The following is a 91,074-nucleotide window of genomic DNA, read 5'->3' as shown; positions in this document are numbered from 1 at the left end:
GATTTGTGTATAAGAGACAGGCTCAATGAGCAGCCCTTTTTGATTATGATATTTCCTGTGGAAACAGCTTGAGAATTTAAGCAGCAGACGTTTTTGTTACTTGTTCAGTTTTTGGCTCTGCTTCAAGCGTCATATTGCTTTCTACGCCATGCATCCATGATACAAGCTTACCAGCACAAAGCAGTAGCAATACGCCACTCACCGTTGCTGTGATTGCGATACCACTGAAGATAGACATTGCACCAAGTTCACCAACGTGAGAACCCACTAAGCCTGCAACGTAGTTTGCAACCGCATTGAAGCCAAACCATGCACCCATCATCAACGATGCTAGGCGAAGCGGAGCTAACTTAGTGACCAACGACAGGCCAATAGGTGATAGACAAAGCTCACCAAGGGTATGGAAGAAGAACGCACCGACTAACCACAGCATTGATGTTTTCACTGTTAGGTCACCGCCTTGCTCCATTACCGCCCCCATCATGCAGACGAAGCCTAGTGCTAAGAAGAACAAAGCCATCGCAAACTTAACAGGGGAGTTAGGTTCACGCTTGCCCAGTTTCACCCAGAACGCAGCAATGATTGGTGCAAGTGTAATGATGAAGAATGGGTTCAAAGATTGGAACCAAGCTGCAGGAACTTCAAAGTCACCAATCATACGGTCAGTATATTGCTGAGTGTAGATGTTCATCAGGCCGCCTGCTTGTTCAAAGCCCGCCCAGAAAACAATCACGAACAGACCCATGATAAGAATAACTTTTAGTCTGTCGAATTCTTCTTTAGTCAGTGGTGCTTTTTCTTTGGATTTGTTCAGTGCTTTCGCTCGTGCAGCGGCTGGCACAGAACCGATATTGCCTAACCAAGATTGAGCCATTGTCATTTGCATGATCAAGCTAATAACCATACCAATACCAGCGGCTAAGAAACCTGCTTTCCAACCGAATGAATCGACAGCTGCGCCTGAGATTAGGCCACCCAGTAGTGCACCTAAGTTAATGCCCATGTAGAAAATGGTAAAAGCACCATCGCGGCGGTTATCGCCTTCTTGGTACAGGTCGCCAACCATGGTTGAGATGTTCGGCTTAAACATACCGTTACCGCTGATAAGCAGCGCCAAACCTAGGTATAGAGCGCTCACTTGGTCTAAACCGATGAAACCGTTAGGCAGAGCCAGTGTAAATTGGCCCAGCGCCATTAATACACCACCGATTAGTATCGATTTACGTTGTCCTAGGTAATTATCGGCAATCCAACCACCGATTAACGGTGTGATGTAGACTAAGCCGGTGTAAATACCGTAGAGATCGAGTGCGTCTTTCGTTGACCAACCAAGTCCACCGTTGAGGGTAGTGTCAGTCAAAAATAAAACAAGGATGGCACGCATCGCATAGTAAGAGAAACGTTCCCATAGTTCTGTGCTAAAAAGTAGAAATAGGCCTCTAGGGTGGCCAAAGATGTTGTGATTGCTTGGCATAAGTTTTACTAATTTTAGGTATTAAAAGATTTTATAGTCATTCATGTATACACAGTGGGATAAAAGTCTGCAATAGGCATCTTTTATGGTTACGATAACCTAATTTATGTAAGTAATTGATATTAAGGGCATTTGCTTTTGGTGTTGCCCATTTTGGGCGTGCTGCAAACTAATTTTCCAGATTTGAGCTGTTTGCTTAATAATCTTTTTAAAAGTCCTATTAAATGAAATCGATCGGATGTATTGATCTGGTGCATTGTTTTAATTTTAAACGGTATGATATTCTTATAATTGGCACGTACATAGGCTTACAACATTGAGCCTTTTGATCTCTATATGATCCCTGTACAATGCTTAACCACTTTCGACATCGATAACTTTTTGTTGATAAATTGGCCTGCTACGCATTATTTCTTGCTAGTAACGATTGATTTTATTAATGGTGATTCAACCGTTTTAGGCATGTGGTAAAATACTTAAAAATAGAAAATGGCTAGTTAAATGAAACGTTGGTATTTGCTCTACTGTAAGCGTGGTGATCAAAAACGCGCTCAACAGCACCTAGAAAATCAGGGGGTAGAGTGCTTTTACCCTCAAATAGAAGTTGAAAAAGTGGTCAGAGGGAAAGAAAAGCAGGTCAAAGAGCCGCTGTTTCCATCTTACGTTTTTGTCCGCTTCGATTATGAACAAGGCCCTAGCTTTACGACAGTTCGTTCAACGCGCGGTGTAGTCGATTTTATTAAGTTCGGTGCACTACCACATGAAGTTCAAGGTGACTTGATATTTGAGCTAAAAGAGTTTGAGAAGTGCTTCAGCAACGAAGTTGAAGATTGTTGTGTTGAGTTTGAATCTGGTCAGGTAGTTAAAATTCAGAGTGGTCAGTTTGCCGGGGTCGAAGCTATCTTTGATCAGAAAGACGGTGAATCTCGCTCGATTATGCTGGTCAAAATGATCAGCCAAGTGGTTCCAGTCAGTATTGAGAACGAAGCACTACGAGCTCGTGCATAACTGTAGAAATAAAAAATAGGCTTAAAACAAAAGGCGCATAATGCGCCTTTTTTAGTCTTTAGGATTTGTTGAGAACGTTCTAAGCGTTATAAGCATCGTTGTGAACGGCTTGCACTGCACGGCCTGATGGGTCGACACAGTTTTTGAATGACTCATCCCACTCAATCGCTTTTGCTGATGAACAAGCAACTGAAGGCCCACCTGGTACACATTCTGCTGCCGACTCTAGAGGGAATAGCTCCTCAAAGATTTCGCGGTATGCATAACCTTCTTTGGTTGTAGGTGTGTTGTAAGGGAAACGGAACTTAGCAGCTTCCATTTGTTGATCCGTTACTTTTGCCTCAGCTGTTGCTTTCAATGTGTCAATCCAGTCATAGCCAACACCATCAGAGAATTGCTCTTTTTGACGCCACGCGATTGAATCTGGTAGGTAGTGTTCAAAACATTCACGTAGGATATGTTTCTCCATCTTACCGTTACCACACATTTTGTCTTCAGGGTTCAGACGCATTGCAACATCGATGAATTCTTTATCCAAGAATGGTACACGGCCTTCAACACCCCATGCCGCAAGCGATTTGTTTGCACGAGCACAGTCGAACATGCTTAGAGCAAGCAACTTGCGTACTGTCTCTTCGTGGAATTCTTTCGCGTTTGGCGCTTTATGGAAGTACAAGTAACCACCAAAGATCTCATCAGCACCTTCACCAGACAGTACCATTTTGATGCCCATTGCTTTGATTTTACGAGCAAGCAAGTACATTGGCGTTGATGCACGAATCGTCGTTACATCGTAAGTCTCGATGTGGTAGATAACATCACGGATTGCGTCTAAGCCTTCCTGGATGGTGTAAGTCATCTCATGGTGTACAGTACCGATTTTGTCCGCAACTTCACGAGCAGCGATAAGATCTGGCGCGCCTTCAAGGCCAACAGCAAATGAGTGCAGTTGTGGCCACCAAGCTTCAGATTGTTCATCATCTTCGATACGCATTGCTGCAAAACGTTTAGCGACGGCTGAAGTGATTGATGAGTCAAGGCCACCAGATAGAAGTACACCGTAAGGTACATCAGTCATTAGCTGACGCTTAACGGCTGCTTCTAGCGCCTCAGTCAGTTCTTCTTTGCTTGTGCTATTGCCTTGTACTGCAGCGTACTCGTTCCAATCGCGTATGTAGTAGCGTTGAGGTTCTGCATCTTTCGAAGAGTAGAAGCTACCTGGAGGGAATTCACTGATCGTCTTACATACTTCAACCAATGCTTTCATCTCTGAAGCAACGTAGTAGTTGCCGTGCTCATCGTAACCTTGGTAAAGCGGAATAATACCGATATGGTCGCGGCCCACTAGGTATTCGTCTTTCTCTTCGTCGTATAAAACGAATGCGAAAATACCGTTAAGTTCTTCTAAAAGGTCTGCACCCATCTCTTGGTATAGCGCTAGGATAACTTCACAGTCAGAATCAGTCTGGAACTGGTACTTATCTTCATAGCGTGCGCGAAGTTCTTTGTGGTTATAAATTTCACCGTTCACTGCAAGAATGTGCTTTTTGTCTTGGCTGTATAGCGGTTGAGCACCACTGTTCAAGCCAACAATAGCAAGACGTTCATGAGCAAGGATTGCTTTTTCACCTGCATAGATACCAGACCAGTCTGGACCACGGTGACGAAGCTTTTTAGACATTTCTAAAGCAATAGGGCGAAGTGCTGCGGCATCACTTTTAATGTCGAGAATGCCAAATACTGAACACATAGAACTTCCTTTTAAATAATTTCCAAATCAACTGCATTCAATTTGCCATTCTGGCTAAAAAAAGCAACCGGATGTGAGCAAAAAAATAATATAAAGCGTGTTCTATTAGAAATTATCTAATTATTATGTGTTTTTTGTGTTTGGCGTTTAATTGCGGTTGGTTTTTTAAACAAAAACCTCTCAAAAGTGTAAAAAAATAGGCAATTTTGAGAGGTTTAATAGAACGTGTTTAATACTAGATTTTATTGATGTTTGGGTTTAACTGTTCGCAAACGTGACGTGCAAAACCACTACCAGCCTCGCTGTAAATATTAAATGCTGCATCAACACCATTCTCTTTTAGTGTTTCGAGCTGATCAGGATATTCCGCAATAGCCGCAATTTGGCCTTTAAAGTTACGTGACTTTAGTTGTTCTAGAGCAGTTTGATTACCTTGGTGATGCGGCATCGCTAAAATCACCAGTTTCACGTTTGCTGTATCTAGAATTCGTTCCCAGAAATCTGGGTCAGTTGCATCGCCAGAAATCACGTTTCTTCCATGGCTTCTGTGGTTGTGGGCTGCTTCTTCACGAACTTCAACGCCTAAGCTGACTTTACCGTAGCGTGAACGCAATTCGTCGTAGGCACCAGTACCGATACGTCCCATACCGAGGATAAGTACTTGTGCTCGACCCGGATCAATTCGTTTATCACGTTGATGAAGCTTCTCGGCAGCGTGTTCTTTTAACCAGCGCCCAGACTGTTGATAAAGCTTGTGACCCGCTTTGTTGAGAGGTGCTGCGATTAAGAAAGAGAGTGATACTGCAATCGCCAGAGCCACCAAAATGTCACCAGACATCCAACCCATCTTAAAGGCAAGGCCGCCGACGATAAGACCAAATTCACTGTAGTTAAACAGTGATAGAGAGGCGAGTAGAGACGTTCGAACACGAAACTTGAATCGGTTGAGTACCAAGAAGTAGAGAATGCCTTTTACTGGCAGTAACAATAAGAACAAGACTGCAAGCATAAAGCCTTGAATAGTCGGTTCTTCGGACAAGCCAATATTCAAGAAGAAGCAGACGAGGAACAGTTCTTTGAGGTTAAACAGCGACTTCGACAGCTCTGAAGCCTTTGGGTGACCGGCTAGCAACATCCCTAGGATAAGGGCGCCTAAGTCTGGTTTTACACCTACAAATTGGAACAAGCCAGCACCGACAACTAATGCGAAGAAGATACCGAAAAGCACCAACATTTCACCGTGTCCAACCCAGTCGAGGATTTTGTAAAACAAGGGACGTAAGAAAGGTAGAGCGAAGAGTGCGATGGCGTACCATTCTGGAATTTTACCCGTCGATGCGGTCAAAAAGACCACTGCAAAGATATCCTGCATGACCAGTATACCAATCGCTAGCGTGCCGTAGGTCGCGTTCATTTCCCCTTTCTCTTGCAGAGACTTCACCGCGAATACGGTACTAGAGAATGAAAGGGCAAACCCGAGTAGAACGATCTGTTCTATCGACATGGCAGCGAGGGATGAAATACCTAAGAATTTAAAACCAAATAGGGCGACGGCAAAAAACAGAGTAGATAAAAGGTTGTGGATTGTTGCGCCAGCCCAGATCTCCTTAGAGAGCAGAGTTTTGATGTCGAGCTTTAGGCCAATGGTAAATAGGAGCAGGGTGACACCAAGGTCAGCCAAGGTAATGATGGTGTCATTAGTTTCAAAGCCTAGGGCAAAGAGCCCGAAACCTGCGACCAAAAAACCAACTAATGGAGGAAGTTGACACTTTAAAGCAATAAATCCTGCGATAAACGCAGTGGATATTAATATAAGTTCCATAACTTGTTGTTGTAGTTCCCTAGCTTAAAAAAACGGGCCGTGTTTATACAAACACGGCCCGCGGAAAATCAGAATTGTTTTTCTCTAGTCTTCGAGAAGCTTCTGCAGCAACACACCGTTGAGCATGGCGCGCTTAATCATAGCAAAAGCTCCCATCGTAGGATGTTTATCGATCTGTGATGCTACAATAGGCAGGCCGCTATGGAAAGTCGTTAACGACTGATTCTCTACATTGCGCTTAATTGCAGGGAAAACAATCTCTTGTGCCTTGGTAATATCACCAGCGATGATAACTTTTTGTGGGTTAAATAAGTTAATCGTCATCGCGATAGCCTTACCTAACTGGTTTCCTACTCGAACCAAGCTTTGCTTCGCTAGCTCATCACCATTGATCGCGTGGTCACAAACATCTTGAATCGTAATCTGTTCAAGCTCTGTTAAAGAAGACTCATAGCCCTGCTTAATCAGCTTCTGTACACGCTCAACGATAGCTGGGTTTGCTGCTACCGTTTCAAGACAACCGAAGTTACCACATTGGCATTGCTCGCCTAGCGGATCAATTTGGATATGACCAATTTCACCCACGTTACGGTTGTGGCCTAAGAAAACCTGACCATTAACGATAATACCTGCACCTGTACCACGGTGCACACTGACCAAAATAGAATCTTGACTGTCCTTGCTTGCACCAAAGTAGTGTTCAGCAAGCGCCATTCCTCGAACGTCATTACCAACAAAACAAGCAACATGGAATGTATCGCGAATAATGTCGCTCAATGCGAGGTTATCGATGTCTGTATTAGGCATGTACTCAACGACACCTGTCGTTGGGTTAACCAAGCCTGGAAGAGTGACACCAATGGCAATCAGTTGGTCGATCTTTGGTTGATGTTCAGCAATGAAAGCCTTTAGGTTATTGACCAAGCCTTGGGTAAGGTCTGATTGGTTAGAATAGTTCAGGTCTTGCTGTTGGAAAGCCAATTCACGACCACCAAGGTCATGCAGGCTTATTTGAATGTAGTCTCGACCTAAGCGCACAGCGACAGAATGAAAAGGTTCTACTTCTGTGGTTAGGGAGATAGCGCGTCTACCGCCAGTAGACGCTTGCTGCGCAACCTCTTTAATTAGGCCGCGCTCTAAAAGTTGGCGGGTAATTTTTGTAACACTTGCCGGTGCGAGTTGGCTTACATCAGCCACTTGTATACGACTGATAGGCCCTTGTTGGTCTATTAGTCGGTATACCGCCGCACTGTTTAGTTGTTTAACTAAGTCTACGTTACCTATTTGTCCGCCATTCATACTTAATTGTGCTCGTATTGTCCATTAACAACAGTCGCTTTAACGTTAAAGTCTCGGTCAAATACAGCTAGGTTTGCAACCATGCCTTTTTTGATTCGACCTAGCTTGCTTTCTACACCGATAGCCGTAGCTGGGTATAGAGTAGCCATGCGAAGAGCTTCGTCTAAAGCGATACCAGCGTGCTCAACTGTATTCTGAACTGCTTCAATCATAGTTAGAGCTGAGCCGCCCAGTGTGCCGTTTTCATCAACACACTTACCATCACGGTAATATACTTTCTTACCGACAAAAATAAAGTATTCCATGTCAGCACCTGCAGGAGCTGTGGCATCCGTCACTAATACCAACTTTTCTCCCTTGATTTTATGCGCAATTCTGATGTTTGCGTAATCAACGTGGAAACCGTCGGCGATGATGCCTGCGTACACCTCAGGTGTATCGTAGATAGCGCCAACCACACCTGGTTCACGACCAACCATTGGGGTCATTGCATTAAACAGGTGAGTCGCGAACGTGATACCAGATTCGAAACCTTGGCGCGCTTCTGCGTAAGTTGCATTAGTGTGGCCGATAGAAACGACAACGCCGGCCTTGTGTAGGCGTTCGATGTGTTCTGGATCGTTAAGCTCGGGAGCCAGTGTTACTTTCGCAACAAGGTCGCTGTTCTCACAGATAAGCTCAATCATTTCGCTGTCAGACTTACGAATGTGGTCGACGCTATGGATGCCTTTTTTCGCAACGTTTAGGTAAGGACCCTCAAGGTGCAGACCCAAAGATTGGTTTTGGTACTGGTTATGGTATTCACGAGCTGCCGCGATAACCGCACGCATATCTTCATCTGAAGAGGTGATAAGCGTTGGTAAGAAGCTAGTACAGCCAGATTTGAGGTTTGCTTTGTGCATGATCTGCATGGTTTCTGCAGTGATCTCATCGTTAAGCATCACACCGCCACAACCATTCAATTGTAGGTCAATGAAACCTGGGCTTAGGTTTGCTCCATCTAGGTCGCGAACCTCAATTCCTTCTGGCAATTCAGAGATAGGACAGACTTTTTTGATCAGTTCGTTTTCTATTACAACAGCATGATCGGTTAGAACATCACTACCAGTGTAAATTTTACAGTTACTTAGCGCGTACATAGTCAGCTAATCCTTATTTCGTGAGATCTTTTAAATTCGTTCGTTACCTAAATGTGGACTTAGTTTGCGAGCATCATTTACGTAACGATTTATCTTTTATGGGCAAACGGCTTTAAATTGGAAAGCTATTTAAGTTGTTGAAAAATATATGAACAATTGATTGTTATTATACATTTAGGCTTATTGATAATGATTGTTCTAGGGGCTTTGTAAACCCGGAGGTACCATCTTTTTGCCTAATGATTAGATTTGGATTTTATCTATAAATGTTCATTTTTTTGAATGATAAAATAAGTTTTATGATCTCGCTAGCAAAAACCTCTGGATTTGGTAAAAACTGGTGATTAGGATCACAAATGGTAAGGTTTTAATTTGCGGAGCAAAATTAATTGAATACACTGAATAGGACTAAATTGAGCGACTAAAATAAGTTTCTCAAACGAATTCTAAAAAATCCTATAGGGGGAAACAACTGGTGAATATTCTAGGATATGCACAGAAGCTTGGTAAGGCGTTAATGCTACCAATCGCAACGCTTCCGATTGCGGCGCTTCTTTTACGTTTAGGTCAAGGCGATCTACTTGATATTCCATTCATGGCGCAAGCTGGTGGTGCTATCTTCGGTAACCTACCATTGCTCTTTGGTCTAGGTATCGCGATTGGTCTTTCTAAAGACGGTAACGGCGCAGCAGGTCTTGCAGGTGCAGTTGCTTACTTCGTACTAACTGCTACAGCAACGACAATTAACGCAGACGTTAACATGTCATTCTTCGGCGGTATCTTCGCAGGTATCATCGCAGGCCACTCTTACAATGCTTTCCACGCGACACGCCTTCCAGAATGGCTAGCTTTCTTCGCGGGTAAACGTTTAGTACCAATCATGGCCGGTCTATTTGCACTCGTTGCAGGTGCTGTGTCTGGTGTGGTTTGGCCTGGTGTTCAATCTGGTCTAGACGCACTTGCTCATGCAGTATCAACGTCTGGCGCTATCGGCCAATTCGTTTACGGTACTCTTAACCGTGCACTTATCCCTGTAGGTCTACACCACGTATTGAACTCATACTTCTGGTTCGGTATGGGTACATGTCAAGAAATCATCGTTGCTGGTCAAGGCGCATTCGCTAACATCACTCAACTTTGTGTTGACCCAGCACTGGCTAAAACTTTAGTTGTTGGCCAAGAGCACACATTCACATTCGCTAACTCTGTAACTCCAGAAATCACTACTGTAGTTAAAGAAGTGACTGAAACTGTTAAATCTGGCGACCTACACCGTTTCTTCGGTGGCGATAAAGGCGCTGGCGTATTCATGAACGGTTTCTTCCCTGTAATGATGTTCGGTCTACCAGGTGCTGCACTTGCAATGTACCTAGCTGCTCCTGCTGAAAAACGTAGCCAAGTTGGTGGCGCACTATTCTCAGTTGCATTCTGTTCATTCCTAACAGGTATCACAGAGCCGCTAGAATTCATGTTCGTATTCCTAGCTCCTGCTCTATACGCAATGCACGCTGTATTTACTGGTCTGTCTCTAGTAGTTGCTAACATGTTTGGTACTCTGCACGGTTTCGGTTTCTCTGCTGGTCTTATCGACTTCGTATTGAACTGGGGTCTAGCAACTAAACCATTCGTACTACTACTAATCGGTCTTGGTTTCGGTGCTCTATACTTCTTCACTTTCTCTTTCGCAATCCGCGCTTTCAACTTGAAATCGCCAGGTCGTGAAGATGACGACGAAGCTGCTGCAGCTCCTGCAGGTGAAGCACCAAAAGGCGACCTTGCACGTCAATACCTGAAAGCTCTAGGTGGTCACGACAACCTAACTTCAATCGACGCTTGTATCACTCGTCTACGTCTAACTCTTAAAGACCGCTCTGTTGCAGATGAAGTTGTTCTTAAGAAACTAGGTGCTAAAGGTGTGGTTAAACTAGGTGAAAACAACCTACAGGTTATCCTTGGCCCACTAGCTGAAATCGTAGCTGGCGAAATGAAAGCTATCGGTGCAGGCGAAGACCTATCTGATGTAAAACTTCCATAGTAAGGGAAGTACTTAATTAAGACGTAAAGCTACTCTTAAGTAAGTGTCAAATTGAAAGCCTCCCACATGGGAGGCTTTTTTGTGCCTGTCGTTTAAGACCTGTGAACGTGGTTCGTTCTATTCTTCATCGAATAGCAGAAATAATCGTAATTAACGAACGGTTCTTATTGTGCAAAGGCGAAGAATTGTGGATGATTAGCAACAATGATCTTTCTATCTTTGACTGGCGCGATACGCGACCGTTTTCTTTGAGACGAAAGATAACTTTCTCTGACAATACTAAATACATAGAGGTGCTATAGATGAGTGAAGCTGAGGCTCGTCCATCGAATTTCATTCGCCAAATTATTGATAAAGATTTAGCGGATGGTACACACAGTAGCGTGCATACTCGTTTCCCGCCGGAGCCAAATGGCTACCTGCACATTGGTCACGCTAAATCTATTTGCTTGAACTTTGGTATTGCTCAGGACTACCAGGGACAATGTAATCTTCGTTTCGATGATACAAACCCTGAAAAAGAAGACGTTGAATACGTTGAGTCAATTAAGAATGATGTAAGCTGGTTAGGCTTCGAATGGTCTGGTGATATTTGTTACTCATCAAACTATTTCGATACGCTTTACGCTTATGCTGTGGAATTAATTAATAAAGGCTTAGCGTATGTTGACGAGCTAAGTCCTGATCAAATCCGTGAGTACCGTGGCACGCTAAAAGAGCCAGGTAAAGCGAGTCCATACCGTGATCGTAGCCCTGAAGAGAACCTAGCGTTGTTTGAAAAAATGCGCGACGGTGGCTTTGAAGAAGGTAAAGCGTGTCTACGTGCTAAGATCGACATGAGCTCGTCATTTATGGTAATGCGTGATCCTGTTATCTACCGTGTTCGTTTTGCTCACCACCATCAGACAGGTGACAAATGGTGCATTTACCCAATGTACGATTTCACTCACTGTATCTCTGATGCGCTGGAAGGCATTACGCACTCTATCTGTACTCTTGAATTCCAAGACAACCGTCGCCTATACGACTGGGTTTTAGATAATATTACGATCGATTGCCAACCTCGTCAGTACGAGTTCAGCCGTCTGAATCTTGAATACACGGTGATGTCTAAGCGTAAGCTAAACCAACTTGTGGTTGAAAACCTAGTCCAAGGCTGGGATGACCCACGTATGCCAACTATTTCTGGCTTGCGTCGTCGTGGGTTTACTTCAAGCTCAATTCGTGAATTCTGTAAGCGTATTGGCGTGACTAAGCAAGAGAACATGATTGAATTCGGTTCACTTGAGTCTTGTATCCGTGACGATCTGAACGAAAATGCACCTCGAGCAATGGCCGTTCTGGATCCAGTTAAGATCGTGATTGAAAACTACGATGCGGATAAAGTAGAGACACTAACGGTTGCTAACCACCCGAACAAACCTGAAATGGGCACTCGTGAAGTACCATTTACTCGTGAAGTGTGGATTGAGCGTGATGACTTCCGTGAAGAAGCAAACAAGAAGTACAAGCGTTTGGTTCTAGGTAAAGAAGTTCGTCTACGTGGCGCTTACGTGATCAAAGCTGAACGTATCGAAAAAGATGCAGAAGGTAACATTACGACTATCTTCTGTTCTTACGACAACGAAACATTGGGTAAGAACCCTGCAGATGGCCGCAAAGTGAAAGGCGTTATCCACTGGGTATCTGCTGATAAAGCGCTGCCTGCTGAGATTCGTTTGTACGATCGTCTATTCACTGTGGCAAACCCTGCTGCTGCGGATGATTTCGCTGCAACGATCAACCCAGAATCTCTGGTTAAGTTGAACGGTTTTGTTGAGCCTAGCCTAGCGGAAGCGGCTGCAGAGCAAGGTTTCCAATTTGAGCGTACAGGTTACTTCTGTGTAGATTCAAAAGACTCTAAAGCAGATGCGTTGGTATTCAACCGCACGGTTGGCCTACGTGATACCTGGGGTAAAACGGAAGCTTAATGCTTGAGTACTTGGTTTGTTCAAAACGACCAAATAAAAAACCGGCTTAGAGCCGGTTTTTTTGTGTCTGAATAAAATAACAAATTATGAACCAAGCTGATATGAATCTTAATAGGGCATTGATCCAAATAAAAAACGCCGGCCTAAGCCAGCGTTCTGTATTATTTTTTCGCTTTATGCGCGTCTGGGTTGCCTTTGCAATCCCCGCTAATGCTTTTTCCGTACAAGTATAAGCTGTGGTTAGTCAGTTTAACGTTGTAACGTAGAGCGATCTCTTTTTGTCTTTCTTCAATGATGTCATCAGAGAATTCGATCACTTCGCCACAATCTAGACACACTAAGTGGTCATGGTGGTGCTGTGTTGAAAGTTCAAATACAGACTTACCGCCTTCAAAGTGGTGGCGAGTTACAATGCCAGCGTCATCGAATTGGTTTAATACTCGATAAACGGTCGCAAGCCCGATCTCTTCACCTAGGTCGATCAGCTTTTTATATAAATCTTCAGCACTAATATGTTGGCAGTCTGGTTGTTGTAATACTTCTAAAATTTTGAGCCTTGGGAGGGTCACTTTAAGACCAGCATCTTTTAGCGCTTGATTATTGTCTGACATATACTTTCCTGTTGATGATCTGCAGCAGTTAACAGAATTCAATATTAATACCATTATAGTTTAGTCAGGCATAACAATAAACCACGAACTTCAAAGGGTTACTAATCAACATCACAATCTGTTTTGTAAATTGGAAGTATCTCACTTATAGTGGAGGTACGACCAGTCAGGGTGGCGGTATTTCTAATATGAACACGGAATGTTGTTATGAATAAGCAGCTCGCAAGAATATACAAACCAAACATTGTAAGATTCGCTCTTAATATCTGGCCTCCGTTCTGGGGAGCAGGGATCAAAATAGCTCATATCAGCCCAGACTTCAGGGTAGTTAAAACTGTGCTCAAGCTACGTTGGTGGAATAAAAATGCCAATCGTACTCAATATGGAGGCAGCATCTTTTCCCTGACTGATCCTGTTTACTCTTTGATGTTAATGGGAATTTTGGGTGAGCGATATTATGTTTGGGACAAGGAAGCGAGCATTAACTTTATCAAACCGGGGCAATCTGATTTATATGCAGATTTCGAAATAAGCCAAGGGCAACTTGATGAGATTTATCGTCAGACACAACTCGGTGAGAAGTGTTTTCCTGAGTTTATTATCTATGTCAAAGATGAGCAGGGAAATGTGGTATCAGAAATTCAACGCACCCTTTATGTAAGAAAGAAGCCGCAATTTAGAGATGATGACGAAGCATTAGAAGCTGAGTGTTAATTCCTAGGTTTTAAATAGCAAAAAACCTCCCATAAGGAGGTTTTTTCATATCTACATAGTTGTCATTAATTGTAACAATTAACAACCGCTAGAGAATTAGTCTTCTAGCTCTGCTAGGCACATTTCTTCGTGGATTTGTTTAACCCAGTTAGATACACGCTCATCAGTTAGTTCAGGTTGACGATCTTCATCGATACATAGACCAACGAATTGGCTGTCATCGCCTTCAACTAAACCTTTCGATGCTTCGAATTCGTAGCCTTCAGTTGATGTGTAACCTAGGATAGTACCGCCTTTCGCCTCAACGATGTCACGGATAGTACCCATAGCATCACAGAAGTATTCTGCGTAATCTTCTTGGTCACCACAACCAAAGATAGCAACAAGCTTAGTTGAGAAATCAATAGCTTCTAGCTCTGGGAAAAAGTCATCCCAATCACATTGTGCTTCGCCGTAGTACCACGTAGGGATACCAAGCAGCAGTAGATCGAAATTATCGATATCTTCTTTGCTGCTTTTTGCAATGTCTTGAACGTGAACGAGCTGCTTGCTCAATTGCTTTTGAATCATCTTAGCAACAGCTTCAGTGTTACCTGTATCGCTACCAAAGAAGAGACCTACACTTGCCATAGAATCATTACCTTTCATTTTGTCTGTTGTCGGTGTAATAAAGTTCGGAAGAGAATCGTTAGATCCCAGTTCCTTCCCAGCTTAGTTGGATTATCCCTTTGGCGATAAAACCCGCACAGCCAAGGAAAAGTACTAACCATACGATGCGACGACCAAATGCAGGAACATTTCCCTGCTTGAGAACGTCCTTAATTGCCATACCGATTAAAAAGAAAATCGCGGCAAACAGGATATCTAAACCAACAGATTCGATGATGTTCATGTAGTCGTAAAGCATGGGAACCTTATATACCAATTTTGCTTGGGCGCACTATATCACTGTTGTGAGATAAAGTTAATCTGCAGTAATTACACAGTTCTCATTTATCTGTACGAAAAAGTGCAGTTAAGCGATGAATTTTCTAATCGCTCTAAGTACTTCTGCCGGTTTTTCAGCATGCAGCCAGTGACCCGTGTTGGCAATGACGTGCGCTTTTGCGTTGGTAAATTGCTGCTGTACGGCTGCTTGATGTTCTGCGGTGAGGTAGTCAGAATTCCCACCTTTTATTAGCAGAGTTTTGACCGAGGTTTTGTCGATCGGTTCCCAACCAATAATGTGTGGGTAGTTGTTCAATAACGAGGCAACATTGAAACGCCATTCCATGATGCCTTGCTCTGCTTTGAATAGAGATTTGGTCAAAAACTGGCGAACTCCATCAATCTCGATATGTTTTGCGAGAACCCTCAGTGCATCTGAGCGTGAGGTCGGTTTCTCTTCAATCACGGCTTGTAGGCCAGCGAATACGTTGTCGTGGCGATTTAGAGTGTAAGCGACCGGCGCCATATCCAAGACAATCAACTTGTGCAGTGTAAGATGCTGTGTCAGTGCCATCGCGACTTTGCCACCCATAGAGTGACCAATCACAGTGACGTCTTCTAACTTAAGATCATGCAGCAGTTGAGCCACGTCTTGTGCCATCGCTTGATAGTTATGAGTGTCACTATGAAAGGATTGACCGTGGTTGCGGAGATCGATACTAAGTATCTGATGATCGGCTTTTAGATCCCTAGCGAGCAAGCCAAGGTTGTCCAGATTACCGAACAATCCATGGATCAAAACAATGGTGTGACCCTCACCTTCAATTTTATAGTTGAGCTGTACTGACATTTTTATCTTATTCATGGTGGGTTTGACGTAGAGTATCCGCGCGGATCTCGCTATAATCCCCCAGAGTTTAAACATTGAGATTGTGAAAAGCGAATGAAAACAATTGAGGTTGATGAGGACCTATACCGTTTTATTGCGGGTCAGACAGAACGTATTGGCGAAAGCGCTTCAGATATTCTGCGCCGCTTGTTACAGGTTGATAGCCAAGGCATGGCTCCGATCGAAGAGATCGTTGAGCCAAAAGGTATCGTTGTTAGCAAAGAGGTAGGCTTTACTCCAGAGAAGTTCGATGGCGTTAAAGAAATGCGCTCACTACTAATATCAGATGAGTTTGCATCACTAAAGAAAGCCATTGATCGTTTCATGCTTGTGTTATCAACACTGCATAAAATCGACCCTTTAAGCTTTTCAGAAGCAACTCAAGTAAAAGGCCGTAAGCGCGTTTACTTTGCGGATAACGAAGCAACGTTGCTAGCAAATGGTAACACGACTAAGCCTAAAGCTATTCCAAACAGTCCTTTTTGGGTTATTACTAATAACAATACAAGTCGAAAAAGACAGATGGTTGAGCAGCTAATGAGCCGCATGAGCTTCCAAGCAGAATTGATAGAAAAAGTAACAGGTTCAATTTAACGAAATCTGATTTAAACCTCATAATATCCATGGATAAGAAGATATTATGAGGTTTTTTTGTTTTTAAATTTTATATATAAGGATGTCGAAAAATGGCTATGCACCCTCGTGCTGGGCAAAAAGCTCAGCAGGAAGATCTTCATAATATCCCGGCTTTAGTTGCTAACTATTTCTTACAGCAACCGGATGCGACAAACCCAGATCATAAAGTACTTTTCGGTACTTCAGGTCACCGCGGTACAGCAGACAAATCAACATTTAACGAAAACCACATTCTAGCGATTGTACAAGCCGTTGCTGAAGTGCGTGCCGAGCAAGGTACAACTGGTCCGCTTTTCTTAGGTAAAGATACTCACGCTCTATCTGAGCCTGCATTCTCTACTGTTATCGAGGTGCTTGTTGCGAACGGTGTTGAAGTTATTATTCAAGAAAACAATGGCTTTACTCCAACACCTGGTATCTCGCATGCGATTCTTACGCACAACCTAGTGAATGACAAAAAAGCAGACGGCATTGTTATCACGCCTTCGCATAACCCACCTCAAGACGGCGGCATCAAATACAATCCGACACACGGTGGCCCGGCTGAAGCTGAATTGACTCAAGCAATTGAAGACCGTGCGAACGTGATTATTGCTGAGCAAATGCAAGGTGTTAAGCGCACGCCTATCGCACAAGCTAAACAGTCTGAGCTAGTGAAAGAAGTCGACCTAGTGGCGCCATACGTCGCTGACTTGGTTAACGTCGTAGATATGGAAGCGATCCAGAAAGCAAACATCAAGATTGGTGTTGATCCACTGGGTGGCAGTGGTATTGATTACTGGCGCCAAATTGGTAAGGCGTACAACCTAGACCTTACTCTGGTAAGTGAAGCGGTTGACCCTTCATTCCAATTCATGTCTCTAGATAAAGATGGCGTGGTTCGTATGGACTGTTCTTCTCCATACGCAATGGCAGGTCTACTGGCGCTTAAAGACGAGTATGCTCTCGCGTTTGGTAATGACCCAGATTACGATCGCCACGGCATCGTGACACCAAAAGGCCTGATGAATCCAAACCACTTCTTAGCGGTTTGTATTGATTACTTATACCGTAACCGTGAAGGTTGGGGTAAAGACGTTGCTGTTGGTAAGACACTAGTATCAAGTGCATTAATCGATCGCGTAGTTGCTGACTTAGGTCGCGAACTTTGTGAAGTACCAGTTGGCTTCAAATGGTTCGTTGATGGTTTATACAACGGTCAGTTTGGCTTTGGTGGTGAAGAGAGTGCAGGTGCTTCTTTCCTACGTAAAGACGGTACGCCTTGGTCAACAGATAAAGATGGCCTAATTCTTTGCCTACTTGCGGCTGAGATCACAGCAGTAACGGGTAAGAACCCACAAGAATACTACGAAGAGCTTGCTGCTAAACACGGCGAATCTAAGTACAACCGTATTCAAGCGGTAGCGAATGGCGCACAAAAAGATGTGCTTAAAAAGCTGTCTCCAGAGATGGTTGCAGCTGAGACGCTTGCTGGTGATGCAATTACTGCTCGCTTAACACATGCTCCAGGTAATGGCGCAGCGATTGGTGGCCTTAAAGTGACAACCGAGAACGGTTGGTTTGCTGCTCGTCCATCAGGCACTGAAGACATCTACAAGATCTACTGTGAAAGCTTTAAAGGTGAAGAGCACTTAAAAGCAATCGAGGCAGAAGCTCAAGAGATTGTTAACCAAGTATTTGCAGCCGCTGGTCTATAATCGAATCTCGATTACTAGAGTCGTTAGGTAAATAGAAGAAGGGTTGATGTGAATGCATCAGCCCTTTTTATTTGTCTGTCAGTAATCTACGAAGACTAAGTCAATTCAATGACGAATGGATTAGCCGTATGGCCAGCTTTGTGGCATCACAAACCAGAACTGTCCCGACTTAGTTTGTACATGGACGAAGCTATCACCGAACTCGGTGATAGCTTTGCCGCTAAAATCATCCGTCCCAGCAGCCCATTGTTCTTTAGTGAGAGGGTAGAGCGCTTCAGTGATTAGATGAGCTTGATCTTGATAGCACCAAAAACCGTTTACTTGGCTTGGATTAATGTCGTAACCCAAACATGTAGCAGGTACGTTTTGCTCTAAGAATGGGTTGGTATATAGGCGACCTTGCATGAGGAGATGTTTTGAGTCGACATCGATCTCTGGGTATTGTTCAAGAAAGGCCGTTGAAGACGACATACCAAGCTGGTGGTTGAGCATTCTATCGAGCTTCTTGTCTAACTGGTCATGAGAGTTCGGACCAAACCATGTCTGTTCATGCAGTAGGTAAAACTTAATTGCTACTTCCCAATGCTCTAGCTTTTGGTTTTGCACATCTTCAAGGATAAAGTCGATCGCGCCGAGTGTTCTTCCCTCAACATTAATCTGAATCTCATCGTGCTTGATTGAATAATTATCCGAAACACCGATGACTTGTTCACACAGGTGCTGATATAGGAAGCCTAATCTAGGATTACCATTATAAGTATGTGATTCGTCGAGTGCTTGGTGGCTTGAGAAAGCACTGAGATCAGAAATTGGCGGCTTGATTTCGAGTAGCGGTGGCGAGCCAATCACCCATTGGTAAAAACGTTGCAGTTCAGTCATCGGTTCCTCGTAAACTTCAGTCGTCTGTTGTTCACAAACAGAGTGGTAGGGCTTTCGACATTCAACCCGTAAATTGATATAACGACGTTATTATAAAGGTGAGCTGGAAATAAAAATGAATAACTTACAATTAGAAAAGCTACTTAACGAAAAACTGCAGCCACAGCAGATTAAAGACTACTGTCCGAATGGCCTTCAAGTAGAAGGCACAACAGAAGTGAAGCGCATCGTTACTGGTGTGACAGCTTCGCAAGCCTTGATTGATAAAGCGGTAGAACTGAACGCAGACGCTTTGTTAGTCCATCATGGTTTTTTCTGGAAAGGCGAGTCAGAAGCGATTCGAGGTATGAAGGGCAAGCGCATTCGTACTCTGATTAAGAATGACATTAATCTTCTAGGTTATCACTTACCTCTCGATATCCATCCTGAGCTTGGCAACAACGCGAAATTGGCAGAGTTACTTGAGATAGAAGTCGAAGGTGGCTTGGAAGGACACCCGCAGTCAGTTGCCATGTTTGGTAAACTAAAAGCACCAATGACAGGGGCTGAATTTGCAGAAAAAATCGATCAAGTTCTGAATCGAAAACCACTGCATATTGCGCCAGAGAACCAAGATAAAATGATTACGACTGTCGGTTGGTGCACCGGTGGTGGCCAAGATTACATTGAGCTAGCTGCCTCTCAAGGTATTGATGCATTTATCTCTGGCGAAATCTCAGAGCGCACGACCTACTCAGCACGCGAGCAAGACATTCACTATTTTGCTGCTGGCCACCATGCGACTGAGCGCTACGGTGTGAAAGCGCTAGGTGAATGGTTAGAGAAAGAACATGGCTTGGATGTTGAGTTTATTGATATCGACAATCCAGTTTAAGAGCAGATGTGATGTGAAGGATACGAGTCACTGTAAATTTGTATCCGTCTTTGAGATAAGCTTGGAATCTATTGATTAGTGTTGTTGCGAGGTTAGGTTAATGTTCAAACCTTCTCGTATCTCGTATCTCGTATCTCGTATCTCGTATCTCGTATCTCGTATAAAAGAAAAGGGTTGATGCTTTCACATCAACCCTTTTTAACGTTATGACTTATCGCAACTATTCACGCTCGTGAAGTGCTTTAAAGTCACGTTGTTCTTCACCAGTGTACAGCTGACGAGGACGACCGATACGGTTCGTTGGATCGCTGTGCATTTCGTTCCAGTGTGCAATCCAACCGATGGTACGAGACATCGCGAAGATTACAGTGAACATAGATACTGGAATACCGATTGCTTTCAGAATGATACCTGAGTAGAAATCTACGTTCGGGTATAGCTTCTTAGACACAAAGTACTCATCAGAAAGAGCAATACGCTCAAGTTCCATTGCTACATCTAGCAGTGGATCTTGGATGTTCAGCTCTTTAAGTACTTCGTGACACGCTTCGCGCATTACTGTTGCACGCGGATCGTAGTTCTTGTAAACACGGTGACCGAAGCCCATCAAACGGAATGGGTCATCTTTGTCTTTTGCTTTCGCAACGTATTCTTCAATGTTATCTACGCTACCAATCTCTTCAAGCATGCGCAGACAAGCTTCGTTTGCACCGCCATGCGCTGGGCCCCAAAGTGATGCGATACCAGCTGCGATACACGCAAATGGGTTAGCACCAGATGAACCCGCTAGACGTACTGTAGACGTTGAAGCGTTCTGTTCGTGATCAGCGTGTAGCGTGAAAATTTTATCCATTGCACGAGCAACGATAGGGTTCACTTCATACTCTTCACATGGGTTTGCAAACATCATGTGTAAGAAGTTTTCTGCGTAGCCAAGGTCGTTACGTGGGTAGATAAACGGTTGACCGATTGAATATTTGTAACACATTGCTGCCAGTGTTGGCATTTTTGAAATTAGGCGGTATGCCACAATTTCACGGTGTGTATCGTTGTTGATATCAAGTGAGTCGTGGTAGAACGCCGCTAGAGCGCCTACAACACCACACATAACAGCCATAGGGTGAGCGTCACGACGGAAGCCGTGGAAGAAACTAGCGATTTGCTCATGCACCATAGTGTGACGTGTCACGGTAGTCTTGAACTTTTCGTATTCAGCTCGAGATGGGGCTTCACCGTAAAGAAGTATGTAACACACTTCTAAGTAATCAGCGTTATTGGCAAGTTGGTCAATTGGATAACCACGATGTAAAAGAATACCTTTTCCACCGTCAATAAAAGTGATTTGAGACTCACAGGATGCAGTGGCAAGAAAACCAGGGTCAAAAGTGAAAAAACCATTAGAACCTAGTGTACGAACATCGATCACTGGAGTACCAAGTACACCTTCTGTAATCGGCAGCTCGATTGGCGCTTGACCTTCAATGTGAAGGGTAGCTTTCTTATCCGCCATAACAATCTCCTTTGTTTATTATTTAATCCGTCCAGGATGTTTATGTGCCATTTTTTTACTGGTCTTACGTGGGAAAGTCAATTTTTCTGAAGCTTTGTGTGCACTTGTTAGTGTTTTTTACATTAAATTCGTTAAAAATCTGGTCTGTGTAGCATTATTTGTTACATCAATTGTATTAGAATGTTGCGAGCCGTATAGTGGCGCTGAAAAGTTTGGTTAAAACCTTATAAATGCAAGGCTAAGAAGAAATGTGAGGTGTCTTTCTTAGTTGAGCTGTTAACAACTATTTTACAATTATCTAAGGCTCAACTTCAGTTATTTGTTAAGTTAATGTTAAATTTTGAAGGTTAGCAATCAAATTTTGTCCATAACAATATCATAAGGTTATTTAATGACCATAATGCTCAATGGAGCTGAGTGAGCAAGCCCGTGAAAGAAAGAAAGACAAGACCTGTTAATTTAGATTTACAGACCATCCACTTTCCAATCACAGCAATAGCTTCCATCCTACACCGTGTGTCTGGGGTGATAACTTTTGTTGCGATTGGAATTTTGCTTTGGTTACTATCCATTTCCCTCTCATCCCCAGTAGGCTTTATGGAAGCTAGCGACATTGTCGATGGTTTCTTCGTGAAGTTTATTCTGTGGGGCATTTTAACCGCTTTGGCTTACCACATTGCTGGTGGTATTCGTCACCTTCTTATGGACTTAGGTCACTTTGAAGAGCTGGAATCTGGCGCTAAGAGCGCTAAGGTTGCATTCGCAGCAACAGCGGTATTGTCTCTACTAGCGGGGATCTTAGTATGGTAAACAACGTTTCTACTTTTGGTCGTAATGGTGTCCACGATTATCTATTGATTCGTGCAACTGCCATCATTATGACGCTTTACACTATCTACCTAGTAAGCTTCTGCGCTTTCTCTGGTGATATCTCTTACGCATCTTGGACGCAATTCTTTGGTGGAACATTCACTAAAGTCTTCACCATGTTAGCGCTTACTTCTGTTTTGGTTCATGCGTGGATCGGCCTATGGCAAGTACTAACTGACTACATCAAATGCGCAAAATTGCGTGTTGGTCTTCAAGTCGGTGTTGTTGCAGTTCTTCTTGGATATTTCTTCTCTGGTCTGTTTATTTTGTGGGGTGCGTAAGTGACTATTCCTGTTCGTGAGTTTGATGCCGTAGTTATCGGCGCTGGTGGTGCAGGTATGCGTGCCGCACTGCAAATTTCTGAGCAAGGCCTATCTTGTGCATTGCTTTCTAAAGTTTTCCCTACTCGTTCTCATACGGTTTCTGCGCAAGGCGGCATCACTGTTGCTCTTGGTAACGCGCATGAAGACCATTGGGAGCAGCACATGTACGACACCGTAAAAGGTTCTGATTACATCGGTGACCAAGATGCTATTGAGTACATGTGTAAAAATGGTCCTGAATCAGTAATCGAACTTGAAAAAATGGGCCTACCTTTCTCTCGTTTTGAGAACGGTACTATTTACCAACGTCCTTTCGGTGGTCAATCGAAAAACTTTGGTGGTGAGCAAGCGGCTCGTACCGCAGCTGCAGCCGACCGTACTGGTCACGCACTGCTTCATACGCTTTACCAGCAAAACATTAAACACAAAACGACAGTTTTCTCTGAGTGGTATGCACTGGATCTTGTTAAGAACGAAGATGGTGCAATCTTAGGTACAACTGCGCTTTGTATGGAAACGGGCGAAGTTTGCTACTTCAAAGCGAAGGCAACAATCCTTGCTACTGGTGGTGCTGGTCGTATCTACGCTTCTACAACTAACGCTCACATCAACACTGGTGACGGTGTTGGTATGGCGATTCGTGCTGGCGTTCCTATGCAAGACATCGAAATGTGGCAGTTCCACCCAACGGGTATCGCTGGCGCAGGTGTATTGGTAACGGAAGGTTGTCGTGGTGAAGGTGGTTACCTTCTCAATAAAGACGGCGAACGCTTCATGGAACGTTACGCACCAAACGCTAAAGACTTAGCGGGTCGTGATGTTGTTGCACGTTCAATGATGGTTGAAATCCGTGAAGGTCGCGGTTGCGATGGCCCTTGGGGTCCACATATCAAGCTGAAGCTTGATCACTTAGGTAAAGAGACACTTGAATCTCGTCTTCCTGGTGTATGTGAACTGTCTCGTACCTTTGCTCACGTTGATCCAGTGAAAGAGCCAATTCCAGTAATCCCTACATGTCACTACATGATGGGTGGTGTCCCAACACAAGTTTCTGGCCAAGCTATTAAGCAAACTGAAGACGGCAGCGATGTTGAAATCCAAGGTCTATTTGCTTGTGGTGAAATCGCATCAGTATCAGTACACGGCGCTAACCGTCTAGGTGGTAACTCACTGCTTGATTTGGTGGTATTTGGTCGTGCGACAGGTCTACACCTAGGTGAGACACTGAAGAAGCAAGAAGAAGCTAAGCCAGCAACTGAAGCTGACATTGAACGTTCTCTAGAGCGTTACAACCGTTGGGAAAACAGCACTGACGGCGAAGACCCAGCACAAATCCGTAAAGATCTTCAGCAATGTATGCAGAATAACTTCTCGGTATTCCGTGAAGGTAAAGCAATGGCTGAAGGCCTAGAAGAGCTTAAAGCAATTCGCGAGCGTCTGAAGAATGCACATCTATCTGATAAGTCTACAGAGTTCAACACTCAACGTATCGAGTGTTTAGAGCTTGAAAACTTGATGGAAACGGCATTCGCGACGGCTGTTGCTGCAAACTTCCGTACAGAGAGCCGTGGCGCACACGCTCGATTCGATTTCCCTGACCGTGATGATGAGCAATGGCTATGCCACTCACTTTATAACCCAGAGTCAGAGAGCATGACTAAGCGTGGTGTAAACATGGAGCCTATCCATCGTGAAGCGTTCCCACCAAAAGCACGTACGTACTAAGGAGATATGACCATGAAACTGAATTTCTCTTTATACCGTTACAATCCAGATGTCGACCAGAAGCCTTATATGAAGGAATACACTCTAGAAGTGGATGAAGGTTCAGACATGATGCTTTTGGATGCGCTTATTCTGTTGAAAGAGCAAGATCCAACGATCGCATTCCGTCGCTCATGCCGTGAAGGTGTATGTGGCTCGGATGGTTTGAACATGAACGGTAAAAACGGCCTGGCTTGTATCACTCCGTTGTCTGCGCTTTCGGGCCAAGACAAGATTGTGATTCGTCCATTGCCTGGCTTACCGGTTGTTCGTGACCTGATTGTAGACATGACTCAGTTCTACGATAACTACGAAAAAGTGAAGCCATTCTTAGTGTCTGATGGCAATGTGCCACCGGCTCGTGAAAACTTACAAAGCCCTGATGAGCGTGCTCATTTAGATGGATTGTACGAATGTATCATGTGTGCATGTTGTACAACGTCATGCCCATCGTTCTGGTGGAACCCTGACAAATTCATCGGACCAGCAGGCCTGCTTGCAGCGTACCGTTGGCTAATTGATAGCCGAGATACTGCGACAGACGAACGTTTGTCCGATCTTGATGATGCATTTAGCGTTTTTCGTTGCCATGGCATCATGAATTGTGTAAGTGTTTGTCCTAAGGGATTAAATCCGACGAAAGCGATTGGTCACATCAAGACCATGCTAGTGAATCGTTCGGTTTAAGTTATATAAAAATTGCCGCCCTAGAAGTTTTGGGGCGGCCTTTTAATAGCTCGGCATAGACCGCAGCAAACGTGAAAACTACTGGTTAAGGGAAAATATGCACAACGGCGTGATGAAGGCATGGCTCGAGTCTTCACACTTGGCTGGCGCCAATGCAACGTACGTAGAAGAACTCTATGAACTGTATCTAAGTGACCCAGATTCGGTAAGTGACGAATGGAGAAGTGTTTTTGAAGAACTGCCTGTGCAGGCTTCAGAGACAGTGGAACAACCACACTCTCGTGTTCGTGAATACTTCCGTCGACTCGCTCAAGAAACAAAGCATTACAGTGTCCAAGTTAGTGATCCAGATGTCGATGCGAAACAAGTAAAAGTTCTGCAACTTATTAATGCCTATCGATTCCGAGGGCATCAAGCAGCAAATCTAGACCCCCTAGGTTTATGGAAAAGAGCGACAGTTGATGAACTGGCCCCTTCTTTCCACACTCTTACCGAAGATGACCTCAATGAGACGTTTAACGTCGGCTCTTACGCCATTGGCCAAGAGACGATGGTGCTTAAAGATCTCTACAAATCTCTAAAGCAAACTTATTGTGGCTCTATTGGTGCTGAATACATGCACATGACAAATACAGAGCAAAAGCGTTGGATTCAACAACGCTTAGAGTCTGTATCTGGTCAACCCTCTTTCAATAAAGAAGAAAAGCAAGCTTTCCTAGAAGAGCTAACTGCTGCTGAAGGTCTTGAGCGCTATCTTGGTGCAAAATTCCCAGGCGCAAAACGCTTCTCGTTGGAAGGTGGTGATGCTCTTATCCCAATGACGAAAGAAATTATTCGTCATGCTGGCGGACAAGGCATGCGTGAAGTTGTTGTTGGTATGGCTCACCGTGGTCGTCTAAACATGTTGGTCAACGTGCTTGGTAAAAAGCCACAAGACCTGTTTGACGAGTTTGCGGGCAAGCACGACGACACGTGGGGTACTGGTGATGTGAAATACCACCAAGGTTTCTCTGCGGATTTTGCAACGCCAGGCGGCAACGTTCACTTAGCACTAGCATTTAACCCATCTCACTTAGAAATCGTAAACCCGGTAGTTATCGGTTCAGTACGTGCACGTCAAGATCGCCTTGGTGATAATGATGGTAGCCGTGTACTTCCTATTACTATCCACGGTGATTCAGCTATCGCGGGTCAGGGTGTAGTTCAAGAGACGTTTAACATGTCTCAAGCGCGTGGTTTCTGCGTGGGTGGTACGGTTCGTATCGTTGTAAACAACCAAGTTGGTTTCACAACGTCTAACCCTCGCGATACGCGTTCTACGATGTACTGTACCGATATCGCGAAGATGGTTCAGGCTCCGATTTTCCACGTTAACTCTGATGACCCAGAAGCGGTCGCTTTCGTAGCGCGCCTTGCACTAGATTACCGTAATACGTTTAAGCGTGATGTTGTTATCGATTTGGTTTGTTACCGTCGCCACGGTCACAATGAAGCCGATGAGCCGAATGCAACACAGCCTTTGATGTACCAAAAAATCAAGAAGCACCCAACACCACGTAAGCTTTATGCTGACGTGCTAATGGAGCGCGGTGAGTTTGGTATTGATACGGCAACTCAACTGGTTAACGAATATCGTGATGCACTTGATCACGGTGAAGTTGTGGTTAAAGAGTGGCGCCCAATGGCACTTCACTCAGTAGATTGGTCTCCTTACCTAGGCCACGACTGGAATATCGAATGGGATAATAAGGTTGATATCGAGCGCCTCAAAGAGCTTGGTACCAAACTTTGCCAATACCCAGACAGCCATAAGCTTCAAAGTCGAGTAAACAAACTTTACAACGATCGTACTGCCATGGTGAATGGTGAGAAACAAGTCGATTGGGGTATGGCGGAAACTCTGGCTTACGCAACACTTGTTGATGATGGTAAGCGTATTCGTATCTCTGGCCAAGATTCAGGCCGTGGTACGTTCTTCCACCGTCACTCAGTACTGCACAACCAATCAGATGCAAGCACGTATGTTCCTCTTGCGAACATCCATGACAAGCAAGGGCCATTCCAAGTGTTTGACTCGGTATTGTCTGAAGAAGCGGTACTGGCATTTGAGTATGGTTACGCAACAGCAGAGCCAAGCGGTCTCACCCTTTGGGAAGCACAATTTGGTGACTTCGCAAACGGTGCACAAGTTGTTATCGATCAATTTATTTCGTCAGGCGAGCAAAAGTGGGCACGTCTATGTGGGCTAACTATGCTGCTTCCTCACGGTTATGAAGGTCAAGGCCCAGAGCACTCTTCTGCACGTCTTGAGCGTTACCTTCAGTTATGTGCTGAACAAAATATGCAGGTTGTTGTTCCTTCAACGCCAGCCCAGGTTTACCACATGATTCGTCGTCAGGTTGTTCGACCAATGCGTCGTCCACTGATTGTAATGTCACCTAAGTCATTGCTTCGTCACCCTCTGTGTACTTCTTCTCTTGAAGATTTGGCAGAAGGCACGTTCCAACCAGCTATCGCAGAAATTGATGATCTGGTACCTGAGAACGTAAAACGCGTCGTGTTCTGTTCAGGTAAGGTTTACTTTGACCTACTTGATCAAAGACGCAAGAACGAGCAAGACGATGTCGCTATTGTGCGTATCGAGCAACTTTACCCGTTCCCTTACGAGGACGTGAGAGCTGCCATCGCACAGTACACAAATGTAGTCGATTACGTTTGGTGTCAAGAAGAGCCACAAAACCAAGGTGCTTGGTACAGTAGCCAGCATAATTTCCGAGCTGCTATCCCAGTGGGTGCTGATATTCAATATGCAGGTCGTCCTGCATCAGCATCACCAGCTGTTGGCTATATGTCGGTACACTTGAAACAACAAAAAGCGTTAGTTGACGACGCTTTGACCCTACTTAAGAACTAGAAGTAAAAGGAAAATACGCACATGACAATTGAAATTCTGGTTCCAGATTTACCTGAATCTGTGGCTGATGCAACAGTTGCTACTTGGCACAAAAAACCGGGCGAAGCGGTTGCACGTGATGAAGTCATTGTAGATATCGAAACAGATAAAGTAGTTCTAGAAGTACCGGCTCCTGAAGCGGGTGTTCTGGAAGCTATCATCGAAGAAGAGGGTGCTACGGTACTTTCTAAGCAGCTTCTGGCTAAAATCAAGCCGGGTGCTGTCGCTGGTGAACCAACGAAAGATACCACTGAAGATACAGAAGCCTCTCCTGATAAGCGCCACAAAGCGGCTCTTACAGAAGAGAGTAACGACGCGCTAAGCCCTGCGGTTCGTCGCTTGCTTGCAGAGCACAACCTACAACCAGCTGACGTTAAAGGCACTGGTGTTGGTGGTCGTATTACTCGTGAAGACATCGACGCACACCTAGCAGCAGCGAAAGCGGCTCCGGCAGCAGCATCTGCACCAGTAGTTGAAGCGCCAGCAGCCGCTCGTAGCCAAAAACGCGTGCCTATGACTCGCCTACGTAAGACAGTTGCAAACCGTCTTCTAGAAGCGAAAAACAGCACAGCAATGCTGACTACTTTCAATGAAGTGAACATGAAGCCAATCATGGACCTTCGTAAGCAGTACAAAGACCAATTCGAGAAGCGTCACGATACGCGTCTTGGTTTCATGTCTTTTTATGTGAAAGCAGTAACAGAAGCACTAAAACGTTTCCCAGAAGTGAACGCTTCTATTGATGGTACAGATATCGTTTACCACAACTACTTCGACATCAGCATGGCAGTATCAACGCCACGTGGTCTAGTAACTCCAGTACTAAAAGACTGTGACACACTAGGTTTCGCTGATATCGAAAAAGGCATCAAAGAGCTAGCAATCAAAGGCCGTGACGGCAAGCTAACGGTGGATGAACTGATGGGCGGTAACTTCACTATCACAAACGGTGGTGTATTCGGTTCTCTAATGTCTACGCCAATCATCAACCCGCCTCAAGCGGCAATTTTGGGTATGCACAAAATCCAAGATCGTCCAATGGCTGTTGATGGCAAAGTAGAGATTCTACCAATGATGTATCTAGCGCTTTCTTACGACCACCGTCTAATCGATGGCCGTGAATCAGTTGGCTTCCTAGTGACCATCAAAGAGCTACTAGAAGATCCTGCACGTCTGCTATTAGACGTTTAGTATCGCTAAAACGTCTAGTTAACCTCGTTAGCTAGACGTAAAAAGTTTCAAAGGCTAGGCTGCTCAACGTCTGGCCTTCACTTGAACTGTAAAGCCATTAGAAAATGGACAGCAGTTTATTTGAGAAGACCCTACAGACGTAACACAGGAAACTGTGTCGTTATGGAAATAATAATCCCTTAAGGGAAAATAAACGGAATATCAAAATGAATTTGCATGAATACCAAGCCAAACAGCTGTTTGCAGAATTCGGTTTGCCTGTACCAGAAGGTTTCGCATGTGATACAGCACAAGAAGCTTTCGAAGCTGCAGGCCGTATCAGTACAGCCAAGAAAGTCGTTAAGTGTCAAGTACACGCTGGTGGTCGCGGTAAAGCGGGCGGCGTAGAGCTACATGACACAAAAGAAGGCGTTAAAGAGTTTGCACAAAAGTGGCTAGGTAAAAACCTAGTGACTTACCAAACAGACGCTAATGGTCAGCCTGTAACAAAGATCCTAGTTGAAGAAGCATCGAACATTGCTAACGAACTTTACCTAGGTGCTGTTGTTGACCGTGCAACGCGCAAAATTGTATTCATGGCGTCAACTGAAGGCGGTGTGGACATTGAGAAAATCGCTGAAGAAACTCCAGAGTTGATTCACCAATCAGCGATCGATCCTCTAGTGGGCCCTCAAGCTTACCAAGGCCGTGAACTTGCGTTCAAACTTGGTCTAGTTGGCGATCAAATTAAACAGTTCGTTAAGATCTTCATGGGTCTTGGCCAAATGTTCTCTCAGTACGACCTAGCTCTACTAGAAATTAACCCACTTGTAATTACTGGCGAAGGCAATCTGCTTTGTCTAGACGGCAAGATCAATATCGACTCAAACGCGATGTACCGTCAGCCTAAACTACGTGAAATGCACGATCCATCTCAAGAAGATGAGCGCGAAGCACACGCAGCACAGTGGGAACTGAACTACGTAGCACTAGATGGCAACGTTGGCTGTATGGTTAACGGTGCAGGCCTTGCGATGGGTACGATGGATATCGTAAACCTACACGGTGGCAAGCCAGCAAACTTCCTTGATGTAGGCGGCGGCGCGACAAAAGAACGTGTAGCTGAAGCATTCAAGATCATCCTTTCTGATGACAATGTTAAAGCAGTACTAGTAAACATCTTCGGTGGCATCGTTCGTTGTGACATGATCGCTGAAGGTATTATCGGTGCAGTTAAAGAAGTAGGCGTGACAGTTCCTGTAGTTGTTCGTTTAGAAGGTACTAACGCAGACCTAGGTCGCGAAGTACTTGCTAATTCTGATGTTGATATCATTGCAGCTGAATCTCTAACAGATGCTGCTCAGAAAGTTGTTGCTGCTGCGGAGGCTAAATAATGTCTGTATTAATTAACAAAGACACTAAAGTAATCTGTCAGGGTTTCACTGGCGGTCAAGGTACATTCCACTCAGACCAAGCTATCGCATACGGTACGCAAATGGTTGGTGGTGTTTCACCTGGTAAAGGTGGTCAAACTCACCTAGGCCTTCCAGTATTCAACACAGTACGTGAAGCAGTAGAAGTAACTGGTGCAACAGCAACAGTAATCTACGTACCAGCTCCTTTCTGTAAAGATGCAATCCTAGAAGCGATTGATGCAGGTATCGAACTGATCGTAACGATCACTGAAGGTATCCCTACAACTGATATGATCGACGTTAAAGTGAAGCTAGAAGAAACTGGCGTTCGTATGATCGGTCCTAACTGTCCAGGTCTTATCACTCCAGACGAGTGTAAGATTGGTATCATGCCTGGTCACATCCATAAGAAAGGTAAAGTCGGTATCGTATCTCGCTCAGGTACTCTGACGTACGAAGCAGTTAAGCAAACAACAGATGAAGGCTTTGGTCAGTCTACATGTGTTGGTATCGGTGGTGACCCTATCCCAGGTTCAAACTTCATTGATATCCTAAAACTTTTCCAAGAAGACCCAGAAACTGAAGCAATCGTAATGATTGGTGAGATCGGTGGTACAGCTGAAGAAGAAGCAGCTGAGTTCATCAAAGCGAACGTAACTAAACCAGTAGTTTCTTACATCGCTGGTGTTACTGCTCCTCCGGGCAAACGTATGGGTCACGCAGGCGCAATCATCTCCGGCGGTAAAGGTACTGCTGAAGATAAATTCGCAGCACTTGAAGCAGCAGGTGTTAAGACTGTTAAGTCTCTTGCTGACATCGGTAAAGGCCTACGTGAAATCACGGGTTGGTAATCAGCTGATTTTTATCGATTAAGATAGAAGTTAACTGAACGATATTAAAAAGGCTTGGTCACTGACCAAGCCTTTTTTGTATGTGCTGTAAGATAATTTATTGAAGATACGAGATACGAGATATGAAACAAATCTATGCTCGATTCTTCACCATCTGCGATAACATAAACATTGCGGTTGCTGTGATGACGACAGAAGGACCCGCCGGGGTGTCGTAGAACCAAGAAAGACTAAGGCCGCCGAGTACTGCCAGAGAACCGATACCTGAGGCAATAAAGGCCATCTGTTCAGGGGTTTGAGCAAATTTACGTGCTGTCGCAGCTGGAATAATCAGTAGCGATGTCATAATCAGAGCACCCACAAACTTCATACCGACCGCAATAACGATACCGACCATTAACATCAATACCAAACGCATCAGGTCTATGTTGATACCGTCTACAGCGGCAAGATCTTCGTTAACTGTGGTGGATAGCAATGGACGCCAGAAGATAGCCAAAACTAATGCCACAGCGGCCGCGCCACCATAAATAAACACAAGGTCAGTAGGCGAAACTGCAAGCAGATCACCAAATAGATAACTCATCAGATCGACACGGACATTATCGAGAAAGCTCACCGCGACCAAACCGAGTGACAATGCACTATGTGCGAGAATACCCAGCAGTGTATCGGTGGCAACCAACTTCTGTTTTTGTAAGGTCACCAACAGTACAGCCAGCATCAAACAGCAGATAAGCAGAGCTAAGTAGAGGTTTATCTCTAGTAGGAAGCCAAGTGCTAAACCCATTAAAGAAGCGTGAGCAAGCGTGTCACCGAAGTAAGCCATCTTGCGCCAAACAACGAATGAGCCAAGAGGTCCTGCAATGAGGGCAATGCCTAATCCAGCAAGGATAGACGGTAAAAGGAACTCAAGCATTAGTGGTGTCCGTGTTTATGGTTAGAGCAGTCGTGAACATCGCCAGAGACAGGTTGCCCTGCCAAGTCATGGTGATGATGGTCATGTTGGTGGTGATAGAAAGCCAAACTTTCTTGAACTGCTGTGCCAAATAAGGCGATGTAAGACGGATGATGCTTGATATCAGCAGGTGCGCCTGAGCAGCAGATGTGATGGTGCAGGCAAATTACATCGTCCGTTTTTGCCATAACAAGGTGGAGATCGTGCGACACCATAAACACAGCGCAGCCAAACCGATGCCTAATTGAATCAATGAGCTCATAAAGGTCGATTTGACCCTGAACATCAACGCCTTGAGCTGGTTCATCAAGAACCAGTAGATCTGGCCTTCTTAATAATGAACGAGCAATCAACACACGTTGGTTTTCACCGCCAGATAGCTGGTGCATGTTGCTTTTTAGTAGATGCTCAGCACCAACCATTTTCAAGGCTTCAAGAATTTCTTGCTGGCTGAATTTACCAGTAAGCTTCAGAAAACGTTCAACATTAAGGGGAAGTGAGTCATTGAGTTTTAATTTCTGAGGGACGTAACCAATTTTCAGTTTGTTGGCTTTTGTTATTTTGCCTGAAAACTTGGTTTGTAAACCCAGAACTACTTTTACTAATGTCGACTTTCCTGCACCGTTTGGCCCAATAAGGGTGGTGATTCTGCCGCGCTCAATATTTAGAGAGATGTTGTCTAGAACTTTTCGACCGTCAAACTCGACGCTCACAGAATCTAGTTGGATTAAGTTATCCATGAATAGAACTCATTTGCAATTCGCTAATGTTATAATGTAACATTTACCTCAAGCTTAAGCTACTTTTCTATTATCGAGGGATTATGTCACGTTCATCTTTTATACTTGCTACTTTGCTATTAGCGCCAAGTGTTGCAAGTGCCAATACTATTCTAACAAGCTTTAAACCAATTCAAATGATTGTGACAGAACTAACGCAAGGCGTTAGCGAACCGGATGTGTTGATGAACAGCAATGCTTCGCCGCACGATTATGCGCTCAAACCGTCGGATGTCAAAAAAGTTCATAGCGCTGATATGGTTATTTGGTTCGGTCCTGATTTAGAAGCGTTCCTGACGAAGGTTATAGCGTCTAATGACAATGTTATCGAAATTGGTCAAATCCCGGGCATTAATTTGCGAGAGTTCGGGCATGAAGAGCATGACCATGATGCACATGAAGGACACCACCACGGCAGCCATGACCCTCACTTCTGGTTAGGCATCGACCAAGTTGAGGTAGCAGCAAAATACATCTCAGCTAAGTTGATTGAATCTGATCCCGATAACGCAATGGCGTATCAAGAGAACTTAGATTCATTCTTGATTACATTGAAAGAGAAAGAGCAGGCAATTCGCGAGCAACTTGCGCCAGTAAAAGACAAAGGCTACTACGTGTTCCATGATGCGTATGGCTACTTTGAGCAAGAGTTTGAGTTAAATAATCTAGGTCACTTTACTGTTAGCCCAGATCGAAAACCTGGGGCAAAAAGCCTTATTGCTATCAAAAAAACCTTAGTACGTGACAACGTTCAATGTGTATTTTCTGAACCTCAATTCACGCCAGCAGTGATCGAGTCTGTAACTCGTGGAAGCAACACTAAGCAAGGACAGCTTGATCCAGTAGGTTCAGATATTGTAGTGAAGAGTGGAAGTTATTTCGATTTCCTTCAGCAACTTACAGATAGCTACACAAGCTGCTTAAGCAGCAAGTAATTTATAAAGAGCATTCTTTACTCTACTTTATTCTCATTAATTTATGAATCATGCCGCTTTTTGCGGCATTTTCGTGACCGCTAAGATAAAACCTTCCAACAAATAACAAACCTCCTTTCTCCTTTTCTAATTTCCGCTAAAATAGAAAGATAATAATTATCACAAAAAAACTCAGTTTTTGGCTAGGCTACGATCAGACATCGTGGCGACCAAAATTTCATGCAGTGTTGCTGTTCAGGATTAAGAGTTGTATCGAATTATCTTCAAAATGTTCATGTTAATGAGCATTTCATTTAGCGTTCTAGCGGTAAATACATCACCCTCTGTTTTCTATCCTTTGCCCGCTCAAGCGCAAGGGAATTTTCTTGCGGCTAAAAACTTGTACCTAGGTGCCGGAGGTGGGCTATGGGTTCATGGTGTGCATGGAAAAGTACTCTTTTACGATGGTCGAACTCTGTTCCCACGTAAAGGTAGTTTGCTGCAATTTTCTTCAGAAAGAGTTGCGTTTCTTAATGATGAATTTTGGACGTTTTTCGATAACGAGGTGTATCGACATAGCCCTGGAATTGGCAATGAATTGGCGTTCAGCCTAAGCCCAGGGGCTGAAATAGCGAATATCGGTGCATCAGGCGATTATATTTGGGTCACTGACGGCAGTAATTTTTATACCTACAACACTCAATCTTTAGAATTCCAAACTTACTCTTTGCTGAAACTGTACCGTTACAATAATAGTAGTGATATTGCGATTAATGACGCGGAGTGGGTGTTGTCAAAGTGGGTGTTGGCGACCAGTTCTGGTGTTTACCTTTCTGAGGATCAAGAGTTTACCCATATTACCGCATCAGAAAAAAATCATATCGAGACGGTTTATTTTTCGAATGCGCGACGTGAGTTAGTGATTGGTACCCTAAATGGTGCGGTAATTGTTGATCTTACTAATCCAGATGAAGAGATTGTCGTTAAAGGATCGCATGTCCTTTCACTAGCCGAAACTTCGGACCAGTATTGGATAGGCACAGAACATGGACTCATTAGCTACAATTTTATTACCGGACAAATTACTCGATTTGAACAAGCCGCTAATCAAGACTTCTCGTTACCGGGTGAGAAAATATACTCGTTGATAAACGACCATGCGGGTGGCATGTGGGTAGCGACAAACAACGGTATCCGATATTTCTCACTGTTCAGTAAGACCTTCTCGAGAACACCTTTAACCGGAATGGGTATGCACTCGAGTAGTGTGGTGGTCAATAAAGTATTACCTGTCAATGAACAGTTATCTTGGGTCGCGTCCTCAATGGGGCTCTACTTGGTTGACTCTAAAAGTGAAGAGAACCCAATTCGTGTGTACTCTAATCCCGTTAATGACTTTGAGATCTTTGGTTCTTCAATCTGGTTAGCGACCGAAGAGGGCATCATTAGTTTAAATACGGAAACGCTTCAACCCGAAGTCCTTGATTTACCAAGGCCGATTGAGGGAGTTAACGTTGAAAACTTTTCGCTTCAAGCGGATAACGTACTCTGGATGACCTCAGGACAAAACCTCTATTCATTGTCGATAGATAATATGGCGCTGACAAACTATGGAATGGATTGGCTCGTAGACAAATTTCTGCCAGCAAAAATCACGGATTTAAATATTGGTTTGCAAGGCAGTGTCTATATAGGTACGGACCATGGCTTTTATTCTTTTGTTGATAAACGAATTAGCTTTAGTCGTTCAAGCGAACGGTTTGGCAAAGTCGTCGATATTGAAAAAGCGAAGGATGGGGCTCAGTGGTTTGCGAGTAGTTATGGGGTGTATCGAATCCCTTATGGTAGCTCTGTTGTTCAAGAGATAAACCTTGTTGAAGACAATATCAGCCCGAGCTGTTTGATCAGTGATGATAATGGGGTGTGGTTAGGGTCTTCGAAAGGTATCAGTTATTACGGGTTGGACGGACAACTGCATAAACACATTGGTTCGCCATTTGGTTTGATCACCAATGAATTGGCGGCGGGGGCATGTGATCTGTTTTACAGTGAAGATAGTCAATCTTCGAGGCTGGTTTTTGGTTCAAAGTATGGCGTAGTCAGCGCGTTGTCTAATGAGTTACTGGTATCTACAACACCTCACAGTCGAGCCTTATTGAGTAAGATAAGTGTCGATCAACAAACGGTATCTGTTGGTGGGAAAACGGCTGAACTGGATGAGATTCCTTACGGCTCTTCGATGGGCTTTAAGCTAGGCATATTGCCAGCAACATTCGCGCCTGCGATGGAATATCGACTGAACGATGATGAACCTTGGAGTGAATTTGAAGGGGGGTTATTAACGCTCGATCACCTTCTTCCTGGGGATTACACACTGGAAGTGAAACCTGTTAAGGACTCCCATTACCGCTTTGTGTCAACGAATCAAAGCTTTTCAATTGCTGAGCCTTGGTATCTCACAAATTGGGCTGTAGCGAGTTCACTGATGTTATTGATTGGTGTCGTGACTATCTTAGTCTTTTGGCGTTCGCGCTATGTAACTTTTGCCAACAGATACTTAAAAGCGCAAGTTGCATTGAAGACGGATCAATTGAGGCACCAGAGTCGGATATTACTCGCGACTAATCAACAGCTTAAAAAGCAGCTAGCAGTTAAGAATGCGCTTGTGTCTCACACCGCCAATGAACTCTCTGCTGAAGTTACTCATATTGCTGCGATGCTTCCGAGTTGGAATGATGAGCGTGGGAAGTCGCCAATTCTGACCTTGAAAAATGGCTTAGCCCAACTGAGTAATACTCCTCAAGGGAAAGGGCAAGTTTGTTACGATATCATTTTAATCTTGGAAGCAGTGCTCAAAGCTTGGCAGGATGACTTAGCCAAAGCCGGTATTGAACTGGATATTAAAGTCGAAACAAAGCAGCGATATGTTTCCCTGTTGTATTTTAATCTCGATATTATTTTCAATAGCTTGGTAGCCAGCATCATCAAAAGAAACTTTAAGTCGCAGAGTATGGTTGTCCTGGTTGAAGAGGTTAAGGAGCATCTTGTTGTTACCATTCGAGATCATGGGATGCCTTTCCCTAAATTGGCATCAAGTATGAGTGACAATACTGGAAAGTCGACCGACCTCAACATTGAAAAGCTGCCTCTATTGATGAATCAAAGCGGTGGCGAGCTTAACGCCTTTGTTTCGGAGTCTCAAAATAAGGTTCAGCTTTCGTGGCCAATTGAATATCAAGTACTCGATAACCTTGAAGCGAGTACAATTGAACAGATTGAAACCATTAAGCTTGCGACTTCGACGCCAGGACAACAAAAGCTGACAGCGGAACAAGAATGGAAGAACAAAGTGTCGCAGCTTGTGAGTGAAAACTACGCTGATGCTGAATTTAGTACTGCAACTGCTGCTAAGTATTTGTTTATGTCTGAGAGAAGCTTACAGAGACGTTTTAAATTGGCTTACAACAAGACCTTCAAAGAACACTTGAATGAAGTTCGTCTAGAGCATGCATGCGAGCGCTTGTTGGCTGGAGAGAAGATTTCAGATGTGGCATTTGATTCAGGCTTTAATGACCCTTCATATTTCAGTCAGAGATTTAAGCACCACTTTGGTATGTCACCATCTAAGTTTGCTGAAAACAACGAAGAGTAATGAGTAGCGGATACTCTGCCATCAGATAAATAAAGATACTTTAGCCTCAACATTCGTGTTGGGGCTTTTTTATGCTTCTACGAGATACGAGATACGAGATACGAGATACGAGATACGAGATTGATGCAATTTCTAAAGGCTATTGGGGTAACACAAGAGGAAGAAAAAAATATCGTGGTATAGTCGGGGGGACTATACCACGGGTGCCAAGGACACCTTCGCTTGCTGCCGGAGTGATATGACAAAGCCATATCACCTCTGGAATAAAATTAAAGAGAAGGAGTTTCTCTTCGATGGAGTAACTATACGCCCAGGTACTTATTTTACTTATAAAATTAACGACAGATACCTATGACAAAACCGACATCATCATAACTCATTGATAAGTTTAGGTTTGTTGGTGCTTTTGTGGTTTTGTACTAGTGGGGTAGGTCTCGCTAGTTGTTGAAAGTAACGTTTTTGACGTAAACGTTTTTAACGAAATTTACGAGCATGTATTTTCGAAAACATTGATTTCACACAATAGAATTGTGGGCATGTATGTGTATCATGGCGTTAATAACAATCTTTCTCATTATCAGTCACGAAAATTGGGTATTTATGAAACTCTCACAACTAGAGCAAGGAAAGGCGGCTTCTATTGTTGCACTCACTGGTTTAACACCAGAGGTAAGGAAAAAGCTGATGGTCATGGGTATGTTGCCAAAAACCGAGGTGACACTTATTCGCCGTGCACCTATGGGTGATCCGCTTCAGGTAGAAGTGAGAGGTGTATCTATCGCCATTCGTGAAAGCATTGCAGAACAAATCGAGGTTATCTAAATGGATTATCAAGTTCTTACAGTGGGTAACCCGAATAGTGGTAAAACAACACTGTTCAATGCACTGACGGGTGCTAAGCAGCATGTGGGTAACTGGGTTGGTGTAACCGTAGAAAAGAAAACGGGTTTATACTCACACGCAGGTGATAAGTTTCAGCTAACGGACTTGCCAGGTATCTACGCACTAGACAGTGGTAATGATGCGAACAGCATTGATGAGTCTATCGCGTCTCGCGCTGTGCTTACTCATCCAGCAGATGTGATCATCAATGTTGTCGACGCAAGCTGTCTGGAACGAAGCTTATACATGACATTACAACTACGTGAGTTGGGTCGCCCAATGATCGTTGTGTTGAACAAAATGGATGTATTAAAGCGTGAACGTCAGGTGATTAACCTTAAAGCGCTTGAGAAAGAGCTAGGTTGCCCAGTTCTCAGCTTATCGGCAAACGACAAAGGCCAAGTGGTTCGTTTTAAAGAGCGCCTACATAAACTGCTTGTGCAAGGTGTGAGTCTTGATCCTATCTCTATTGATTACGATGCCGCTTTAGAAGCGCTTATTCCTTCTATTGAATCCCAATTTGATGATGCTGACGTATCTCATCGAGCGCTAGCGATTCGTGCTTTAGAAAATGATTATTTGGTATTGAATGGACTGGCTCCACAAATTCGCACTGAAATTGATAGTGTGCGTCTTGGTGCTGATTTCGATATTGACCTTGCTGTCGCTGACGCTAAATACACTTTCTTACATGACCTTTGTAAACGTGTTCGTCGCAGCGAAGGTAAACTAAGCCGTAATTTTACAGAGAAAGCAGACCAATTCATTTTGAACAAATGGGTCGGTATTCCTTTCTTCTTCGTCATCATGTACCTAATGTTCATGTTCTCTATCAATATCGGTAGTGCGTTTATCGACTTCTTCGATATTGGTGTTGGAGCCATATTAGTTGATGGTGGGCACCATTTATTAGATGGTCACTTACCAGTTTGGTTAGTAACGATACTTGCTGATGGCATCGGCGGTGGTATTCAAACGGTTGCGACCTTTATTCCTGTTATTGCAGCTCTTTACCTATTCTTAGCGGTACTAGAAAGCTCAGGCTACATGGCTCGTGCTGCATTTGTACTTGATAAAGTGATGCAGAAGATTGGCTTACCGGGCAAAGCATTTGTACCACTGGTACTAGGTTTTGGTTGTAACGTACCTTCAATCATGGCGACTCGTACTCTTGACCAAGAGCGTGAACGTAAATTGGCAGCATCTATGGCGCCGTTTATGTCATGTGGTGCTCGTCTTCCGGTATACGCTCTGTTCGCAGCTGCATTCTTCCCAGGAGCAGGACAAAACGTGGTATTTGCTCTGTACATCATGGGTATTGTTGCTTCTGTGTTTACGGGCCTATTCCTTAAGAACACCATCTACCCTGGTAGCAGCGATAGCTTAGTGATGGAAATGCCAGATTACGAATTGCCGACAGTGCAAAACGTAATGCTGAAAACGTGGCAAAAACTGAAGCGTTTCGTACTGGGTGCAGGTAAAACAATCGTAATGGTTGTAGCAATCCTGAGCTTCTTGAACTCGCTAGGTATGGACGGCAGCTTCGGTAATGAAGACAGCGAGAACTCTGTGCTGTCTAAAGCGGCTCAAGTTGTAACGCCTGTATTCCAACCAATTGGTATTACTGAAGAAAACTGGCCTGCGACGGTTGGTATCATTACCGGTATTTTCGCAAAAGAAGCCGTTGTAGGTACATTAAACAGCCTATACACAACGCCTTCTGATGAAGAAGCAGCTGAGTTTGACTTAGCAGCAAGCTTGCAAGAAGCGGTGATGACGATTCCTGAAAACTTATCAGGTCTGAGCTACTCAGATCCATTAGGTATTGAAGTGGGTGACTTATCAGACTCTGGCTCAGTGGCTGAAGATCAAGAAGTCGATTCATCTATCTTTGGTAACCTAAAAGACAAATTTGTATCTGGCCATGCTGCATTCGCTTACTTGATTCTTATCCTGCTTTACACGCCTTGTGTTGCTGCAATGGGTGCTTATGTACGTGAGTTTGGCCAGACGTTCGCACGCTTTATTGCTGTTTGGACAATGGCGCTTGGTTACTTTGGTGCGACCTTCTACTACCAAGCAGCAAACTTTGCTGCGCATCCGGTGACAAGTGCAGTGTGGATGGTGGCAATTGCTAGTGGTTTTGTGGTGACGTATCGCGTGTTCAAGAAAGTTGGCAGTAAGCAGAAAGCGCTAGAGGTGCAAGTCGTATGATTTTAACTGAACTTCATCAATACATTGATAGCCAAGGTGTTGCGGCTCGTAAAGAACTCGCTGCAAAGTTTGGTATGAGCGAAGATGGCGTAGATGCGATGCTGGGTGTGTGGGTCAAGAAAGGGAAAATTTCTCGCTTGGTCGATACTAACAAGCATGGCCATACAACACGCATTCGCTATACGATTAGCAAACAAGATGGTTTATCGCTTAACGTGATGATGTAGTTCAGAACTTCATACACTCATTGAGTACAGAGAGGTTAGAAAATTATAAAGCCGCTTATCTAAGATGAGCGGCTTTTTGTTATGTGTCTTTTCTTAACTATCTTGCTTTATAGCTTAGTTAGATGAACTCAAATTAAGCTTTCTTGAAGATAGAGCTCAGTGACAGAACATTTTGAATTCGAGTATGGATTGCGGCTTGTTCTTCTTCACTGCGTTGTTCGCCTTTGGTATTACCCCATACCGGGCCGGGCCAAGCGATGTCGTCTTTGAAGCGTGCGATATGGTGAATGTGAAGCTGCGGTACCATGTTACCTAGTGCACCTAGGTTTAACTTATCTGGTTGGAACGTTGCTTCTAATGCTTGGCTTACCGCTTGAGACTCATGTAAGAACTGCTGTTGTTCTTTCATTGGTAAGTGGTGCAGTTCTTTTAGGTTGGCGCGCTTTGGTACCAAGATAACCCAAGGCACTGCGTTATCTTTGCTTAGTAGTACTAGGCTCAGAGGAAACTCGCCGATAAGCGTGGTGTCTTTCGCTAACTGTGGGTGAAGTTCAAAGCTCATTATTATTATCCATTTCGATTTCTTGAATTCAGTATACGTTAGATAAAACAAAAGGTTGATGCTCTCACATCAACCTTTGTATTTATTCTTTGTAACCCTAAGGGAATTACATACGCTCTAGAGTATCGATACCTAGAAGCGATAGACCTTGCTTGATAGTCTTCGCTGTTAGTGCAGCAAGCTTCAGACGGCTCTGCTTAACAGTCTCGTCTTCTGCCACTAAGATAGGGCACGCTTCGTAGAAGCTAGAGAATTGACCAGCAAGTTCGAACAGGTAGCTACACATGATGTGTGGTTGACCTTCACGAGCAACAGACTGTACTGCTTCTTCAAATTGTAGAAGTTTCGCGATAAGTGCTTTCTCTTTCTCTTCAGTGATTTTGATTTCACCTTCAAGAGAGTCCATAGAAATGCCAGCTTTAGCAAAAATTGAAGCAACACGAGTGTACGCGTACTGCATGTACGGTGCAGTGTTGCCTTCGAATGCAAGCATGTTATCCCAATCGAACACGTAGTCAGTAGTACGGTGTTTAGAAAGGTCTGCGTATTTAACTGCTGCCATCGCAACTGTGTTAGCGATCGCTTTCTTCTCGTCTTCTGCAAGTTCTGGGTTTTTAGATTCGATTAGCTGTGCCGCACGAACTTCGGCTTCATCAAGAAGATCAGCAAGACGAACAGTACCGCCTGCACGAGTCTTGAATGGCTTGCCGTCTTTACCTAACATCATGCCGAACGCGTGGTGCTCAAGAGAAACAGATTCTGGGATGTAACCTGCTTTACGAACGATAGTCCAAGCTTGCATTAGGTGTTGGTGCTGACGTGAGTCGATGAAGTAAAGTACGCGATCTGCGCCCAGTTCTTCAAAACGGTATTTTGCACAAGCAATATCAGTTGTTGTGTAAAGGAAGCCGCCGTCACGTTTTTGGATGATAACGCCCATTGGGTCACCATCTTTGTTTTTGTACTCATCTAGGAATACAACTTGTGCGCCGTCATCTTCTTTAGCAAGACCTTGCTCTTTTAGATCAGCAACGATAGTCGGTAGCATGTGGTTGTACATACTTTCGCCCATCACGTCATCACGAGTTAGAGACACGTTTAGACGATCGTAGTTGCGTTGGTTTTGAATCATTGTTACGTCAACAAGCTTTTTCCACATCTCTGCGCAGAACTCGTCGCCGCTTTGCAGTTTCACTACGTAACCACGTGCTTTAACAGCGAACTCTTCGTCTTCATCGTAAAGCTTTTTAGATTCACGGTAGAAGCCTTCAAGGTCAGCAAGCTCCATTGAAACTTCGCCAGGTTCAGCCTGAACGCGCTCAAGGTTTGCGATAAGCATACCGAATTGAGTACCCCAGTCACCGATGTGGTTAGCACGGATAACGTTGTGGCCTAGGAATTCTAGAGTACGAACTACCGCATCACCAATGATCGTAGAGCGTAGGTGACCAACGTGCATTTCTTTCGCAACGTTTGGTGCAGAGTAATCTGCAACGATAGTTTGTGTTTCTGCTACTGCAACACCAAGGCGAGAATCAGCAAGCGCTGCGTCTGCTTGTTGTGCTAGGAAAGCTTCATCTAGGAAGATGTTAAGGAAACCTGGACCTGCGATTTCAACTTTAGAAGCGATACCGTCTAGGTTTAGAACGTCCAATACTTTTTGAGCAAACTCTCGAGGGTTAGTGCCTAGTCGCTTAGCAACGCCCATAACGCCGTTTGCTTGGTAGTCACCAAATTGTGGTTTTGCAGATTGGCGAACAGCCGCAGGAGAGCCTGCAGGTGCGCCAGCGGCTTCTAGAGCCTGAGATACTTTGTCATTAATAAGTGCTTGGATATTCACACGCGTTTCCTTCAATTCAAGGATGATAAGAGTGGCCGTTATTTCGAGGTCATTAAATTGGTTAATTATGCGTCTAGTTAACGATTTAATGCCGAAATGAACAACAGACACTGTTTAAGTTCACAAAAATGGCGTTAATCATACCAATTTTGTGGAGTTTCTTATAGGTCGAATTGATAGAAAATTAACATTTCCTAAGGGGTTTTTGACAATCGACTTTTATCAAGACGCGTTTGCATGTTTAAGGGGTAGAAAGAACATACTTATTGCGTATTTTTTATCAAAGCAACGCTTGTTGGAGAAGGCAAAACTGATAACATGCAGCCATTATTTGGAGAACACAGACAATGACGATGAGCCTCAAGCAAGCTGAACTAGAACCACAACAAATGATTGCCCGCCTTGATACGTTTATGGCAAAAATTGAGAACCTAGGTAACGTACTAGGTTTAGATTTGAGTTTTGCTCAAGCGGATCATATCGCGCTAAGAATCAATGAAACGGAATTAGCGAAGTCTGCACATCAAGCATGGTCTGAGTGCGGCTCTACGATTTCAGAGGCGATGATCAATGGCCGTCCGATTGTGGTGTTGGCTTTTGATGAACCTCTGCAAAGTCGTGGTTGGAACATTGAATGTTTGGAGCTGCCATACCCAGCAAAAGGCAAGGTTTACCCGAGCCAAGATTGGGAACATGTTGAGTTTGTGATTCCGTCTCACGCCCAAACGGCAGATGAGTACCTAGCGGATCTGAAAGAGACTTACCCGCAGTTTGCTGCTAACTTTGAAACACTGGCTGAACAAGGTATTAAGATCAAACTCTCTAGCCCAAAAGGCGAGGGTGAACGTTTGAATAACCCAACGGTGGCTTTTAAACATCAAGGGATTTGCATCAAGCTGCACCCACATTCATTGAAGAAGATTGTGGAGTCAGAGCAAGCTTAGCTTAAGGTTGTTCAAAGAAGAGATTCCTGATCTCGCTTAGGCTCGTCGGAATGACGGATGTGGGCTAGGCTTGTGCCTTACAATCATTCGGTTTGAGTGGATTGTTTCCGAGCCATAGTTTTTGCTAGCTAGAGAACGACGTCATTCCCGATAGCGACGAAGGAGCGTAGTCGGGAATCTCTTAAAGTTACCCTGAACATTAAATATAAAAAACGCGCAGTGGGTTAACCCTATTGCGCGTTTTTTATTGGATTCTAGCTGGAAGTCGAACTTAAATTAGCAACTTACAGAATCACAGTCTTGTTGCCGTAAACAAACACGTGATCATTGATCACCTTGTTTAGCGCCTTACTCAATACGTTCTTCTCTACGTCACGACCCGCTTGCGCCATGTCTTTCGCGCTGAAGTTGTGATCCACTGGAATAACGTCTTGCTTAATGATCGGTCCTTCATCGAGATCATTAGTCACGAAGTGTGCCGTTGCACCAATGATCTTTACGCCACGCTCATACGCTTGTTGGTATGGCTTCGCACCGATAAATGCTGGCAAGAAGCTGTGGTGGATATTGATGATCTTGTGGTTGTACCTTTCAACAAATCCCGGAGTCAGTACTCGCATGTACTTAGCCAAAACAAGGTAATCAGCCTCGTATTGGTCAATCACTTCTAGCATCTTCTTCTCATGCTCTTCACGGTTTAGCCCTTCGTGAGAAACATGGTGGTAAGGGATGTCAAAACGCTCGGTTAGGCTTTGTAGAATGTCATAGTTGCCAACCACTGCTGCGATTTCCACGTCTAAACTGCCATCGAAGTTCTTCATTAGAATGTCGCCAAGGCAGTGCGCCTCTTTGGTCACGAGTATCACAACACGCTTGCGAGATGAATCAACAAGTTTACGCTTCGTATTTTGTGGCAGCGCCTGGTCTAAATCGGCAAGCAAGGTTTCGTCATTGAAATACCCTTCAAGCTCGGTGCGCATAAAGAAGTGGCCACTTGTGTTATCTACGAACTCATTGTTGTGAATAATATTGAGTTGGTGCTTATAACAAATGTTGGTGATCTTAGAGATGAGGCCCGGGGCATCAGTACAATGTGTTAGTAAAGTTTTTCTTTCCATTTGCATCTTACTTCCATGAAATATTTTTATTTTTTAAATTAAATGCAGGCCGTCGAACGGTGAACTGAGCCGCAATATCACCGTTATAATTAATCTATTATCAAGTTGGTTTCAACAAATTCTGCTGCTCATTTATCGCTTTGATAAATTGTTTGATGTGGAAATATCAGTTTTTAGATAGGAAAACAGGCAGAAGCTTCATTTTTAAAGTTTTGACCGTAGTACGCATTTGAACTTCAACCGAGGCATTTACGCCTTGGCCAAAAATAGAGGTGATACTTATGGATAAAGAGTTACTAACAAAAAAACTGTACTGCCAGCGAGTGAATTCATTGGTGGGTGGTACGGAGTTAGATGGTAATGTTCTAGATGAAATGTGGGAAAGCAAGACCTCGCCAACCGATGCAGTGAAGGCCATGCAACCTTGTTATAACCATTTTGAAGGCGCCTCTTGGTTGTCACGTTATCTAAGTCGAAAATAAAAATGACTCTCTAATTCTTACTTCTTCAGTTCTTACCTTTAAGGTAACTCAAGTCACGTCAAACTAAACCAAACACCTCCGGTGCGAAGTCATTCTTGATTCGCGCCGGCTCACTAAACCTGCCATAATTCGTCTTCTATTTTTCTAAACTTCGTACTCTATGATATCTAAAACGTTTTCTGCTGATGGTGCTCTGGGTAAAGCGATCCCAGGGTTTCAGCCACGACAAGCTCAGCTAGACATGGCTGAAGCGGTTTCACAAGCTATTGAGCAACAGAGCCAATTAGTTGTTGAAGCGGGAACGGGTACCGGTAAGACGTTTGCTTACTTAGTGCCAGCGCTACTTAGTGGCAAGAAAACCATCATTAGTACGGGGTCTAAAAACCTTCAAGAACAGTTGTTTCATCGCGATTTACCACTGATGGCCGATGCGCTTGGCTTTTATGGTCAGGTTGCGTTACTTAAAGGGCGTTCAAACTATTTGTGTTTGGACAGACTCAGCCGTCAAATGATCGAGAGTCATGGTGCTCATACCGATCCAACACTGCTGGCTCAGTTAGTCAAAGTTCGTAGTTGGTCGTCATCCACTCAAACGGGGGATTTAGGCGATTGTGATGATATCGCTGAAGACAGCCCAATCATTCCTACGATTACTTCCACTAACGACAACTGCTTAGGTAAAGAGTGCCCAAGCTACACCGATTGCTTTGTGCTTAAGGCGCGTAAAAAAGCGATGGATTCGGATGTGGTTGTTGTAAACCATCACCTATTCTTAGCGGACTTAGCGATTAAAGAAACCGGGTTCGGTGAGCTAATCCCAGAAGCAGACGTGTTTATCTTCGATGAAGCCCATCAGCTTCCCGATATTGCCAGCCAATACTTTGGTCAGTCCGTGTCGAGCCGACAGATCAATGAGCTCGCTAAAGACATCGAGATCGCCTACCGAACCGAAGCGAAAGACATGCGTCAGTTACAAAAGGTGGGGGACAGGCTCGTTCAGTCAGCTGCCGACCTACGCATTGTGTTGGGCGATACCGGCTTTCGTGGTAACTGGCGTGAAGCACTAAAGTCTGAGTCAATTGCACGAGAACTTGTTCGTCTACAAGATGCGTTGCAACTGGCCGTCGATGTATTGAAGCTAGCATTGGGTCGAAGCCAACTGTTAGACACCGCTTTTGAACGTGCGAACATGATTAAGTCACGCATTGAACGTGTGTGCGATGTGTCGATTACGGGTTACTCCTATTGGTATGACACAACACCAAGGCAATTCGCTTTGCACATCACACCACTGTCGGTTGCGGATAAATTCCATGAGCAAATCGAACTTAAACCGGGCGCTTGGGTATTTACCTCAGCAACCTTGGCGGTGTCAGATGATTTCGATCACTTTACCTCTCGACTTGGCTTAAAGCCGTCGGCACAGTTTTCACTGCCGAGCCCTTTTGATTACCCGAATCAAGCGCGTTTGTGCGTGCCTCGTTATCTACCGGAACCGAATAGCCCAGGCCTCGCGGATAAGTTAGTAAGAATGCTGACCCCTGTGATTGAGCAGAACCAAGGCCGTTGTTTTTTCTTATGTACGTCACACAGCATGATGAAAGAACTAGGCGAGCGATTCCGAGAAACCCTCACGGTTCCAGTTTTGCTGCAAGGTGAGACAAGTAAGCAAAAAACCTTGGCTGAATTCATGGAATTAGGCAACGCATTGCTGGTGGCTACGGGTGCTTTCTGGGAGGGTATAGATGTTAGGGGCGACGCATTAAGCTGTGTTATCATCGACAAATTGCCCTTTACAGCTCCTGATGATCCTTTACTTAAGGCTCGAATCGAGGACTGTAAGCTAAAAGGGGGTGATCCTTTTGCACAAGTACAGTTGCCAGACGCTGTGATTACCTTGAAACAAGGTGTCGGCCGATTGATACGTGACAAGCGCGACAATGGCGCTCTGATTATTTGCGATAACCGGTTGGTGACTCGCGATTACGGTGGCATATTTTTGGCGAGTTTACCGCCTATCCCACGTACCCGTGACTTAGGGGTCATTAAAGAATTCTTAGCTAAAGACCATTCAACCGCTGCCGAGTAATTGGCATTGTTGAGTTTAGCCATTATTTTTAGATTAGATAACAGATATTTGAGACACGAATGAGCGCGAAAATTCTTGCAGTAGATACCGCAACTGAAAACTGTTCAGTTGCTTTAGTAATCGGTGACCAGGTGTTCGCACGTAGCGAAGAGGCTCCTAGAGACCATACGAAAAAAATTCTACCTATGGTTGATGAAGTACTGAAAGAAGCGAATGTCGCTTTAACCGACCTAGACGCTATTGCGTTTGGCCAAGGCCCAGGCAGTTTCACGGGGGTGCGTATTGGTATTGGTATTGCTCAAGGCTTAGCTTTTGGTGCAGATTTACCAATGATCGGTGTCTCTACATTGGCAGCGATGGCGCAAGGTAGCTACCGTAAATTTGGTGAAACTCATGTTGCGACAGCGATTGATGCTCGTATGAGTGAAGTATACTGGGCTCGTTACAGCCGTGAAGAAGATGGTCGCTGGACAGCGGTTGATGCGGAATGTGTAACGCCACCAAACGAATTGGCTACGCAGCTTGAAGCCGATTCGGGGACATGGGCGAAAGTAGGCACCGGTTGGGAAGCGTACGCTGAGCATATGGACACACTCGCGATCAACACCAAAGCGTGTGAAGTGCTATTCCCAGAAGCTCAAGATATGGCTTTCCTTGCTCAATTCGCTTATGCAGAAGGCAAAGCGGTTGCAGCAGAAGAGTCTGAGCCAGTTTACCTTCGTGACAAAGTGACGTGGAAAAAGCTACCCGGTCGCGAGTAATTTTTTACAAGGTTCTGATGCAAATTGGGTCTAAATGCGTATTATTTAGATTTGAGAGGGCAGATATTTAGTCATGGTATCAATTAACAACTTACCTCCTTCTTCGATAGGCAGTACGTCTAAGCCGAATCGAATTAAAAAGAAGGAGCAGGCAAAAAAATCTGATGCTAGCACTGCGGTCGGGCAACCGACAAAAGTGGCTAATGCTGTTTCTCATTCTATTCGTCACGTTAAAGAGTCCGAACTACACAAGGCTCAAATCCAGTATGATCTTCCAGAAGGCCGAGGACGTAAGGCTATGGAAGAGTATATGGATGTAATGAATCAGGCGAAGAAAGAAGAACTTGCAAAGCTTATCGGTGTCGATATCTACATCTAGAGCTTCTTATTAATGCTTGTTTAAGGACCAGAACCATGTCAAATTATTTATCTAAATTACGCCTCATAGCCTTCTCTGTTGGTGTTTTGGTACTTGCCGGATGTTCATCACTTCCTAGCGAACTTGAAGCAACATCAGAGCCCGTTATTAGCGACTACCAACAATGGGTCGACCAACTCCCAGATGCGAAAAGTGTTCGATTAGGTGGTGTGATCTCGAAAGTCACCAACTTGAAAGATAAGACCCGAATTGAAGTCGCTAACATGCCGATTTCGAGTAACGGCAAGCCAGATCTTGACGCAGAACCAAGCGGACGTTTTGTTGGTTACATTGAAGGGTACGTCGAGCCTCTAAGTTTTGCAGAAGGCCGTCTGATTACATTAGTTGGGCAATCTAATGGTAGTGAAGATGGCAAAATAGGGGAATACCCTTACACTTTCCCTGTAATGAAAGTAGAGAATCAACGACTGTGGAACATTACTGAACGAGTTGTTGTTAACGATTTTGCACCAACCTATTACTCGTGTAGAAGTCTGCATTGTCGCAGTTTTCAAACGATGCCAAGACAAGGTCGAGTGATAAAAGACGTAGAGTAAATAACTTTATTAAACGTTTATTGCACAACTATACGGAATTGGATGTTTGATGATTGAAAAGTCATATTCCCTTGCCAGCGGGACGCTTGCAACACAGCAGATAGGTAACCCCGAAACGACCGCTACGACGGTCGTTTTTATTCATGGGTGGTTGGATAATTCATCCAGTTTTAATCAGATTTTACAGCAAGTCGCTAAGCTTGATCCCAACGTTCACCTTGTTGCTATTGATCTTTTCGGACACGGTTTCTCTTCCCACAAATCGGGGAGTTACTACCCATTTCATGATTATATTGATGACTTGCATCAGTTAGTGACTAAATTATCGCCAAACAGACTGGTACTGGTAGGACATTCGCTTGGTGCATTGATAGCAAGTTGCTATAGTGCCGCCTTTCCTGAAAAGGTGTCAGGATTAATTCAAATTGAAGGTCACGGACCTCTTTCTGAAGCTCCCCACGAAACAGTTTCTCGCTTGAGAGATGGGGTACTCAGTCGTCTTCGACAGCGAAGAAAGCCTTCACGTCCTCTGGCAAGCCTTGAGGATGCTATTAAGCTGAGAGCTCACGCCAACCAAATTAATGCTGAATTAATCACTCCTATTGTTGAGCGAGGCATTGTCGAGCTCGAGAACTCTTGGCAATGGCGATGCGACCCTAATCTAAAATGTGACTCGTTATATCGAATGTCACAGGCGCACGCTGAAACGATTATGGCGGCTATTGAATGCCCTCAATTAATAATCTTAGGGAATGATGGATTCCGACATTTGCAGCATAATCGCTACAAATCAGCGCATAGTCCTCTGCATATAGAGACTGTTCCTGGCGGACATCATTGCCATTTAGAGAGCCCAGAGCTAGTTTCAAAGCTAATTCTTGGTTTAGTTAACAAAATTTAAACAAGTGTTTGAGCCTTTTAGTGCTCATGCACTAAAGCTGTGCTGTAATACCGCTATGATAAAAAGCGGCGAAGCAGTCGTCAGCTGATAAACGAGGAGTAACATAGTGGATAAACCTTGGCTTTCACGTTATCCAAGTGACGTACCAGAGACGATCAACCCAGATCAGTACCCATCTCTTATCGAAATGTTCGAACAGTCAGTACAAAAGTACGCAGACCAACCGGCATTCGAGAACATGGGCTCAGTAATGACATTCCGTAAGCTTGAAGAGCGCAGCCGTGCTTTTGCTGCTTACCTACAGAATGACTTGAAGCTGAAGAAGGGCGATCGCGTGGCACTAATGATGCCAAACCTGCTGCAATACCCAATTGCACTGTTTGGTGTATTACGTGCTGGTATGATTGCAGTGAACGTCAACCCACTGTACACACCTCGTGAGCTTGAACATCAACTGAACGATTCTGGTGCAAAGGCGATTGTTATCGTATCTAACTTTGCAAGCACACTAGAGAAAGTGGTTGATAACACGCCGGTTAAACACGTTGTTCTAACCAGCCTAGGTCAAATGCTGCCTCGTGCGAAAGGTACCATTGTTGACTTCGTCGTGAAATACGTAAAAGGCATGGTGCCTAAGTACGATCTGCCGGGTGCTACCTCATTCAGAAAAGCGCTACATAAAGGTCGTCGTCTTCAATATGTGAAGCCATTCATGGCGGGTGATGATATTGCTTTCCTACAGTACACGGGTGGTACTACGGGTGTAGCGAAGGGTGCAATCCTAACGCACCGCAATATGATTGCGAACGTACTTCAAGCGAAAGGGGCTTACGGTCCTGTGCTGCAAGAAGGCCGCGAGTTGGTTGTGACGGCATTACCGCTTTACCACGTATTTGCACTAACAGTGAACTGCTTACTGTTTGTTGAGATGGGTGGTCGTAACCTTCTGATCACTAACCCTCGTGATATTCCTGGTTTTATTAAAGAGCTGCAAAAGGTTCCGTTTACCGCAATTACAGGTGTAAACACGCTGTTTAATGCGCTAGTTAATAACGAAGATTTCCACGAGTTGGATTTCAGTAACCTGCGTCTATCTGTTGGTGGTGGTATGGCGGTTCAACGCGCCGTAGCTGAACAATGGAAGAAAGCAACAGGCATTCACCTACTAGAAGGCTATGGCTTAACCGAGTGTTCACCACTGGTAACCGGTAACCCATACGACCTAAAAGATTACACAGGCGCTATTGGCCTGCCAGTGCCATCGACTGAGGTTCGTATTGTTGATGATGAAGGCAACGTTATTGCTAATGACCAAGTGGGTGAGCTGCAAGTTCGTGGTCCTCAAGTGATGCAAGGCTACTGGCAGCGTCCTGAGGCGACTAAAGAAGTGATCGATCAAGACGGTTGGTTATCAACAGGTGACATCGTTAAGTTTGATGACGAAGGCTTGTTGTACATCGTTGACCGTAAGAAAGACATGATTCTTGTGTCTGGATTCAATGTTTACCCTAATGAGATTGAAGACGTAGTGGCTCTGCACGGCAAAGTGCTAGAAGTGGCGGCTATCGGCCAACCTCATGAAGTGTCTGGTGAGCTGGTTAAGATCTACGTGGTTAAGCGTGATCCTAGCCTGACCAAAGAAGACATTATCGCGCACTGTCGTGAACACCTAACGGGTTACAAGATCCCTAAACTGGTTGAATTTAGAGAAGATCTTCCAAAGACCAACGTAGGTAAGATCTTACGCCGTGTACTGCGTGAAGAAAACGATGCTGAGCTTGCTAAACGCGCAAGTGAGTAACAAGCACAGTTCCAGTTGAAACCATTGAAACGCTTAATCTAAGCGAGCGCTGAAAAATGGTGTTAGAATGCCGACAGTTAATGTCGGCATTTTTGTATCCGGCGATCAAATAGAAACCTGTGAGAGTTTTTGTGGATTATCAAATCATTACCCAATTGAAAGACCTTGAGCGAGTTTGCCAACAAGCACGTGAAGCCGATGTCGTTATGCTTGATACGGAGTTCGTTCGTACAAGAACCTATTACCCTCAATTAGGCTTGATTCAGTTATTTGATGGTGAAACGCTGTCATTGATTGACCCTATTGCTCTTGGTGAAATGACACCGTTTGTTGGATTGCTGAAGGACGCTTCTGTTCTGAAAGTGCTGCACGCTTGTGGTGAAGATTTGGAAGTGTTCCAAAACGCATTTGGCTGCACTCCAACACCAATGGTGGATACGCAGATCATGGCGGCGTTCTTAGGTCATGGCTTATCAACGGGCTTTGCTGCTCTGGTTTCAGAGTTTGTAGGTGTCGATCTTGATAAGAGTGAGTCTCGCACTGACTGGTTGGCGCGTCCGCTTTCTCAAAAGCAATTGGATTACGCAGCAGCAGATGTGCATTACCTCATGCCAATGTACAACAAGCTTCTTGAAAAAGTGATGGAAGCAGGTTGGTGGGAAGCGGCTCAACAAGAGTCTGACCTACAAGTTGCTAAACGTATTCGTAAAGCAAACCCAGACAATGCTTACCTTGATATCAAAGGAGCATGGCAGCTAAAACCTAAACAGTTAGCTATCTTAAGACCGCTAGCAACTTGGCGTTTAAAAGAAGCGATTAAGCGCGACTTAGCGCTGAACTTTGTCTTCAAAGAGCAAGACTTATGGGCAGTGGCGCGTTTCGCGATGAAAGATCCTAAGCATATGGAGCAAGAAGGTTTTGATTACCGCTCTGTGCGTCGCCATGGTGCGAAGATAAGCTCAATCGTTAAGTTAGCTGAACATACACCAGAAGAAGAATACCCAGCACCAGTAGAACGTCTAATGGATTTCCCTGGTTACAAGCAACTCTTCAAAGTGTTGAAAGATGAAGTGAAAACAGCATCACAACACAGTGGTTTAGCGACCGAGTTTTTGGCATCGAAGAAGCAACTTAACCAAGTGTTAAGCTGGGTATGGAAGCATGATCGTAACCCTGAGAAGCTGCCTGATGTAATGCAAGGTTGGCGTTTAGATGTGGTTGGTGAAAAGCTGAACAAAGCAATCAAATAACCATGATTGTTTAAGATACAAAAAAGAGAGCCGAGGCTCTCTTTTTTATTCAATCAATGTAAGCAAGCGCATTGCCTGCCTATTTTGTGCAGACAGATTATCGATCTTCTTCTGGAAGCTTAACGTTCAGCTCTAACACTGAGATATCGTCATCTTTGTGTTCGAAAGTCAGATCAACCATTGATGGATCAACTTCCACATACTTCGCAATACACTTCAAGATATCTTCTTTTAGTTGCGGCAGGTAAGACGGCGCTGGGTCGTCATGGCTGCGTCGCTCAGCAACAATGATCTGCAAACGCTCTTTGGCTAGGTTTGCGGTTGTCTTTTTCTGTGGTCTAAAAAACTCTAATAATGACATTGTGCATTAGCCCCCGAACAGTCGTTTGAAGATGCCTTTCTTCTGTTCCGTTAAGAAGCGGAAGTCAACTTGGCTACCCAGTAGTCGCTCTACAGTATCATTGTAAGCCATACCTGCGTCGGTTGCTTCGTCAAAGATAACTGGAACGCCCTTGTTCGATGCGTTTAGTACCGCTTGGCTCTCTGGAATCACGCCCAGTAGAGATATGTGCAGGATCTCCTCCACGTCTTCAACACTCAGCATTTCACCTTGGTTTACGCGAGCAGGGTTGTAGCGAGTCAGTAGAAGGTGTGTTTTCACTGGCTCTAAGCCCTCTTCTGAACGACGAGATTTAGAGTCAAGAATACCTAGAATGCGGTCTGAATCGCGCACTGAAGAGACTTCTGGGTTAGTGGTTACAATCGCTTCATCAGCGAAGTACAACGCCATCAGAGCACCTTGCTCGATACCTGCAGGAGAATCACAGATGATGAAATCAAAGCCCATTTCATCCAGTTCATCAAATACACGACGAACACCATCTTTGGTTAGTGCGTCTTTATCACGAGTTTGAGAAGCAGGAAGAATAAACAGGTTCTCTGTGCGCTTGTCTTTGATCATTGCTTGGTTCAGCGTCGCTTCACCATTGATAACGTTAACAAAGTCGTAAACAACTCGACGCTCACAACCCATGATTAAATCTAGGTTACGCAGACCGATATCAAAGTCGATAACTGCGGTTTTCTTCCCTTTTAAAGCCAGACCTGAGGCAATAGCTGCACTGGAGGTCGTTTTGCCTACCCCGCCTTTACCTGACGTTACAACAATAATGCGTGCCATTCTGTTTTCCTTTTATTTCTCTTATATTGCGAGGACATCAACGTGTAATACATCGTTTGCCATACTGAACATGGTTTTCTTCTGCCAGTACTCGCTTTCAATTTGATCGCTGAGCCAGTAATTTCCAGCAATGGAGACCAGCTCTGCTTGTAAATCATTACAAATTATTTTTGCTTCAGTTTGACCACTTGCACCTGCAATCGCGCGACCACGTAAAGTGCCATGAATATGGATGCTGCCATCGGCAATCACTTCTGCGCCTGCACTCACATGGCTGAGGATCAATAGATCGCCATCTTTTGCGTAAACCTGCTGACCAGAACGAATAGGCGTTCTAATCACCTTGATTGGTGCCATCTTCGCTGGAGCTTGAGATGGCGACTTGCTTGCCGTCATCACTGCAAAACCAGCTTCTTTCGCTAGATTTTGCATACGCTTATCAGAACAGCCAGCCACACCAACTGGGATCATGCCCGCTTGAGATATACCATTTTTCAGTTGCACAAAATCGATATCGCCTGCAACTTTGCTGATGTTGATAACAACAGGCGCAGCGGCGAAAAATGTTGGTGCTTGGTCTACCTTCTCTTGAAGAAAAGCCACTGCATTTTCGACTTGATCATCGGACAAGTGCAAAACAGATAGCGTAAAGCTGCTACCTTTTAGATCTGGGTTACTAGACATCGAAAAACTACAGGACCTCAATAGCGGATTGGTACAATTTCTTTATCAATAAAATAAAGGGCATTGCCTGAAACTAGGTTTATCATGTTATATTCCCAAACCAAGCACAGCAAGTAATCTTGTTGTCAAATGGACGTTTTGTTCCCAATATTTCCCTAACATAAACTATTGATCTCGCAAGTGAGAGTTTTGTAGTCATAATCAATTAAAAGGTTTGTCATGCTGTGTTCTATATATAAAAGCTCAAAGAAAGAAGGAACATACCTTTATATCCCTAAGAAGGATGATTTTTCACAAGTTCCTGACGCATTGATGCAAATGTTTGGTAAACCTAGTTTTGTAATGGTAATTAAAATGGATGGCCGTAAGCTGGCTCAAGTCAACATCGAAAAAGTGAAAGAATCACTGAATACCGATGGTTTCTTTTTGCAAGTTCCGCCACCACCAGTTAACGAACTTGAGCTTCATAAAGAGCGTAAAGCTCAACAGAAATCTCAAGACGAAGAGTGATAGCCACCTCAATTCATGGAGGAGTGATCGTTGAGTAAATTTTCGAAAACCATATTGGCTGTGTCGGCATTATTATTGAGTAATAGCCTGACTATAAGTTCAGTACAAGCTGAAGAACTGAGCTTCGAGCAATATGTAGAAAAACTAAAGCAACAAGGCCGTGAAGAAGGCATCTCTGAAGCGATCATTGATGAAGCCTTTGATGGTGTAACGTTTAAGCCAAGAGCGGTCAAAGCCGATAAAAACCAACCTGAGAAAAAACTGACTCTGGATGAATACATTCCACGAGCGGTACCAGATTGGAAAGTGAAGCAAGCTCGCTCTCTTTATAAAAAGCATTACACAGCGTTAAAGCGTATTGGTGATGAATATGGTGTTCAACCAAGATTCATTGTCGCGCTATGGGGCGTTGAGAGTAACTTCGGTAAGTTCACGGGTAATTACAGCGTTATAGATGCTTTAACGACTATGGCTTATGAAGGGCGCAGAGAAGCGTTTTTCCGTAGCGAAGCGATGGCGGCGTTAACGATTCTCGACCAAGGCCACATCACACCTAAAGAGATGAAAGGCTCTTGGGCGGGCGCAATGGGTCAGCCTCAGTTTATGCCTAGCTCATTCCTAGCTTATGCTGCAGATGGTAATGGTGACGGTAAGAAAGACATTTGGAGTACTGAAGAAGATGTGTTTGCTTCAGCGGCGAATTATCTGAGTCAATCCGGTTGGGATGACAAGTACACTTGGGGCCGTCAGGTTCACGTACCATCAACGGTGTCTATTGATTTGCAAGGTCGAACTGAAGACAAAGCGAAGTACCTAAAAGAGTGGTCTGAACTTGGCATTAAGCGTTATGACGATCGCCCATTGCCAACGCTTGATGAAGACATTAAAGCTTGGTTGATCATGCCAGACGACGAAGCGGGTCGTTCTTACCTTGTCTACAACAACTACAATGTGTTGATGAAGTGGAATCGTTCTTACTACTTTGCTTTGGCAGTTAGCCACCTAGCAGACAGAATCAAGTTTGATTTATAGACTTAGTTTTATTAATCGGTATGGCTGGCTTTGACAGTATTTGGCCTACCATAGGCAGAACGAACTAAAGGACTCTTCGGAGTCCTTTTTGATTTTATATTTCAGAGATTTTAGAAGGTGATCTTGTGCTAACAGATAGAGCCGCACAGATGGTGATATTCCATGCGTTGATTAAGCACGAAGGTTTTACCAGTGCTGCGAAAAGCTTGAATGTTTCGGTGTCTCACATCAGTAAGCAAGTTGCTTTGCTTGAAGACTCGATAGGAATCAAGTTGGTGCAAAGAACCACTCGAAGCCTAACGCTGACCGAAGCAGGAGATGTGTTCTATCAACACTGTGAACAGTTGTTTAACACGGTGAAAGCAGCTCAAATGGATATGGACAGCCAGCGTGATGACATCTCTGGAATATTGCGAGTCGGGTTGTCGCAGTCATTTGGTACCTTGCACATCATTCCTGCGATAGACCAACTCAGACAGCTTTATCCTCAGCTGAGAATCGAGGTCCACTTGTTTGACTACAAGGTGGATATGATTGAAGAGCGATTGGATCTTTGGATTACCAATAATGAAGACCTGCCAGAAGGTTATATTGCGCAGCGATTAGCAGACAGTCAGTTTGTGGTGGCTGCATCTCCTGACTATCTGATTAAGGCCGGGACGCCACATGTACCTTCCGATTTGATTGACCATAACTGCCTAATCTATCGCAGCCGTGAACGAGATTACACCTCGTGGGCATTTGATAATGGCCAAGAAAACCTTAGCGTTAAAGTTGCGGGCGATTACTCGGTGGATTTAGCAGAGGCAGTGCGAGACGCGGCAGTATCAGGGTGGGGCGTTGCTTATCTGGCGACTTACTTAGTGAAAGAAGAGTTTAGGACGGGCAAATTAATCCAAGTCTTACCGGAATGGAGAGCCAGTCAGCTGATGCCATTTTATGCCGTGTATCCGAGCCGGAAGAACATGCCAAAGAAGCTTTCAGCGGTAATTGAGTTCATCAAAGATCATATCGGATCGCCTACGTACTGGGATGAAAACCTGAAAACTTGCGTTGAACTGCACCGCTAACTGTTTCCAAATCTATAAATATAATTTCCATATGGAAAAAGTATGGTTTTTAATCAAACTTAATTATTAAAATTCAATGACTTAATTTATATTATCACTCAAAGGTGATTACCCCAACATCGCGTTAACAACCGCCGCTTGCCGCAAACGATTTCCTCTATAGAATGCGTCGCCTTTCCTATCTACAACTTTTAGGTTGACGCACATGGCTTCGCTACTTGGAATTATCACTATTTTAGTTGCCGCTTGGTTACTATCTACGGACAGAAAAAATATTCCACTAAGAACAGTCTCTTTGGCTTTCTTATTACAAATCTCATTCGCGCTGTTGGTTCTATATGTACCAATGGGTAAAGAAGCATTGAATGCAGCCACAGGTGCGGTATCTAGCTTGATCAACTACGGTCAAGAGGGGATTAACTTCCTATTTGGTGGCCTAACGAATAACGGATTTGTTTTCGCGATTAATGTTCTGGGCATCATTATCTTTTTCTCTGCGCTTATCTCTGGTTTGTACCACATAGGCTTTATGCCAAAAGTGATCAACCTTATCGGTGGCGCGCTGCAGAAGTTCTTGGGTACAGGCCGTGCAGAATCACTGTCTGCGACAGCAAATATTTTCGTTGGCATGATTGAAGCACCATTGGTGGTGAAGCCTTATCTAAAACACATGACAGATTCACAACTGTTCGCAGTGATGGTTTGCGGTTTGGCTTCTGTCGCTGGTGGTACGCTAGTAGGCTATGCATCGCTTGGCGTTGATCTAAATTACCTAATCGCTGCAGCGTTCATGTCGGCACCTGCTGGCCTATTGATGGCTAAAATCTTAGTACCCGGTAGCCCGGATGATGTTCAAGAAAATATTGAGTCTGATGTTGAAATTCCACGAGCAACAAACGTAGTTGAGGCAATGGCAGATGGGGCTATGTCTGGACTTCGTATTGCCGTAGCAGTGGGTGCAACACTTCTTGCCTTTATCAGTGTGATTGCAATGCTGAATGGCTTGCTAGGTATCGTTGGTGGTTGGTTTGACGTAAACCTAAGCTTCGAACTTATCCTAGGTTATGTGTTTGCACCCGTTGCATGGCTGATCGGTGTACCTTGGTCTGAGGCTGTAGTTGCAGGCTCACTGATTGGTAACAAGATTGTTGTGAACGAGTTCGTGGCCTTCATCCAGCTAATGGATGCTAAAGAAGCGCTAAGTGAACATTCACAAGCGATCGTAACTTTTGCTCTATGTGGCTTTGCTAACATCTCTACTATGGCAATTCTGATTGGTGGTTTGGGTAGCTTAGTTCCAGAACGTCGCTCTTTTATCTCACAATACGGCTTTAAAGCAATTTGTGCAGGTGTGTTTGCTAACTTAATGAGTGCAGCAATTGCTGGTGTTGTACTTTCTCTGTAAGTACCGAGCGAACGTGTCAGTCATTTTATTCCCCTACAGTAAAGTGACTGATTAATCACAATAATATTCGGTTAGCACGAAAAAGAGAGCCTATAGTGTAAGAACGTAGGCTTTCTTATTTCAGTGAATAGTTTGTACCACAGGGTGTGGTGCAAACTTTTTAGGGGCACAAATGGATTTGTCGATTACTTCTTCTTTGGCGTTAATTGGACTCCTGTCTTTAGCTTGTCAACTGCTCGGTTGGCGTTTACGTCTTCCCGCTATTCTTCCTCTCCTTATCGTCGGCCTGCTGTTAGGTCCTGGCCTGAATGTCCTAAATCCCGATGCCATTTTCGGTGATGTGCTGTTTCCTATGATTTCATTGGGTGTTGCCATCATTCTATTTGAAGGCGCATTGACCCTAAATTTCAAAGAAATCAGAGGCCATGGCCGGATGGTGACTCATCTCGTAAGCTTCGGCATGTTGATTACATGGGCCTGTATCGTGGTGGGTGCTTACTATTTTGTGGACTTCAGTTGGCCATTGGCTGCGCTATTCGGTGCCTTGGTCGTGGTGACAGGGCCTACAGTGATTGTCCCTATGCTTCGTAGCATTCAACCTAAATCTTCCTTAGGCAGTATTTTGCGATGGGAGGGAATCGTTATCGACCCAATAGGGGCTCTGTTTGCGGTTCTCGTCTACGAATACATTGTTTCTTCTGCCGATCCGACTGGGCACGTTCTGTCAGCTCTTGGTCTGACGTTGGTCATAGGATTAGGCTTAGGGATCATCGGTGGCCATTTGATTGCAAAGATGCTGAAAGGGCATTGGGTACCACACTATTTACGTAATGTGGCCGTGCTGACCTTAATGCTAGCAGCATTTTCATTTTCCAATGATCTGAGTGAAGAGTCAGGCTTGTTAACCGTGACCATCATGGGGATCTGGCTCGCCAACGTGAAAGGCTTGGATATCGAAGACATCATCGAATTCAAAGAAACTCTGACCGTGTTGCTCATTTCTGCGTTGTTTATTTTGCTAGCCAGTCGACTCGATTCGGGGACCTTCCTCTCGATAGGTTGGGGCGGTGTTGGCTTGCTAGCGGTAGTGATGTTGGTGGCTCGCCCGTTAAGCGTTTGGATCAGCGGGATCGGCACGGATCTTAGTTCGGCGGATAAATGGTTTTTGAGCTGGATGGCACCGCGCGGGATCGTTGCGGCTGCGGTTTCTTCTTTGTTTGCAATCAAGCTTCAAGAGAAGCAACTAATCGAAGGCGCAGACCTGTTGGTGCCAATGGTGTTCTTGGTCATTATTGGCACGGTTGTGATTCAAAGCCTAACCGCGAGTTGGTGGGCGAGAAGGTTAGGTGTGACTCAAGAGAAAGCACAAGGTGTTATCTTCTTTGGCGCGACTCACTTTTCACGCCAGTTTGCCAAAGTACTGGCGACACACAACATCAACAGTGTACTTGCCGATACCAACTGGGAAAGCATTCGCTTGGCGCGCATGGAAAACTTGAATGTTTATTTTGGTAACCCAGCTTCCAGCCACGCTGAAAATAATCTGGAATTGGATGGAATAGGGCGAGCGATGATTGTGTCGCCTTATCGCCAAACCAACCCGTTAGTTAGCATGCACTATCAAGATGAGTTTGGTGAGAATAAGGTGTTTGAGCTTGAATCCTCAGAAAACAAACATGAAAGGCATCAGGTGAGTCGCGATGGCAATAGAAGCCTGTTTTCGGAAGGGACTACCTATTCCAAGCTTAATTCGCTGATGGCTCAGGGTAGCCAAATCAAAAGTACAGGCTTAACAGAGGAATTTGATCTCAACGAGTTTAAGGCTCTGTACCCTAAAGCGATTCCTCTTGGGGTGATTTCCGACGGAGATTTCCGTTTAGTGACACAAGGTTCTGACTTGGAAAAACTAGCATCCACTGATTGCGAGATCATTAGCTTACTACCACCTTCTGAGCAGACAGAAAAAATCGATATTCCAGATAAGTAGCGAGTCGCTCTATATCAAAAGCGAGTAACTTGTATCAAAAATGAAGAGCATAGAAAAAGCCGCAGCGTTCTCACGCTGCGGCTTTCTAGTTCTATTTATGCTGTCGCTAGCTGATTATTTAGAGTGAAATTGCTCACAAGCGATCATGGTGTTCTCGATTAGGCTCGCAACTGTCATTGGACCAACACCACCTGGTACAGGAGTGATAAAGCTTGCGCTCTCTTTAGCGACATCGTATTCAACGTCGCCTACTAGCTTGCCAGATTCTAAACGGTTGATACCAACATCGACCACAACAGCGCCTTTCTTAATCCAAGCGCCAGGAATGAAGTTTGGCTTACCAACAGCAACCACAACAACGTCTGCTTGACGCACGTGGCCCTCAAGGTCTTTGGTGAAGCGGTGACATGTTGTCGTCGTACAGCCTGCTAGGAGAAGTTCTAGCGTCATTGGGCGACCCACGATGTTTGAAGCGCCAACCACAACCGCGTGCTTACCACGTAAGTCGATGTTGTAACGGTCAAGTAGCGTGATGATGCCTTTTGGCGTACAAGAGCGAAGTTTAGGCATACGCTGAGCCAAACGACCTACGTTGTAAGGGTGGAAACCATCAACGTCTTTCTCTGGTGTGATGCGCTCAAGAACGTGAGTGCTATCAATACCTGCTGGTAGAGGCAGTTGAACAAGAATACCGTCGATCTCTGGATCTTGGTTCAGTTGGTCTACCAGTGTTAACAATTCGTCTTCTGTCGCAGTGGCTGGCAAGTCGTAAGATTTAGATACGAAGCCAACTTCTTCACATGCTTTACGCTTACTTCCAACGTAAACCTGAGAAGCAGGGTCTTCACCCACTAAAACAACCGCTAGGCCCGGAGCGCGTAATCCAGCTTCAGTACGAGCTTTTACACGTGCAGCAACTTCAGAGCGAACCGTTTGAGAAATTAGCTTTCCATCAATATTTTGAGCAGTCATGAATTTCCTTAGTATTGATATTCAAGTTAGTGGCTGATGTTTTTGGCGCATTATTCCAGAAAATCTTTTTGATTACCATCAAGCAAACGTTTGCTTTGGTCTATTTTCCAACACTTATTTGTTTGTTGCCCTTTTTTTACTCACTTAGATCAGAATGTTACACAAAGCCGTTGCTTTACTGATTCGAATTCGTATAATTCTTTCCTGTAGCGCGCCCTTAGCTCAGCTGGATAGAGCACCTCCCTTCTAAGGAGGTGGTCGAAGGTTCGAATCCTTCAGGGCGTGCCATTATTTAAAGAAACCCGATAACTCTCCGAGTCGTCGGGTTTTTTGCATTTCTAGCATAATAAAAATACTCCTCTTAAAACGCTACTCATTTCCTCCCGTCATTCATTTCATTCGGCTCATGTAATAGAAAGTTAAAATTGTTCGTTTTTTGGGGTTTACATCATTTGGTAATAAAGCCACTATGAATTCACGAAGAATAGACAAGTAAAGCTGTTCACCAGTGGGTTTAGGAATCAAACCTTCTGCGCAATAGCTGATTTAGAGGAAGTAATGGCAGGAAACAGTATCGGACAACATTTCCGCGTGACCACGTTCGGAGAAAGTCACGGTATCGCACTAGGATGTATCGTAGATGGGTGCCCACCAGGATTAGAAATTACCGAAGCAGACCTTCAAAGAGATTTAGATCGTCGTCGCCCAGGTACTTCTCGCTATACAACGGCTCGCCGTGAAGCGGATGAAGTGAAAATCTTATCTGGTGTATTTGAAGGCCAAACTACGGGCACTTCTATTGGTCTATTGATTGAAAATACAGACCAACGCTCTAAAGACTATTCCGAAATTAAAGACAAGTTCCGCCCTGGACACGCTGATTACACATACCATCAAAAGTACGGTGTGCGTGATTACCGAGGTGGTGGTCGTTCTTCAGCTCGTGAAACGGCAATGCGCGTTGCTGCTGGTGCGATTGCGAAGAAATACCTAAAACAAGAATTTGGTGTTGAAATCCAAGCTTACCTTTCTCAAATGGGTGATATCTCGATTGATAAAGTGGATTGGAACGAGATTGAAAACAACGCTTTCTTCTGCCCAGATGCCGATAAAGTACCTGAATTCGACCAACTGATTCGTGACTTGCTAAAAGAAGGCAACTCGATCGGTGCGAAGATTCAAGTGGTTGCGACTAAAGTGCCTGTAGGTCTTGGTGAGCCAATCTTTGATCGTCTAGATGCAGACATTGCGCATGCTCTAATGAGCATTAATGCTGTGAAAGGTGTTGAGATTGGCGATGGCTTTGATGTTGTTAATCAACGCGGTAGTGAACACCGTGATCCATTAACTCCAGAAGGTTTCAGCAGCAACCATGCTGGCGGTATCTTAGGTGGTATTTCTACTGGCCAAGATATTGTGGCAAGCATTGCGCTTAAGCCAACATCAAGCATCACGGTTCCTGGTGACACGATCACCAAAGACGGTGAAGCGACGCAGCTAATCACTAAAGGTCGTCATGATCCATGTGTGGGTATCCGTGCTGTACCGATCGCAGAAGCGATGTTAGCGATTGTATTGCTTGATCACTTGTTACGTCACCGTGGTCAAAACTTTGGTGTAACGACGAACACTCCTCAAATCTAACGATTGAGCGAATGAAAAAAGGGTTGCTTCCTGTTGGAGCAACCCTTTTTGTTTTCTGCGTTATTGAGAATATATTATCTAATGCACAGAGCTTTCAGGATCAAGCTGGAACGAAGGCAAACGCCACTTGAATCTCACCGCCGCCATACGTAGCAAGTAACCCACTACAAGCGTCACAATCGTTGCGGTTACATCATTAATGCCAAGTTCAAGCAAACCTAGGTATAAACCTGAAGCAATAAGCGCGATAGAGGCATAAAGCTCTTCATGCAACACCAAGGGCGTTTGACGACAGATAAGGTCGCGTAGCAAACCACCAAAGACACCTGTGACTAGCGCAGATACCATGCAGATCATTGGATGTAGACCCATTGTCATCGCTACCTTGGTACCAATGATGCTAAATACGATAAGCCCTAAAGCATCTAAACGAATAAATAAGCCTTTTAGCTTGATTACCCATTTAGCCAGTCCCGTTGTGATAACACCCGCGATACAGGTGATCGCTAGATACTGCGGATTTTCAACCCAACCTAAAGGGTAATGTCCAAGTAAGATATCTCGGACTGTGCCGCCGCCAATTGCCGTTGCACTGGCAACCAACATTACACCAAACCAATCCATTTTTTGTTTGCCAGCACTGAGAGCGCCGGTCATGGCTTCTGCCGTGATGCCAATGATATACAAAACACTTAGTAGCATTGCTGTAGCTCTATAATTTAGGTCTATAAATTCGAGTCTTATAGGCCTTATGGATATAAAAATGAAGCGCGAGTGTAGTAGTAAAAACGGCGATTGACGAATGAATATTTGTACCGTGAATGGGCATTTCAGAATAGCTAAACTAATCATTCGCCTCAAAGTAGTGTAATCTGGGATCTGCAATCGATTGTCACGGTAAAGTATTGGATTGAACCTAATGCCATTGCTAGTGATAGGGCTTTACCGAGCGCTCAAAAAAACGCAAAATGCCCCAGTTCTTTTTACTTAAATTTGATTTTATGACGCACCAATATTCAGACATCATCGATATTTTCAATCAGACCTTTTTCGAAAGCTTTAATACCAAACTAGAGCTAGGAGCTGATGAGCCGATCTATTTGCCCGCTGATGACACTATCCCACATCATCGAATTGTGTTTGCACGTGGCTTTTACGCGTCTGCACTACATGAAATCGCACACTGGTGTGTCGCTGGTCCCGAACGTCGTTTGCTGGAAGATTTTGGCTATTGGTATGAACCAGATGGTCGAACTGAGGCGGTTCAAGCTGAGTTTGAAAAAGTAGAAATTCGCCCACAAGCGTATGAATGGATCATTGCGATGAGCGCAGGCTTTCCTTTTAATGTTAGCTGTGACAATCTACACGGCGATTTTGAGCCAGATCGTTTGGCCTTTATGAATAAAGTACATAGCGAAGTTATGGGTATCTTTGAAGTGGGCTTTCCGCCTCGCGTAAAAATGCTCTCTGAAGCATTACGCAGCTTCTACGATGTAGAGCCTTTATGTGCTAGCCAATTTATTGTGAAATAAGAGAATATTATGATTATCGAATTTGAAGAAAAACTACTTGAAGTAATTGATGCTCGCATTGAAAACGCATCAGATGATGAACTGTTTGCTGGTGGTTACTTACGTGGTCATATTTCTCTTTCAGTGGCTTCATGTGAAGAAGAAGGCATTGAAGACGTAGCAGTAGTTAAAGCACGCATCGAGAAAAGCCTAGACGACGCTCGCTCTGAGCTAACGCCTGCAGATCGCACCATCGTTAATGATCTTTGGGTTGAACTGCAAAACCAAGCTTAATCACGGTACATTGATACTTTCCGTTCAGTCCCTTCCTCTCCATTTTGCTGAACAAACCAAGAGTTTGAGACTCGTTCGAAATTTTTGAATGAGTCTGTTCATTCCTTGTGATGGTTCCATTTTCTGACTACGTTATTCTAACCCCACTTAACGGAATTACAGAAAAGGTCGCATCATGAAAGTTATCGCATTCGGCGCAAGCACAAGCTCTACCTCTATCAACAAAACTCTAGCAACTTACGCAGCTAACTTGATTGAAGGTGCTGAAGTTAAAATTTTAGACATCAACGATTATAACGTTCCTATGTTCAGTGAAGATACTGAAAAAGAGATCGGCCAAGCGGAGGGTGCAAAAGCCTTTTTGCGTGATTTAGCTGAAGCTGATGCGTTTGTTATCTCGTTCGCAGAGCATAATGGTCACTACCCTGCAGCGTACAAAAACCTATTCGATTGGGCGACACGCATTGAGCGTTCAGTGTTTGGTGAGAAGCCAGCGGTTTACTTAGCGACTTCACCGGGCCCAGGCGGCGCTCAAACGGTACTTGGCGCAGCAACTGGTTCTGCACCTTACTTTGGTGGCAACGTAAAAGCGTCACTTTCAGTACCAAGCTTCTACGATAACTTCGATTTTGAGTCTGGTTCTATCAGCAACGAAGAGATCGCTCTGCAGATTAAAGACGCGATTGCTAAGCTGTAAATACTGCTTCGTTTAGAACATAAGTTCAGAGCAACTCGAACAACAAAAAGCCCGAGCGACACTATGTCATTCGGGTTTTTTAGTTCCAGACAATTCAGAAGTTTCAGATGTTCAAAATAGTTGAACTAGAAACTACTGGTTTGTTTTTGAGTGCTTATCAGCAACCCAGCCCGCGGTTAATGCTTTACCTTTTCGTAGTCTGCGTACCCACATTCTGCTTGGGTGAATCGCCTCAAGCACATCAACAGGCAAAGGAAGCGGATCGCCACAGATTTGCGATGCCAACACTTCGGCCAATAATGGCGCAGAGCTCAAGCCACGTGAGCCTAGTCCGATAAAGCAGTACAGGTTAGGGAAGCTTGTTACCGTTTGAACATCATCAACTGAGTCACGCTGTGGGTTAAAGTTATGCAGATTCTGATACTGCTTTTTGATTGATTCGAAATTACCCACATTTCCGACAAACGGAAGGTGATCGCGGCTTACGCTACGGATACCTTGGCGCGCTAGGTTGCCACTAGTGTCGACCTCTTTTGTCCACTCTTGGTCTGGTAGTGACCCGTGCAGGCGCTCACCATTATGTTGCTGTACCTCAATATCAAACTCTTGGTCAATATTGGTTTTGTCGTAGTTTGCGCCAATGCAATGGTGACCGTTATTTGGATTTTGCGGTGTTAGGTAACCATCAAAGCACAATACGGTTTTTAACTTGGTTAAGTTTTCCGTGGTCGGAATATGGCTTACTTGGCCTTTAACTGGCGTTAGAGGTACTGGCTGAGTCTGCTCAAACTGGGTGAACTTGTGGCCGTTCGCAACAACCACTTGGTCGTGCTTGGTTTGAATCTCACCTTGTGGCGTCTCGATGGTGAGCTGCCATTGTTGTTCAGTTTCGATCCACTCCAGTTGAGTCACTTGATGTTGATAGTGAGTGCACACTTGGTTGGTCTCTTCTAACTTTCCGATCAAGCCTTGTGTCAGTTGTAGAGGACTTAACCAACCACCCAGTGGGAAATAAACACTCTCTTTATCAACCGGTAAGCCAATCTTTTCATTCGCTTGTTCTGGCGATAAACGCTGAATCAAATCTGTGTGAAAGTTGCCTTCCAACATGCGGTTGAGCTTTTTAGTGGAGCCTTCATCCCACATCAGAATATTCACGCCACACCAACTGTAGTCAAACTCAATAGACTGAGCTGCTTGATTAATAAACTGGCGAGCAAACAGTAATCCTGGGCCAAACACGCGAGACACGTTCGAGGTCGCTTCGCTTAACAAGGGGTAAATCGCACCTTGGTTGTTACCCGAAGCATTGCCTGCGGCTTGTAGGTGTTCACAATAAAGGGTGATGTTTTTACCACGGCGGCTTAGCGTTTTGGCTAATGCAGCACTGGCGACACCACCACCGATAATCGCAATGTCCTGTGATTGACTGTGCTCTGAAAGGCCATACCAAGGTTTGATGTTGGTGTGAGCGTGCTTCTCGCCCAGTCGACCTGCAATCATTTCTCGCTTAGTACCAAAGCCTTTAACCTTTTTCATCTCGAAGCCAGCTTCAATTAAGCCACGGCGCACAAAGCCTGCCGCGGTGAAAGTGGCGCAACTACAATCTTGCTTAGCTAGCTTGGCCATGCCGTTGAATAGGTTTTGATTCCACATCTCAGGGTTTTTACTTGGAGCGAAACCGTCTAAGAACCAAGCATCCACTAAACCTTGTTTTGGAGTAGGGACATTAGGCATACAATCTTTGATATCGCCAAACCACAAATCAAGCGTGATTGCACCATCACCTAGTACAATGCGGTGACATTCCGGCAGTGCGATAGGGTAGTGTTCTTGGAGTTGCGTCGCATACTCGGCTAATTCTGGCCACGATTGGTGTGCTTTGATGAGATCCTCTTTATTCAAAGGATATTTTTCAAAACTGATGAAATGTAATTCTTTGGTAATAGCTTGAGGGTTATCTTTAAGGAAAGTATCGAACCATTGCCAAACCGCAAGAAAGTTAAGGCCAGTGCCAAAGCCGGTTTCAGCAATCACAAAACGACGTTGTTCATGTTCAAGCCAACGCTCTGGAAGGTGGTTTTGCTTTAAAAAGACGTAGCGAGTTTCTTCCAAACCGTTAACATTGGAGAAGTAAACGTCGTCAAATTGGTCTGAAACTGGCGTGCCAGACTCATTCCATTCCAGTTCTGCATTAGTAATTGAAGTCATAAAATCTATCATTTTGTGATTTGAAGCGATATGTTGGTAGGGATTGTACGAATTTCTAGGAAAGCTGACCACTTTTGTTAGGCTTCTTAGTTATCATCTAGCTGAATTTAGAATTATAGGAATGTCACATGAAACGAGTCGTAATCACCGGTATGGGTATTGTTTCAAGTATCGGTAACAACGTCGAAGAAGTTTTAGCATCACTGAAAGAGGGTAAATCTGGTATTACCGCTTCAGAGCAGTTCAAGGAAAATGGCTTGCGCTCTCAAGTATGGGGTAACCTAAAAATGAACCCTGCTGACCATATCGATCGCAAAAAGATGCGCTTTATGGGTGATGCAGCGGCATTCGCTTACCTTTCAATGGAGCAAGCAATTGCTGATTCTGGTTTAACTGAAGATCAAGTATCTAATGACCGCACAGGTATCGTTGCGGGTTCAGGTGGTGCTTCATCTCTAAACCAAGTAAACGCAGTAGACATCATTCGTGAGAAAGGCGTGAAGCGCGTTGGTCCATACATGGTGCCACGTACAATGGCTTCTACGGTTTCTGCTTGTCTAGCAACACCTTTCAAAATCCGTGGTGTGAACTACTCTATGAGCTCTGCATGTGCGACATCTGCACACTGTATTGGTCACGCAATGGAGCTTATCCAACTGGGTAAGCAAGACGTAGTATTCGCTGGTGGCGGTGAAGAACTAGATTGGTCTCTGACTATGATGTTCGACGCAATGGGTGCACTTTCTACTAAGTACAACGACACTCCAGAGCTAGCTTCTCGTACTTACGATGCAGACCGTGACGGTTTCGTTATCTCTGGTGGCGGCGGCATGCTAGTCATTGAAGAACTTGAGCACGCTGTTGCTCGTGGCGCAAAAATCTACGGTGAAATCGTAGGTTACGGCGCGACATCAGATGGCTACGACATGGTTGCTCCTTCTGGTGAAGGCGCGGTTCGTTGTATGAAGATGGCAATGCAAAACGTTGATGGCGTTGACTACGTGAATACTCACGGTACTTCAACTCCAGTTGGCGACGTTAAAGAACTTGGTGCTATCCAAGAAGTATTTGGCGGTAACAGCCCAGCAATTTCTGCGACTAAAGCGATGACTGGTCACGCTCTAGGTGCTGCTGGTGTACACGAAGCGATTTACTCAACGCTAATGCTAGACAACGGCTTTATCGCTCCAAGCATCAACGTTTCTAACCTAGACGAAGCAGCTGCTGGCCTAGACATCGTAACTGAAGCTCGTGAACAAGAGCTAACAACGGTTATGTCTAACAGCTTTGGTTTCGGCGGTACGAACGCAACGCTAGTGATCAAAAAGTACCAAGCTTAATTTAGGCTTGAGTCAGAGAGACAAAGGTTAATCGTTAAAGGGTGACGCTAGTGCAGATTCAACACGCATAGGTCACTCAGTAATAATGACCATCAGAACAAAGTTTTTAGACGTAGGTTTGTAAATATAATTTTTTAAATCTAAGTATAGAAATTGAAAGGTTTCCAGAGCTTGACCAGTACTGACTTTGGTTAGTACTGGTTGAACAGACGCAAGACTCTGTCTCCTGGAGAGCGAGATAGGATCCTTTTGTTCTGGATGTTTGCCCGATTGTTTATTCAATCGGGCATTTTTCGTTTTGGCCTTTTGAACTCGGGTATTCACTCTGATTTTGTTTTTTACTAAGGCTAGCCGATTCAGCCCTTTATTTATAATGTATTCCAATTGCTACTCGACACCGTGTGTGGAATTTTGCACAATCATTTCAATTCACATTTAGGTCGATAGACCCCAACAAAAGTACTCGCCAAATGAAAATCTTAATCGACGAAAATATGCCTTATGCTGAAGCGCTTTTTAGCCAGCTAGGGGAAGTGACAATGAAGTCTGGTCGCACATTAACTGCAGACGATCTGGTTGACGTAGACGCATTAATGATTCGTTCAGTCACCAAAGTAAACGAGTCATTAATCAGCAAAGTCAACAAGCTGAAGTTTGTTGGTACTGCGACGGCTGGTATGGATCACGTCGACCAAGAGTTGATGAAAGAGCGTGGGATTTTCTTTACTGCGGCTCCGGGCTGTAACAAGGTTGGCGTTGCTGAGTATGCGTTCAGTGCGATGATGGTTCTTGCGCAGCAGCAAGGCTTCTCTGTGTTTGATAAAACGGTTGGTATTATCGGTTGTGGTCAAGTGGGCAGCTACCTAGCTAAGTGCCTAGAAGGCATTGGCATCAAAGTTCTGCTGAACGATCCCCTCAAACAGCAAGAGGGCGATACTCGCGAATTTACAGAGCTAGAAACTCTGCTTGAACAATCAGACGTAATTACACTGCATACGCCAATTACTAAAACTGGTGAGTTCCCAACCCATCACTTGATCAATGAGCAAGTGCTGAACAACTTCCGTGCTGATCAAATCCTGATTAATGCCGCTCGTGGCCCTGTGGTGGATAACCAAGCGCTAAAAGCTCGTCTACAAAAAGCCGATGGCTTCACGGCGGTTCTGGATGTGTTTGAGTTTGAACCTGAAGTGGACATGGAATTACTTCCACTGCTTGCTTTCGCAACACCTCACGTAGCGGGCTACGGTTTAGAGGGCAAAGCACGCGGTACTACGATGATTTTTAACAGTTATTGTGAGTTCTTAGGTACTGAACAGCGTGCGTATGCAAGCGACTTATTGCCGACAGCGCCTGTGCCTCAGATGAATTTAGATAGAGCTTGGGACGAAGCAACACTGCACAATTTGACTCAGTTGATCTATGATGTGCGCAAAGACGACGCCTTATTCCGTCGCAATATCGCTACGCCGGGATCTTTTGACAAGATGCGTAAAGAATATTGGGACCGCAGAGAGTACAGTGCAGTCGAGTTAACGGGCGACGAATCTTGTAATTTAACGCCGTTATCTAAACTCGGTTTTATGGTAAAGCCAACTTTATAAAAGAGAGAAACAATGAGCCAAGAATTTAATATTGCTATTTTAGGTGCGACTGGTGCGGTTGGTGAAACCATTCTTGAAGTACTTAAAGAGCGTAAATTCCCTGTCGGTGAGCTGCACTTACTAGCAAGTGAACGTAGTGAAGGCAAAACTTCCCGTTTTAACGGCAAAACAATACAAGTACAAAACGTAGAAGACTTCGATTGGTCTCAAGTACATATTGCGTTTTTCTCTGCTGGTAGCGAGCTTTCAGAGCGTTGGGCTCCAATTGCCGCGGATGAAGGTGTAGTTGTTATCGATAACACCTCACGTTTCCGTTACGAATACGATGTTCCTCTGGTTGTGCCAGAAGTGAACCCTGAAGCGATTGCTGAGTTCCGTAACCGTAACATTATCGCGAACCCTAACTGCTCAACTATCCAAATGGTAGTTGCGCTAAAACCAATTCACGATGAAGTGGGTCTAGAGCGTATTAACGTTTCAACTTACCAATCTGTTTCGGGTGCAGGTAAGCCGGGTATTGATGAGCTAGCAGGTCAAACCGCTAAGCTTCTCAACGGTATGCCAGCTGAAAATTCAGCGTTTTCACAGCAGATCGCTTTCAACTGTATTCCTCAAATCGATGAGTTTACTGAGAACGGCTACACACGTGAAGAGATGAAGATGGTTTGGGAAACTCAAAAAATCTTTGCTGATTCTTCAATCACAGTGAACCCGACTTGTGTTCGTGTACCAGTATTTTACGGTCATGCAGAATCTCTACACATTGAAACTCGCACGCCTATCGGTGCAGAGCAAGTCGTTCAACTTCTTGAGAACACCGAAGGTGTTGAAGTTTTCCGTGGTGCAGACTTCCCAACACAAGTTCGTGATGCGGGTGGCAAAGACCACGTAATGGTTGGTCGAATCCGTGGTGATATCAGTCATCATAGCGGTGTCAACATGTGGGTTGTCGCTGATAACGTTCGTAAAGGCGCGGCAACCAACGCAGTTCAAATCGCTGAAGTTCTGATTCGCGATTACTTCTAAGCTTTATTGCTTTGATAAACAAGCCTCACTCTTTAGTGGGGCTTTTTTAATCGATTAAAAATATTGTTAGTCAAATTGTGTGAAATTGCTGCGAATATTGTTGCTGCAACACATTTTTTGTTTTCATCTCTATAGTTTTACGTCATTTATCCGATATATTTAATAGATCATCACTTTTCCGAATTTAAGCACCTAGCTGAGCCTTTTATGTTTCAAATTTTCAAGCCGTGGTTAATGCCTTTTGCCTTTATCATTGCGACTCAGATTTCCGTTGTTCGTGCAGATTCCATTCGAGTTGTAGGGCCTAATGGCCAGATACAATCAGCGCCTACGTTTTCAGAACCTCTTCAAAGAGCGCAGTCAAATAGCGCTGAGCCTTCACGTTTCTATGGTCCAACTCGCGGCTCAGAAACATTGTGGTCTATTGCCTCAAAGTTACGCCCTGATAACTCCGTTTCAGTCCAACAAACCCTGTTGGCTATTTATCGCTTAAACCCACAAGCGTTTGAAAACCAGAATATTCATAGCCTGCTGCCTGCTAGTAATTTACGTGTGCCTTCTTTAGAGCAAGCTCGTGCAAGCTCAACGCAACAAGCAATCAACATCATGAACTCGCACCTTGCTAAGCTTGATGCTCCTGCGAGTAAGCCTGTCGCTTCAAAACCAAAAGCGTCGAGTTCAGATTCGAAAAGTGCGACACCTACCAAACAAATAACTACTGCTGAAACCGCAAAAAAAACATTGTCTCCAACTCAATCTTCTCAAGCTCAATCCGCTCCAACCTTAGAGATGAACAAGTTAGAGAAACAGCTGGAGCTTTCAGAAACGGAACTCTTGTCACTTGAAGAGAAAAATCACCAACTTCGCTTGATGTTATCGAATGTTCAATTGGAAGTTGATGAGCTAAAAACAGAGCTCAGTGATGAAGATCGCATTCGTAGTGAAGTAGAGAAGCTGCTTGATGAAGAGCGCAGAAAGAACGCTGAAATTGAAAAAATGGCACCAAGTGCCATGGATGAACTGTTATCGAATGGTTGGTTAGTCGCGGCTCTTGCGATTATCCCGGGTCTGTTACTGGGTTTGATCATTGTGATGCTGTTAGGCCGTCGTTCTAAAAATGATGAGCAGCAGCAAACCGCTCAAGAACAACCGATTCAGCCAGAACCAAGCACCGTTGCGCCTATTACACTGGGCGACGAGATGGACGATCTTAACGAGCTGTCTTTAGATGATGATTTGTTTGGTACGGAAGATGACGCCAACAAGTTGTTTGATGATCAAGCGCTAGCTGAAGAAGACGATGTCTTTGCCGGTCTCGATGAGTCTGATCTCGACTTTAATCTCGATGGTGAAGACGATGACCCGTTTGCCAGCATCGGCGAAAACGGTGATTTAGACACGAATTTCGACGATCTAGACTTAGACAGTAGCAATGGCATCAGTGTCAATGGCGAAGAGAAGGCACTTGGTCTTGAAGAGATGGAGCGCGCATTAGACAAAACAGCGGAAAGCGCCATCGATACGGATGATGTCGATTTTGATCTTTCTGATGATAACGCAATGTCTGCTGATGACATTGAAGCTTTGCTATCTCAAGAGTCTGAAACTGAAGATCTCGGTTCCAACGAGCTAGACCAATCTCTATTAGATGATCTGTTTGCTCTTGATGACGAAGATGATGACAGCTTCGATATTGATGCTCTGATTTCGGAAGAGCAAAGTGGTTCGCCTTCTAGCACAGAAAAACCTGCAAGCGATGATTTTGACATTGATGCGCTTATCTCAGAGCAACAAAGCGATGCGAAGCCTGCTGACTTGAGCAATGACGAATTTGATATCGATGCTCTGATCTCTGAACAGCAGGCTCCACAACCTGCGGAGCCAAGTGTAGAAGACGATATTGATGACATCTTTGCTCAGGTAGCCGCTCAAAATGATCAAAACGACCCTTTCAATCTTGATAGCGATGATGAAGTTACCAAAGACTTAAACAGTGGTTTGGCATCTGATGATGATATCGAAAACATTTTGTCTCAGTTCGATAAGCCAATCGTAGACGAAGACGTTCAAGACAGCGTTGATCTGCTTGATGAGCAATTGGCAGGCGATGATGTCGACCTAAGTAATTCGACAGACCTTCTTGATGAGATGCTAGGGGACGATTCGGATGATGAGTCTGAAAGCGAACCTCTTGGCTTTGATGCTCTGTCTGAGCTTGAAGAGCTTTCTGGCCTATCAACAGACGATGAGTTAAACATTGCGGAAGATAGCACGGAAACCTTAGATGAGCTTATCGGTGATTCTGACGATGATGACTTCGAACTCGATGCTGATAGTACCGATTTGCTTGATGATTTCCTTGATAGTGAATTGTTAGCTGATGATGCATCAACAGATGAAGCGAGCGAGAAGGACACGGAATCTTTAGACCCGTTTGATGATCTACTAACAAGTGGCATTGAAGACGAGCTTGAATCAGAAGAGCATACGTTTGATAAAGAGTTAGACGCGGCCTTTGATTTTGACAACGCCAGCGATGAACCTATTAAAAACTCAGACGTTGAGACTACTCAATTACCGTTAGAGCCTTCTGAGGTTGAACCAGAGCAAGCTGAGAACGTTAGTGAAACATCACAACCTGAGCAAATTAACGATGAGTCATTAGATTCAGAACAGACGCAAGACAGCTCAGAACTTGAACCAGAAAGCGATGATGTTAAGCCACAAAACGATGAAGCCTTTAATCGTGATGACTTCATCGATGACCTATTTGGTGTAGCTCCAGCAACAGATGCTCTGCTTGATGATTCGCTAGAAACAACAGACGAAGCGTTGATTGATGAGTTAATGACGTCTGGCGACAGTGGTGTATTGGAAGCGACTGAAGAGCCTGTTCAAGAGCCAAACGAAAAGTCTTCTGAACCTAAACAAACACCAAGTTCGGATGTTTTAGATTCATTACCGGAAGAAACAGAACTGCCTGTTAAAGATAACGAACTGGATATCGACTCGCTGTTATCTGAGAATTCTGATTTTGAAGAACCCGCTTTCGCTGAGTTAGAACAAGAAGCGCTTGAGCCTAAAACAACAGATAGACAAGACACTCACGAAGAAATCGCGCCTAGCTTTGAAAACCAAACGTCACCGGCGTCATTGAGTGATATCTCGGATGATGAAGAAGATACGGTTGAAGATTGGTTAGCAGAAGCGATCGACGATGTTGAGTCTCCAGCGAACATTGAGTCTGATTTTGACTTTGAGCCGAAAATTCAAGGTAGCGATCAGTTTGAAGATGTCGTTGAATCCCTGCCAGAGCCAGAGCCAGAGCCAGAGCCAGAGCCAGAGCCAGAGCCAGAGCCAGAGCCAGTTCGTGCTGCAAATATGCCAGAAATTATTCCAAATGAATTCGGCGTACCACAAGATGACGATTGGCTGATTGAGGGTGAGACGTCTGAGCCAGAAGCATTAACAGAAACTGACGTAACACCAGAGCCAGTAACATCCGTTGTTGAACCTCAGCTAGACGCTGAACCGCAAGTTGAAGCTACACCACAAGCGGAAGTGGCAGAACAAGAAAGCGAAGATGAATTCTCGTTTGATGACTTTGAGTTACCTGAGTTTGGTGAAGAAGACGCACTAGCGGAAGCTGCTGCACCACAAGCAGAAACAGCGGAGCAAGAAAGCGAAGATGAGTTCTCGTTTGATGACTTCGAATTGCCAGAGTTTGGTGAAGAAGACGCACTGGCAGAAGCTGACGCTGAATCAACAGCAGAACCAGTAACGCCTGCTATTGATGCTCAAGCAAGTGTTGAACCTCAAACTGAAGCCCAAGTTGAAGCGCAGGGGCAAGACGACGAAGAGTTTTCGTTTGATGATTTTGAGTTGCCGGAGTTTGGCGAAGAAGACGCACTGGCAGAAGCAGATGCTGAATCAACACCAGAGCCAGTCACGCCAGTTATTGATTCTCAACCAAGTGCTGAATCGCAACCAACCGCTGAGCCTCAACTAGATACTGAGCCACAGGCTGAAACTGCGAAACCAGAAAGCGAAGAAGAGTTCTCGTTTGATGACTTTGAGCTTCCTGAGTTTGGTGAAGAAGACGCGTTAGCAGAAGTAGTCAGTGAACCGGATGAAGCGCAGTTAGAGCAAGATTTAGCGCCTGACACCGAGAAATTCGAGTTCGATGACCTTGATCTTCCTGAGTACGATGAAGAAAGCGCAAAAGCGGACTCTGTTTTAGATGATATTGAGCAAAGCAATGCTGAGCCGGTAGCGGAAGACGAAGGCGTAGAATTCGATGAGTTTGATTTGCCGGAATACGGTGAAGACGAAGCGATCTCCGATGCATTTGCAGAGAAACCTGCACCACTGACTGCTTTCAGCCCGCAAGGCGAAGAGCAAGATGCGTTGCATGATTTGTTCTCAAACCCTCAGAGCTTTAGTCAAGCTGATGATTTCTCGAATTCAGAAGACTCTGAGTTGGCTAGTTTTGCACAGCCAGAAGAATCACTGAGCGCGGCTTCAGAGCCAAAACCAATGCCTACAGCCGTTCAAGATGAGCCACTAGAAGGCTTTGATGATTTTGATGAGACAGCATTGGCTGAGTTGCTTTCTGAAGATGTTCAAGATTCTGTCGACAACATGTTTGATAAGCCATTGGATGCAACATCGATTGACAGTGCTGGGCTGGATATTGACGCCATGCTTGAAGTTGGCGGCGAAGACTGGAAAGGCTTTAACTTAGCGCCAGAGCAACAATCGAACATGCACAATGATGTTCCTGATGACCAACAAGAGATTTGGGCGTCGGTTGAACAGCAAGCTGAACCGAAGATCAAAGAAGAGAATTGGGCTAAACAAGACAACCTGACCGAATCAGGCAACAGTCGTGATAAACAATACATGACGATTGATGAACTGATGGCTCAAGTCGAGCAAGAAGGTGAAGAGGTCATTAATCCAGATGATGAAGAGCTCAAACTGGATGTTGGCCTAAATGAATTCCCTGATGTTATCGGTGATATTGGCAATTATGATGTCGACAGCAATGCAGAAGCTGCGGGTAAGCTCGATTTAGCCAAAATCTACATCGAGATGAGTGACTCGCAGGGTGCAATTAAGCTTCTAGAAGAGGCAATAGTTGACGGCAGTGATGATATTCGTCGAGAGGCAAAAAACCTTATCGATACATTAAATGGCCGATAAATTAACAAACCACAAAGGGTAGCATTAGCTGCCCTTTATTTTTTGGCGATACAGAGCGCTGCTGTTTTGTTTGGTTTCCAGAAGCATCATCTAGGTCGATGCTGATGGTTTATTGAAGTTTTAGCCCCATCCTATTTGGGCTAGCACTGATTTCCGTATATACTTCTCGCCCATTTTCAAAGAGAACAAGAACATGAAAATTGCTTTAGGTATTGAATACAACGGTACCCACTACTTTGGTTGGCAGCGCCAACGAGACGTGAAAAGTGTCCAAGAAGAATTGGAAAAGGCTCTTTCAGTTGTCGCGAATCACCCTGTAGAAGTTATGTGCGCAGGCCGTACAGATGCCGGTGTTCACGGTACGGGACAAGTCGTTCACTTTGAAACTAATGTCGATCGTAAAATGGTGGCATGGACAATGGGCGCGAATGCCAACATGCCAAAAGATATTGCGGTTCGTTGGGCGACAGAAGTGAATGAGGATTTCCATGCTCGTTTCTCTGCTACTGCACGCCGTTACCGATACATTATCTTTAACCATGCCCTACGTCCTGGCATTTTGAATTCAGGAGTGAGCCATTATCATGGTCATCTTGATGAGAAAAAAATGCATGAAGCGGGTCAGTACTTACTCGGTGAGAATGACTTTACTTCGTTCAGGGCAACACATTGTCAATCTCGTAGCCCATGGAGAAACTTGATTCACCTGAACGTGACTCGTCATGGACACTACATAGTGATCGATATTAAAGCGAATGCGTTTGTTCACCACATGGTGAGGAATATTACTGGTAGCCTGATTGCCGTAGGTAAAGGAGAGCAGAAACCAGAGTGGATTCAGTGGCTTTTAGAAGCTAAAGACCGAAAAGTAGCCGGCGCAACTGCAAAAGCAGAAGGCTTATATCTGGTGGATGTTGATTATCCTGAACATTTTGGGCTACCACGAGAGCCAATTGGTCCTCTATTTTTGCCGGATAATTTGAACTAAATGTGAGACTTAGGTTCAAAAATTATTACGGTTTAGTGCGTAAGATAGTGCCAGAAAATAGGTACAACCAGTTTTTTATCTACAGTCGCTGTTTTATGTGCTTTAATTCCCACGCATAATTCCCAAATTTATTTCTTTCGCAATCAAGCGGAAGAATCGAAACAAAAAGGTCTTCCATGAGTTGGCTTGAAAAGATTTTAGAAAAAAGCAACATCGTAACATCTCGTAAAGCGTCTATCCCTGAGGGTGTTTGGACCAAATGTACTTCTTGTGAGCAGGTTTTGTACCATGCTGAACTAGAGCGTAACCTAGAAGTATGTCCAAAATGTGACCATCACATGCGCATGAAAGCACGTCGCCGTCTGGATACATTCCTAGACAAAGGTGAGCGTGTTGAACTAGGTGCTGATCTTGAGCCACAAGACAAGCTGAAGTTTAAAGACTCTAAGCGTTACAAAGAACGTATCTCTGCTGCTCAAAAGAACAGTGGTGAAACAGACGCATTGGTTGCAATGAAAGGCGAACTACTTGGTTTACCTATCGTAGCGTGTGCTTTTGAATTCTCATTCATGGGCGGCTCAATGGGTTCTGTTGTTGGTGCTCGTTTCGTGAAAGCGGTAGATGCTGCGATCGAGAACAACTGTGGTTTGGTTTGTTTCTCTGCAAGTGGTGGTGCACGTATGCAAGAGGCGCTTATGTCTCTAATGCAAATGGCAAAAACCAGTGCTGCTCTTGAGCGTTTATCTGCGAAAGGCCTGCCGTTTATCTCTGTAATGACTGACCCAACAATGGGTGGTGTTTCTGCAAGTTTGGCAATGCTTGGCGATATCAACATTGGTGAGCCAAAAGCGCTTATCGGTTTTGCTGGACGTCGTGTAATAGAGCAAACTGTACGCGAAGATCTTCCTGAAGGTTTCCAACGCAGTGAGTTCCTACTAGAACACGGTGCTATCGACATGATCGTTGACCGTCGTGAGATGCGTCAGCGTGTTGCAAGCCTTGTTGCTAAAATGACCAACCAGCCTTCACCATTAGTAGTTTCTGTGAACGATTCACCGAATGAAGCTACTTATGAAGTACCAGAAGCGCCAGAAAAAGGGTAAAGTACCTTCTAACAAACCAACTTAATTATGGTTATGAGTTAGATGAGTCAACAACCTATTCCTCAAGCCACATCCTCTTTGGAGATGTGGCTTGATTATTTATCAAACATCCATACAAGCGCTATTGATCTTGGATTAGACCGAGTTCAGGCCGTCGCCTCTAAGGCAAACCTCACCAAACCTGCTCAACATGTTATTACTGTTGCCGGAACCAATGGCAAAGGCTCAACATGTGCACTGATGGAAGCTATTCTATTGGACGCTGGTTATTCTGTTGGTGTTTATAGCTCCCCTCACTTAATTCGTTATAACGAACGTGTTCGTATCAACGGCCAAGATCTATCTGATGAAAAGATGGTTCAGTCTTTTGATTTCATTGAGAAAGAACGTGGTGAAATCAGCCTTAGCTTTTTCGAATATGGCACTTTAGCGGCGTTACGCGCATTTCAAACCGAAGCGGTTGATGTTGTGTTATTAGAGGTTGGTTTAGGCGGGCGTTTAGATGCGACCAATATTGTTGAACATGATGTTTCAGTGATTACGAGTCTGGCTGTCGACCATGTTGACTGGCTAGGTGATGACATCAATGTGATTGGTTTTGAGAAAGCGGGTATTTATCGTAGCGGTAAGCCGGCTATCTGTGGTCAACCTAAGCCGCCAGCGACGGTTGCTGCGCACGCCGATGATATTAAAGCGGAGTTTTACCAGGTCGATATCCAATATACCTATGCAGTTGATGGCGATACTTGGAACTGGCATAGCGGTGCATTCCAACTGGAATCACTTCCTATCCCAACATTACCACTCCCTAACGCGGCAACAGCGTTGATGGCATTGGGCACATCAGAGTTAGATATTAGCGATGTGAACGTGGTTAATGGTTTGAAGAACGCTCAGCTTCCTGGGCGCATGCAACAAATTAGCGACCAACCCGTGATTGTGCTGGATGTAGCACACAACCCGCATTCGGCTGAATACTTTGCACAGCAAGTAACGAAGAAGTATGCAGGTAAAAATTTACACGTTGTAGTCGCCATGCTTCACGACAAAGATATCCCGGCGACATTGGAAGTATTAGCGCCAATCACAACTCATTGGTACCCAGCTTCACTGCAAGGGCCACGCGCAGCGACAGCTGATGAATTGTGTCAAAGCCTGCCGGAAGGTGTAGAGCAACATTCAAACCCTGTAGCAGCGTTTGAATCAGCTTTAACTTCTGTTAAAGGTGACGACGTTGTGCTGGTTGTCGGTTCTTTCCATACCGTGGGTGAAGTGTTGGAGCATTGGCAGAAAAAAGGAAACTAAATGGCAAGTAAATTCCAAAGCCGATTAGTCGGCACCATCATTTTAGTGGCTATTGGTGTGATTGTATTACCCGATGTACTGGATGGTAAAAAGCTCCACTATAAAGAAGAGTTTGCAAGCATTCCGATTAAGCCTGAGCTTGATAGTAATGTTGAAGTGTTTGAAGTACTCGATCCCGTTGAAGACCAGATCGCGCTACCGGACTCTCCGGTCGAGCAAGTGGTTGAAAGTGGTGTTGCTGATAATTCAGATACGCAAACCGCTTCGGCTTCCAATAATAAAGAAGCCGACGAAGTGGCAGTAGTAGTGAAGCAGGTACCAGAAAAAAATGAATACCAAGACAGCGCTTGGATCATTCAACTAATGGCTTTGAAGAATGCTGACAACGCAAAAAACGTTGTTACGGATCTGCAAAAGCGTGGTTATCAGGCTCACACCAAGCAAGAAAAAACTTTTACGCGAGTAATTATTGGCCCGGATGTCTCTAAATCCAAACTTGAGCGACAAATTAAGGAATTAGAAAAAATTACGGGTTCAAAAGGCCAATTGCTCAAATTTAAACCGTTAAATCCATAAGAAAACGTTTGCGTCAGCATTTTTTCTGTTAAAATGCGCGCCAACTTAAGATGAAGAATTCATGAATTGGTTAGATTTTGTCATTTTAGGCGTGATCGGCTTCTCTGCCGTGATCAGTTTAGTTCGTGGTTTCGCTAAAGAAGCCTTGTCACTCGTTATTTGGTTTGGAGCATTTTTTATTGCTAGCCAGTACTACGCTAAATTAGCGATGTACTTTACCAATATCGAAGATGAGATGTTTCGAAACGGAACGGCGATAGCAGCATTGTTTGTTGCAACGTTAGTTGTCGGTGCCTTAGTTAACTATGTCATCGGCCAGCTAGTTCAGAAAACAGGGCTGTCAGGTACAGATAGAATCCTCGGTGTCGTCTTTGGTGGCTTACGTGGTGTTTTGATTGTGTCTGCAGTGTTGTTTTTCATGGATGCGTTTACTGCATTCCCAAGTTCTGAGTGGTGGAAGAATTCGCAATTGGTTCCGGAATTTAGTCGAATCATTGCGCCGTTCTTCGAGCATTTACAAGCAACATCTAGTTTCTTATCTGGCGCGCTCTAGCGCCAGTTAATGTCGAAAAATCGAGGATTAGGACATGTGTGGTATTGTTGGAATCGTGGGTTCAACACCTGTAAACCAGTCTATTTATGACGCTTTAACGGTATTGCAGCATCGTGGCCAAGATGCCGCTGGTATTTGTACCATAGAAAGCAATCGTTTCCGTCTGCGTAAGGCGAACGGTTTAGTAAAAGATGTTTTTGAAGCAAAACACATGCAGCGCCTACAAGGCGAAGTTGGTATTGGCCATGTTCGTTATCCTACAGCGGGTAGTTCAAGTGCGTCTGAAGCTCAGCCTTTCTACGTAAACTCTCCTTTTGGCATTACGTTGGCGCACAACGGTAACCTGACAAACGCAAACGAAGTGCGTGAGAAGTTATTCGAAAAAGACCGTCGTCATGTAAACACAACCTCTGACTCTGAAGTTCTACTGAACGTATTAGCTCATGAGATCGATACTGTGAAAGGTAACGTAACTTCAGATGACGTTTTCCGCGCAGTAGCAAATGTGCACCGTACTATTCGTGGTGCTTACGCCGTAACTGCGATGATTATCGGCCACGGTATGATTGCATTCCGTGACCCACATGGTATTCGTCCGCTGTGCCTTGGTAAGCGTGAAGTTCAAGGTAAAACAGAGTACATGGTTGCGTCTGAATCGGTAGCACTCGATGCTGTTGGTTTCGACTTCATGCGTGACGTAGCACCTGGTGAAGCTATCTACGCAACGTTCGACGGTGAGCTTTTCACTAAGCAATGCGCAGACAACCCACAACTAAACCCATGTATCTTTGAGTTTGTATACTTTGCTCGCCCAGATTCATTCATCGACAAAATCTCGGTTTACAGCGCACGCGTTGAGATGGGTGAGATGCTAGGTAAGCGCATTAAGGAAGAGTACGCAGACTTAGATATTGATGTGGTTATCCCAATTCCTGAAACATCAAACGATATTGCGCTACGAATAGCTCAAGCGATCAATAAGCCGTACCGTCAAGGTTTCGTAAAAAACCGTTATGTTGGCCGCACGTTCATCATGCCTGGTCAGCAACAACGTAAGAAGTCGGTTCGCCGTAAGCTCAACGCAATCCGCTCTGAATTTAAAGGTAAGAACGTTCTATTGGTTGATGACTCTATTGTTCGTGGTACGACATCAGAGCAGATCATTGAGATGGCTCGCGATTCTGGCGCAAACAAAGTGTTCATGGTTTCAGCTGCTCCAGAGGTTCGCTTCCCTAACGTTTATGGTATTGATATGCCGAGCGCGACAGAGCTGATTGCTCATGGTCGTGATAACGAAACGATTTGTAAGCAGATTGGTGCAGACGCTCTGATTTTCCAAACGCTACCAGATTTAATCGCTGCGGTAGGTATGGGCAACCAAGACATTGCACGTTTCGATACTTCTGTATTTAACGGTGAGTATGTAACGGGCGATATCGACCAAGCGTACTTAGATTTCCTAGATTCTTTGCGCAATGACGACTCAAAGGTTCAGCGTGAGATCCAACAGGACCTGGCTAACCTAGAGTTGCATAACGAAGGCGCTTAGCTTTTAGTTAGTAACGAGAATATAAAAAACCAGAGCATCGGCTCTGGTTTTTTTGTTTGTGAAGTAGGGGATTAACCTAGTGAATGTGGTACGCGATCACAAAATCAATAAACAGTCTAACTTTCTCTGGTAGATGGTCTTTGTGGTTATAAAGCATGTAGATGTCGCGAGGGTTAGCACTCCAGTCTTCTAAGACTTGCACTAAGCTACCATCTTCAATGTATTCACGGATCATCACGTCAGGCATCAGGGTGATACCTAAACCTTCTGAGCAAGCTTGTCTCACGACGTTAAGCGCATTCGCGTTGAAACGACCTTTCTCGCTATTCACTACCGTCTCTTCATTCGAATTACTCAGCTGCCATTTAATCAGCGGGTAGCCTTTGAGTAGCGAATGGTTCGCGAGTTCTTCAGCATGGCTTGGTGCTGGGTTCTTCGCTAAGTACTCAGGGCTCGCGATAAGAATATCTTTCACTTCACTGATTTTTCGAGCGATTAGGCTTGAATCACGCTGTGGGCCGACACGGAAAATCACATCCCACTCAGTTGGATCCAACTGATCAGCTTGGTTATTCATCATTAGCTCAATATTGATATCAGGGTATTGAGTCATGAAGTCACTGAACATTGGCATCATCATGCGTTTAGTCAGGTTTGAAGGCGCCGTAATGCGAATCTTACCGGAAGCACCTTTACAGACATCCGTCAGCTCTTCGGCAGTCGAAGAGAGACGTTGCAGTAACGGGGAGCATTCATTGAAGAAACGTTCGCCTGCCTCTGTTAAAGAAAGTTTACGCGCGTGTCTATTGAGAAGCCTAAGGTTCAAAGAGTCTTCTAAGGCTTGGATGCGTCGTGTGATGGTCGCAACCGGAATCATAGTCTTGCGCGATGTTGCGGTGTAGCTCCCATTTTCAACGACGAGTCGAAAGAGGTTTAAATCATCTAATTTCATAAATTCAGACACATTTGTTTACAATCTCATCTAATTTATACGTAACAGTGAGATCAATGTTTGCGTTACGTCAACTCGTTGCACTATTTACAAGTATTCCAACCCTCGTCACGAATTACCAGTAAAGAGTGCAAATTTGTGTATTTAGCATTTTATTACTAAGTTTTATATTAGTTCTTAGAACAGATAACAATAATAATTCGACTTAGTTTTGTGAGGTTATAGATTATGTACAAAACTCACAGTCAGCCAGTAATGACCTCGGCTCAGGAAGTAATTAACCAGAAATGTGTAATGTTGGTTGATGACGATCCTATTTTTCGCCGTATAACTAGTGCGTACCTAGATAAGGTTGGTTATAAAGTGGTTGAGGCTGAAAATGGACTGGACGCTTTGCAAAAGCTTAGAGACTCAGCGCCAGATTTAATTGTGTGTGACTTATCAATGCCGATACTGGATGGCATCGAGCTTGTAGAAGAGCTCAGTTTAGAGTACCCATCACTGCCTATGATCGTTGTGTCTGGCACGGATGATATGTCTGATGTTGCGAAAGCACTGCGATTCGGCATCAAAGACTTTTTGGCGAAACCTTTAGAGGATCACGGTCACTTAGGAAGTGCAATTGCGAATACATTGACCGACTCTTTCGATAACGTTTCAGACCAGAGAGATTTTTCGAGTCAATGGTTTTGTGTGGATGACGGGGGAGAGATCCCTGAAGACCAAGAACTGCATTGGCACCTGAATTACCTTCAAGATAACCCAAGCGCTGCAAAAGATTTATTGCATGCACTGCTTCCAGAGAAAGATACGCGACAAGGGTCATGGCGTTGCAGTTACCGTTTACTGCAATCAACAGAGATGATGCCACTTGTGTTTGATTACGCGTGGATGATGAACGGACAGTTTGCTTTTTACCTCGTTGATTCATCGTCGTCTGATAATGGTGGCTCCGCGACAACACTGTTGGTGAGAGCGCTGTTCCATGATTACATAAGAAACAGAAAAGATTTTAATGTTGATCTTAAGGATATTGCGGAGATCTTAGAGAAGGGGATTCGTTGCTCTAAATGTTCCACCCCTGTGAATGCACTGTTTGGTGTTGCTGACCTTGCTGAGGGAACCATCTCCATTTTACCTGCGGGTTTAGATGGACAATGGTCGAATGGTGAGTTGAATCAACATATTGCAGCGGGCGAGCGCTTGGGGGAGAACTGTAAGAAGAATTTTATTACGCGAGACCTTCCGATTGAACAGGGCTGCCAACTTTCGTTGAGTCTACTTGGGTCGGCAAGTTTTAGTTTAGACATACACCAAGGGTCTACTGATTAACCCTATATTTCCTCGGTTTTTGTGAATAATTGATTAAGGTATAGTTGCGCAAATGGTGTGACTATGCCTTTTTTGTTAAATGCCAATTTAGCAAAGCGGGTTTGATTCCCCAGATACTTACCTTTACTAACAAAAACAAGAAGCAATCATGGCAGATAACAAAGACTTTCAAGACCCGTTTAATGTATTCTACTTTTTAGGATTTTTAGCCGCATTTTTAATGATTCCATTGCTACCAGCAACCCTTACGTTGATCCGTGTATTCAATGGTTACGCAACATTCTAGTTAAGCTGTCGTCGCCGATTGGTGATAGCTGACTCAAGGAGGCCACAATTAGCGTTCGAGTTTTAAGCCTCAATATTGCTGGTGGCCTTTGTATATTTCTTGCAGTTCTAGGAATAGTTTTACCTGTTCTGCCAACCACTCCTTTTCTCCTTCTTGCTAGTGCATGCTTTATGCGAAGCAATCCAAAAGTTCATAAATGGATGCATGAGCACAAAACGCTGGGCCCCTTGCTGAACAATTGGTATCAACACGGTGCCGTCACCAAACAAGTTAAAACGCGTGGCGTATTCTTTATTTTGTTGAGTTTTGCGTTATCTATCTACTTTGCCCCTATCATTTGGGTCAAAGCTTTCCTAATTTGCGTACTTGTTATTCTTCTCACATGGTTTATGCGACTTCCAACCCATGAGTTGGTTGCTGACAGCAAAGAAAATCACTACCATTAAGCCAGTGTGCCTGCTTGTATAGCGGGCGTTTATTATTTCAGCAATCAGAGTTATGACTCTCGTTGCAATGAATACCAACCGTACCTTTCCTTAACTCCAAGCGTTGATGTTGATTCGTTAACGAGAGTTTGGAAAGCGGCCTAATGAAGTGCATAAGATTATGAACACAGAAAAAATCTCTCTGATCAAAGCAAGCATCAAAAGCATTCCTGATTACCCTAAAGCGGGTATTTTGTTCCGTGACGTAACAAGCTTGATGGAAGATCCTGCGGCTTACAAAGCGACTATCGACCTGCTAGCGGAAACATACAAGGGCATGGGCTTTACTAAGATCGTTGGTACTGAAGCTCGTGGCTTCCTATTTGGTGCGCCTTTGGCACTTGAGCTAGGTGTTGGCTTCATTCCTGTTCGTAAACCAGGCAAGCTACCTCGTCAAACTGTGGCACAATCTTATGAGCTTGAGTACGGCACTGACACACTAGAAATCCATACTGATGCTATCGTCGAAGGCGATAAAGTGTTGATGGTTGATGATTTACTAGCGACAGGCGGTACGATTGAAGCAACAACAAAGTTGATTCGTCAGCTTGGTGGTGTGGTAGAGCACGCTGCATTTGTTATTAACCTTCCAGAAATCGGTGGTGACAAGCGCTTACAAGGCTTAGGTCTAGAAGTGTTTAGCATCTGCGAATTCGACGGTCACTAATCCTTTTCGGAATTATTCATGAGCTATCTTGCGTTAGCGCGAAAATGGCGACCAACCAAATTCAAAGAAGTGGTTGGTCAAGCCCATGTTTTAACAGCATTAGAGAATGCCCTTAGCCAGAATAGGTTGCACCACGCATACCTGTTCAGCGGTACGCGAGGTGTCGGTAAAACGACCATCGGCCGTTTGTTTGCTAAGGGACTCAACTGTGAAACAGGCATTACCTCAACACCTTGTGGTGAATGTGCAACCTGTAAAGAAATCGATGAAGGCCGTTTTGTCGACCTACTAGAGATTGATGCGGCTTCACGTACCAAGGTAGAAGATACCCGCGAGCTTCTGGACAATGTTCAGTACAAGCCTGCACGTGGTCGCTTCAAGGTTTACCTAATCGATGAAGTACACATGCTTTCTAGGCACAGTTTTAACGCGCTTCTAAAAACCTTAGAAGAGCCGCCTGAGTATGTGAAATTCTTGCTCGCAACGACCGATCCACAAAAGCTTCCTGTGACTATCTTGTCGCGTTGTCTGCAGTTCCATCTTAAGCCGATCAGCGTTGATAATATTCACGAGCAGCTTGACCACATTCTTGAACAAGAGAGTGTGACGTCTGAGTCTCGTGCGCTTGGGATGATTGCTCATGCTGCTGACGGCAGTATGCGTGATGCGCTAAGCCTTACGGACCAAGCTATCGCATTAGGTAACGGCAATGTCGTGACAGACACCGTGGCTCACATGCTTGGCACGCTAGATACCGACCAAGCTATCCACTTGCTTGAAGCGATCAGCAGTAAGCAGCCACAACAAGCGATGGCGTGTATCCAAAGTCTTGCTGAGAATGGCGTAGAGTGGGATGGTTTGTTGAATCAGCTTGCGACTCAACTGCATCGTTTGGCGATGTTCCAAGCTCTGCCGTCAACCTTAGATAAAGCACAGCCGGATGCTGAGAAGCTAGAACTGTTGAGTAAAGCGCTAAGTCCACAAGACATTCAACTCTACTACCAGATCGTGTTGAAGGGTCGTGAAGACTTACCATTATCGCCAACCGCTCGCGTTGGTATTGAGATGGTGGTTTTACGCATGTTGGCATTTAGACCGGCTGAACAAGCGGTTGCTACGGCTATCTCGACTCAGTCGACAAGCCCTGTTGCAGCTCCGGCTCAGAATCAAGCTCAGAGCGTTGCCCAACCTGTCAGCCAACCTGTGCCAACGGCAGCTCCGAGACAGCCGCAGATGCAACAACAGACGTCTCAACAACAGACTATGCAGCAACCTGTACAACAGCAGCAGTATCCAAATTCGCAAGGTTACGCTGAGCACGCAGGCAGCCAAGGTTATCCAGAACAGGATTACCCGCACAGTCAGTATGACGCGCCGCCGGCTTATGATGAGCGTCCAAGCTACGGTGCAGAGCAGCCTCAGCAGCAACAAACGAATTATCAGAGCCAGAGTCCGGTTCAACAGCCAAGCGCAGCACCTTCTACTCCGCAAGAGCAGCCAGCGCGTGCAACTTCGCCGGTGAGTGGTTTACGCCACCAATTACGTTCTCAACGTAGAGGCAGTGCGGCAACAGAAAACAAAGGTTCGGCGCCAAAAAAGGCTAAAGCGACACCAGCTAAAACTTCAGTTCTTGATCGAGTTGCTCAGCAACACGGTAGTTCTGAGCGGGTGTCGCCAGCTTCTTTATCAGCCTCTTCGACAGAAAATGTGACCAACGATAATGAACCTTATCGCTGGAAACCGTCTAAACCTGTAGTGAAAGAGGTGAGCAAAGAGCTTACACCTACTCAGATCAAGCGTGCGTTAGAGCATATTAAGACACCAGAAATGGTCGATAAATTGCTTCAAGAGTCGATTGCTCAAGATGAATGGTCCGCCACGATTCAAAAGCTAGAGACAGCCAAGCTTGTTGAACAGTTAGCATTGAACTCAGTGTTTGCTAAAAACGACACATCGATCACTTTAACGTTAAGAGCGAGCCAAGCTCACTTGAATACGGACCGAGCGCAGAGCGAGCTATTGCAGTCTCTCAATACAGTGCTTGGAGAAGAGTGTCATTTGAGCGTTGAAATCGGTGATGGTGGGGAAACACCACTAGAATTACGAGAAAGATTGTATCAAGGTAAGTTGAAAGACGCGTTTACTGCTTTAGAAAACGATGCCAATGTACAGTTCATTGAACGACGTTTTGCCGCTGAACTCGACAGAGACAGCGTTCGTCCTATCTAGAACATTTTCTCGTTTAGTGACCGGCATATCATCCCAGATAAGCAAATCTGAGAACTGAACATCGAGGGGTTGAATCACACTGTTTTAACCCCCATTTAAGCTCGTATAGCTTAATTAATTTTAATAAACCAATTAGACCAGAGAGTATTAACATGTTTGGTAAAGGCGGTATGGGCAACATGATGAAGCAAGCCCAGCAAATGCAAGAGCGCATGCAAAAGCTTCAAGAAGAAATCGCAAATATGGAAGTTACAGGTGAGTCAGGTGCTGGCCTTGTAAAAGTAACGATCACTGGTAGCCACAGCGTTCGCCGTGTTGATATCGATGAAAGCCTAATGGAAGACGATAAAGAGATGCTTGAAGATCTTATTGCTGCTGCTTTCAACGATGCGGCTCGTCGCGTTGAAGAAACTCAAAAAGAGAAAATGGCTAGCGTAACTGGCGGAATGCAACTTCCACCAGGTATGAAGATGCCTTTCTAAGAAACTAATTCTAAAGGTTTATTCAAGTTGCGGTTTATCTTGAGTAAACCGTTATTTGAAAATTAGAACGGTTAAATATGCGTACCAGTCATATGCTGGAGCATTTGATGGAGGCCTTACGTTGTCTACCTGGGGTTGGCCCCAAGTCGGCGCAGCGTATGGCCTTTCATTTGTTACAGCGCGATAGAAAAGGCGGCCTACAGTTGGCTGAAGCTCTTAGCCAAGCAATGACCGAAATTGGTCACTGTAATGAGTGCCGTACTTTTACTGAAGAAGATACCTGCCACATTTGTACCAATCCTAAACGTCAGGAAAATGGTCAAATCTGTGTAGTAGAGAGCCCTGCGGACATTGCAGCTATCGAAGCAACAGGCCAATATTCTGGTCGTTACTTTGTGCTTATGGGGCACCTTTCACCACTTGATGGTATTGGTCCAAGTGATATCGGTCTCGATGTTCTGGACTACCGTTTACGCCGTGGTGATATCTCTGAAGTAATCCTAGCGACTAACCCAACAGTTGAAGGGGAAGCGACGGCGCATTACATTGCTGAGCTATGCAATGCCCATGAAGTGAACG

The 91,074-nt window shown here is 44.5% G+C and carries 78 protein-coding genes and 1 tRNA gene (1 of these 79 cut by a window edge); 56 read left to right on the top strand and 23 right to left on the bottom strand.

Annotated elements, in window-relative coordinates:
* Positions 1–76: 76 nt before the first annotated feature.
* The gene (locus tag BCT34_RS15175) at positions 77–1,474 is read right to left on the bottom strand and encodes a peptide MFS transporter (RefSeq protein ID WP_076652832.1); all 1,398 of its coding nucleotides are present in this window, start codon (positions 1,472–1,474) and stop codon (positions 77–79) included.
* A 501-nt stretch (positions 1,475–1,975) separates the two neighbouring features.
* Between BCT34_RS15175 and rfaH the strand changes: the two genes are divergently transcribed.
* A complete protein-coding gene (rfaH, locus tag BCT34_RS15170; protein WP_076652829.1) occupies positions 1,976–2,482 on the top strand; it encodes a transcription/translation regulatory transformer protein RfaH in 507 nt (168 codons plus the stop codon).
* Positions 2,483–2,561: 79 nt separating this feature from the next.
* On the opposite strand, the gene asnB is transcribed toward rfaH, so the two are convergent.
* From asnB to nagA, 4 genes are all read right to left on the bottom strand, one after another.
* On the bottom strand, positions 2,562–4,232 hold the full coding sequence (asnB, locus tag BCT34_RS15165; protein ID WP_076652827.1) for an asparagine synthase B: 1,671 nt from the start codon (positions 4,230–4,232) through the stop codon (positions 2,562–2,564).
* Between the two features lie 235 nt (positions 4,233–4,467).
* Positions 4,468–6,054, bottom strand: coding sequence for a cation:proton antiporter family protein (locus tag BCT34_RS15160; RefSeq protein WP_076652824.1), 1,587 nt, complete (start codon positions 6,052–6,054; stop codon positions 4,468–4,470).
* Between the two features lie 84 nt (positions 6,055–6,138).
* A complete protein-coding gene (locus BCT34_RS15155) occupies positions 6,139–7,353 on the bottom strand; it encodes an ROK family protein (protein ID WP_076654538.1) in 1,215 nt (404 codons plus the stop codon).
* 2 nt (positions 7,354–7,355) lie between these two features.
* Positions 7,356–8,492, bottom strand: coding sequence for an N-acetylglucosamine-6-phosphate deacetylase (gene nagA, locus BCT34_RS15150; RefSeq protein ID WP_076654539.1), 1,137 nt, complete (start codon positions 8,490–8,492; stop codon positions 7,356–7,358).
* Positions 8,493–8,967: 475 nt separating this feature from the next.
* Between nagA and nagE the strand changes: the two genes are divergently transcribed.
* Both nagE and glnS read left to right on the top strand, forming a co-directional pair.
* Positions 8,968–10,527: an N-acetylglucosamine-specific PTS transporter subunit IIBC gene (nagE, locus tag BCT34_RS15145; RefSeq protein ID WP_076654540.1), complete on the top strand. Its 1,560-nt coding sequence runs from the start codon at positions 8,968–8,970 to the stop codon at positions 10,525–10,527.
* A gap of 302 nt (positions 10,528–10,829) precedes the next feature.
* Positions 10,830–12,497 (top strand): glutamine--tRNA ligase, encoded by a 1,668-nt coding sequence (glnS, locus tag BCT34_RS15140; protein WP_076654541.1) that lies wholly within the window; start codon positions 10,830–10,832, stop codon positions 12,495–12,497.
* A gap of 161 nt (positions 12,498–12,658) precedes the next feature.
* Here the strand turns inward: glnS and fcrX are convergent, their stop codons facing one another.
* Positions 12,659–13,108, bottom strand: coding sequence for a ferric iron uptake transcriptional regulator FcrX (fcrX, locus tag BCT34_RS15135; protein ID WP_076654542.1), 450 nt, complete (start codon positions 13,106–13,108; stop codon positions 12,659–12,661).
* 207 nt (positions 13,109–13,315) lie between these two features.
* On the opposite strand from fcrX, the gene BCT34_RS15130 reads away from it, so the two are divergent.
* The gene (locus tag BCT34_RS15130; protein WP_076654543.1) at positions 13,316–13,822 is read left to right on the top strand and encodes a DUF4442 domain-containing protein; all 507 of its coding nucleotides are present in this window, start codon (positions 13,316–13,318) and stop codon (positions 13,820–13,822) included.
* Positions 13,823–13,918: 96 nt separating this feature from the next.
* Here the strand turns inward: BCT34_RS15130 and fldA are convergent, their stop codons facing one another.
* From fldA to BCT34_RS15115, 3 genes are all read right to left on the bottom strand, one after another.
* Positions 13,919–14,452: a flavodoxin FldA gene (gene fldA, locus BCT34_RS15125; protein WP_004737899.1), complete on the bottom strand. Its 534-nt coding sequence runs from the start codon at positions 14,450–14,452 to the stop codon at positions 13,919–13,921.
* A gap of 58 nt (positions 14,453–14,510) precedes the next feature.
* Complete coding sequence (locus BCT34_RS15120; RefSeq protein ID WP_076654544.1) at positions 14,511–14,729, bottom strand: DUF2788 domain-containing protein; 219 nt, start codon at positions 14,727–14,729, stop codon at positions 14,511–14,513.
* A 108-nt stretch (positions 14,730–14,837) separates the two neighbouring features.
* A complete protein-coding gene (locus BCT34_RS15115; RefSeq protein ID WP_076654545.1) occupies positions 14,838–15,599 on the bottom strand; it encodes an alpha/beta fold hydrolase in 762 nt (253 codons plus the stop codon).
* Positions 15,600–15,692: 93 nt separating this feature from the next.
* Between BCT34_RS15115 and seqA the strand changes: the two genes are divergently transcribed.
* Positions 15,693–16,232, top strand: coding sequence for a replication initiation negative regulator SeqA (gene seqA, locus BCT34_RS15110; protein ID WP_076654546.1), 540 nt, complete (start codon positions 15,693–15,695; stop codon positions 16,230–16,232).
* A 92-nt stretch (positions 16,233–16,324) separates the two neighbouring features.
* Entirely contained in the window at positions 16,325–17,971 is a 1,647-nt protein-coding gene (pgm, locus tag BCT34_RS15105; RefSeq protein WP_076654547.1) for a phosphoglucomutase (alpha-D-glucose-1,6-bisphosphate-dependent), read from the top strand.
* A 120-nt stretch (positions 17,972–18,091) separates the two neighbouring features.
* Here pgm and BCT34_RS15100 read toward each other — a convergent pair whose 3' ends face one another.
* Positions 18,092–18,850 carry a DUF1853 family protein gene (locus BCT34_RS15100; protein WP_076654548.1) on the bottom strand — a complete coding sequence of 253 codons (759 nt, stop codon included), beginning with the start codon at positions 18,848–18,850 and terminating at the stop codon, positions 18,092–18,094.
* A 115-nt stretch (positions 18,851–18,965) separates the two neighbouring features.
* Here BCT34_RS15100 and BCT34_RS15095 point away from each other — a divergent pair, with 115 nt between their 5' ends.
* Positions 18,966–19,724, top strand: coding sequence for a Nif3-like dinuclear metal center hexameric protein (locus BCT34_RS15095; RefSeq protein ID WP_076654549.1), 759 nt, complete (start codon positions 18,966–18,968; stop codon positions 19,722–19,724).
* 220 nt (positions 19,725–19,944) lie between these two features.
* On the opposite strand, the gene BCT34_RS15090 is transcribed toward BCT34_RS15095, so the two are convergent.
* Positions 19,945–21,234, bottom strand: a complete 1,290-nt coding sequence (locus BCT34_RS15090) for a citrate synthase (protein ID WP_076654550.1) — start codon at positions 21,232–21,234, stop codon at positions 19,945–19,947.
* Between the two features lie 417 nt (positions 21,235–21,651).
* Between BCT34_RS15090 and sdhC the strand changes: the two genes are divergently transcribed.
* From sdhC to sucD, 8 genes are all read left to right on the top strand, one after another.
* The gene (sdhC, locus tag BCT34_RS15085; RefSeq protein ID WP_019820486.1) at positions 21,652–22,044 is read left to right on the top strand and encodes a succinate dehydrogenase cytochrome b556 subunit; all 393 of its coding nucleotides are present in this window, start codon (positions 21,652–21,654) and stop codon (positions 22,042–22,044) included.
* Positions 22,038–22,385: a succinate dehydrogenase, hydrophobic membrane anchor protein gene (sdhD, locus tag BCT34_RS15080; protein ID WP_010436768.1), complete on the top strand. Its 348-nt coding sequence runs from the start codon at positions 22,038–22,040 to the stop codon at positions 22,383–22,385. The genes sdhC and sdhD overlap by 7 nt, the downstream gene beginning before the upstream one ends.
* Complete coding sequence (gene sdhA / locus BCT34_RS15075) at positions 22,386–24,152, top strand: succinate dehydrogenase flavoprotein subunit (protein ID WP_076654551.1); 1,767 nt, start codon at positions 22,386–22,388, stop codon at positions 24,150–24,152.
* 12 nt (positions 24,153–24,164) lie between these two features.
* Positions 24,165–24,878 (top strand): succinate dehydrogenase iron-sulfur subunit, encoded by a 714-nt coding sequence (locus BCT34_RS15070; RefSeq protein ID WP_076654552.1) that lies wholly within the window; start codon positions 24,165–24,167, stop codon positions 24,876–24,878.
* Positions 24,879–24,975: 97 nt separating this feature from the next.
* Positions 24,976–27,792, top strand: coding sequence for a 2-oxoglutarate dehydrogenase E1 component (gene sucA / locus BCT34_RS15065; RefSeq protein ID WP_076654553.1), 2,817 nt, complete (start codon positions 24,976–24,978; stop codon positions 27,790–27,792).
* Positions 27,793–27,813: 21 nt separating this feature from the next.
* On the top strand, positions 27,814–29,022 hold the full coding sequence (gene odhB, locus BCT34_RS15060) for a 2-oxoglutarate dehydrogenase complex dihydrolipoyllysine-residue succinyltransferase (RefSeq protein ID WP_017106130.1): 1,209 nt from the start codon (positions 27,814–27,816) through the stop codon (positions 29,020–29,022).
* A 206-nt stretch (positions 29,023–29,228) separates the two neighbouring features.
* Positions 29,229–30,395: an ADP-forming succinate--CoA ligase subunit beta gene (sucC, locus tag BCT34_RS15055; protein ID WP_010436793.1), complete on the top strand. Its 1,167-nt coding sequence runs from the start codon at positions 29,229–29,231 to the stop codon at positions 30,393–30,395.
* Entirely contained in the window at positions 30,395–31,267 is an 873-nt protein-coding gene (sucD, locus tag BCT34_RS15050) for a succinate--CoA ligase subunit alpha (protein WP_004734209.1), read from the top strand. Before sucC ends, sucD begins: the two co-directional genes overlap by 1 nt.
* 133 nt (positions 31,268–31,400) lie before the next feature.
* Here the strand turns inward: sucD and znuB are convergent, their stop codons facing one another.
* Both znuB and znuC read right to left on the bottom strand, forming a co-directional pair.
* Positions 31,401–32,186 (bottom strand): zinc ABC transporter permease subunit ZnuB, encoded by a 786-nt coding sequence (znuB, locus tag BCT34_RS15045; protein WP_076654554.1) that lies wholly within the window; start codon positions 32,184–32,186, stop codon positions 31,401–31,403.
* Positions 32,186–32,965: a zinc ABC transporter ATP-binding protein ZnuC gene (gene znuC / locus BCT34_RS15040; RefSeq protein WP_076654555.1), complete on the bottom strand. Its 780-nt coding sequence runs from the start codon at positions 32,963–32,965 to the stop codon at positions 32,186–32,188. Before znuC ends, znuB begins: the two co-directional genes overlap by 1 nt.
* 83 nt (positions 32,966–33,048) lie before the next feature.
* Between znuC and znuA the strand changes: the two genes are divergently transcribed.
* From znuA to BCT34_RS15020, 5 genes are all read left to right on the top strand, one after another.
* On the top strand, positions 33,049–33,939 hold the full coding sequence (gene znuA, locus BCT34_RS15035; protein ID WP_076654556.1) for a zinc ABC transporter substrate-binding protein ZnuA: 891 nt from the start codon (positions 33,049–33,051) through the stop codon (positions 33,937–33,939).
* A 268-nt stretch (positions 33,940–34,207) separates the two neighbouring features.
* On the top strand, positions 34,208–37,570 hold the full coding sequence (locus BCT34_RS15030) for an AraC family transcriptional regulator (RefSeq protein ID WP_241902809.1): 3,363 nt from the start codon (positions 34,208–34,210) through the stop codon (positions 37,568–37,570).
* Positions 37,571–38,170: 600 nt separating this feature from the next.
* The gene (locus BCT34_RS24465) at positions 38,171–38,392 is read left to right on the top strand and encodes a FeoA family protein (protein ID WP_008221191.1); all 222 of its coding nucleotides are present in this window, start codon (positions 38,171–38,173) and stop codon (positions 38,390–38,392) included.
* Positions 38,393–40,666 carry a Fe(2+) transporter permease subunit FeoB gene (gene feoB, locus BCT34_RS15025; RefSeq protein ID WP_076654558.1) on the top strand — a complete coding sequence of 758 codons (2,274 nt, stop codon included), beginning with the start codon at positions 38,393–38,395 and terminating at the stop codon, positions 40,664–40,666.
* A complete protein-coding gene (locus tag BCT34_RS15020; protein ID WP_017630655.1) occupies positions 40,663–40,893 on the top strand; it encodes a FeoC-like transcriptional regulator in 231 nt (76 codons plus the stop codon). Before feoB ends, BCT34_RS15020 begins: the two co-directional genes overlap by 4 nt.
* A 133-nt stretch (positions 40,894–41,026) precedes the next feature.
* Here the strand turns inward: BCT34_RS15020 and BCT34_RS15015 are convergent, their stop codons facing one another.
* Positions 41,027–41,455, bottom strand: a complete 429-nt coding sequence (locus tag BCT34_RS15015) for an HIT family protein (RefSeq protein WP_076654559.1) — start codon at positions 41,453–41,455, stop codon at positions 41,027–41,029.
* Positions 41,456–41,561: 106 nt separating this feature from the next.
* Positions 41,562–43,295 carry an arginine--tRNA ligase gene (argS, locus tag BCT34_RS15010; RefSeq protein ID WP_076654560.1) on the bottom strand — a complete coding sequence of 578 codons (1,734 nt, stop codon included), beginning with the start codon at positions 43,293–43,295 and terminating at the stop codon, positions 41,562–41,564.
* 347 nt (positions 43,296–43,642) lie between these two features.
* Between argS and BCT34_RS15005 the strand changes: the two genes are divergently transcribed.
* A complete protein-coding gene (locus tag BCT34_RS15005) occupies positions 43,643–44,239 on the top strand; it encodes a VOC family protein (protein ID WP_076654561.1) in 597 nt (198 codons plus the stop codon).
* A gap of 284 nt (positions 44,240–44,523) precedes the next feature.
* On the opposite strand, the gene purU is transcribed toward BCT34_RS15005, so the two are convergent.
* The gene (gene purU, locus BCT34_RS15000; protein WP_048660881.1) at positions 44,524–45,357 is read right to left on the bottom strand and encodes a formyltetrahydrofolate deformylase; all 834 of its coding nucleotides are present in this window, start codon (positions 45,355–45,357) and stop codon (positions 44,524–44,526) included.
* A gap of 281 nt (positions 45,358–45,638) precedes the next feature.
* On the opposite strand from purU, the gene BCT34_RS14995 reads away from it, so the two are divergent.
* From BCT34_RS14995 to rnd, 8 genes are all read left to right on the top strand, one after another.
* On the top strand, positions 45,639–45,839 hold the full coding sequence (locus BCT34_RS14995) for a hypothetical protein (RefSeq protein WP_076654562.1): 201 nt from the start codon (positions 45,639–45,641) through the stop codon (positions 45,837–45,839).
* A 160-nt stretch (positions 45,840–45,999) separates the two neighbouring features.
* Positions 46,000–47,928: an ATP-dependent DNA helicase gene (locus BCT34_RS14990; RefSeq protein WP_076654563.1), complete on the top strand. Its 1,929-nt coding sequence runs from the start codon at positions 46,000–46,002 to the stop codon at positions 47,926–47,928.
* 59 nt (positions 47,929–47,987) lie between these two features.
* Positions 47,988–48,689: a tRNA (adenosine(37)-N6)-threonylcarbamoyltransferase complex dimerization subunit type 1 TsaB gene (tsaB, locus tag BCT34_RS14985; protein WP_076654564.1), complete on the top strand. Its 702-nt coding sequence runs from the start codon at positions 47,988–47,990 to the stop codon at positions 48,687–48,689.
* A gap of 73 nt (positions 48,690–48,762) precedes the next feature.
* Positions 48,763–49,068: a chromosome partitioning protein ParA gene (locus tag BCT34_RS14980; RefSeq protein ID WP_076654565.1), complete on the top strand. Its 306-nt coding sequence runs from the start codon at positions 48,763–48,765 to the stop codon at positions 49,066–49,068.
* A gap of 35 nt (positions 49,069–49,103) precedes the next feature.
* Positions 49,104–49,664, top strand: coding sequence for a Slp family lipoprotein (locus BCT34_RS14975; RefSeq protein ID WP_076654566.1), 561 nt, complete (start codon positions 49,104–49,106; stop codon positions 49,662–49,664).
* A gap of 49 nt (positions 49,665–49,713) precedes the next feature.
* Entirely contained in the window at positions 49,714–50,565 is an 852-nt protein-coding gene (locus tag BCT34_RS14970; RefSeq protein ID WP_076654567.1) for an alpha/beta hydrolase, read from the top strand.
* A 106-nt stretch (positions 50,566–50,671) separates the two neighbouring features.
* Positions 50,672–52,366 carry a long-chain-fatty-acid--CoA ligase FadD gene (gene fadD, locus BCT34_RS14965; RefSeq protein WP_076654568.1) on the top strand — a complete coding sequence of 565 codons (1,695 nt, stop codon included), beginning with the start codon at positions 50,672–50,674 and terminating at the stop codon, positions 52,364–52,366.
* 131 nt (positions 52,367–52,497) lie between these two features.
* The gene (gene rnd / locus BCT34_RS14960; RefSeq protein ID WP_076654569.1) at positions 52,498–53,616 is read left to right on the top strand and encodes a ribonuclease D; all 1,119 of its coding nucleotides are present in this window, start codon (positions 52,498–52,500) and stop codon (positions 53,614–53,616) included.
* A 97-nt stretch (positions 53,617–53,713) separates the two neighbouring features.
* Here the strand turns inward: rnd and minE are convergent, their stop codons facing one another.
* Genes minE through minC form a run of 3 tightly spaced genes read right to left on the bottom strand, consistent with a single transcriptional unit; the run spans position 53,714 to position 55,480 of the window.
* Complete coding sequence (gene minE / locus BCT34_RS14955) at positions 53,714–53,977, bottom strand: cell division topological specificity factor MinE (RefSeq protein ID WP_010436847.1); 264 nt, start codon at positions 53,975–53,977, stop codon at positions 53,714–53,716.
* A gap of 6 nt (positions 53,978–53,983) precedes the next feature.
* Entirely contained in the window at positions 53,984–54,796 is an 813-nt protein-coding gene (minD, locus tag BCT34_RS14950; protein ID WP_076654570.1) for a septum site-determining protein MinD, read from the bottom strand.
* Between the two features lie 21 nt (positions 54,797–54,817).
* Positions 54,818–55,480, bottom strand: coding sequence for a septum site-determining protein MinC (gene minC, locus BCT34_RS14945; protein WP_076654571.1), 663 nt, complete (start codon positions 55,478–55,480; stop codon positions 54,818–54,820).
* A gap of 219 nt (positions 55,481–55,699) precedes the next feature.
* On the opposite strand from minC, the gene BCT34_RS14940 reads away from it, so the two are divergent.
* From BCT34_RS14940 to BCT34_RS14920, 5 genes are all read left to right on the top strand, one after another.
* Positions 55,700–55,990 (top strand): YcgL domain-containing protein, encoded by a 291-nt coding sequence (locus BCT34_RS14940; protein ID WP_017062372.1) that lies wholly within the window; start codon positions 55,700–55,702, stop codon positions 55,988–55,990.
* Between the two features lie 30 nt (positions 55,991–56,020).
* The gene (locus BCT34_RS14935) at positions 56,021–57,022 is read left to right on the top strand and encodes a lytic murein transglycosylase (RefSeq protein WP_076654572.1); all 1,002 of its coding nucleotides are present in this window, start codon (positions 56,021–56,023) and stop codon (positions 57,020–57,022) included.
* 149 nt (positions 57,023–57,171) lie between these two features.
* Positions 57,172–58,092 carry a LysR family transcriptional regulator gene (locus BCT34_RS14930; RefSeq protein ID WP_083702832.1) on the top strand — a complete coding sequence of 307 codons (921 nt, stop codon included), beginning with the start codon at positions 57,172–57,174 and terminating at the stop codon, positions 58,090–58,092.
* 205 nt (positions 58,093–58,297) lie between these two features.
* Positions 58,298–59,497: a NupC/NupG family nucleoside CNT transporter gene (locus tag BCT34_RS14925; protein ID WP_076654574.1), complete on the top strand. Its 1,200-nt coding sequence runs from the start codon at positions 58,298–58,300 to the stop codon at positions 59,495–59,497.
* A 172-nt stretch (positions 59,498–59,669) separates the two neighbouring features.
* Positions 59,670–61,484, top strand: a complete 1,815-nt coding sequence (locus tag BCT34_RS14920) for a sodium:proton antiporter (protein WP_076654575.1) — start codon at positions 59,670–59,672, stop codon at positions 61,482–61,484.
* Positions 61,485–61,598: 114 nt separating this feature from the next.
* Here BCT34_RS14920 and folD read toward each other — a convergent pair whose 3' ends face one another.
* The gene (gene folD, locus BCT34_RS14915) at positions 61,599–62,456 is read right to left on the bottom strand and encodes a bifunctional methylenetetrahydrofolate dehydrogenase/methenyltetrahydrofolate cyclohydrolase FolD (RefSeq protein WP_017629535.1); all 858 of its coding nucleotides are present in this window, start codon (positions 62,454–62,456) and stop codon (positions 61,599–61,601) included.
* A 211-nt stretch (positions 62,457–62,667) separates the two neighbouring features.
* On the opposite strand from folD, the gene BCT34_RS14910 reads away from it, so the two are divergent.
* Positions 62,668–62,744, top strand: a tRNA-Arg gene (locus BCT34_RS14910).
* 270 nt (positions 62,745–63,014) lie between these two features.
* Positions 63,015–64,100 carry a chorismate synthase gene (gene aroC / locus BCT34_RS14905; protein WP_076654576.1) on the top strand — a complete coding sequence of 362 codons (1,086 nt, stop codon included), beginning with the start codon at positions 63,015–63,017 and terminating at the stop codon, positions 64,098–64,100.
* Between the two features lie 78 nt (positions 64,101–64,178).
* Here the strand turns inward: aroC and BCT34_RS14900 are convergent, their stop codons facing one another.
* Positions 64,179–64,802 (bottom strand): trimeric intracellular cation channel family protein, encoded by a 624-nt coding sequence (locus BCT34_RS14900; protein ID WP_076654577.1) that lies wholly within the window; start codon positions 64,800–64,802, stop codon positions 64,179–64,181.
* A gap of 299 nt (positions 64,803–65,101) precedes the next feature.
* Between BCT34_RS14900 and BCT34_RS14895 the strand changes: the two genes are divergently transcribed.
* From BCT34_RS14895 to BCT34_RS14885, 3 genes are all read left to right on the top strand, one after another.
* Positions 65,102–65,632 carry an elongation factor P hydroxylase gene (locus BCT34_RS14895; protein WP_076654578.1) on the top strand — a complete coding sequence of 177 codons (531 nt, stop codon included), beginning with the start codon at positions 65,102–65,104 and terminating at the stop codon, positions 65,630–65,632.
* Positions 65,633–65,641: 9 nt separating this feature from the next.
* Entirely contained in the window at positions 65,642–65,905 is a 264-nt protein-coding gene (locus BCT34_RS14890) for a YfcL family protein (RefSeq protein WP_076654579.1), read from the top strand.
* A 175-nt stretch (positions 65,906–66,080) separates the two neighbouring features.
* A complete protein-coding gene (locus BCT34_RS14885) occupies positions 66,081–66,602 on the top strand; it encodes an NADPH-dependent FMN reductase (RefSeq protein ID WP_076654580.1) in 522 nt (173 codons plus the stop codon).
* Positions 66,603–66,734: 132 nt separating this feature from the next.
* Here BCT34_RS14885 and mnmC read toward each other — a convergent pair whose 3' ends face one another.
* Entirely contained in the window at positions 66,735–68,885 is a 2,151-nt protein-coding gene (gene mnmC / locus BCT34_RS14880) for a bifunctional tRNA (5-methylaminomethyl-2-thiouridine)(34)-methyltransferase MnmD/FAD-dependent 5-carboxymethylaminomethyl-2-thiouridine(34) oxidoreductase MnmC (RefSeq protein WP_076654581.1), read from the bottom strand.
* Between the two features lie 56 nt (positions 68,886–68,941).
* Here mnmC and fabB point away from each other — a divergent pair, with 56 nt between their 5' ends.
* The 10 genes from fabB to purF all read left to right on the top strand — a co-directional run bounded on the left by fabB (position 68,942) and on the right by purF (position 84,062).
* Positions 68,942–70,153: a beta-ketoacyl-ACP synthase I gene (gene fabB / locus BCT34_RS14875; RefSeq protein WP_048660829.1), complete on the top strand. Its 1,212-nt coding sequence runs from the start codon at positions 68,942–68,944 to the stop codon at positions 70,151–70,153.
* Positions 70,154–70,623: 470 nt separating this feature from the next.
* Entirely contained in the window at positions 70,624–71,757 is a 1,134-nt protein-coding gene (locus tag BCT34_RS14865) for a 4-phosphoerythronate dehydrogenase (protein ID WP_076654582.1), read from the top strand.
* A 12-nt stretch (positions 71,758–71,769) separates the two neighbouring features.
* Positions 71,770–72,783 carry an aspartate-semialdehyde dehydrogenase gene (locus tag BCT34_RS14860; protein WP_076654583.1) on the top strand — a complete coding sequence of 338 codons (1,014 nt, stop codon included), beginning with the start codon at positions 71,770–71,772 and terminating at the stop codon, positions 72,781–72,783.
* Positions 72,784–72,990: 207 nt separating this feature from the next.
* Positions 72,991–77,988 (top strand): FimV/HubP family polar landmark protein, encoded by a 4,998-nt coding sequence (locus BCT34_RS14855; protein WP_102305859.1) that lies wholly within the window; start codon positions 72,991–72,993, stop codon positions 77,986–77,988.
* A gap of 193 nt (positions 77,989–78,181) precedes the next feature.
* Positions 78,182–78,976 (top strand): tRNA pseudouridine(38-40) synthase TruA, encoded by a 795-nt coding sequence (gene truA / locus BCT34_RS14850; RefSeq protein ID WP_076653678.1) that lies wholly within the window; start codon positions 78,182–78,184, stop codon positions 78,974–78,976.
* A gap of 176 nt (positions 78,977–79,152) precedes the next feature.
* Positions 79,153–80,079, top strand: coding sequence for an acetyl-CoA carboxylase, carboxyltransferase subunit beta (gene accD / locus BCT34_RS14840; protein WP_076653675.1), 927 nt, complete (start codon positions 79,153–79,155; stop codon positions 80,077–80,079).
* 42 nt (positions 80,080–80,121) lie between these two features.
* The gene (gene folC / locus BCT34_RS14835; RefSeq protein WP_076653672.1) at positions 80,122–81,384 is read left to right on the top strand and encodes a bifunctional tetrahydrofolate synthase/dihydrofolate synthase; all 1,263 of its coding nucleotides are present in this window, start codon (positions 80,122–80,124) and stop codon (positions 81,382–81,384) included.
* Positions 81,385–81,960 carry an SPOR domain-containing protein gene (locus tag BCT34_RS14830; RefSeq protein ID WP_076653670.1) on the top strand — a complete coding sequence of 192 codons (576 nt, stop codon included), beginning with the start codon at positions 81,385–81,387 and terminating at the stop codon, positions 81,958–81,960.
* A 61-nt stretch (positions 81,961–82,021) separates the two neighbouring features.
* The gene (locus BCT34_RS14825; RefSeq protein WP_009848678.1) at positions 82,022–82,513 is read left to right on the top strand and encodes a CvpA family protein; all 492 of its coding nucleotides are present in this window, start codon (positions 82,022–82,024) and stop codon (positions 82,511–82,513) included.
* 34 nt (positions 82,514–82,547) lie between these two features.
* Positions 82,548–84,062 carry an amidophosphoribosyltransferase gene (gene purF / locus BCT34_RS14820; protein ID WP_076653667.1) on the top strand — a complete coding sequence of 505 codons (1,515 nt, stop codon included), beginning with the start codon at positions 82,548–82,550 and terminating at the stop codon, positions 84,060–84,062.
* Between the two features lie 76 nt (positions 84,063–84,138).
* On the opposite strand, the gene BCT34_RS14815 is transcribed toward purF, so the two are convergent.
* Positions 84,139–85,014 (bottom strand): LysR family transcriptional regulator, encoded by an 876-nt coding sequence (locus BCT34_RS14815; RefSeq protein ID WP_060982248.1) that lies wholly within the window; start codon positions 85,012–85,014, stop codon positions 84,139–84,141.
* Between the two features lie 228 nt (positions 85,015–85,242).
* Here BCT34_RS14815 and BCT34_RS14810 point away from each other — a divergent pair, with 228 nt between their 5' ends.
* The 7 genes from BCT34_RS14810 to recR all read left to right on the top strand — a co-directional run.
* Positions 85,243–86,346 (top strand): response regulator, encoded by a 1,104-nt coding sequence (locus BCT34_RS14810; protein WP_076653664.1) that lies wholly within the window; start codon positions 85,243–85,245, stop codon positions 86,344–86,346.
* Between the two features lie 148 nt (positions 86,347–86,494).
* Positions 86,495–86,632, top strand: a complete 138-nt coding sequence (locus tag BCT34_RS24460; protein WP_017067606.1) for a hypothetical protein — start codon at positions 86,495–86,497, stop codon at positions 86,630–86,632.
* 74 nt (positions 86,633–86,706) lie between these two features.
* Positions 86,707–87,078: a YbaN family protein gene (locus BCT34_RS14805; RefSeq protein WP_029225617.1), complete on the top strand. Its 372-nt coding sequence runs from the start codon at positions 86,707–86,709 to the stop codon at positions 87,076–87,078.
* A gap of 160 nt (positions 87,079–87,238) precedes the next feature.
* Positions 87,239–87,784, top strand: a complete 546-nt coding sequence (gene apt / locus BCT34_RS14800) for an adenine phosphoribosyltransferase (protein WP_076653662.1) — start codon at positions 87,239–87,241, stop codon at positions 87,782–87,784.
* An 18-nt stretch (positions 87,785–87,802) separates the two neighbouring features.
* Positions 87,803–90,013 (top strand): DNA polymerase III subunit gamma/tau, encoded by a 2,211-nt coding sequence (dnaX, locus tag BCT34_RS14795; protein WP_076653659.1) that lies wholly within the window; start codon positions 87,803–87,805, stop codon positions 90,011–90,013.
* Positions 90,014–90,165: 152 nt separating this feature from the next.
* Positions 90,166–90,495 carry a YbaB/EbfC family nucleoid-associated protein gene (locus BCT34_RS14790; protein WP_017062338.1) on the top strand — a complete coding sequence of 110 codons (330 nt, stop codon included), beginning with the start codon at positions 90,166–90,168 and terminating at the stop codon, positions 90,493–90,495.
* 77 nt (positions 90,496–90,572) lie between these two features.
* On the top strand, positions 90,573–91,074 hold the 5' portion of the coding sequence (gene recR, locus BCT34_RS14785; RefSeq protein WP_019823189.1) for a recombination mediator RecR. The gene runs 98 nt beyond the window's last position; 502 of the gene's 600 nt are visible here — the first part of the coding sequence; the start codon lies at positions 90,573–90,575; its stop codon lies off the right edge, out of view.

The organism is Vibrio sp. 10N.261.45.E2, assembly GCF_002875705.1.
Classification (GTDB): domain Bacteria; phylum Pseudomonadota; class Gammaproteobacteria; order Enterobacterales; family Vibrionaceae; genus Vibrio.
Note: the sequence above shows the minus strand (reverse complement) of the source record. Positions and strands in the feature narration are given on the sequence as shown.

What these genes read in the sequence shown, in the direction of transcription:
- BCT34_RS15175 (WP_076652832.1), bottom strand. Translation starts at nt 1,474, where the DNA reads ATGCCAAGCAATCACAACATCTTTGGCCACCCTAGAGGCCTATTTCTA.
- rfaH (WP_076652829.1), top strand. Translation starts at nt 1,976, where the DNA reads ATGAAACGTTGGTATTTGCTCTACTGTAAGCGTGGTGATCAAAAACGC.
- asnB (WP_076652827.1), bottom strand. Translation starts at nt 4,232, where the DNA reads ATGTGTTCAGTATTTGGCATTCTCGACATTAAAAGTGATGCCGCAGCA.
- BCT34_RS15160 (WP_076652824.1), bottom strand. Translation starts at nt 6,054, where the DNA reads ATGGAACTTATATTAATATCCACTGCGTTTATCGCAGGATTTATTGCT.
- BCT34_RS15155 (WP_076654538.1), bottom strand. Translation starts at nt 7,353, where the DNA reads ATGAATGGCGGACAAATAGGTAACGTAGACTTAGTTAAACAACTAAAC.
- nagA (WP_076654539.1), bottom strand. Translation starts at nt 8,492, where the DNA reads ATGTACGCGCTAAGTAACTGTAAAATTTACACTGGTAGTGATGTTCTA.
- glnS (WP_076654541.1), top strand. Translation starts at nt 10,830, where the DNA reads ATGAGTGAAGCTGAGGCTCGTCCATCGAATTTCATTCGCCAAATTATT.
- fcrX (WP_076654542.1), bottom strand. Translation starts at nt 13,108, where the DNA reads ATGTCAGACAATAATCAAGCGCTAAAAGATGCTGGTCTTAAAGTGACC.
- BCT34_RS15130 (WP_076654543.1), top strand. Translation starts at nt 13,316, where the DNA reads ATGAATAAGCAGCTCGCAAGAATATACAAACCAAACATTGTAAGATTC.
- fldA (WP_004737899.1), bottom strand. Translation starts at nt 14,452, where the DNA reads ATGGCAAGTGTAGGTCTCTTCTTTGGTAGCGATACAGGTAACACTGAA.
- BCT34_RS15120 (WP_076654544.1), bottom strand. Translation starts at nt 14,729, where the DNA reads ATGCTTTACGACTACATGAACATCATCGAATCTGTTGGTTTAGATATC.
- BCT34_RS15115 (WP_076654545.1), bottom strand. Translation starts at nt 15,599, where the DNA reads ATGTCAGTACAGCTCAACTATAAAATTGAAGGTGAGGGTCACACCATT.
- seqA (WP_076654546.1), top strand. Translation starts at nt 15,693, where the DNA reads ATGAAAACAATTGAGGTTGATGAGGACCTATACCGTTTTATTGCGGGT.
- pgm (WP_076654547.1), top strand. Translation starts at nt 16,325, where the DNA reads ATGGCTATGCACCCTCGTGCTGGGCAAAAAGCTCAGCAGGAAGATCTT.
- BCT34_RS15100 (WP_076654548.1), bottom strand. Translation starts at nt 18,850, where the DNA reads ATGACTGAACTGCAACGTTTTTACCAATGGGTGATTGGCTCGCCACCG.
- BCT34_RS15095 (WP_076654549.1), top strand. Translation starts at nt 18,966, where the DNA reads ATGAATAACTTACAATTAGAAAAGCTACTTAACGAAAAACTGCAGCCA.
- BCT34_RS15090 (WP_076654550.1), bottom strand. Translation starts at nt 21,234, where the DNA reads ATGGCGGATAAGAAAGCTACCCTTCACATTGAAGGTCAAGCGCCAATC.
- sdhD (WP_010436768.1), top strand. Translation starts at nt 22,038, where the DNA reads ATGGTAAACAACGTTTCTACTTTTGGTCGTAATGGTGTCCACGATTAT.
- BCT34_RS15070 (WP_076654552.1), top strand. Translation starts at nt 24,165, where the DNA reads ATGAAACTGAATTTCTCTTTATACCGTTACAATCCAGATGTCGACCAG.
- sucA (WP_076654553.1), top strand. Translation starts at nt 24,976, where the DNA reads ATGCACAACGGCGTGATGAAGGCATGGCTCGAGTCTTCACACTTGGCT.
- odhB (WP_017106130.1), top strand. Translation starts at nt 27,814, where the DNA reads ATGACAATTGAAATTCTGGTTCCAGATTTACCTGAATCTGTGGCTGAT.
- sucC (WP_010436793.1), top strand. Translation starts at nt 29,229, where the DNA reads ATGAATTTGCATGAATACCAAGCCAAACAGCTGTTTGCAGAATTCGGT.
- sucD (WP_004734209.1), top strand. Translation starts at nt 30,395, where the DNA reads ATGTCTGTATTAATTAACAAAGACACTAAAGTAATCTGTCAGGGTTTC.
- znuB (WP_076654554.1), bottom strand. Translation starts at nt 32,186, where the DNA reads ATGCTTGAGTTCCTTTTACCGTCTATCCTTGCTGGATTAGGCATTGCC.
- znuC (WP_076654555.1), bottom strand. Translation starts at nt 32,965, where the DNA reads ATGGATAACTTAATCCAACTAGATTCTGTGAGCGTCGAGTTTGACGGT.
- znuA (WP_076654556.1), top strand. Translation starts at nt 33,049, where the DNA reads ATGTCACGTTCATCTTTTATACTTGCTACTTTGCTATTAGCGCCAAGT.
- BCT34_RS15030 (WP_241902809.1), top strand. Translation starts at nt 34,208, where the DNA reads ATGTTCATGTTAATGAGCATTTCATTTAGCGTTCTAGCGGTAAATACA.
- BCT34_RS24465 (WP_008221191.1), top strand. Translation starts at nt 38,171, where the DNA reads ATGAAACTCTCACAACTAGAGCAAGGAAAGGCGGCTTCTATTGTTGCA.
- feoB (WP_076654558.1), top strand. Translation starts at nt 38,393, where the DNA reads ATGGATTATCAAGTTCTTACAGTGGGTAACCCGAATAGTGGTAAAACA.
- BCT34_RS15020 (WP_017630655.1), top strand. Translation starts at nt 40,663, where the DNA reads ATGATTTTAACTGAACTTCATCAATACATTGATAGCCAAGGTGTTGCG.
- BCT34_RS15015 (WP_076654559.1), bottom strand. Translation starts at nt 41,455, where the DNA reads ATGAGCTTTGAACTTCACCCACAGTTAGCGAAAGACACCACGCTTATC.
- BCT34_RS15005 (WP_076654561.1), top strand. Translation starts at nt 43,643, where the DNA reads ATGACGATGAGCCTCAAGCAAGCTGAACTAGAACCACAACAAATGATT.
- purU (WP_048660881.1), bottom strand. Translation starts at nt 45,357, where the DNA reads ATGGAAAGAAAAACTTTACTAACACATTGTACTGATGCCCCGGGCCTC.
- BCT34_RS14995 (WP_076654562.1), top strand. Translation starts at nt 45,639, where the DNA reads ATGGATAAAGAGTTACTAACAAAAAAACTGTACTGCCAGCGAGTGAAT.
- BCT34_RS14990 (WP_076654563.1), top strand. Translation starts at nt 46,000, where the DNA reads ATGATATCTAAAACGTTTTCTGCTGATGGTGCTCTGGGTAAAGCGATC.
- tsaB (WP_076654564.1), top strand. Translation starts at nt 47,988, where the DNA reads ATGAGCGCGAAAATTCTTGCAGTAGATACCGCAACTGAAAACTGTTCA.
- BCT34_RS14980 (WP_076654565.1), top strand. Translation starts at nt 48,763, where the DNA reads ATGGTATCAATTAACAACTTACCTCCTTCTTCGATAGGCAGTACGTCT.
- BCT34_RS14975 (WP_076654566.1), top strand. Translation starts at nt 49,104, where the DNA reads ATGTCAAATTATTTATCTAAATTACGCCTCATAGCCTTCTCTGTTGGT.
- BCT34_RS14970 (WP_076654567.1), top strand. Translation starts at nt 49,714, where the DNA reads ATGATTGAAAAGTCATATTCCCTTGCCAGCGGGACGCTTGCAACACAG.
- minE (WP_010436847.1), bottom strand. Translation starts at nt 53,977, where the DNA reads ATGTCATTATTAGAGTTTTTTAGACCACAGAAAAAGACAACCGCAAAC.
- minD (WP_076654570.1), bottom strand. Translation starts at nt 54,796, where the DNA reads ATGGCACGCATTATTGTTGTAACGTCAGGTAAAGGCGGGGTAGGCAAA.
- minC (WP_076654571.1), bottom strand. Translation starts at nt 55,480, where the DNA reads ATGTCTAGTAACCCAGATCTAAAAGGTAGCAGCTTTACGCTATCTGTT.
- BCT34_RS14940 (WP_017062372.1), top strand. Translation starts at nt 55,700, where the DNA reads ATGCTGTGTTCTATATATAAAAGCTCAAAGAAAGAAGGAACATACCTT.
- BCT34_RS14930 (WP_083702832.1), top strand. Translation starts at nt 57,172, where the DNA reads ATGGTGATATTCCATGCGTTGATTAAGCACGAAGGTTTTACCAGTGCT.
- BCT34_RS14925 (WP_076654574.1), top strand. Translation starts at nt 58,298, where the DNA reads ATGGCTTCGCTACTTGGAATTATCACTATTTTAGTTGCCGCTTGGTTA.
- BCT34_RS14920 (WP_076654575.1), top strand. Translation starts at nt 59,670, where the DNA reads ATGGATTTGTCGATTACTTCTTCTTTGGCGTTAATTGGACTCCTGTCT.
- folD (WP_017629535.1), bottom strand. Translation starts at nt 62,456, where the DNA reads ATGACTGCTCAAAATATTGATGGAAAGCTAATTTCTCAAACGGTTCGC.
- aroC (WP_076654576.1), top strand. Translation starts at nt 63,015, where the DNA reads ATGGCAGGAAACAGTATCGGACAACATTTCCGCGTGACCACGTTCGGA.
- BCT34_RS14900 (WP_076654577.1), bottom strand. Translation starts at nt 64,802, where the DNA reads ATGCTACTAAGTGTTTTGTATATCATTGGCATCACGGCAGAAGCCATG.
- BCT34_RS14895 (WP_076654578.1), top strand. Translation starts at nt 65,102, where the DNA reads ATGACGCACCAATATTCAGACATCATCGATATTTTCAATCAGACCTTT.
- BCT34_RS14890 (WP_076654579.1), top strand. Translation starts at nt 65,642, where the DNA reads ATGATTATCGAATTTGAAGAAAAACTACTTGAAGTAATTGATGCTCGC.
- BCT34_RS14885 (WP_076654580.1), top strand. Translation starts at nt 66,081, where the DNA reads ATGAAAGTTATCGCATTCGGCGCAAGCACAAGCTCTACCTCTATCAAC.
- fabB (WP_048660829.1), top strand. Translation starts at nt 68,942, where the DNA reads ATGAAACGAGTCGTAATCACCGGTATGGGTATTGTTTCAAGTATCGGT.
- BCT34_RS14865 (WP_076654582.1), top strand. Translation starts at nt 70,624, where the DNA reads ATGAAAATCTTAATCGACGAAAATATGCCTTATGCTGAAGCGCTTTTT.
- BCT34_RS14860 (WP_076654583.1), top strand. Translation starts at nt 71,770, where the DNA reads ATGAGCCAAGAATTTAATATTGCTATTTTAGGTGCGACTGGTGCGGTT.
- BCT34_RS14855 (WP_102305859.1), top strand. Translation starts at nt 72,991, where the DNA reads ATGTTTCAAATTTTCAAGCCGTGGTTAATGCCTTTTGCCTTTATCATT.
- truA (WP_076653678.1), top strand. Translation starts at nt 78,182, where the DNA reads ATGAAAATTGCTTTAGGTATTGAATACAACGGTACCCACTACTTTGGT.
- accD (WP_076653675.1), top strand. Translation starts at nt 79,153, where the DNA reads ATGAGTTGGCTTGAAAAGATTTTAGAAAAAAGCAACATCGTAACATCT.
- folC (WP_076653672.1), top strand. Translation starts at nt 80,122, where the DNA reads ATGAGTCAACAACCTATTCCTCAAGCCACATCCTCTTTGGAGATGTGG.
- BCT34_RS14830 (WP_076653670.1), top strand. Translation starts at nt 81,385, where the DNA reads ATGGCAAGTAAATTCCAAAGCCGATTAGTCGGCACCATCATTTTAGTG.
- BCT34_RS14825 (WP_009848678.1), top strand. Translation starts at nt 82,022, where the DNA reads ATGAATTGGTTAGATTTTGTCATTTTAGGCGTGATCGGCTTCTCTGCC.
- purF (WP_076653667.1), top strand. Translation starts at nt 82,548, where the DNA reads ATGTGTGGTATTGTTGGAATCGTGGGTTCAACACCTGTAAACCAGTCT.
- BCT34_RS14815 (WP_060982248.1), bottom strand. Translation starts at nt 85,014, where the DNA reads ATGAAATTAGATGATTTAAACCTCTTTCGACTCGTCGTTGAAAATGGG.
- BCT34_RS14810 (WP_076653664.1), top strand. Translation starts at nt 85,243, where the DNA reads ATGTACAAAACTCACAGTCAGCCAGTAATGACCTCGGCTCAGGAAGTA.
- BCT34_RS24460 (WP_017067606.1), top strand. Translation starts at nt 86,495, where the DNA reads ATGGCAGATAACAAAGACTTTCAAGACCCGTTTAATGTATTCTACTTT.
- apt (WP_076653662.1), top strand. Translation starts at nt 87,239, where the DNA reads ATGAACACAGAAAAAATCTCTCTGATCAAAGCAAGCATCAAAAGCATT.
- dnaX (WP_076653659.1), top strand. Translation starts at nt 87,803, where the DNA reads ATGAGCTATCTTGCGTTAGCGCGAAAATGGCGACCAACCAAATTCAAA.
- BCT34_RS14790 (WP_017062338.1), top strand. Translation starts at nt 90,166, where the DNA reads ATGTTTGGTAAAGGCGGTATGGGCAACATGATGAAGCAAGCCCAGCAA.